The organism is Streptomyces durmitorensis (assembly GCF_023498005.1).
GTDB lineage: Bacteria > Actinomycetota > Actinomycetes > Streptomycetales > Streptomycetaceae > Streptomyces > Streptomyces durmitorensis.
Genome location: NZ_CP097289.1, coordinates 4896347 through 5009156, shown reverse-complemented (window position 1 = coordinate 5009156; position 112810 = coordinate 4896347). Strand labels below are relative to the sequence as shown.

Genomic DNA, 112810 nt, shown 5'->3' with positions numbered 1-112810 from the left:
GGCCCTGGGGGTCGAGGATCTCCGGCTTGAGCATGACGTCGACTACGACGCGTGCCACTGGCACTCCCGGTGTGTGGTGCTGGCTGAGCGGTCCCTTCAGACTACCCGCACAAAAATTCTACTCGCGTAGATTCGTAGAAACCTACGTGAGGACGGTCACGTTCCTACCCCTACTCATGTATCGAACAGGGCACCTTCGCGAAAAATCCCGGAAAAGATCACGCATCACCATTGCGTCCGGACACGCGGGCGGATTTAGTCGGGCTTCACAATGCAATGCCGGGCACTGTACAAAGGAAAAGGCATTAGCCGATGCTTTGCACATAACAGTGCCCCATAACAGCCGGACAGTCGGCATCACCGCACGTCAACGCGGTAGAGCCGCACGAAGGGACCGATATTCGTGGCGCAGCGTGTCGTGGTCACTCTCTCTGACGACATCGACGGCGGGGATGCGGCGGAGACGATCGCCTTCGGTCTTGACGGCAGGTCGTACGAGATCGACCTCAATCAAACCAATGCCAAGAAACTGCGCAAGGCACTTGCCCCGTACCTGGACGCCGCCCGCAAGCAGTCCAAGTCCGGCAAGGCCTTCAAGCACACGACGGTGGCCGCGAACCCGGCGGCCGTACGCGCCTGGGCCCGCTCGCACCAGATGGACGTGCCGCCGCGCGGCCGCATCCCGAAGAAGGTCTACGAAGCCTTCGAGGCGGCCAACTGACGCTCGGAGGACGGCCGACCGACGCTCGGAGGACGGCCGACCGACCTGGGCCGACGCCCGGCCAGGAGGGCCCCTCGGCAACCGACTTGACCTGCACCCCCGACGGTCGGCTAAAGTCTGGAGCACGCCGAGGGGCAAGGCCGAAAGGCCCGAACCTCACGGAGTCTTGCGGGTGTAGTTCAGTAGTAGAACATCCCCCTTCCAGGGGGAAGGCGCAGTGTGCAATTCCTGTCACCCGCTCTGCATCGCCGATCAGGCACTCTTTCGAGTGCGGTAGGCTGGTGCTCGCGCCGATCAGTGAGAGCTGGTCGGAGGCAATGCGAACGTAGCTCAGTTGGTAGAGCGCAACCTTGCCAAGGTTGAGGTCGCGAGTTCGAACCTCGTCGTTCGCTCCAGAGAAGAAGGCCCCGGTCATCACGACCGGGGCCTTCTTCGTGTGTGCCCCCTGCCTCCTCTCTGTTGATCGCCTTCTGACATTTGTCATGCGAGCCGGTGACAGCGCGCACTGCTCCGGCGCCCGGGGCCGGGGGACGCTCTTCTCATGACTGACCAAGTGATCGACGTGACCGATCTGCGGCGCGTGTACGGGGGCGGTTTCGAGGCGGTCCGGGGAGTCTCGTTCTCCGTCGGACGAGGTGAGCTCTTCGCACTGCTCGGGACCAACGGCGCCGGCAAGACCTCCACCCTCGAACTCCTCGAAGGGCTCGCCGCACCCGCCGGGGGGCGGGTGCGGGTGCTCGGGCACGATCCGTACGCCGCGCGGGGTGCCGTGCGCCACCGGATCGGTGTGATGCTCCAGGAGGGCGGCTTTCCCTCCGAACTGACGGTCACGGAGACCGTGCGGATGTGGGCGGGGTGCACCAGCGGCGCCCGTCCCGCCGCGGAGGCCCTGGAGATCGTGGGGCTCGGCAAGCGGGCCGGCGTACGCGTGAAGATGCTGTCCGGGGGTGAGAAGCGGCGGCTCGATCTCGCGACGGCGCTCATCGGCCGGCCCGAGGTGCTCTTCCTCGACGAACCGACGACCGGACTCGACGCCGAAGGGCGCCGCGAGACCTGGGAGTTGGTGCGGGCCCTGCGCGACAACGGCACGACCGTGCTGCTCACCACGCACTACCTCGAAGAGGCCGAGAACCTCGCCGACCGGCTCGCGATCATGCACGAGGGGCGGATCGCTGCCGAGGGACGGGTCGCCGACGTGGTGGCACAGCAGCCCTCGCAGGTCTCCTTCGAACTGCCCACCGGGTACTTCGTCGGGGATCTGCCGCCGCTGGGCGAGCTCGGCGTGAGCGACCACGAGGTGGTCGGGCAGCGGGTCCGGCTGCGTACGCACGAATTGCAGCGGGCGGCCACGGGGCTGCTGCTGTGGGCGCGGGACGCGAACGTCGAACTCGGCCGGCTCGACGTACGGGCGGCTTCGCTGGAGGAGGCGTTCCTGCGCATCGCGCGGGACGCCGAGGGTGCCGCGGATGCGGCTGGTGTGGCCGGTGTGGCGCGGAAGGAGACGGTGGCATGAGTGGCATCAGTACGGCGACGGTGGCGAGAGCCGCGACGACGACCCCCGTGGGGAGGATGCGGGCGCTGGCGCGGGCCGAGCTGACGCTGCTCGGGCGCACCAAGGGGACGTTGTTCGCCGCCCTCTTCGTGCCGCTCGCGATGCCGTTCAGCCTGCGCCAGGTCGCCGACAGCATGGACCTGAAGGGCAACGGGCTCTCCATCGGGGCCGTCGTGGTGCCCGGAGCCATCGGCTTCTCCCTGCTCTTCGCCGTCTACTCCGCGCTGGTCACCGTCTTCGCCGCCCGCCGCGAGGAGCTCGTACTGAAGCGGCTGCGCACCGGTGAGCTGCGGGATCCGGAGATCCTTGCCGGGGCCGCGCTGCCCTCCGTCGCCATCGGCCTGACGCAGTGCGTCGTCCTCGCGATCGCCTGTGCCGCGCTGCTCGACGCCGGGGCGCCGAGCGCACCTCATCTCGCCGTGATCGGCGTGCTCCTCGGCCTGGTGATGTTCGGCGCCCTCGGCGCGGTCACCGCCAGTTTCAGCAGGTCCGTGGAGTCGGCGCAGGTCATGGCCATGCCCCTGACGTTCGCGTCGATGTTCGGCTCGGGCCTGTTCGTCCCCTTCGAGGTCATGCCCGACAAGCTCGCAGCGGTCTGCGAGCTCCTTCCGCTGAGCCCGGTGATCACGCTGGTGCGCGGCGGCTGGACCGGGGAGCTCTCCGGGGCCGAGACGCTCGGCGCCCTGGCGACCGCTGTGGCCTGGACCGTGGTCTCGGTGTTTGCTGTACGACGGTGGTTCCGCTGGGAACCCCGGCGTTGAGGAAGGGGTCACGTGGTGGTCGGCCGAATCCGGGGGCTCAAGCGCGGCTGGCATGAGCGGAGCAAGATCGAGAAGGTCGAGTTCCAGAGCATGGCCATGTGGCACGCCATGCCCTGGCTCTTCTTCTTCAGCTGGGGCTCGGTGCCGCTGGGCGTGAGCCTGCGGCACGAGACACTGCCGCTGGTCCTCGGCTGCTCGCTGATCGGGGTGGCCGTCCTGAGTTGCGTCCACGTCAACCGCACACTGCGCCGCTCCCTCGATCACTACTTGAAGCGCGCGGAGCCACCGCGCCTCGACCTCGCCGTGGCGTTCGCGCTCATGGTCGTCGTGCTGGGCCTCGTGCTCGCCCTGCAGGCCGTGGGCGGGGTCAAGGAGGAGACGCTCGTCCTCGCCACGATGTTCGTGGTGATGCCCTACGGACAGTCGCTGGCCTTCGCCGTTCCGATCCGCACCTTCCTCATCCGGTTCGCCGTGATCGACACCGCGATCGTGGCCGGGTTCGCCGCGGTCGGCGTACGCGACGGGCGGCTCGTGGGCACGGCCCTTCTGGTCGCCTTCGGCGCGCTGGTCTCCCTGCTGTCCTCGCGCTGCGGCGCCTGGACGCTCTCCGTGATGTGGGAGGCCGACCGGGCCCGCGAGGTCGAGGCGCGGCTCGCGGTCGCCGAGGAGCGGCTGCGGTTCGGGCGTGACCTGCACGACGTGATGGGGCGCAACCTCGCCGTCATCGCGCTGAAGAGCGAGCTGGCCGTGCAGCTGGCGAAGCGGGGGCGGCCCGAGGCCGTCGACCAGATGGTCGAGGTGCAGCGGATCGCGCAGGAGTCACAGCGGGAGGTACGGGAAGTGGTGCGGGGGTATCGGGAGGCCGACCTCGCGGCCGAACTCGCCGGTGCGCAAGGAGTCCTTGAGGCGGCGGGGATCGACTGCCGGGTGAGCGGGTCGTCGGCGGGGCTTCCGGTTGCCGTGCAGTCCGCCCTGGGGTGGGTCGTGCGGGAGGCGACCACCAATGTGCTGCGGCACGGGGATCCGCAGCGGTGCGACATCACCCTGGCGATCAGCGACGACCGTACGACGCTGGTCGTCGAGAACGACGGGGTGCCCGAGGCCATGCCGGAGGGCAGCAAGGGGTCCGGCCTCGCCGGGCTCCGGGAGCGGCTCGCCGCGGTGGACGGGACGCTGGACTTCGCGTCACGGGACGGACGGTTCCGCCTCGCCGCACAGGTGCCGCTCGCCCGCCCCGGGCAGGACGGCCCCCGACGGGTCCGCCATCAGGAAGCCGAAAGGGTCGCGCCATGAGCCTGCGTGTGCTGCTCGCCGACGACGAGCACCTCATCCGCGGCGCACTCGCCGCGCTCCTCGCGCTTGAGGACGATCTTGTCGTGGTCGCCGAGGCCGCCTCGGGGCCCGAGGCGCTCGCCATGGCGCGGGCCCACCGGCCCGATGTGGCCGTGCTCGACCTGGAGATGCCGGGCGCCGACGGTGTGACGGTGGCCACATCGCTGCGGGACGAACTGCCGCACTGCCGCACCATGATCGTGACGAGTCATGGCAGACCGGGGCATCTCAAGCGGGCGCTCGCGGTGGGGGTGCGGGGCTTCGTGCCGAAGACCGTGAGCGCGCAGCGCCTCGCCGAGATCATCCGCACCGTTCACGCTGGTAACCGCTATGTGGACCCGGAGTTGGCCGCCGACGCGATCTCCGCCGGGGACTCGCCACTGACCGCCCGCGAGGCCGAAGTGCTCGAACTGGCCGCCGACGGCGCGCCCGTCGCGGAGATCGCCGAGCGGGCCGCGCTGTCCCAGGGGACCGTCCGCAACTACCTCTCGTCGGCCGTCACGAAGACCGGGGCGGAGAACCGTCATGCCGCGGTGCGTCTCGCACGCGAGCGGGGTTGGGTATAGTTGTCCTCGCGCTTCGGCGCAGCGCGGACGTAGCTCAGTTGGTAGAGCGCAACCTTGCCAAGGTTGAGGTCGCCAGTTCGAACCTGGTCGTCCGCTCCACAGAGAAAACCCCCGGTGCCTCTCGGCGCCGGGGGTTTCTTCGTGCTTGTCGCTACCAGGCCATGCCCGTCAGACGCTCGTACGCCTCGATGTACTTGGCGCGCGTGGCGTCCACCACGTCCTGCGGGAGCGGGGGCGGCGGCTGCTCGCTCTTGCGGTCCCAGCCGGAGGCCGGCGAGGTCAGCCAGTCGCGGACGAACTGCTTGTCGAACGACGGCTGGGCGCGGCCCGGCTGCCAGCTGTCCGCGGGCCAGAAGCGGGACGAGTCCGGGGTGAGAACCTCGTCGGCGATGACGAGGTCCTCTCCCTCGAAGCCGAACTCGAACTTCGTGTCGGCGAGGATCACACCGCGGTCGCGGGCGATGTCGCGGGCCCGGCCGTAGACCGCGAGGGTCGCCTGGCGGAGCTGGGCCGCCGTGTCCGCGCCCACCTGGCGGGCCACTTCCTCGTAACTCACGTTCTCGTCGTGCTCGCCGACCTCCGCCTTCGTGGCGGGTGTGAAGATCGGGGCGGGCAGCTCCGAGCCGTCGCTGAGGCCGTCGGGCAGCGCGAGGCCGCAGACGGTGCGGGTTTCGTTGTACTCGACCAGGCCCGAGCCCGTGAGGTAGCCGCGGGCGACGCACTCGACCGGGACCATCGCCAGGGACTTGCAGACCGTGGTGCGGCCCTCCCAGTCGGCGGGGGCGCCGGCCGGTACTTCGGTGGAGATGACATGGTTCGGGACGAGGTCGGCGAGCTGGTCGAACCACCACAGGGAGAGCTGCGTGAGGACCCTGCCCTTGTCAGGGATCTCCGAGGGCAGCACCCAGTCGTAGGCGGACATGCGGTCGCTCGCGACCATCACGAGGTCGCCCGCCTCGTTCCGGTACAGGTCGCGCACCTTGCCGGTGTGCACATGCACCAGGCCCGGCACCTGAAGCGGCTCGGGCTTTTCTACGAATCCGGACACGGTTCCTCCCCGTGGTTCTGACTGAATGCTGCTGATTCTCCCGCATGGGGAGGCAGCTTTTGGCCAGGGGTTGTCCCGAAGGCGCCAGGGGCTGCCCCGGGAGCGGATGGACGGTCCTCAGTCCCGTTTGCAGATGCGGTCCAGGAGGTTGGCCGTGGCGCGCTGGACACGGGTGTCCACATGGCCGGGGCGGTCGAGCGCCGGGGACCAGGCGAAGGTGCCCGAGGCGAAGACCAGGGCGCCGGAGGGCGCGCGGTAGAGGGACGACTCCTGGTGGCGGGTGGCGCCGTCGGAGTCCTCGTACGGAGAGTGCGCGAGGAGGATGCGGCCCTGGTGCTCCGGGAGCGCGGTGCGCGGGAAATAGCGGTCGGCCTCGCCCGCGACCAGGCCCTCGATCTCGTCCCCCTCGTGCGCGCCGGTCGCCTCCCACAGCCAGTGGTCGGCGTTGCGCACGACGAGGGGTGCGGGCTCAGGGACCCGGCCCGCGTACTGGATGCCCAGGAGTTGCTGTTCGGCCTTGTCCTGCTCGCGCCAGAGGGTCGGCTTTCCGGGGCCGCCCCGCTTGCGGCAGGTCAGCAGGCGGTCCGCCACGCCGGACGGGGAAGGGCCCAACTCCACTTGCCAGTACATCGTGTTGGCGGAGAGGAAGACGAGGGACGTGCCGTGCTCGCGGGCCTTCTCCGTGGTGCGGCGCATGTTCGACGACCAGTACTCGTCGTGGCCCGGGAAGACCAGGCCTCGGTAGCGGGTCGGATCGATGCGGCCCGCGTGCAGGTCGCGGGTGTCGGCGTACGCGAGGTCGTAGCCGTACCGCTCGGCCCAGCGGATGAAGTCGTAGGCGTGGCCCACGTGCAGGGGCAGGCCCGCGCCCGCGTACGGACGGTCGAAGGAGACCGTGTGGGCGGCCTCGCTCTCGCCCAGGAGGCGGCCCTTCTCGTCCCATGCGTGGTAGAGGCTGGCGCCCGTGCGGCCGTCCTCGGGGTAGAGGTTGTACGCCTGCCAGGTGATGTCCGGCAGGAGCAGGAGCAGATCGGCCCGGTGGTCGTCGCGGACCGTGAACGGGACGTGCGAGCGATAGCCGTCGACCGTCGTGAGCACCGCCACGTACGCCCCGACGCTCCAGTAACTCGGGATCTGCAGACGCCAGGAGAGCCACCAGTGGTGGCAGGAGACCGTGCGGTCGGCGGTGAGCGGGGGCGGCTGGACGATGCCGGAGAGGCGCGGGCTCGTGGTGATCTTGCTGGCGCCGTCTCCGCCGTAGTGCCCGATGCGGTAGATGTCGACGCTGAACTGCTGGGGCGGGTCCACCGTCACGTGGAAGTCGATCGCCTCGCCGGGGGCCGCGGCGCCGGTGGACGCGAAGCCCTTGATCTGGCCGTGCACGTCGTCGGCGGTGCGGGGGCCGTTCGTACGGGTGCGGTTGCGGGGCGCGGGGATGTTCTGCGCGCCGGGTGACGGAGCGTGGTCGACGTACCAGGGGACGACCTGGCCCGTGTCGTCGAAGTAGTGCTCGGCGCCTCGGAGCCAGGGCAGAGGCCCTTGGCCGAAGGGGTCGGTCACGGCGTGCGCCAAGGCGCCCGATTCCCACCTGCGGATCTGCTCCGACCCCATGTGTACCCCTCCCTCGCTGCTCCCCCGAGATTGCTCTGCGCGCTGTCCCTGTGTGGTGCCGCTGACATGTCCGGACCGGCGGTCGATCCCAGCACATCACATTACGCACGCACTCCGTCACCGTTCGTCGCTAATCGACGAGAACGGAAGGGAGCGTTCCGGAGAGTGGGGGCTCAGACCAGCCGGACCGGCTTCTCCGGGCGGACGCCCAGGCGGGCCAGCCAGCCGCGCAGCGGGATGGAGTCGCCGTCCTCCACGAGGCTCCGGACGTGCGGTGTGAGGTCCGCCGCCCGCACGCCGTCGATCAGGAGGGACGGGCCGTCCAGCCAGTCGAGACCGGGGGCCGCGTCCGCCGTGTCCACGGCCGCGCAGCAGACCAGCGCCGTGACGTGATCGGCCAGCAACTCCCGTCCCGTACGCGGCGGTTGGAGCGGGAACAGCGGCAGCATGCCGTCGTCCCAGAGCGCGTCGTCCGGGCCCTGTCCCGTGGGCGCGGGGCGGGGCGGGGCGGCGGCTTCCTCGCGGGCGATCTCCGCACTGAGGCCCGCGGCGAGGAGTCCGCCGGGGCCGTCGGTGGACTCCTCGGGGTCGACGGGTTCTTCGCCGTACGAGGACTCTTCGCCGTACGCGGGCCCTTCGCCGTACGCGGACTCTTCGCCGTACGCGGACTCTTCGCCGTACGAGGGCAATTCGGCGTCCAGGGGCTCTGCGCTGCCCGGGATGAGGGGCGCTGCGGTGGGCTCGGTCGCGAGAGCTGGTCCGCTGTCCTGCGCCGTCAGATGGTCCAGTACGCGGCCCAGCGTCGGCCCCTCGGAGTCGGGGGCCGTCGGGTCGGCGGAGTGGCTGACGCCCAGGGAGTCGAGGACCCGGTGGAGGCGGGCGGCGTCCATGCGCCACTTGCGGTCGACGACCTCGTCCGGATACTCCTGCCACGCCACCGGCGCCCAGTCCGGGCCCTGCTCGGCGGGGCCGCCGTGGAAGAGGCGGGCGGCGAGCAGCGAAGCCGCCTCGTCCACCGAACCCGGCTCCTCCAGGAGGTCACAGGCGGGGCGCTCGCCCAGGCGGGACGTGAAGCCCTCGGCCAGGCGGTCCCTGCGGGAGAGCTCGGTGAGGGCGGAGACGACGCCCGCGTCCAGACGCGACGGCCAGCGCCCCATCCGCCAGGCGGGCAGCGCGACCTTGGTCAGGAGCCGGTCCCACCCGGCATACGCCAGGCCCACCTGCTCCTGGGCGACGATCCGCACCCCGTAGTCCACGGCCTGGGCGCGCTCGGCGGCGGCCGCCGCGACCCCGCGCTCCATCTCGCCCGCATGCCCGCGGCAGCTGCGCAGGAGCAGCCGCACCACCCAGCCGGCGCCGCCGAGGACCGCACGCACGAGCGGACCGCGCCCCGGGGCGGAGGTGACCGCGACCGCGGCGTCGAGACCGCGGATGAAGCGCCGGGCCGCGGCTATGTCGGGGTGCGCCGAGGGGCCCGTGCCTGCCACGACCGGGGCGAGCACCGCGCGGAGCTCGCCGACCCGCATCCACCACAGGAACGGGGAGCCGATGACGAGCACCGGAGCCACGGGGGCCTGGCGGCGCGGGGCGGGGCGACTGTCACGTACGCCGTTGCCCACCGGCTCAGCCGCGTCCGCGGGGGCCTCCGCGGGCGGGCCGTGCGCGGGGTGCGTGCGGTCCTCCAGCCAGCTGTCGCAGTCCGGGGTGAGCGCTATCGCCGAGGGCGCGGGCACGTCCAGGCGGTCGGCGAGGTCCCGCACCAGGCGATACAGATCGGGGGCCGAGCCCTCTGCGATCGGGACGGTCGGGCTGACGGCGGGCCTGGACCGCGCGACGACGAGCGCGATGCCCGCGGCGGCGATCAGCACGAGGACGGCGACGACCGTCACGACGCCGCGCACGACGTCCCAACTCCCGCCGGTGGCATGGCCCGTGGCCCCGCCCGCGATCAGCACGACGGCGACGGCAGCGGGCAGCAGTGCGACGGCGAGCGCCCTGCTGCGGATGCGCAGCACGGCGAGCGCCTGGGAACGTGCGGACTGCACGCCCACCTCCACACCCGTACCTGACACGACCGATGTCACCCCCTGCTGCCTGTGCCGCCTGCTCCCCGGCCGAGGGCCGGGACCGCGGGCGGACGGCAGCCGCCGATGGATTTGCTCACTCCCCCACTGTGGCACCCGCCACTGACATCGCAATGCCGGTGGTCTGTTTGGCTCTGGGCACCCTTAACCGCTTGCGCCGCACCCTAGTTGGGGCGCCGGGCATCGTCAGCCGGATGGGCCAGCGGTCACTCGATGGAATGGCTTTGGGTAAAGGTGGATGACGGGGTGGATGACGATCAGGCCCCGGATCCAGTGTTGGATCCGGGGCCTGAGAGCGTTTCGCGGGTGACGCGCAGGTGATGCGAGGGAGACGCGAGGGAGACCTTTACGGGGCTTGTGTCACGCCTCCGACGCCGCCTTCGCCGCGATGTCCGTGCGGTGCTGGGAGCCGTCGAGGCGGATGCGGGACAGCGCCGCGTACGCGCGCTCGCGCGCCGCGGTCAGATCCGTGCCGGTCGCCGTCACGGAGAGCACACGGCCGCCCGCGCTGACCACGGCGTCGCCGTCGCGCTTCGTCCCCGCGTGCAGGACGTACGCGTCGGGGGCATCCTGTGCCGCGACATCGTCGAGTCCTTCGATGGGGTCGCCGGTGCGCGGGGTCTCCGGGTAGTTGTGCGAGGCGATGACCACGGTCACCGCGGCGTCGTCGCTCCAGCGCAGTGGGGGCAGGTCGACGAGGGTGCCGTTCGCCGCGGCCAGCAGGACACCGGCGAGCGGGGTCTTCAGGCGGGCGAGGACGACCTGCGTCTCGGGGTCGCCGAAGCGGGCGTTGAACTCGATGACGCGTACGCCGCGGCTGGTGATCGCAAGGCCCGCGTAGAGCAGCCCCGAGAACGGGGTGCCGCGCCGTCGCAGCTCGTCGACGGTCGGCTGGAGCACGCTCTGCATGACCTCGTCGACCAGCTTCGGGTCGGCCCAGGGGAGCGGGGAGTACGCGCCCATGCCGCCCGTGTTCGGGCCTTCGTCGCCGTCGAGCGCGCGCTTGAAGTCCTGCGCGGGCTGGAGCGGTACGACGGTGACGCCGTCCGTGATGGCGAAGAGGGAGACCTCGGGGCCGTCGAGGAACTCCTCGATGACGACGCGGTCGCAGGCGAGGGCGTGGGTGCGGGCGGCGTCGATGTCGTCCGTCACGACGACGCCCTTCCCGGCGGCGAGCCCGTCGTCCTTGACGACGTAGGGCGCACCGAAGGCGTCGAGCGCCTCATCGATCTCTTCGGGGGTCGTGCAGACGTAGGACCGCGCGGTGGGGACCTGGGCGCCCGCCATCACGTCCTTGGCGAAGGCCTTGGAGCCCTCCAGCTGGGCGGCCTCCTCGGAGGGCCCGAAGCAGGGGATACCGGCGTCGCGTACGGCGTCGGCGACTCCGGCGACGAGCGGCGCCTCCGGGCCCACGATCACCAGATCGGCGCCGAGCCGGGTGGCGAGGGCGGACACCGCGCTGCCGTCGAGGGCGTCGACCGGGTGCAGCTCGGCCACGTCCGCGATGCCGGCGTTGCCGGGGGCGCAGTACAGGGCGGAGACGTCGGGGTCGAGGGACAGAGAGCGGCACAGGGCGTGTTCGCGGGCACCACTGCCGATGACGAGGACCTTCACGGGCGTCAGCCTAGCTGGCGCGGGCCGGTGCGTTCGTACGGGAGCCCCAGCGGGGAAGCCTCCGGCGGTTGTACGTTCCTCCAGGCTGGGGAGGGCTTCTGCGGCTCTCCACGGCTGCGGGGCCGCGGGGGGCGGCCCCTGACTTGCCCTTGCTCGCCCTGGCTTCGGGCACCGCGCGGGCGGTCCCGCTGCCCGGCGCTCGATTGGCTCTCCCTGGCTGGGGGCGCCGTGCCTTCGCCCGCGGGTCCGGCGTCCGGGGCGCCCCTCACCCGACCCGGCGCTCCCTTCGCTGTCCTTCGCCGGGAGTGCCGTGCCTTCGCCTGCGGGCCGTCTTCGGACTGGCCCGCCGCTCCGCGGCGGATCTTTCCCGCCCACCCACCCGATTGCCCCGGGGTGAACGGGTGGGTGGGCGGGGAGCATCCGGCGCGAAGCGGCGGGATAGGGCAGCGGCACTCCCGCACCCGAACCGCGCTGCGGGGTAACGGGTGGGTGGGCGGGAGAGATCCGGCGCGAAGCGGCGGGCTTGTCCGGGCCCCGGGCCGCAGGCGAAGGCACCGACAGGGCTAGGCCTGGCCGGGCCCCCGGTCCGGCGAGCGGGGCAGCACCGCCCCGGGTCAGCCACGCAGTGGATCAGGGTTCGTTGTTGTATTCCTCGACGATCGTGGCGCCCAGTTCACGGACGATCAGGTCGTGGCCGGACAGTGCCGACTCGACCAGGTCGGGGTCGTCGTCCGCCGGAATGTCGTCCTCCGCGGACACGTGGTCCGGGACGTGCCGCTCCGGGGCCGGTGCGGGAGTCGGCGCCTGCGCCTGCGCCCGGCCGGCGGCGGGCGGCGGAGGCTGCGGCGACTGCTGCTGCGGAGCCGGGCGGGCCGGCGGCGGCGCGCTGCCTCCGAAGTTGCCCGCCGCGGGCGGCGGCGCAGAGCCCCCCGAGGGGTCGACGATCGCCTCGACCTTCCACTGCACCCCGAACTGCTCGGACAGCGCCTGCCGCAGCACATCCTCGCTGCCGCTGCTGGCGAAGTTGTCCCGCGCGCCCGCGTTGACGAAGCCGATCTGCAGTGTCGTCCCGTCGAAGCCCGCCACCTGGGCGTTCTGGCTCAGCAGGATCCAGGTGAAGCGGCGGCGGCCCTTCACCGCGTCGAGGATGTTCGGCCACAGGGTGCGCGGGTCGGGCCCGCCCACCGGAGCCTGGGCCTGAGGCGCAGCCGGAGCCGCAGCCGGAGCAGGCGTCGGAGCAGGGGCAGCCGGCGCGGGCTGCTGCGGGGCCGCCGGAGCACCGCCACCCGCGGACGCGGCCGTGGGCCAGCCCCCCGGGCGAGGAGCCTCCTGCGCAGGTCCGCTCCCCGGCGCCGAAGCCGTGGGCCACCCACCGGGGCGGCGCTCACCGGCCGGCGCGGCAGCCGGAGCCGCGGGAGCGGGAGCGGTAGCAGGAGCCGCCTGCACCGGCGGCGGCGCAGCCTGAGCAGGAGCAGCAGCAGGAGCCTCGGGCTCAGGCGCCGCCCCCCCGCCCCGCACAGCCGCCCGCGCCGCCGCAGCCCCGCCCCCCGGCGGAACCGGCGGACCCGGCGGACCCGAAGCGACCTGCGGCCCCGCGCCCCCCTGCGGCTGCCCTCCCGCATGGGCGTCGGGCCCAGGAACGTACGCCATCGCGGGACCAGGACCGCCGCCCTGACCGCCCTGACCGCCCGCCATGAAGTTGCCGCCCCGCTCGAGCCGGTCGAGCCGGGCCATGAGCGAGCGCTCGTCGTCGTACGCGGCCGGAAGCAGCACGCGCGCGCAGATCAGCTCGAGCTGCAGCCGGGGCGAGGTCGCCCCCCGCATCTCCGTCAGGCCTTCGTTCACGATGTCGGCCGCGCGGCTGAGCTCGGCACCGCCGAAGACACCCGCCTGCGCCTGCATCCGCTCCACGACGTCCGACGGGGCGTCGATGAGCCCCTTCTCCGCCGCGTCCGGAACCGCCGCGAGGATCACCAGGTCCCGCAGCCGCTCCAGAAGGTCGGCGACGAAGCGCCGCGGGTCGTTGCCGCCCTCGATGATGCTGTCGACGATCTCGAAGGCGGCGCCCCCGTCCCCGGAAGCGAAGGCCTCCACCACGGCGTCGAGCAGCGTCCCGTCCGTGTAACCGAGAAGGGACGTCGCCATGGCATACGTCACACCGTCCGTCGCCGCGGACGCGAGGAGCTGGTCCATGACGGACATCGAGTCACGCACGGAACCGGCACCGGCCCGCACGACCAGCGGGAACACGCCCTCCTCGACGGCCATCTGCTCACGGCCGCACACGTCCGCCAGATACTCCCTGAGCGTCCCGGGCGGCACGAGGCGGAACGGATAGTGGTGCGTGCGCGAGCGGATCGTCCCGATGACCTTCTCGGGCTCCGTCGTCGCGAAGATGAACTTGAGGTGCTCCGGCGGCTCCTCCACCACCTTCAGCAGGGCGTTGAACCCCGCCGGCGTGACCATGTGGGCCTCGTCGATGATGTAGATCTTGTACCGGCTGCTCGCCGGGCCGAAGAAGGCCTTCTCGCGCAGGTCACGGGCGTCGTCCACACCGCCGTGCGAAGCGGCGTCGATCTCGATGACGTCGATCGAACCCGGGCCGTTCCTCGCCAGGTCCCGGCAGGACTGGCACTCGCCGCAGGGTGTCGGAGTGGGACCTTGCTCACAGTTGAGGCAGCGGGCCAGGATGCGCGCGCTGGTCGTCTTGCCGCAGCCGCGCGGACCACTGAACAGGTAGGCGTGGTTGACCCGGTTGTTGCGCAGCGCCTGCTGCAACGGGTCGGTTACATGCTCCTGCCCGATGACCTCGGCGAACGACTCCGGGCGATAGCGGCGGTACAACGCGAGAGACGACACGCATACGAGGTTATAGGCGCCCACTGACAACACATACCGCGAACGCAAAGCGCCCCCCACGCACCCGCCAGAGCCAACCTACCCTTGCTGCCTTCCGGCCCTGGGGGAGTTCAGTCAGATAGCGCCACGTGAGGGGCTGACGCCCACCCTAGCGGATCCCCTGGGCCGGAAGCCACGTCGGTCCGGCCCCGGCACCCGCCCCGGGACGATCTCGGAAGCGATCTTGGGACCGGAGGCGGATCGTGTTCGCGAGCACTCCTCAACGTCTTGTATTGTTTGCGGCGGAGGATTCGCCTAGTGGCCTAGGGCGCACGCTTGGAAAGCGTGTTGGGGGCAACCCCTCACGAGTTCGAATCTCGTATCCTCCGCCAGTGCCTCACCGGGCACTAACGTTGCAGGGCCCCACCGTTCGCGGTGGGGCCCTTCGACGTTCTCCGCCCCGTTTTTCCCCGCACGAGCTCACGAAGCCGGCGCGATGTTCTGGTTGGCGTGGAAGAGGTTCTCCGGGTCGTAGGCGTTCTTGATGCGGGTGAGCCGGGCGTAGTGGTCGCGGTAGGTGGCCTTCACGCGGCTCTGGCTCTCGCCCTCGCCTATGAAGTTGACGTACGCGCCGCCCATGGAGTGCGGGTGCAGCTCTTCCCAGTAGTCGACGCACCACTGCCTGATCGTCCCCGCATTGGCCGGGTCCGGGTCGATGCCGCCGATGACTCCTGACCAGACCGCGTCACGGTAGCCCCACGCGGTGTCCTCCTGGTCGACACGGGCGGCCGCTCCGTCGACCGGGTAGAGGTGCATCGTCGACAGGTCGGTGGGGAGGTTCTCGGCGTACTTGGCGTGCACGTCGATCGCGTCGTCGGTGATCCGGTCGAAGAAGTCGCCGCGCCAGTACCACTGGAGTCCGGTGGGGATCAGCTCGTCGAACATGGTCTGCAGCGCGGGGTAGGGCATCGGCGCGGTGAAGTGGAAGGCGGGCGGGCCCGGTTCGTTCACCGCGGCCAGGGCCTTCTCGGCGTCGTCCGGGTCGCCCGTCCAGCACCACACGACACCGCACATCTTCTGGCCGTGTATCTCCTCCGGGAACGGCGGGCCCGGCGGGACGGTGAGTGCGGCGAAGAAGCCGTTCAGGTCGTCGGGTGCCTGCGGCAGGAAGTCGCGGTACCAGCGCAGCACGTCGCGGGTCATGTCCACCGGCCACACGGTGAGTCCGACGACCACGTCGCCCACCGGGTGCAGCCGGAAGCGGAACGACGTCACGATGCCGAAGTTCCCGCCGCCGCCGCGCAGGGCCCAGAACAGGTCCGGGTGCTGGGACTCGCTCGCGGTGACGAAGCTGCCGTCGGCGAGGACGACGTCAGCGGCGACGAGGTTGTCGATCGTCAGGCCGTACTTGCGGGTGAGGTGGCCGTGGCCGCCGCCGAGGGTGAGGCCCCCGACGCCCGTCGTCGACATGATTCCGGCGGGGGTGGCGAGGCCGAAGGCGTGGGCCGCGTGGTCGAGGTCGCCGAGCTGGCTGCCGCCGCCTACCCGGGCCGTCCTCGCCACCGGGTCGACGCGTGCCCAGCGCATGGGCGACAGGTCGATGGTGACGCCGTCGTCGACCTCGCAGAGCCCGGCACCGCTGTGGCCGCCGCCCCGGACGGCGAGTTCCAGGTCCCGGTCGCGGACGAAGTCGACGGCGGCCATGACGTCCGCGGCGTCGGAGCACCGCACGAGGGCGGCGGGGCGCCTGTCGATCATCGCGTTGTACATCGTGCGGGCCCGGTCGTACTCGGGGTCCTGCGGGCCGATGACCGGGCCGCGGAGCGCGGCCCTCATGTCGTCGAGGGTGGTGCCGTCCATGACGGGCTCCTTGCCGAGACGCGGACCGCTTCTCCCACCCGGCCTCTCCCCTGTCGGGCCGTCGGTGAGCGGATGTGCGCCGGCGTCCTGGCGCCCCCCGCCAGCAGCAGAGCTGACCTCTCCAGGATCCCGCCGCTCGGCCCGGCCCGCAATCCGCGAGTGGCACGCCTGCCCTCGTCACGCCCGTCCTCAGGACGTCCCCGACGCGTCGTACGCCGTCAGTGCCGCCCGCAGCGTCAGCAGATCCGTGTGCGCGGCGACGTCGAGGCCGGTCAGGGCCGCGATGCGGCGCAGGCGGTAGTCGACGGTGTTGGGGTGCACGTGCAGGCGTGCCGCCGTCCGTCTGCGGTCCAGGTTCGACGCGAAGTACGTCCGCAGGGTCGCCGTCAGGTCCGGCCCCTCCGCCAGGGGGGACAGGAGTGCGGCCAGGTGGGCGCGGGCGGGGCTCGCGCGGGTGAGCTGGTAGTCGAGGAGCAGCGCCGTCAGGGGGTAGACGCCCGGCGGCCGTCCCGTGCCCACCGCGGTGTCGCGCAGTTCGGTGGCGAGGCGGACGGCGTGCGGGACGTCGGCCGGTGCGCTCGCGGCGACGCCCGCGGTCAGGGGCACTCCGCTGACGGTGATCAGGGATCGCGTCAGGTTCTCGAGGCGTGCCCGGTCGGCTTCGGGCGCACGGTCCGGTGCGGTCTCGGACGGGATGAGCGCGAGGCCCTCGTCGGCGGACAGGCGGGAGAGGACGGGGTGGCCGAGGGCGCGGTCGAGCTCCGTACGCAGGCGTCTGATCTTGCGCCGGGATGCCACGGTGGCGTCGACGTCCTCGCGGTCCTCGTCGGGGTGGCGGCCGATGGTGAAGGCGAGCACCAGATAGCAGGGCGGGAGACGTATCCCCAGGTGGGCGGGGTCGAGCCGGGCGCCGCCCGCGTCCACCCGGTCGTCGAGGCCGTCGAGGAGCGCGGACAGGGCCGTGTGCCGGGCCGCGTCCCGCTCCCCGATCAGCGACTGGCTCTCCTCCACGTATCCCGATGTGACGGCGGCAGTGATCTCCCGCAGGCAGTCGAGCAGCAGCCGGTGGGCCTCGATCAGGTCCTGCGGTTCGGCCGTCGCCGCGACCTCCTCGACGCAGATGCGGGCCCCGTAGTGATAGGCGCTGACGACCGCGTCCACGGGGAGGCGTTCCTCCGCCCGTCTGGCCGCCGAGCGGCGCACGGTCTCCAGGAACTCCGGGGGCGGCATCCGCTCCGTGCGCAGCACCTCGGCGAAGGCGCGGATCGTCATGACGACGATGGCCCTGACGTCTCCGTGCAGTTCCTCGGCGGGCAGCCGGCCGTAGACCGGGAGGCCGTCCGCGATGCGCCGGGTGACCGTCGCGGCGAGGCCCGGTACGTCGGCGATCAGGAAGCGGCCCACGCTTTTGTCACCGGTCACAACTGACCCCTCGGAAAGTCTGGTTGCGCGCCTAGGACACCGAGGCGGCGATGGCCCGGATCATAAGGGCGTCCGTTACCCCCGGTACACCCCACACAGGAGAGCCCGTGCGCCCCACACGCGCCCGTACCACCGCGGTCATGGCCGCCGCCCTGTCCGCCTGCGTCATCGGAACGGCTCCGGCCGCCGGGGCGGTGTCGTCGAAGGCCGACGAGCCCCTGGAGTACGTCGCCATCGGCGACTCGTTCGCCGCGGGGCCTCTCATCCCCGGCCAGAGCCAGCTGTCCTGTCTGCGCTCCGACCACAACTACCCGGCCGTGGCGGCCAAGGCGCTGGGCGCGAAGCTCACCGACGTCAGCTGCTCGGGCGCGAAGGTGAGCGACTTCTCCGGGCGGCAGTTCGGGCTGCTCGCGCCGCAGTACGAGGCTCTTGAGCCCGGCACCGACCTGGTGACCCTGACCATCGGCGGCAACGACGTCAGCCTCGTCACCAAGGCGCTCGGCTGCGTCAACCTCCTGCCGAAGCCCACCGGCGTCTCCTGTGCCGACACCGCCGCCGCCGAGGGCGACCCCACCGCGAAGGCCATCGACGCCTGGAGCGCCACCTTCGGGCAGGCCCTGGACGAGGTGCACCGGCGCGCGCCGAACGCCCGTGTCGTCGTGGCGGGTTACGCCACCTACGTCCGCAAGGACGGCTGCTGGCCCACCCAGCCCCTGTGGGACAAGGACGCCAACTACCTCCAGGCGCGCGTGAACCAGCTCAACGGCGTGCTCGCCGAACAGAGCCGGGCCCACGGCGCCACCTACGTCGACACCGCCGCCGTCAGCGCCGGACACGACACCTGCGCCGCACCGGCCGAGCGCTACATCGAGGGCCTGCTGCCCACCAGCGTCGCGGCCCCGCTGCACCCCAACGCCCGCGGCATGGCCGCCTTCGGGACGGCCGTCGCCCAGGCCGCGACGCGCCCGTGACGGCCCGCGCCCTCGCCCGCGCCTGCGCCCGCGCCTCAGGACAGGGGACCCCTATGCCAGGAATCCGCGGGGCCCGGCGGTCCGCCGCCGTGCTCGCCGCGTCGCTCGCGCTGTCGGCCGCTCTCACGGGCCAGTCGCTCGCGCAGCCGGATACCCGGCCGGGGGCGACGACGGCCCGCGCGGCTGCCGACTGCCCTTCGGTGGGCGGCCGGTGGGCCGACGAAGGGCCCTTCGCCGTGACCAAGGAGCGCGCCGGGCTGAGCCACACCATTCTGCGCCCGACCGAACTGGGCAGCAGGGGCTGCGCGAAGCACCCGGTGATCATCTGGGGCAACGGCACGTTCGTGACCCCGGTCATCTACGACGGGCTCCTGAAGCACCTCGCGTCGCACGGGTTCATCGTGGTCGCCGCGAACACCACGCAGTCGGGGACCGGCCACGCCATGCTCGGCGGCCTCGACGTGGTGAAGAAGGCCGCCGATGCCCCCAAGAGCCCGTACTACGGCAAGGTCGACCTGGAGAAGGTCGGCGCGGCGGGCCACTCGCAGGGCGGCGGCGGAGCGATCAACGCCGGTGCCGACCCGCGCGTCGACGTCACCGTCCCCATCGAACCGGGCCCCCTGGGCAGGGTCGGCGACCTCAAGGGGCCCATGTTCATCCTCGGCGGCGAGCACGACCCGGTGGTGGCCCCCGAGCTCCTGGTGATCCCCCGGTACGAGAGCGCGGATCACATCCCCGCCGTCTACGGGGAGTTGGCGGGCGCCACGCACGTGACCCCCGCCGGGGACGGCGGCGGGTTCCGCGGCCCGGTCACCGCCTGGTTCCGCTACTTCCTGATGGGCGACCAGGAAGCGCGCGGCGAGTTCTTCGGCACCGACTGCGGTGCCTGCTCCTCGCCGGTCTGGTCGGACTTCCGGCGCAACGCACGGGCGACCGGACACGGAGGCTGATCCGCTCTCTCCCCTCAGCGGTCGACGAAGAAGCTGTCGTGCTTGACGAGGAACTCGCCGAATTCCTTGCCGCCCTTCTGGGCCATCTCCGCCACCTGCTCGAAGTACTCCTCGCGCGGGGCGCCCGGCGAGAAGAGCATGATCATGGAGGCGGGGTCGTCGCTGTCGTTCTTGAAGGCGTGCAGGCCGCCGACCGGGACGTAGAGGAAGTCGCCGGGGCCGCCGGTGATCCAGCGGTCGCCGTCGTAGAGCTGGACCTGTCCCGACAGGACGAAGAACGACTCCGAGATCGACTTGTGGAAGTGGGTGCTCGGGCCGGGCGACTTCGGGCCCAGATCCACCTTGTAGAGGCCGAATTCACCGCCGGTGGAGGCGTGCGTCGCGAGGTAGTGCGTGGCGTTCCCGCCGGGGCGGACCACCTCGGGCTCCTGGTCGACGGGCCTGAACACCGCGTTGATCTCGCCTTCCTCGCCGAGATAGCGCGGCTCTGGGTAGGACATGTTCCGCTCCTTCGTCCGTGACACGGTCGTGGGTGACACAGTCGGTCGTCGCGCACTGTCGCGCACTTGTCGCGCACCGGGTGCTGACTTTATCCACCGCTCGCCCACCCCCCTCATTAGTTGTGCGTAAGAATTCAGGGGGAGAGTTAAGCTGGACTGCATGCTTGATACGCGGCGCATGCAGGTCCTCCGGGCGGTGGTCACCAGCGGCTCCGTGACGGCCGCGGCCCGCAATCTCGGGTACACGCCCTCCGCGGTGAGCCAGCAGATGGCCGCCCTGGAGAAGGAGGCGGGCATCGCCCTCCTGGAGCGCACCGGCCGCGGGGTGCGGCCGACGGACGCCGGGCGGCTGCTCACCGAGTACGCGGTCACGATCGGCAAGCAGATCGCCGAGGCGGAGACCGCGCTCGCCGAGCTGCGGGAGGGGCGGACGGGCCGGGTCTCGATGCGGTACTTCACGACGGCGGGCTCGACACTCGTCGCCCCCGCACTGGCCGCGCTGCGGCGCGCGCAGCCCCGCGTACAGGTCGAGTTGAAGCTGTCGGATCCCGACGACCCGATGCCCGAGGTGCGGGACCGGCGGGCGGATCTGGCCCTGGTGGTCAGGCCGCGGGGCCAACTGGGCGTGGACGGGGTCCGGTTCGAGCATCTCTTGGACGACCGCTACCACGCCGTGCTCCCCGCGGGGCACCCGCTCGCCGCCAAGCGGCTGCTCGACATGACGGACCTGGCCGACGAGCCGTGGGTCGCCAGCGAGTCGCCGGGGCCGTGCCTCGACCCCATCCTGGAGGCGTGCGGCGCGGCCGGCTTCAGCCCGGACTTCGTGGTGGAGAGCGGGGACTACGCCACGGCACAGGGCTTCGTCGCCGCGGGCCTCGGCGTCAGCCTGGTCCCCGAACTCGGCCTGGACACGCCCCACTCCGGCGTGGTGGTCCGCGAGGTCCACAACCCGGTGCCGATCCGCTCGATCTACGCGGCGGTACGGGGCCCGGCGCCGGACCGCCCGGCGGTAGGGGGACTCCTGGAGGCGCTGCGGTCGGCGGTGACTCAGCTGGCAGAGGCTTCGGGGGCGGCGTCCACTTCGGCTTCGGGTGCGGCGTAGGACCGAAGGGTGACGGTCTGCCCCGGAGTCCAGTACTGCTCGCCGGTGCCGAGGAATCGCCAGCCCGTACGTGCGTAGAGCGCGATGGCCGAGGTGTCGGACGCGACGACGTCCAGGACGGCGGCCTGCCCCAACTCCCGTGCTTCGGCGACGACCTGGTCAAGGAGCATCGCCCCGATCCCGTGCCCGCGGGCCCCGGGCGCGACGAACAGCCGGCTGACGACAGCGACCCGCTCCCCCGCCAGGCCCTCGCGCCCGCTCCACAGGGCAGGGGCCACGTCATCCGCCCCGCTCCGGCAGAGCGCGACATGGCCGACGACGCGACCGCCGAGCTCGGCCACCCAGGCCCCGATCAGCGATCCCCCGGCCAGCCAGTCGCCCGGCCGCTCGGGCCAGTTGGTGGGGTACCCGTCGGCGATGTGCACCTGGCCGAGGGCTTCCACGCAGGCGGGGAGGTCGGAGGCGCGGCGGGGGCGGATGCGAGGGGCGGTGTCGTGGCGCATCAACGTATGCAAGCACAGGGGCGCAGAGGGCTGCGGTCGCTCCTGCCTCAGAAGGGCGCCGTGGGGTGAACGGGCGGGCAGGGAGCCCTCGTTCTTGACGGTCGGATGACCCTGTCGGGCATGGGCGACCCGCCCGCCTGCCGCTATGGTCAGGATCAGACAGAGCCTGCGTGACATGGGGGAGGCGGCCGCCGATGGCGCCGGATGAGGCTGTGATCGGCTGTACCGGTGAGCTCGTCATCGGTACACGCGGATCCGCGGGGCCCGGAGAGGTCCTGGTGCGGATCCGAGGAGGTTCCGAGACGTTTCTCGCCTGGTCCGACGAGCCGCTGCCGCGCGGCGCCACCGTGCTCGTGATCGATTCGCGGGGCAGCCGCCAGGTCGATGTCATCAAGTGGGCAGACCCGTTGGATCCGTTGGACCCATTGGACCCGTTGGGCCCGTTGAAATCGCTGGACGGCGACCGCGCCGACGGCGCCGGCTGAGGAGTCGATCCATGTTCGGTTACCGCGTTCCCGCCCCCGACGAGGCGATGCTGATCTCCGGCGGCAGACGAGGCCTCGGCGGCGCCCCGTTCCGGGTGGTGACGGGGCACGGCAAGTTCGTGCTCCCCATCTTCCGCAAGACCCGCTTCCTGACCCTGTCCATGTGCGAGGCGGAGGTCGTCGAGCACTGCGTGACCCGGCAGGGCATCGCCCTGAAGGTGCGGGCGGTGATCGCCTTCAAGGTCGGCAACGACAAGGAGAGCATCGTCAACGCGGGCCAGCGCTTCCTCTCCGACCAGGACCAGATGTCCGTCCTGACCGGCCGTATCTTCGCCGGTCATCTGCGCTCCATCATCGGCTCGATGACCGTCGAGGAGATCGTCACCGAGCGGCAGAAGCTCGCCACCGAGGTCCTTGACACCTCGAAGTCCGAGATGGCGAAGATCGGCCTGCACGTGGACTCGCTGCAGATCCAGTCGATCGACGACGGCGACACCGGCTACATCGACGCCATGTCCGCCCCGCACAAGGCCGCCATCCAGCGCCAGGCCCAGATCGCCCAGGCCAAGGCCACCCAGGCCGCGGCCGAGGCCGAGCAGGAGGCGGCGCGGAACCAGGCCGAGTACGCGCGGCAGACCGCGATCGTGCGGGCCCAGTACTCCGCCGAGGTCGAGCGGGCCCAGGCCAAGGCCGCCCAGGCGGGCCCCCTCGCGGAGGCGCACGCCCAGCAGGAGGTGCTCGACGCGCGCACCGAACTGGCCGAGCGCGCCGCCCAGTTGCGCCAGCAGCAGCTGGTCGCCGAGGTGGTCAAGCCCGCGGAGGCGGACGCCGAGCGCATCCGGGTCCTTGCCCTCGCCGAGGCCGAGCGGATGAAGATCCAGGCGGAGGCGGCCGCGTCGTACGACCGTGTCGCGCTGGACCGGATGCTGATCGACCAGTTGCCGCTGATCGTGAAGGAGGCGGCGACGGGCCTCTCCGGTGCCAACGTCAACGTACTGAACGGCGCGGACGGCCTCGGCGAGATCGCGGCCGGACTCGTCGGGCAGGGCCTGACGATCCTGGACTCGGTGCGCAACAACCTCGGTACGCCCACCGCGCGGGCTCAGACGCAGGGCGAGCGCGAACCGGTCGACATCAAGCGCTACTTGGGCGCCCCCGCCAACGGCCGGGGGGACGGCGGCAAGGGCGACGGCCCCGTGGAGATCCAGTAGTCCCGTGGGGCGGCCCGGCTCCATGTCGAATGCGGGCCGGGCCGCCGCCGGAGCACCCGCCCTAGGCGAGCGTGACGAGCTCCCGGTGGTCCGGACCCCACAGATCCTCGGTCCCGTCCGGCAGGAGCAGCACGCGATCGGGCCGCAGCGCGTCGATGGCCCCTTCGTCGTGCGTCACCATCACGATCGCGCCCGGATACGTCCCCACCGCGCCGAGCACCTCGTCACGCGAGGCCGGGTCGAGGTTGTTGGTGGGCTCGTCGAGGAGCAGGACGTTCGCCCCCGAGTGCACGAGCCCCGCGAGCGCGAGCCGCGTCTTCTCGCCGCCGGAGAGCACCGCGGCGGGCTTGTCGGCGTCGTCCCCGCGGAACAGGAAGGACCCGAGGACGCCCCGCACCTCACCGTCCGTGAGACCGGGCGCGGCGGCGGCGAGATTCTCACGCACCGTCATCCCGCCGTCGAGGGTGTCGTGCTCCTGCGCGAAGTAGCCGAGCCGGGCGCCGTGGCCGTGCACCACCCGTCCGCTGTCCGGGAGTTCGGCCCCGGCGAGGATGCGCAGCAGGGTGGTCTTCCCCGCGCCGTTCAGCCCGAGGACGACGAGCCGGCTCCCCCGGTCGACCGCGAGATCGACACCGCCGAGCACTCCACGCCCGCCGTACGCCTTGACCAGACTGACCGCACCGAGCGGCGTACGCCCGCACGGCGCGGGTTCGGGCAGCCGGATCCGCGCGACCCGCTCGTCCCTCCGCACGGGCTCGGTGGCGGCGAGCATCCGGTCGGCGCGGCGGGTCATGTTCTTCGCGGCGGTGGCGGTGGCGACGTGCGAGCGCATCTTCTCCGCCTGGCTGCGCAGCGAAGCGGCCTTCCGCTCCGCGTTGGCCCGCTCACGGGCGCGCCGCCGCTCGTCCGCGGCGCGCTGGTCGAGATAGGTGTGCCAGCCGGTGTTGTGCACGTCGAGGGCCGCGCGGCCGGGGTCGACGACGAAGACACGATTGACGGTGTCCGCGAGCAGCCCGACGTCATGACTGATGAGCACGAGCCCACCACTCCATGACCCCAGATACCCCTGCAGCCAGCCGACCGAATCGGCGTCCAGATGGTTGGTCGGCTCGTCGAGCAGCAGGGTGTCGTGGCGCGAGAAGAGGATCCGGGCCAGCTCGACGCGGCGCCGCTGGCCGCCGGAGAGGTGGCCCACCGGCGCGTCCATCATGTGCTCGGGCAGCCCGAGCCCGGCGGCCACGCGGGCGGCCTCCGCCTCGGCGGCGTACCCGCCCCGCGCCTGGAACGCGTCGTCCGCGCGGGTATAGGCGGCCATGGCCCGGCGCTGCTCGGCGTCGCTTCCGGCGGCGGCCATCGCGCGCTCGGCGGTACGCAGGGCCTGCGCCGCGCGGTCGAGGCCGCGGGCGGAGAGGATGCGGGCCGTGACGGTGCCGTGCGGGTCGGCGGCGGCGGGGTCCTGGGCGAGATAGCCGACGGAGCCGGTGGTCGTGAGGCTGCCCTCGGCAGGGGCGAGCTGCCCCGCGAGGGTCTTGAGCAGCGTGGTCTTGCCGGCGCCGTTGCGGCCCACGAGGCCGATGCGGTCGCCGGGGGCGATGTGGAAGGAGACGCCGGCCAGCAGGAGGCGGGCGCCGCCGCGGACGTCGATGCGTCGGGCGGTGATCATGAGGTAACGCTCCGCAGTAGCGAATGGACACACGGGTGACGTGGAGACCGGTGTCCTGGCTAGGAGATGCGGGGCGTAGACATACGACGAGGCTAACGGGGCGGGCGCTGCGGCCGCACGCGGATTTCGGGCACCGTGCGAAGGCCCGCCCCACGGGGGATGATCGACTCCATGGACGTCACCCTGCACCTGGCCCAGGAGCCGGAAGCCGATGAGCTCCTCGGCCGCAGTCCGCTGGCCGCGCTCGTCGGGATGCTGCTCGACCAGCAGGTTCCGATGGAGTGGGCGTTCGCAGGACCGCATACGATCGCGCGGCGGTTGAACGCGGACGATCTCGACGCGCACGAGATCGCGGCGTACGACCCCGACGAGTTCGCGGCGCTGCTCTCCACCAAACCGGCGGTGCACCGCTATCCCGGGTCGATGGCGAAGCGGATCCAGCAGCTCTGCGCCTACCTGGTGGAGCACTACGAGGGCGACCCCACCGCCCTGTGGGAGGGCGCCGCCTCCGGCAAGGACCTCCTGAAGCGCCTGAACGACCTCCCCGGCTTCGGGAAGCAGAAGTCCCAGATCTTCCTGGCCCTGCTCGGCAAGCAGCTGGGCGTACGGCCTTCGGGCTGGCGGGAGGCGGCGGGGGCGTACGGGGAGCCGGAGGCGTATCGCTCGGTCGCGGACATCACGGGCCCGGAATCCCTCCAGAGGGTCCGCACCCACAAACAACAACTAAAAGCAGCAGCAAAGGCCTCCGCCAAGTAACCACTACTGGGCCCCCGCCCTGTTCTCCAACCCCCGGCACCCCCCTGACCGAACAAGCCTCTCCCACCCACCCGCCCGATCACCCCGCATCCACCCCTGCCCGAAGTGGAGAGGTCCACGTGGTGGGCGGGTGGGTGAACGACAGAGACGGGGGTGGGTGGAGAGGTCCACGTGGTGGGCGGGTGGGTGAACGACAGAGACGGGGGTGGGTGGGGAGCGACGTCAGAGACGCCTCCCCTCAGCAGCCAGGGAGGTCGGCCCCCACGCACCCGCAGCCGGGAACGCTCGCGAGGGGACGGGCCGGTATGTCCGCCCGGAGCACGGTTCCCCGCACTCCAGCAGCGAAGCAGCTACACGGCCACCGGACGATAGCGAGGACGGACATACCGGCGCGGCCCCGCACCCACAGACGCACCAGCCCCGCAACACGAATGCACCCGCAGCCGGGAACGCACGCAAGGGGACGTGCCGGTATGTCCGCCCGGAGCACGGTTCCCCGCACTCCAGCACCGAAGCAACCCCGCGACCACCGGACGATAGCGAGGACGGACATACCGGCGCGGCCCCGCACCCACAGACGGACCCGCACCGCAGCGCCCCCACGCACCAGCAGCCCGCCCCGCCCCGCCCCGCCCCCAAGACAGACCCGCACCGCCCAGACCCGGCGTCAGCCGCCCGCAGTGGTCGTAGCCCAAGAGGGCGGATCTCGGCGTCGGGCCATGCCAACGGGGTTCAGCCGGGGGACATGACCCCTCATGAGCCGCGCCGCGTCACCCCGCCCCGCGTGGCTCCGCGCTGCCCTCATCCTGCTGGCCCTCCTGGGTGCCGTCCTCGCCCCCGCGGCCCCCACCGAAGCCGCCCCCTCCCCACCCGCGGCCGTCTCCACCGAGCCCACCGGCGAGGCCCACCAGGACACCTCCGACAGCGCACTCCGCGTCAGCACAAAGCGCCGCGTCCCCGTCACCACCACCGCAGCCGCCCGCCCCCGCGAACCCCGCCGAAGCCGCCCCCTCCCCACCCGCGGCCGCATCCACGTCCCCGCCCCACGCTCCGTCGTCCTCCGCTGCTGACAGTCCCCGCCCCGGACTGACCACCCCCCCCACCAGCAGCATCGAACCGACGAAGGACAGACACCCATGCCCATCGACCCGTACGCGGCCCTGCACGCCCTCCTCCGCGCCGAAGCCGTACGCAACGCTCCCGGCCCCGAGGCCACCGCCCCGGCCCCGTCACAGACAGAAGACGACGAGGACCACGACGAGAAGAAGCACAGCGCCGAGCAGAACGGCCGCTGACCCCACTCGGCGCAGACGCAGACGCAGACGCCGACGCCAGACGTCCCCACCAGGCCTCAGCGTCTGCGCCGAGCCGTTCCGAACACCGACCGCGAGATCTCCCGCCCGATCTGCGTCCCCAACGACCGCGCAAGCGACTTGAAGATCCCGCTCCCCACGACCTGATCAACGACAGAACCAGAGCCCGATCCAGAACCAGAACCAGAGCCCGAACCGGAACCGGAACCGGAACCAGCTCCCTGCCCCTTGCCCCGCTCCGCGGACTTCTCCGCCTCGGCGGCAGCCGAGGCCGCCTCCGCCTCCGCCTGACGCGCAGTCAACTTCTCGTAGGCCGACTCCCGATCCACCGCCTCCGCGTACCGCCCGTACAACAACGACCCCTTCACCGCCCCCTCCAGCGCCCCCGCCTCCACCGGCCTCATCAACGACTCCGGCGCCCGCAACCGCGTCACCGCCACCGGCGTAGGCGCGCCCTTCTCGCTCAGGACCGTGATCACCGCCTCGCCCGTGCCGATCGCGGTCAGCGTCTCCTCCAGGTCGTACGCCGAGTTCGGGAACGTCCTGACCGTCGCCTTCAGCGCCTTCTGGTCGTCCGGCGTGAACGCCCGCAACGCGTGCTGGACCCGGTTGCCCAGCTGGGCGAGGACATCGCCGGGCACGTCCTTCGGCGTCTGCGTCACGAAGAAGACGCCGACCCCCTTCGACCGGATGAGCCGCACGGTCTGCGTGATCGCCTCAAGGAACGCCTTCGACGCCCCGTTGAAGAGCAGATGCGCCTCGTCGAAGAAGAAGACGAGCTTCGGCTTCTCCACGTCGCCCACCTCGGGCAGGTCGTTGTAGAGATCCGCCAGGAGCCACATCAGGAACGTCGAGAAGAGCTGCGGCTTGTCCTGCACGGCGGGCAGTTCGAGCACCGACACGAGCCCACGCCCGTCCGGCGCCGCCCGCAGGAACTCGCTCGTGTCGAACTCCGGCTCCCCGAAGAAGTCGCCCATGCCCTGCGCCTCGAAGGCGGTGAGCGCCCGCAGGATGACGCCCGCGGTGACCGTGGACAGACCACCGATCCCCTTGAGCTCGGACTTGCCCTCGTCCGACGTCAGGAACGTCACCACGGCCCGCAGGTCCTTCAGATCGACCAGTTCAAGCCCTTTTTGGTCCGCGTAATGAAAGATCAGCCCGAGCGACTGCTCCTGCGTCTGGTTCAGCTGAAGCACCTTCGAGAGCAGCACGGGGCCGAAGCTCGTGATCGTGGCCCGCACCGGAATCCCGGTACCGATCCCGCCCAGTGCGTAGAACTCACTGGGGAAGCCCGTCGCCTCCCACGTCTGCCCGACCTCCCGCGCCCGCTCGGCGACCTTCTCGCCGCTCTCCCCGGGGAGCGAGATCCCGGAGACGTCTCCCTTGACGTCGGCGAGGAACACCGGCACTCCCTGCGCGGCCAGCTGCTCGGCGATGAGCTGGAGGGTCTTCGTCTTTCCGGTGCCGGTCGCCCCCGCGACGAGCCCGTGCCGGTTGAGCATGGCCAGCGGGATGCGGATCTGGGCGTCGGGCAGACACCGCCCGTCCCACAGGAGCGCGCCGAGATCCAGCGCGGGCCCGCTGAAGGCGTACCCGGAGACGATCTCCATGGCTTCCTGCGGCAGAGCGGCACCCCCGCTGACGACCTCAGCGGCCACCCCACCAGAAACCCCACCGGAAACCCCGCCGGAACCCTCGACTCCGCTCGTCACCCCCGCGACCGGCGAAGACTCGTTAGAGGGGTTCGCACGCCCCGTCGTGGACGGCATCGGCTGGCTGTCGCTCACTTCTGCCCCTGTTCCCGGCTTGAGTGTTCCCGTTTTGCCCCGATTTCCGGCGTCATTTCCCAGAGTCGCACTCCGTCTCCATGGCTGCGCCCGGAGAGCCTTGCCCGGTAGGCTTTCCGTGTGATCTTCAAGCGCATCGGAAACGGCCGGCCGTACCCCGACCACGGCCGGGAAAGCACCCGGCAGTGGGCGGACGTCGCGCCGCGCCCGGTCCGCCTCGATCAGCTCGTGACGACCAAGGGCCAGCTGGACCTGGAGACGCTCCTCGCGGAGGACTCCACGTTCTACGGCGACCTTTTCGCGCACGTGGTGAAGTGGCAGGGCGACCTCTACCTGGAAGACGGACTGCACCGCGCGGTCCGCGCCGCGCTCCAGCAGCGCCAGGTGCTGCACGCCCGCGTCCTCGAACTGGGCTGAACCCGGCAAACAGCCGCGACAGGGGACACCCACGCCCTCATTGACCCTTTCGGGTTGGACTGAGCCCAAGTCAATGATCATTTAGTAGGCATCACGGCGTCGTCGCACTACGCTGCGCCCATGAGCATGCTCACTCCCCCCGGCATGGGCGGCAAGTACCGCATCACGGGGGCCAAATATCCGCGTATGCGCCGACCCCGTGGCCGCCGCAGGATCGTGCTCGCGGTGGTCGCGTCCGTCGTCGCGGTGGGCCTGATCGGCTGGGGAACACTGCAGCTCATCGACGTCTTCACCGGCGGCAGCAAGGCCACGGCGGCGAGCTCGCGCAGCGACTGCGCCGCCAAGCCGGATCCCTCGGCCGAGCCGACCGCCCCCAAGGCCCTGCCCAAACCGGGCCAGGTCAAGGTCAACGTCTTCAACGCGACGCCCCGCGGCGGCCTCGCCAAGGACGTGGCGGCCGAGCTCAAGAAGCGCGGCTTCACCGTCGGCAAGGTGGACAACGCCCCGAAGGCGTACGACAAGAAGGTCAAGGGCACCGGGATACTGCTCGGCGCCAAGACCGCCACGGACACCGCCCTGCCGGTGCTCGGCACGCAGCTCGCGGGCACCGAGAGCCGCACGGACGCCCGCAAGGGCGGCGAGGTCGACCTCATCCTGGGCGCGAAGTTCAAGGATCTGGCAAAGAAAGAGGACGCCGACAAGGCCCTGGCGGTACTCGCCGAGCCCAAGCCGACGTCCTCGCCGTCCAGCGGCAAGAAGGACTGCTGAGCGCTACTCCGCGGTCCCGTACATCCGGTCACCGGCGTCGCCGAGGCCCGGCACGATGTAGCCGTTCTCGTTGAGGCGCTCGTCGACCGACGCCGTCACGACCGTCACCGGCGTGCCCGCCAGCTCGCGCTCCATGACCTCGACGCCCTCGGGGGCGGCGAGCAGCACCACGGCGGTGACGTCGTCCGCGCCGCGCTTGATCAGCTCCTGGATGGCCGCGACGAGCGTGCCGCCGGTGGCCAGCATCGGGTCCAGGACGTACACCTGGCGCCCGGAGAGGTCCTCCGGCATGCGGGTCGCGTACGTCGACGCCTGGAGGGTCTCCTCGTCGCGGATCATCCCGAGGAAGCCCACCTCGGCGGTCGGCAGGAGCCGCACCATGCCGTCCAGCATGCCGAGCCCGGCGCGCAGGATCGGTACGACCAGGGGGCGCGGGTAGGACAGCTTGACGCCGGTGGTCGGGGTGACCGGGGTCTCGATGTCGACCTGCTCGGTGCGCACGTCCCGGGTGGCCTCGTACGCGAGCAGGGTGACCAGCTCGTCGGCGAGGCGCCGGAAGGTGGGGGAGTCGGTGCGCTTGTCGCGCAGCGTGGTGAGTTTGTGCGCCACCAGTGGGTGATCGACGACGTGAATCCGCATGCCGTCAACAGTAACCGCGCCCTGAGCCCCCCGACCGCTCCCGGGACCGCCGAGGCTCCCCCGCGGCAGTCGGCCGTACCCCGCTCCGAACCCCTGAGAACACCTCGCGCTGGCATCAAACCCGCCGTACGGGGGAAAGTGGACGTACGACCTGGGGTGGTGTTGCCCATGCCGGACAGAGAGCCCGGCGGCCGAGAGCCGGACCGCGAGACCGAAGCCGAGCGCCGGCGCCGCCGTGCCCAGTTCCTGCACGAGCGGGCCGAGGCCATCGAGCTCCGCGACCGTGTGAAGCCGCGCCGCGCCCGGGCGGCACGGATGCGTCAGCAGATGCGCATGCGCACGTTCCGCTGGTAGCCGCCACGCCTTGGCCGCCCCTCACGCAGGCGTCGGACAGCCGTCCGGGAAACGCGACGCGGAACACAGCGCGCGGAAGACCTCTCCTCGGGCCGTGGTTTCTGCCACGATTCCGAGTGGGCGGGGCTTGGAACAGCAACTCCCCCGCTCCCCGAACTCGCCGGGGGGACACCCAGACCGTCAACCGGCACTGTCTATGACCAGTGGGAGAGTCACGGTGTACTTCGCCGCACTGCTCGCGCGCACCGAAGACGGGTGGGAAGCGAGCGACACGGAGCTCGACGATGTGGAGACCCTGTCGGATCTGACCGACCTGGCCCGCGAGGCCACGGCCGGCAGCGCTGAGGACGACACCGTCCTCGTCTTCATCGAACAGGAGGGCGCCTGGTTCGGCGTCGTCCGCGTCGACGGTGAGGAGGACCCTCGTATCTACGTCTCGGACGCGGCCGCGGCCGCCAAGAGTTCGTACGGCGAGATCCTGCTCACCGACGAGATGCTCGGCCGTGAGCCGGGTACCGACGACCCGGGTGTCGACCTGGACGCCCTCGACCTGGACGGCACGGAGGACGGCGAACCCGCCGAGTCCGACGCCGCCCCCGATTCCGCCGCCGACGACGATGACACGGGGGAAGCCCCGGGCGACGCGGTGCCCGACGGGCCCCTCGGCGACCTGGAGCTCCTGACCGACCTCGGCGTGCCCGAGAAGGAGCTGCTCGGCCTTGAGCCCGGTGACGCGCTCAGCGACATCGCCGAGATCCTCGGGGCGGCGGAGGTGCTCGAGGCGGTCCGCTAGGTTCCGGGTGTGACCGACCGGAACGACCACATCACCCCACCCGATCCCGACCGGGAAACCGGCCGGGAAACCGACCGAGAAGCAGATCCCGTACGCGACCGCTGGCGGGCGCCCATGCGGCTCGCCCTGGCCGAGGCCGAACTGGCCGTCCGGGGCGGCGATGTGCCCGTCGGCGCCGTCGTGCTGTCCCCGGACGGCACGACGGTGCTCGCGGCGGGCCACAACGAACGTGAGGCGACCGGCGACCCGACGGCGCACGCGGAGGTGCTCGCCCTGCGCCGGGCCGCCGCCGCGCTCGGCGAGTGGCGCCTGTCCGGCTGCACGCTGGTGGTGACCCTGGAGCCGTGCACGATGTGCGCGGGCGCCCTGGTCCAGTCCCGCGTCGACCGGGTCGTCTACGGAGCGCGTGACGAGAAGGCGGGCGCCGCGGGCTCGGTCTGGGACGTCGTACGCGACAGAAGGCTGAACCACCGCCCCGAGGTGATCGAGGGCGTCCTCGCGCAGGAGGCCGCGGGGCTGCTCACGCGCTTCTTCCGCGGGCGCTGAGCGGCATCGGCCAAACGGATTTCGGACCACGGCCCACTTTGGGCTAGAGTTCCTCTCGGTAGCGTGTCCGAGCGGCCGAAGGAGCTCGCCTCGAAAGCGAGTGTGGGGAAACTCACCGTGGGTTCAAATCCCACCGCTACCGCTCTTGATACGAAGGCCCCGTCCGCGAGGACGGGGCCTTCGTCGTTCCCGGGACAGGTCGGCCCCCCGCACACGCGAGAGCCCCGGCGCCGCGAAGGCGCCGGGGCTCTGACCCGCGTTGGACGGGGGAAGCGGCATCGGGGGGACAAGCCGCTTCCCCCGATGAGGACTGGAACCCTCAAGCCGGCGCCGTCGTTCGGGGGAAGCAGACGGCGCGTGACCCCGCAGTGGGGCCAGTCCCGTGCCCGCGGATTCCTGCCAGATCCGCTGGGGCACATCACCAATCCTGCGCCTCGCGCAACCGGGAGCGGCCCGGCAAAGGGCCTCTGCTGCCGGGCCGTTGGTCCTTAAAGACCCCGTGAGGACGGGCCGGGTTAGACTCACGCCCGTCACAGGGGTCACAGAGCGCAGCAGGTAAGGGGAGGCCGGGAGCGTGGCGGTGCAGTGGAAAAAGATCGGGCTCTTCACGCTCGTCGTCTTCATGCTCTACGTGATCATCACTGACCCGGCCAAGGCCGCGGACTATGTGCAGATAGGCTTCGAGGCGGTTTCGGACGCCGCTCGGAGCATCGGCGACTTCATGACGTGGGTCGCCAACGGAGGCAAGGACTGAGCGGTTCATTCCGCCGCCTTCTCCCCCCTCTCCCCGTTTCCCAGGAGTGCGCATGATCCGCCATCTGGTCCTCTTCAAGCTCAACGACGGTGTGGAGCGCGACGAGCCGCGCGTCGTCGAGGGAGTCAAGGCCTTCCGCGCGCTCGGCGAGCAGATCCCGGAGCTCTCGTTCTGGGAGTGCGACTGGAACATCACCGACCGGCCCATCGCGTACGACTTCGCCATCAACTCGGCGGTCGAGGACACCGATGCGCTGAAGCGCTACATCGAGCACCCCGCTCACCAGGCGGGCGTGGCACTGTGGCGGGAGTTCGCCACGTGGGTGATCGCGGACTACGAGTTCTGAGCCGGCCGGCTCAGCAGCCCTGCGCCAAGCGGGCCCCTCACCGGAACGGTGAGGGGCTTTTCTGCGTCTCATGCCCCAACTTGCCCCTCAACACGTAGTTATCGGGTGCTTGCACACAGTGCACATGTCTTGTGATGCTATGACCGCTTTTGACGGATGAGTTGACCAGGGTCGGCTGACCTTGACTGAGCTCGACAGGACTTGACTGAGCTTGACCGAGAAGGGGTGGCGTTGACCGTGCCGGCCAGTACTGCGCCCGAAGCACCACCCGTGACCCCGCAAGCGAGCAGCCCCGAAGCACCGAGCACCCCGGGCACCCAGGGCGCCCCGGGCCTCCAGGACGTGCACGACGCGCAGGGCGGGCAGGGTGCGCAGAGCGCCCGGTCCACTCCCGGCAGCAGGGGCGCCGACACCCGGGCCCTGACGCAGGTGCTCTTCGGCGAGCTCAAGGAGCTCGAGCCGGGCAGCCCCGAGCACGGCCGCGTCCGCGGCGCGCTCATCGAGGCCAACCTGCCCCTCGTGCGGTACGCCGCCGCCCGCTTCCGCAGTCGCAACGAGCCGATGGAGGACGTCGTCCAGGTCGGCACGATCGGCCTGATCAACGCCATCGACCGCTTCGACCCCGACCGCGGCGTGCAGTTCCCGACCTTCGCGATGCCCACCGTCGTCGGCGAGATCAAGCGGTACTTCCGCGACAACGTACGAACGGTCCATGTGCCGCGCCGTCTTCACGAGCTGTGGGTGCAGGTGACCGGGGCGACCGAGGACCTCACCACGGCGTTCGGGCGCTCGCCCACGACCGCGGAGATCGCCGAACGCCTGCGCATCACCGAGGAGGAGGTCCTGGCCTGCATCGAGGCCGGACGCTCGTACCACGCAACGTCGTTGGAGGCGGCCCAGGAGGGCGACGGTCTGCCCGGCCTGCTCGACCGGCTCGGCTATGAGGACCCCGCGCTCGACGGTGTCGAGCACCGCGACCTCGTCCGCCATCTCCTGGTCCAACTGCCCGAGCGCGAACAGCGCATCCTGCTTCTGCGCTACTACAGCAATCTGACGCAATCACAGATCAGCGCCGAATTGGGCGTTTCTCAGATGCATGTGTCAAGACTGCTGGCCAGAAGCTTCGCGCGACTTCGATCCGCAAATCGTATCGAGGCGTAACCGTAACGAGTGGACTGCTCTCGCGGCGGTTCCCGACGTTCCCCCGAGCAGAAATGCCTCAGACCCCCTCTTTCCTGCATCGATGTCACCCTTCTTTGTCGACATGTAACTACAGCGTGTTGCCGACATGTGACATTCTGCTGGAACCGCGTTTGCCGCAGCCCCACGTCCGGTATTCAGGTGGAGGCTGCGTTCCTCCGACGGGAGCGCCCGCCGTGACCGTCCGCGACCTCAAGGGGGTGGCATGTCCGCAGACCAGGGCAGCTCGAAGGTGCTCACGCTCACGAAGAGCGAACCGGCGCCCGACGCGCTTGTGAGTTCAGTTGTGACCGGAGCTCCCGGCGCCATCGACACCCGCACCCTGTCCCGCTCCCTGTTCCTGCGGCTCGCCGCACTCGACAAGGACAGCCCGGAGCGTGTCTACGTAAGGGACACGCTGATCGAGCTCAATCTCCCTCTCGTCCGGTATGCGGCGGCCCGCTTCCGCAGCCGCAACGAACCGATGGAGGACATCGTCCAGGTCGGCACGATCGGCCTGATCAAGGCGATCGACCGCTTCGACTGCGAACGGGGCGTGGAATTCCCGACGTTCGCGATGCCGACGGTCGTCGGTGAGATCAAGCGCTTCTTCCGCGACACGAGTTGGTCGGTGCGCGTGCCGCGCCGCCTTCAGGAGCTGCGGCTCGCGCTGACGAAGACGAGCGACGAGCTGGCCCAGAAGCTGGACCGCTCGCCGACCGTGCCCGAACTCGCCAAGGCGCTCGGGGTGTCCGAGGAGGACGTGGTCGACGGCCTGGCCGTCGGGAACGCGTACACGGCCTCCTCGCTCGACTCGCCCGCCCTGGAGGACGACGGCGGCGAGGGCTCCCTCGCGGACCGTCTGGGGTACGAGGACAGCGCCCTGGAGGGCGTCGAGTACCGCGAGTCGCTCAAGCCGCTGCTCGCCAAGCTCCCGCCGCGCGAGCGCCGCATCATCATGCTGCGCTTCTTCGCGAACATGACGCAGTCGCAGATCGGCGAGGAGGTCGGCATCTCGCAGATGCACGTCTCGCGCCTGCTCACGCGCACGCTCTCGCAGCTGCGGGAAGGGCTCATCGCCGACTGATCGCACTCCCCCTGTGGCTCAACACGCCGCAGGGGGACAGGAGTTGCTGACGGGGTTCCTAATTGACGGCCCGTCAGACACACTGGCGCGATGCGACGTGGCATACGGAACGTACTGGGTGCGTCTACGGCTGCCCTGTGCCTGGGCGGGCTCCTTGCCGCCTGCGGCAGCGGGGACGGCGACGGCTATGTGGCCACGGGGCCGGCTGCCGCGGGGCCTCAGCGGACTCCTGGCGCCGGCGTGGCCCCGACCGGGGACGTGGAGCTCGTACCGCTGGACAGGGATGAGAAGTCACCCGGTGGCAAGAGCGGCACCGAGGGCGAGGCAAGCGGCTCCGAGCCGTCGGAGCCCGGCTCTGACGCCTCGGACGGCAAGTCCCCTGACGGGAAGGCCGGTTCGGGATCAGCAGACACCCCGAGCGGCGGTGACTCCTCGACCGATGGCGCCAAGCCCGGTCGCACGGAGGGAAGTTCGGGTGGAAGTTCGGGTGGAAGCCCGGAAGGCACGCCCTCCGCTCCCGGCGGGAGCTCCAGCGCCCCGCCCACCGGCCCCGCGAAGCTCAGCGTCGGCGAACCGCAGCGGAAGCCCGCCGACGACCGCTGGTGCGAGAAAGTGACCGTCTCCTTCAAGAACACCGGCGGATCGCCGGTGCGGTCGGGCACGGTCACCTTCGGTACGCATGTGATCGGGGCCCTCGGCGTGGATTGGGCCACGCTTGATTCCACGGAGAAGCTCCCCGCGCTGGACGCCGGTCAGCGGCTCACGAAGACCTGGCCTGTTTGCGTGGACCCGTGGCGGGTGCCGCTGGGCATGCATGTGGAGACGCGGGACGTCTCCGTTAAGTGGGAGTAGCTCCTCTTCCGCCTGCGGGCCGTATGTGGCTGGGCGCGCAGCCCCCCGCGCCCCTACAGCGCCCCTGCGGGGGCGCTCCGGGGCGTCTCCTACTTGAGGGCCAGCCACGCCACTCCCGCCACCACCACGATCGCGAGTACGACGCCGATGATCAGGCCGATGCGCGGGCCCGCGGGCGCCGCCGCCGGCTGCTGTGCCCGGCCCTGCGGAGACTCGTCGACGAAGGCGCGGAACATCTGCGTGCTGCCGGCGGGGTCGGGGGTGTTCTGGGGGCCCTGGGGGTTGTGTGCCATAGCGCAGGACCCTAGCGAACCATCGGGGGTCGGCCCAACCCCCGCTGACCACTGACTTTACGTGCGCGGCCCCAGACCTTTGCCCACTCTTTAGGTCGTTGGTCCAGTTTTAGTTTGCCTGCGGCAACCAACTGTCTCTATCGTTGCCCTAAGCAACAACATAGGAGGTGCCGTGGCCGCGCAGCGTCAGTACGAGGAGCTGGCCCGACAGCTCAGCGCCATCGGTGCGGTGAAGCGAGGCCTCGGAAGGGGCCTGCCCCACGACTGCCCCGGTGGATCGGCCGCCGTACTCGTCCTGCTCGACCGGCACGGCGCGATGCGGATGAGCAGGCTCGCGGAGCTGCTCGCCGTCGACATGTCGGTGACCAGCCGGCACGTCGCCCATGTCGCGGAGAAGGAGTGGATCCGCCGGGATCCCGACCCCGCCGACAAGCGCTCCCGCATCCTGAGCCTCACGCCCCAGGGCAGGACCAAGCTCGAAGAGCTGAACGAACTGTCGATCAAAACGCTCACCCACTACTTGCATGACTGGTCAGACGACGAGGTCGTCCAGCTCAGCACGCTGCTCGCGCGACTGCGCGACAGCTTCGGGGACTGCCGTGCGGCTTCGGCCCGGCTCCCCTTCGAAGAGACCACCCGTACACCCGCGTAACGAAGAGGAAGCCCATGGCAACAACCACACCATCCGGTGTGCGGGGCAGCCACGCCAAGCACGGAGCCGCTCATGACTCCGGTGCTCCGATGACGCACCGGCAGATCATGGAGGCCCTTTCCGGCCTGCTGCTCGGCATGTTCGTCGCGATCCTGTCGTCGACGATCGTCTCCAACGCCCTGCCCGAAATCATCGGCGACCTGGGCGGCGGCCAGTCCGCCTACACCTGGGTCGTCACCGCGTCGCTCCTGGCGATGACGGCGACCACGCCCCTGTGGGGCAAGCTGTCGGACCTCTTCAGCAAGAAGGCCCTGGTCCAGATAGCCCTGATCATCTACGTCGGTGGTTCGATCGTCGCCGGTCTCTCGCAGAGCGCCGAGATGCTGATCGCCTGCCGTGTCGTGCAGGGCATCGGCGTGGGCGGTCTCTCCGCCCTCGCGCAGATCGTGATGGCCGCGATGATCTCCCCGCGCGAGCGGGGCCGCTACTCCGGCTACCTCGGCGCGACCTTCGCCGTCGCCACCGTCGGCGGCCCGCTGCTCGGCGGTGTCATCACCGACACGTCGTGGCTCGGCTGGCGCTGGTGCTTCTACGTCGGTGTGCCCTTCGCGATCATCGCCCTGATCGTGCTGCAGAAGACCCTGAAGCTGCCCGTCGTGAAGCGGGACGTCAAGGTCGACTGGGGCGGCGCCTTCTTCATCACGGCGGCCGTCTGCCTGCTCCTGGTCTGGGTGACCTTCGCGGGCGACAAGTACGACTGGATGTCCTGGCAGACCGGCGCCATGGTCGGCGGTTCGATCGTCCTCGGCCTGCTCTTCCTGCTCGTCGAGTCCAAGGCGAGCGAGCCGATCATCCCGCTGCGCCTCTTCCGCAACCGCACCATCACCCTCGCCTCGCTCGCCTCGCTCTTCGTGGGTGTCGGCATGTTCGCGGGCACGGTGTTCTTCAGCCAGTACTTCCAGCTGGCGCGCGACAAGTCGCCGACGATGTCCGGCGTCATGACGATCCCGATGATCGGTGGCCTGTTCATCTCCTCGACGGTGTCGGGCCAGATCATCACCAAGACCGGCAAGTGGAAGGTCTGGCTGGTCGCCGGCGGTGCGCTCCTGACCGCGGGGCTCGGCCTGCTCGGCACGATGCGGTACGACACCGAGTACTGGCACATCGCGATCTTCATGGCCCTGATGGGTCTGGGCATCGGCATGATGATGCAGAACCTGGTGCTCGCCACGCAGAACCAGGTCGCTCCCGAGGACCTCGGCTCCGCGAGCTCCGTCGTCACCTTCTTCCGTTCCCTCGGTGGCGCCATCGGCGTCTCGGCGCTCGGCGCCGTGATGGCGACCCGCATCACCGACTACGTGAAGGACGGCCTGGCCGACCTCGGCCCCAAGGCCGCGCAGGCGGGTCACGGCGGCACGGGTGGCGGCGCCATCCCGGACCTGGACAAGCTCCCGGCTCCGTTCCGCACGGTCATGGAGAGCGCCTACGGGCACGGCATCGCCGACGTCTTCCTGATCGCCGCCCCGCTGGCCTTCCTGGCCTTCCTGATCACGATCTTCATCAAGGAGGTTCCGTTGCGTACGTCGGGTGCGCTGGCCCAGGCCAGCGAGTCGGCCGAGACCCCGGACACCGCCCCGGCGGCGGCCACCACTGCCTCCACGGTCGCCGACCAGCAGCCGGTCCTCGCCTCCGTCGGCGCCCACACCGAGACGGGCCCCGAGGGCACGCAGAAGCTCGCCGCCGTGGCCTCGTCGGCCACCGGTGAGGCGCCCCCGCAGACCACCGGCGGCGGCACTCCGGTGCACGGCTTCGTCCGTGGCGCGGAGAGCGCTCCGGTCCCGCGGGCCGCGGTCACGCTGATCTCCCTCGGGGGACGCCAGCTCGGCCGTGCGGTCGCGCAGGGCGACGGGTCCTACGCGGTCGACGCCCCCGGCGCCGGTTCGTACGTACTGATCGCTTCGGCGGACGGCTTCCAGCCGCAGGCCTCCACGATCGTCGTCTCCGACGAGGCCCTCGCGTACGACATCCTGCTGAGCGGCACGAGCGGCCTCAGCGGTGTGGTGCGGGCCTCCGACGGCAAGCTGCCGGTCGGCGGCGCGATGGTCATCGTGACCGACGTCCGCGGCGACGTCCTGGCCACCGGGCTCACCGGTGAGCAGGGCGAGTTCACCTTCGCCGAGCTGGTGCCCGGACAGGTCACCATCGCGGTGAACGCCGCGGGGCACCGCCCGATGGCGCTGCCCGTCGAGGTCGGCGCGGTCGGCGTCACCCGGGTCGAGGTCGAGCTCAAGGCCGGTTCGCAGGTGCTCGGCACCGTGCGGGCCAAGGGCGGGCCGCTGAACGACGCGCGGGTCACGCTCGTGGACGCGGCGGGCAACGTCGTCTCCACGGCGACCACCGGGTCGGACGGCGCGTACGCCTTCACCGACCTGGACAACGGCGAGTACACGGTCATCGCGACCGGCTACCCGCCGGTGGCGACGGGCCTGACCGTCTCCGGTGAAGGTGTCGGCGACCACGACATCGAACTCGCCCACCCCGGCGAGTAATTGACCCCGGCCCGTGCGCGCGCTTCGAGCGGATGAGTGCGCACGGGCCGGTTGTGGAAAGGGCCCCCGGGTTGGTGGTGACGTACACGGCAGGGGACGGCCGTGTCACCGCCGCCGGGGGCCGCACTCTTTTTGAGCTTTTGGGCTTTTCAGCTTTGGCAAGGAGAAAAACGGGATGGGACTCAGCGCTCGGATCCGGACGCGTGACGGGTGGGCGGTGTCGCACGCCGTCGTCACCCTGACGGACATGACCGGCGCGCAGGTGCTGCGCGCCGCGGCGGACGAGGAAGGCGCGGTGCGCGATGCGGCCGACCTGCCTCCCGGCCCGTACACCGTGATCGTCACCGCGGTCGGCTACGCGCCCGTGGCCTCGACCGCCCTCGTCACGGCGAGCGGCCGTGCCGATGTGGGCAACATCGTCCTGGCCCGGCAGGGCGGCACCGAGCTGCCGCCGCCAGGGCCCTGGACCATCGACCCGGCGCACTCGACCGTGGGCGCGGTCGCCCAGCACCTGGGGATCACCAGCGTGCACGGGCGGTTCACGGAGTTCGGGGGGCGGGTGGAGATCGCCGAGGACGTGGAGAAGTCGCGCGTGGAGGCGGTCATCCGGTCGGCGTCCATCGACACCGGCAACGGCATGCGCGACGGCCACCTGAAGTCGCCCGACTTCCTGGACGTCGAGCAGTACCCGGAGCTGACGTACCGCTCGACGGGCCTGACCCCGGCGGGTTCGGACCGCTGGACGGTGCACGGCGAACTCCAGATGCACGGTGTCGTACGGCCGGTCGACCTGGACCTGAGCTACCTCGGCACCGGGGCGGACCCCTGGGGCGGGACCCGCGCGGCGTTCCGGGCCACGGCGGAGCTGCGCCGGGAGGACTTCGCGATGAACTACAACCAGGTGGTGCAGGCGGGGATCTCGGCGATCGGCACGACGCTGCGGGTGGAGCTGGACATCCAGGCGGTCCAAGGGGATTCCCTCCCCCAGGCCTAGCGGTGCGTGCGGGATTAGGGTGCGTTCATGGCTCCCAATATCGCTAGCAACACCACCGTGTCCCTGGACGAGTTGCTGGACTTCGTCCGGCCCAGGCACCGTGCCGTCCTGCTGACCGCCCGCGCGGACGCGACCCCGCAGGGATCCCCCCTGACCTGCGGGGTCGACGACTCCGGGCGGATCGTGGTGTCCACCTATCCGGAGCGGGCCAAGACGCGGAACGCCAAGCGGAATCCGCGGGTCAGCATCATCGTGCTGAGCGACGAGTGGAACGGCCCGTGGGTCCAGATCGACGGCACGGCCGAGGTCATCGACTCCCCGGAGTCGGTGGAGCCGCTCGTCGAGTACTTCCGGAACATCTCCGGTGAGCACCCGGACTGGGACGAGTACCGCGAGGCCATGGTGAAGCAGGGCAAGTCCATCATCCGGATCACCCCGGAGCGGTGGGGCCCGGTGGCCACCGGGGGCTTCCCCGCTTCGAAGGCCTAGAGGTCCAGAGGCCTAGAGGCCTAGAGGTCCAGAGGTCCAGAGGTCCGCTACAGGGTGGCCTCGATGCCCGCCACCAGCAGGTCGAGCGCCACCCTGAAGTCCAGCTCCCACATCTCCTCGACCGTGGACCCGCCCCGCGCCTCCATCATGTCGGCGGAGCTGTGCAGGGTCTCCTCAAGCCCCGGATGAGCGCTGACCGCGCCCATGGCCTCCTTGAAGTACTCCTCGGGAGTGAGCCCCGCCGCTGTGCACCGCGCGATGTAGTGGCCCTGGACCGTGCCGAATCCGTACACGAACTGGAAGACCGCGGCGATCGCACCGGCCTGCTTCTCCGTCGGCAGGCCGGTCCCGCGGACCACCACCTGCACGGCGAGCGCGAACTTGATCCAGTTCGGGCCGATGTTGAGGAAGTTGCCGACGAGCGGCGACACCCAGGGGTGCCTGACCAGCAACTCCCGGTACTCCTGCGCCAGTTCGCGCAGCCTCTCCTGCCACCCCTCGGACGAGTCCACATCCGGGTCGGGCAGGGTCATCTCCCCGGCGGCCGCGTCCAGGGCGAGTTCAAGAAGGTCGTCCTTGGTGTCGACGTACCAGTACACGGACATCGCCGTGACGTTCAGTTCCGCCGCAAGGCGCCGCATGGAGAACTTGGCGAGGCCCTCCTCGTCCAGGAGGCGGACCGTGACCTCGGTGATGCGGTCCCGGTCGAGGCCCGACGGCTGATCACTCCTGCGGCCCGCGCCGTTCCGGGGGGCTTTGCCCTCCAGCCAGACGCTGGTCCGCGCGGGGCGCTTCGCGCGGTCGGCTGCCTTCGCCATGGCGCACCTTCCTGGTCATGAGCTCTTGTCACCGGTACTCATACCGGTCGTGCGGGGCGGGCGACGACACGGAATCAGCCAGTCCGTCGCCCACCCGTCGATGCTATGCGGACGCCGCGGCGCGGTCCGCCTTCGCTGAGTCTGCCCTCTCCGCGCGCTTCAGCAACGCGGCTGCCAGCAGACCCCCGACGAGCACGGCCACCGCGCCCACCAGCTGGCTGGCCTCCAGGCCCGAGGAGAACGCGTCGGCGATCCTGGTGCGTTCGGTGTCCGATCCCGCGGCCGCGAGCGCCGCAGGCAGCGAGACCGCGGAGACCGTGACGAGTGAGGCGAACCGTGAGTTCAGGACAGCGCCGAGCACGGCGACGCCCAGACCGTTGCCGAACTCCGCGAGCGTGCCGTTGACGCCCGCGCCCACGCCCGCCTTCTCCGGCGGGATCGCGCTCATGATCGCGTTGGCCATGGCGGGCATGGCGAGCGCGATGCCCGCGCCCATCACGATGAGGCCGGTCAGCATCCCGGTGTAGTTGTCGCCGCCGAGCAGGGCGATCGCCGCGAGGCCCGCGGAGAGCAGGGTCATGCCGATGGCGATCGTCGCGGGGGTGCTCGTGCGCTTGAGGAGGCGCGCGCCGAGGCCAGTGAGGTTCAGCGCCACGACGGTCACCGCGAGCGGCGCCGTGCGCAGGCCCGCCTCCAACGGCTCGTACCCGAGGACGAATTGGAGGTGCTGGGTGAGCAGGAACAGCGAGCCGCCCATGCCGAAGGCGACCAGGATGGCGCCCGCGACCGCGCCGATGAAGCGCTGGTTGCGGAAGAAGTGCATGTCCAGCATGGGGTACGGGATCCGCAGCTCCCAGAAGACGAAGACGCCCAGGACGACCACGCCCACCGCCGCCGCGACGAGCACCTGCGTCGACGTCCAGCCGTGCTCGGGGCCGGAGATGATCGCGTAGACGACCGAGGCCATGCCGATGGTGGAGAGCAGCGCGCCGAGCAGGTCGGGACGGTCGCCCTGCGGGTTCTTGGACTCGGGGACCAGCTTGACGACTGCGGCGAGCGCGAGCAGCACGACGGGGATGTTGATCAGGAAGATCGCGCCCCACCAGAAGTGGTTGAGCATGACCCCGCCCATCAGCGGGCCGAGCGCGAAGCCGAGGGAGTTGACGGTCGACCAGAGGCCGATCGCCTTCATCCGCTCGCTGTCGTCGAAGATCTGCACGACCACCGCGAGCGTGGTGGTGATCAGGAGTGCGCCGCCGATGCCCATTCCGGCCCGCGCGGCGATGAGCTGCCCGGAGGACTGGGAGAGGCCCGCGACGAGCGAACCGACGCCGAAGAGCACGAGGCCCGCGGTGAGCATCTTCTTGCGGCCGTAGCGGTCGGACGCGCTGCCCGCGGTGAGCAGCAGGCCGGACTGGACGAGCGAGTAGGCGTTGATCATCCACTGGATGTCGGCCGTGGACGCGTCCAGTTCCTCGGTGAGGGAGGGGATGGCGACGTTGAGGACGGTGTTGTCCAGGAGGACGGTGAGCTGGGCGAGGCAGATGACGCCGAGGATCAGCCAGCGCTGGGGGTGCCCTTGTGGGGCTGTGGGGGTCTCGGCGGTCGTCGTTGCCGTCATGCCTCCCTCTCCTTCTGCTTATACGGTGTACGTGCGGACAGCGATGTACACCGTAAAGCATGTCCCGTACGGCGTACAAGACGGTTTCCGGCAGACATTCGGACGACGACGGGGCCGACCGCTGGTTGCGGTCGGCCCCGTCGTCGTCGTCCGAACCGCGTCAGCTCTTCGGCTGGGTCAGGTCGTAGAAGGTCGCGCTGCCGACCGTGACCTTCTTGAAGGTGTCCTCCACCCATGAGGTGATCTTGGAGGAGGTGCCGCTGTCGCCGCCCATGCCGCCTCCCATGCCGCCGCCCGAGATGAAGTAGTGGATCTTCCCGTCCTCGACGTACTGCTTGAACTGCGCGAGGGTCGGGGACGGGTCGCTGCCGTTGAAGCCGCCGATGGCCATCACCGGGTCACCGGTGGCGAGCTGGTAGCTCGCGGCGTTCTGCGAGCCGATGGCCGCCGCCGACCAGGTGTAGTCCTCGGCGTTCGCCTCCAGGAGCTTCTTGGCCTTGCTGCTCACCTGGGCGCCGTCGAGGAGGCCGCCCATGCCGCCGCCTCCGCCCATGCCGCCGCGCTCGCCGGTACGGCCGCCTTGCTGCTTGCCCTGCTGGCCCTGGGAGTTGGTGCCCTGCTTGCCGGTCTGGCCGGGGGGCTGGCCCATGCCGCCGCCGTTCTGACCGCCCGTCGGGGGCTGCATGGCGTTGTTGCCCTGCTTGCCGTTCTGGCCCTGCTGACCCTGCTGGCCGGGCGGCTGTATCCCGCCGCCCCCGCCCTTGCCGCCGCCGGGACCGCCCCCGCCGGGACCGCCGCCCATCCGCCCCGCCGAAGCCGGCCCCGCGGTCACGATCGACCCGGTGTGCGCGCTGTTCACGGTGGAGAGCGTGTACGCGACGGGACCCGCCACGGATGCGGCGAGGCTCAGTCCCACCGCCGCGATGGCCAGTTGGCGCCCGAGCCGGGCCGCGAGCAGCAGGCCGAGCGCGCCCACGAGGCCGCCGACGAGCACCGCCCAGCGCAGCCACGGCACGTAGTCGGGCGTACGGCCGAGCAGGACGTACCCCCACCACGCCGTCCCCGCGACACTCACGCCGAGCAGCGCGCCCGCCCACCACTTGGCGCGCTCCTCCCACAGGACCGTGGCGCCCATGCCGATCAGCGCCGCGATGTAGGGGGCGAGGGCGATCGTGTAGTACTGGTGGAAGATCCCCGCCATGAAGCTGAAGACGGCCGCCGTCATCAGCAGGGCGCTGCCCCACGCCACGAACGCCGAGCGCGCGGTGTCGGTCCTGCGGGCCTTCCAGGTGAGGACGATGCCGCCGACGAGGAGGATCAGCGCGGCGGGGATCAGCCAGGAGATCTGGCTGCCGACCTCCGAGCCGAACATCCGCCCGAGCCCGGTCTCGCCCCACTGGCCGCCACCGCCGGGGCCGCCGCCCCCTCCGACGCTGCCGGTCTCCTCGCCGTTGATGCGGCCGAGGCCGTTGTAGCCGAAGGTCAGCTCAAGGAAGGAGTTGTTCTGGGATCCGCCGATGTACGGGCGCGAGGACGCGGGCCACAGCTCCACGATCGCCACCCACCAGCCACCGGCGGCGATCATCGCGAGGCCGGAGAGGGCGAGCTGGCCGAAGCGCTTGCGCAGCCGCACGGGCGCGCACACCGCGTACAGGACCGCGAGCGGCGGCAGGATCAGGAACGCCTGGAGCGTCTTGGCCAGGAAGGCCGCGCCGACCGCGACGCCCGCCCACACCAGCCACTTGGTGCGGCCGTTCTCCAGGGCGCGCAGCACGCAGTACACGGTGACGGTCATCAGGAGCGCGAGGATCGCGTCCGGGTTGTTGAACCGGAACATCAGCGCGGCGACGGGCGTGAGCGCGAGCACCGCGCCCGCGATGAGCCCGGCCGCGGGGCTGAAGCGGCGGCGCACGGCCGCGTACAGGACGCCGACCGTCGCGACCCCCATGAGCACCTGCGGGGCGAGCACCGCCCAGGAGTTGAGCCCGAAGAGGCGTACGGACAGTGCCATCGGCCAGAGCGCGGCCGGGGGCTTGTCGACGGTGATCGCGTTGCCCGCGTCGAGCGAGCCGAAGAACATCGCCTTCCAGCTCTGGCTGCCCGCCTGGACGGCCGCGGAGTAGAAGGAGTTGGCGTAGCCGGACGCGCTGAGGTTCCAGAAGTAGAGGACCGCGGTCGCGAGCAGCAGGCCGAGGAAGGCGGGGCGCGCCCAGCGCGGGTCGTCGGGGCGTCCGCGCCAGAGCCGCGCGGGCAGGGTGCGCGGACTCCGGTGGGCACGCTCGCCCGGCGCCGCGTGCAGCGGCGCGGGCGGGTGGGAAGTCGTCGTCATCGTGCGTTCCTCGGGTCGTGTGCGTAGGTGGGTTCGTACGAGGACGGGGCGTCCGGCGGCGCGGTGTCGGGGCCGCGGTCCGGGTCCGGGAACACCCAGGCCCGCAGCAGCAGGAACCGCAGCACCGTCGCCGCGAGGTTGGCCGCTATCAGGACGGCGAGTTCCGTGGAGTGGGACGGGTCGCCCGACGCCGCGCCCAGGGCGGCGAGTGAGCCGCTGGTCAGGGCGAGCCCGATGCCGAAGACGACCAGGCCCTGCGCCTGGTGGCGCATCGCGCGGTCACGGCCACGCACCCCGAAGGTCAGCCGGCGGTTGGCCGCGGTGTTGGCGACCGCGGACACCAGGAGGGCCAGCGCGTTGGCCACCTGCGACCCCGAGAACGTACGGAAGCCGGAGTACAGGAGCAGATAGAAGAGCGTGGAGAGCGCGCCGACCACGCAGAAGCCGACCAGCTGGCGGGCGAGGCCGCCCGGCACGCCGGTCAGCTGCCGGTCGCGCGGGTCGTCCCCGAAGGGGCGCGCGAGGCGGTCGAGCGGGAGCGCGCCGACCGCGAGGGCGCGCCCGACCCGCCACACCCCCTTGAGGTCGTCCGTGGCCGTCCTGACCAGGTGGACCGTGGAGTCCGGGTCGTCGACCCAGTCGACCGGCACTTCGTGGATGCGCAGGCCCGCGCGCTCGGCGAGTACCAGCATCTCCGTGTCGAAGAACCACCCGGTGTCCTCGACCAGCGGAAGCAGCACCCCCGCCACGTCACCCCTGATCGCCTTGAAACCGCACTGGGCGTCGGAGAAGCGCGCGTGCAGGGAGCCGCGCAGGATGAGGTTGTAGCTGCGCGAGATGAACTCCCGCTTGGGGCCGCGCACCACGCGCGAGCTGCGCGCGAGCCGGGAGCCGATCGCCAGGTCCGAGTGCCCGGAGATCAGCGGGGCCACCAGCGGGAGCAGCGCGTTGAGGTCGGTGGACAGGTCCACGTCCATGTAGGCGAGGACGGGGGCGTCCGATGCGGACCACACGGCGCGCAGGGCACGCCCGCGCCCCTTCTGTTCGAGGCGCGTGTAGCGGACCTCCTCGCTCGATTCCGCGAGCCGCGCCGCCACCTCGGGGGTGCGGTCCGTGGACGCGTTGTCCGCGATGGTGATCCGGAAGGGGTAGGGGAAGGTGCGTACGAGATGGTCGTGCAGGCGCAGCACGCACGGCCCCAGATCCTTCTCCTCGTTGTAGACGGGGATCACGATGTCCAGGACGGGCACATCGCGCCATCCGGCGGGAAGGTGGGCCCGCGCCGGCAGAGGGACCGAGCAAGCGCCGCCCGGGGAAGAGTCGGTTTGCATGACACCGACATTCGCCAAGTGGTCTGTCAGGCCTGTGTGGTGAGCCTGTGGCCCGCCTGTGAGTCCCGCCCGGGGCCGCTGACCTGCACGGATTCCGTAGGAAGCGTCACCGTGAACACCGTCCGCCCCGGCACGCTCTCCACCGTCACACCACCGCCGTGCGCCGCGACGATGGCCTGCACGAGGGCGAGGCCGAGCCCCGTGGATCCGGCGTTGCGGGAGCGCGAGGCGTCGCCGCGGGCGAAGCGTTCGAAGACGTGGGGGAGGAGGGCGGGGGCGATGCCGGGGCCGTCGTCCTCGACCTCCAGGCAGACGCCGGGTCCGGCACGGCGCACGCGTGCGGTGACCTTCGTGCCAGGGGGCGTGTGCGTACGCGCGTTGGCGAGGAGGTTGACGACGACCTGCTGGAGGCGGGCCGCGTCCGCGAGGACGAGCGCGGGCTCGTCCGGCAGTTCAAGGGACCAGACGTGCTCGGGACCCGCGGCGCGCGCGTCGCTCACGGTGTCCACGACCAGCGGTGAGAGATCAGTGCTCTGGTACGAGAGCGGCAGTCGGGCACCTGGTCCGCCGGTGTCGCCACCACCGCGCCCCTCGTCGAGCCGGGCGAGCAGCAGCAGGTCCTCCACAAGCCCCGTCATCCGCTGTGCCTCGGACTCGATCCGGCCGAGCGCGTGCCGCGTGTCGGGTCCCGTCGACTCCCGCCCCCGGCGCGTCAGTTCGGCGTATCCGCGGATCGAGGCAAGCGGCGTACGCAGCTCGTGGCTGGCGTCCGCGACGAACTGGCGTACCCGCGTCTCGCTCTCCTGGCGCGCGTGCAGCGCGGAGTGCACATGGTCGAGCATGCGGTTGAGCGCGGCGCCCACCTGCCCGACCTCCGTGTTCGGCTCCGTGTCGGGGACGCGTTCGTACAGCGTCACCTCGCCGCTGTGCAGCGGGAGTTCGGAGACCCGGGTCGCGGTCGTCGCGACCCGGCGCAGCGGGCGAAGGGCGACGCCGACCATGGCCGCACCGGCGAGCGAGGCGGCGACCAGGCCCGCGGCGGTGACGCTGACCTCGACGATGATCAGCGTTTCGAGGGTGTTCTGCACCTTGGTGGTGGGGATGCCGACGAGGAAGTCGCCGTTGGGTCCTGTCGCGTACTTCACGCGGTAGTCGCCGAGGCCCGGGATCTCGACGTTGTGCTCCTGCCCGTCCCGCGGCACGGAGCCGAGCGCGTCGGACTGCGCCGCGTCGAGCTGGTCGGTCCGCGGCTCGAAGCTGCCGCTGTCCGGATCCCTGCTGACCAGGGCCTGGCCGACCGAGCCGTCGTCCTCGACGACGGCCCCGACGGTGCCGATCTCCTGGGGCCCCTTGGAGACGAACCGCAGCGGATCGCCCTGGTCCAGGGAAGGCGCACCGTGGTCGTCGGCCCCCGGCTTCGGCAGCGGACCCGACGCGCGCATCGCGACCGTGCCGAGCGTGCCGTCCAGCTGGTCGTACAGGTGGGAGCGCAGCGCGATGGTCGTCACCGTGCCGATCACCGCGCAGACGACGGCGATCAGCGCCACCGCCGAGACGACGAGCCGCGTCCGCAGCGACCGCGGCTGCCGCCGCCGTCTCATGAGGCGGCGGCCACCTCGGTCGAAGGCGCGGCCTTGATCAGATATCCGGCACCGCGCCGGGTGTGGATCATCGGCTCACGCCCGGCGTCGATCTTCCTCCTGAGATACGAGATGTAGAGCTCGACGACGTTGGCCTGGCCCCCGAAGTCGTAGTTCCACACACGGTCGAGTATCTGCGCCTTGCTGAGCACGCGCCGCGGGTTGCGCATCAGGAACCGCAGCAGCTCGAACTCGGTGGCGGTGAGGTGGATGGAGTCCCCGCCCCGCGTCACCTCGTGGCTGTCCTCGTCGAGGGTGAGGTCACCGACGGCGAGGACGGACTCGCTGCGCCGGTCGGAGGCCCCGGCCCTGCGGATGAGCCCGCGCAGGCGCGCGACGACTTCCTCCAGGCTGAAGGGCTTGGTGACGTAGTCGTCGCCCCCGGCGGTGAGCCCGGCGATCCGGTCCTCGACGGCGTCCTTGGCCGTCAGGAAGAGCACCGGCACGTCGGGCAGCTCGCGCCGCAGCCGTCCGAGCACGGCGAGGCCGTCCATGTCCGGCAGCATCATGTCGAGCACCACGGCGTCGGGCCGGAAGGAGCGGGCGGCGCGCACCGCACCGGCGCCGTCCCCCGCGCTGCGGATCTGCCAGCCCTCGTAGCGCAGGGCCATGGAGAGCAGCTCGGTCAGCGACACCTCGTCGTCGACGACGAGCACGCGGACGGGGCTCCCGTCCGCCCTGAGCAGTTCGGTACGCCCCTGGGGCGAGGTCGTAGTCATGGCACACAGCCTGCGGCGCGGCCCTGAGAGTGCTCTTGCCAGAACCTGTGAATTCCCTGAGAAACGCCCCCGCGCTAGACGGCGGCGCCCGGCAGCCCGAAGAGCCGGGCCGCGTTCCCGTGGCACACCGCCCGCAGCCACTCGTCCCCCAGGCCGAGCCGCTCCAGCGCGTGCAGCTGATGAACGTACGCGTGCGGGGTGTTGGGAAAGTCCGAGCCCAGCAGGATCCGGTCCCCCAGATCGGCGAGCCGCGGCAGCTGCGCGCGCGGGAACGGCGAGAGCTCCTCGCAGAAGTCGGTGAACGCCAGGGTCGTGTCCAGCCTGACCTCGCCGTACCGCTCGGCAAGGTCCAGGAAGTCGACGTACTCCGGCATGCCCATGTGCGCCACCACGAGCCGCAGCCGTGGGTGCCGCGCGAGCAGCCGCCCGATCGGCTCGGGCCCGGTGTGCTTGCCCGGCGCGGGCCCCGACCCGCAGTGCACGACGACCGGGATCCCGGCTTCGGCGAGCAGCCCCCAGACGGGCACGAGCGCGGGGTCGTTCGGGTCGTAACCCCCCACCTGCACATGGGACTTGAAGATCCGGGCCCCGGCATCGACGGCATCCCGCACATACGCCTCCACCCCCGGCTCGGGGAAGAAGGTCGCCGTGTGCAGACAGTCGTCCGTCCGGTGGGCGAAATCGGCGGCCCATCCATTGAGCCACTGCGCCATACCCGCCTTGTGCGGATAGACCATCGACGTGAAGGCGAGCACCCCGAACTCCCGCAGCAGCGCGAGCCGTTGCTCCTCCTCGTGCCGATAGGCGATGGGCCACTGCACGCCGGTCAGCGGTCCGGCGGAATCGAAGTAGTCCCACACCTTGGCCAGCACACGCTCGGGCATGAAGTGCGTGTGCACGTCGATGAGGCCGGGCAGTCCGAGCCGCTCCCAGAAGTCGCGGACGGCCCTGCCTTCACCGTCATGGCCGTTGCCTTCGCCCTCATACCCGTTCAAAGCCGTGACTCCGCTCCACCTTGGCGACATGGACGACGTACTGGTCGTACCACTCAGTGCGCCCGCGCTTCTGGGCCGTGCGGTGCTCGGCATCGCCGCGCCACCGCAGAATCGCGTCCTCGTCCCGGAAGTACCCGACGGTGATGCCGAGCCCGCCGGGCGTCCGCGCGGAGTCCATGCCGAGGAAGCCGGGCACGGAGGCGACGAGCTCGTCCATGCGGGCCCCGGTCGCGTCATAGCCGTCGTCGTGGCCGTCGTCATAGCCGTCGTCGTGGCCGTCTTCGGCGGTGGTCCTCAGCGAGGTGAACACGACGGCGTAGTAGGGCGGTTCGAAGGGGGGAACAGGTGCAACGGACTGATCACTCATGTCCCCAGACTCGGCCGCGCCCCACCCGCCTGTCCACCCTCTCCCCGCCTTCATTGCCGTACGGGCAGCGAGACTTGACCATCCGGTCAGCTTGATCGGGACGAAGCTCCGTACGCGGCTCCGCCCGAGACCCCGTACGCCGCTCCGCCCGAGACCCCGTACGCCGCTCCGCCCGAGACCCCGTACGCCGCTCCGCCCGAGACTCAGAAGAGCCCGCCCTGCACCACGGGAACCTCCCGCACGGGAACAGTCGTACGTTCCGCGCCCCTGGCCCCTTCGAGCCGCCATCCCCGCAGCAGCCTGCTGTCGAGCACGACAAGACGCCCGTCGCCCCCGCCGAACCCACCGTCATCGAGATACAAATCGGGCCCGGCCACGGCGACAAGATCCCCCAGCACCACACCGCCGTCGACGAGTTCGGTGACGGCGAACCCGCCGACGCCCCCGAGCCGCTCCACCCCGAACAGCTCACCGTGGTCGACCACACCGTGGTCGACCACATTGCGGCCCCCCGCACCGCGCTCCCCCAGCGCCACCCGCTCCAGCGACTCGGGCCACCCGTCGAGCGCGAGGGCGAAGCCATACATCCGCTCCAGCTCACGCCGCCGCTCCTCCACGCCCGGCAAGGCGGCCCTGACGGCCCGCTTCCTGGCGTACGAGATCCGGTCCGGCACCCCGAGGGCGACCCGCAGCAGCTCCTCGGCCCGTCGCGCGGCCATCAGGGGCCCGCGCCCCAGCCAGACGAAGGCGACGGCCCCCTGTTCGAGCAGCCGAGTCGCTCCCCGCTCCTCACGGGTGATCCCGACCTTCACCATCCCGGCGCCGAACCACGCGAGATAGACGCGGTAGGTCCGCGGATCGTCGGCGATGGTGTCGGCGGCCACCGAGTGCGCCCGGTCGAGGCGCGCGCACTCGGCACACCGCGCCTGGGTCCCCCGCCCCGGCACGACGGCGGCGACGGGGCACGCGTTCCCCCGCGCCCCCACGCACTCCCGCCGTCCCAGGGCCCGGAACCCCACGCGCCGCCCCACGACCAGCGGGCTGACGTCCCCGCGCTCCCACACGAGCACGGGCCGCTCCCGGTCCGCCCAGCTCAGCCCCGCACTACGCCACTCCATGGGGACAGTCTCGCGCCCCGGCTCAGCAACTCAGGTGCCGTCCGGGCGTGGCATGCAACACCCGTACGAAGTCCCGGTAGAGCCCGACCCGGTGCTTCACCTGCTCGGGCCGCCCTCCGTCGCACTCGGGCCCGTTGAGACTGCGGATGGTCTCGCCGAAGCCCTTCTTCAGCACCATGGCCTCGTGCCCGGTCAGGGTGCCCATCCCGGTCTGGGTGTTCCAGTACCAAAGGGCGGTCATCCAGGCCACCTTCGGATCGCGCTCCACCAGCCACGGGTCATTGAGCAGGTCGATCCCCAGCGCGTCCCCGGCGGCCTTGTAATTGAAGTTCCAGCTCAGCATGATCGCGCCCCGCCCGTAGTACGCGGACTCCCCGGCCGGGCACCCGAAGGGCTGGGTCTTGTCGCAGAAGACGGGATAGGTCGACTCGTCCTGCGCCACCACGTAGAAAAGGCCGCCGGTCTCATGGCTGACGTTGGCCAGGAAGGCGGCGGCCTCCTGCCGCCGCACCGTCCGGCTCCCCGTCCGCGCGAACTCGGGATAGGCGCGAGTCGCCTCGACGAGACCCTCGTACGTGAAGAAGGAGTCCCGCTCGGGGAACATCCGCTCGAACTGCCGCTCGCTGACGACGAATCGGCCCTTGCCCCGCTCCTCCCCACCATGGGGACCCCCGGCCTCCCCACCATCGGGGCCGCTGGCCTCCGCACCCTTGGGGCCGCTGGCCTCCCCACCCTTGAGGCCGCTGGGCGCCGCGAAGGAATTGACCCCGCCCACCCCGCAGAGCAACGCGACCGCCACGAGCACGGCCAGGACTCGGCCTCGCCTTCTCCACACCACGTCATCACTCCCGTCGGACGTCGCATCCTCTGCAAGATTGGTCCGGACCATTGTGCCGAGCATGTCAATATGGCCCGGACTTCCAGGACCCGAGGGCGCCGCGCGCCGTGCGGGCTAGGATCCGGAACATGGCTGTGACCATGAACGACACGGACCGGTTCGAGGCCTTCATGCCCCGCCTGGAGGCCATCGCCTACCGCCTCCTCGGCTCCGCGAGCGACGCCGAGGACGCTGTGCAGGACACGTTCCTGCGCTGGCAGGCCGCCGACGTCGACCGCATCGAGGTCCCCGAGGCCTGGCTGACGAAGGTCCTCACCAACCTGTGCCTCAACCAGCTCACATCGGCCCGCGCCCGGCGCGAGACCTACGTGGGCCAGTGGCTGCCCGAGCCGCTGCTCGCCGGCGACCCGATGCTCGGCCCCGCCGACACCGTCGAACAGCGCGAATCGGTCTCGTACGCGGTCCTGACCCTCATGGAGCGCCTCTCGCCCAACGAGCGTGTGGTGTACGTGCTGCGGGAGGCCTTCGGCTATCCGCACCGGGAGGTCGCCGAGATCCTCGACATCAGCGAGTCCGCCTGCCAGCAGATCTTCCACCGCGCCAAGAAGCACGTCGCGGCCGGCAAGCCCCGCACCGAGATCGACGAGGCCGCCGCCCAGCGGATCGTCGAGGAGTTCCTCGCGGCCGCCACCAGCGGCCGGACCGAGCCGCTCGTGCGGCTGCTCACCGAGGACGCCATCTCCATCGGCGACGGCGGCGGCAAGGTCCCGGCGCGCGCCAAGGCGTTCGAGGGCGCTGTCGCGGTCGCGAAGTTCATGCGGGGCCTGTTCAAGCCCAGCGAGGCCAAGCGCGCCTACGTCGGCGGCTCACCCGACATCTACATCTCGACCGCCAACGGCGCCCCCGCCGTCGTGGTGGTCGTCGACGACCGGGTCGTCGGCGTCATGTGCCTGGAGATCACCGACGAGGGCATCGTCGCGTTCCGCAACCAGGTGAACCCCGACAAGCTCGAACGCGCGACCCGGCAGTGGGCGACCAGGGACCACGGAGACCCCTTGCTAAAGGCCTTCTGACCACCTGTCCTCCCCCCTGCCCATGATGTGACGTGCTTCACACCACACACCTGTCAGGAAACAGCGGGCTACCCGGTTCAAGTGACGAACCCGCTGAAGAGCTGATGACAGGAGCAGGAAAATGAAGCACCGCATCGTCGTCATCGGAGCCGGATACACCGGAGCCATCGCCGCCGGGCGCCTTGCCAAGCGGTTGAGCCGCGAGGATGTCGCCATCACCCTCGTCAACGCCGAGCCCGACTTCGTCGAGCGCGTCCGGATGCACCAGCTGACGGTCGGCCAGGACCTCAGGCCCCGGCCCTTCAGCGAGATGTTCGCGAACACCGGCGTGGAACTGCGGCTCGCCAAGGTCACCGGCGTCGACGTCGACGCCAAGACGGTCGCCGTCAGCGACGAGCAGGGCGCGGAGGAACTTCCGTACGACACCCTGGTCTACGCCCTCGGCAGCGGCTGGAACGCCCAGAGCGTCCCCGGCACCGCCGAGCACGCCCACGAGCTCGCAGGGCGCCCCGGAGCACTGCGGCTGCGCGAGCGCCTGGCCGGCCTGGACGCGGGGCAGCCCGTGGTCGTCGTCGGCGGCGGCCTCACCGGTCTGGAGGCCGCGACCGAGATCGCCGAGGCCCGCCCGGACCTCGACGTCACCCTCGCCGCCCGCGGCGGACTCGGCGACTGGCTCTCGCCCAAGGGCCGCGCCCACGTACGGAAGGTCTTCGCGAGGCTCGGCATCACCGCACACGAGCAGGCAGCCGTCACCGGCGTGACGCCCGACGCCGTCACCACGGCCGACGGCACGTCCATCCCGGCCGCGGTCACCGTGTGGACCACCGGCTTCGCGGTCCACCCCATCGCACGGGCCACCACGCTTGACGTCACCGACACCGGCCAGATCGTGGTCGACCGGACCATGCGCTCGGTCTCGCACCCGGACGTGTACGCGGTCGGCGACGCGGCCATGGCGATGGGCCCCGGCGACAAGCCGCTGCGGATGTCCTGCGCCACGGGCACCCCGATGGCATGGCAGGCCGCGGACGCCATCGCGGCCCGCCTGACCGGCGGCAAGATCCCGAAGACCCCGATGCGCTACTTCAACCAGTGCATCTCGCTGGGCCGCAAGGACGGCCTGATCCAGTACGTCACCGCCGACGACCGCGCGGTCCGCAGCGCCCTGACGGGCCGGCTCGCCGCCGTCTACAAGGAGTTGATCTGCAAGGGCGCGGCCTGGGGCGTGGCCAACCCCCTGCTCGGAATCCCGACGAGGCCCCGCCGGGTCACACAGAACCACCCCGAGACGACCCCGACCACGAAGCTGGCGGCCTGACCCGCACAGGGGCCACACGAAAGAGACCCCGGACTCTCGTCCGGGGCCTCTCAGCCTGTGCACTCGGCAAGATTCGAACCTGCAACCTTCTGATCCGTAGGATCGGGCAAATCCACAGGCGAGGGACTGTCCAGCTCCGGCCTTGATCGCTCAGTTAAGCGACCATGCGTGATTGTGTGCCGTCGTTGCCGTCAGAACTGCCGTCAATCTCAGCTCTAACGTCACCTGCTCCTGCCTTGCGCCAGTCTGGCCTCAGCACAGCAGTCTGGCTGATCGCGACTACACCAGCCTCAGACGGCGGCCAGCGCAACTCTCCTGCGCGAGTTACCACGCAACGGTGCGAAGGAACCTCGAACGGTCGGGCTTGAACTTCAGTCGAAATTTTTGCTGCTTCAATCAATTTTCGCACACCCAGACCGACTCGGAAGAGTGTGCATCAGAAACGCATTTGCCAGTATGTTCCCCAATCCTGGCTACTGCGATCGGGAGGCCACGGCCGCGCCGAGAGGCCGAGATCAAATCGCTTAACGGAACAATGCAACAGCCCTTTGTAAGCTGGGCCGTCATCAATCATTGCGTAAATCCAAGGTGAGGTTGCAGGAACGATAGCCAAGAGGGAGTCCCAATGAAACGCGACCTAGCCATAGGGAGCTACTCCACGGGTTGCCTCATAAATTGTTGGGCCGCCCAGTGGCGGTGAACATGCTTGTGACCTGCTGTTCCGTGGCCTTGCGGGTGCCGCGCTGGATCCACAGGCAGTAGCAGATGACAGCGGTACCGAGGATGATGCTTACGCTTGTCAGCGCTATGTACAGCCACGCTCGCTCTTGGCCCCAGGCGCCGGACACCAACGTGTGAAAGGCCTGGCTGAGGCCGAGTCCTGCGCTCGCCGCGTACACGACCGCCCCCATAAGAAGCAGACTCTTCACGTGATGGCTGCTGCCGGCCCGAACGTTGACCCGGGATTGCCACGTGATCAGTGGGACACCAACTCGCTTCTCGATCTCCTTCTCAAGACCGATCTTGTAGCCGATCAGTGCTCGGGTCATGTTGTTCAGATAGAGCCCGTAGACGATGACGATGGAAACGCCTAGGGGCAGCCACATCAGTAGGTAGCCTTTGCCCCCGCCGACAGCGATGGTGGCCAGCAGTGCGATCACGGTGCTGCCTGCAGCGAGGATCCGGTCACCCGAAGTGGTCAGGGCCGAGACACGGTTCCCTGCGTCTCGGCACTCGTCAATCAACCAGTTGACGATCTGCTCGTCAGAGAAACGCTGTGAAGGTTCGGGGCCACCCAGGCGTCCAGACACGCCGTCAGACTCTCACAGCCGAGATGACACCACAGATATCCCGGGCAGCATCAACACACCTGTCCGTACCTGCAGATGTTCCACCGCTTAGGCCACGGTCCGTCGCCGTCAGCCCAGATACGGTCGCTCGCGGTGCTCCAGGAAGTGCTGGAGCCTGAGCCGCTGAGTGTGGTGCATCGTCAAGTCCTTGAGTTCCTCCGGACTGACAAACCGGAGTTCAGTTGACTCATTGGAGATCGCGAGCTGACCGCCGATGGCCCGGGCGGTGAAGCAGACGTTGAACTGTCGTCGGACCTCGCCGTCCGTGTACTCGATGATGTGCTTCGGGTCGGTGTACGTACCGACGAGGCCCGTGATCTCGACGTCGAGACCGGTCTCTTCCTTGACCTCGCGGACCGCAGTACCGGGCAGAGAGTCAGTGAGGTCCATGCCGCCCCCGGGCAGCGCCCAGAGGTCGTTGTCGCGGCGTCGCTGAAGCAGGATGCGACCGTGCTCGTCGGTGACGACCGCTGAGGCCGCGACAACCATGCTGTTCGGCTTGGGTGCGTTCGGGTCGTCGTAGTACTCGGTCCGCGACATGGTCACTCCTCCTCCTGTACCGGCTCCGCCGTCGCCCATACCGCGTCGAAGCTCTGGCCGTAGGTGTCGAACATGCCGCCATCCCCGTTACGACGGAGATGCCACACCGGGGCGCCGTACGCGTTCACTCCCCAGACGTGAGCGTTGATCAGCATCTGGTCGTCGGCGCGGTACAAGGAGTTGTAGAGCGTCGTTCCGTGGGTCCTTATTTCGATGCCAGATACCCCGACCAGAGAGCGGTAGTGCATCAGGGCCAGCCGGCACCGGGACTCGATGCCGTGACCGAACCGCTCCTCCTGGCCGCGAGCCTGGACGTTCGAGCTTTCGGCGTCGCCTACCGCGATGCGTACGGTGCAGCTCTCGGCGGCACGTTCACGAAGCAGATCGTTCAGCCGCGGGTACGCCTCGTGCAGGAAGACGGCCGCGTACACCAACACGTCGATGCGCTCGCGGGCCTGCGTCATCATGTCCACGAACGTGGACACGGGGATGTCTGCACGCTGCTCATAGAGGGCAACGAGTTCCGGGCTGATCGCGCGGGCGGGGCGGGCCTGCCGAAGTGCCGGCCAGAGTGCGTGCACGTCTTCTCCTAGGGCTTCAGCCGCCTGTAAGGCTGTGGCACGGCGCGGCGTACGGCCCAAATTCACCCATCGCTCAACCGACTTGGGGTCCACCTCAACTGCCTTTGCGAGGGCGGCATACGTCCAGCCTCCGGCCGCCATGACGGCACGTAGTCTCTCGTTCTGCATGAGTCTCCCCCTGAGTCTTGGGACGGCACTAGGGACGTTCTACCCGACGCGGGACGTCCTGAAGTGGGGTTTGGGGGTGGTTTCTAGGTCCTACCGGTTCGCCTGATGCTTCTTCGCGTGAGCACGGACGGATGCCGACTGATTGCCGAGTCATTCGGCGGCCTGGCTCCGATCCGGTTCGTTCCCGCGGCGAGGAGAAGGCAGTAGTGACCGACAACGCGGCTCTTCCAACTATCGGCGTTCTCATGGTGGATGAGCGCACTGGCAAAGCGGGCGTCGTGATGGGACATGAGGGTCCCTATGTGCAACTCCGGCCGCCATGCGGGGGCCTGGAGTGGGACGTCCCACCCGATGCGCTCCGCCATCCCAGTCAAGCGGAGGGGCTCAGCGCCAAAGTGGCTGTAGCCAATGGGCGGTGGGGTCGGTGAGCCCGCGCGCTGTACTGCGGTACGAGACGTGGACCCTCGAACCCGATCGCGAACCTGACGCGGAACCGGCGACGTACGCCATGCAGTGCGCGGTCGACGGCGAGATGTCCCCGGTTGGGGAGGACTTCGCCGAGCCACAGGCCTGGGTCCTCGAACACTGTGGCAAGCACCCGTCCCACCACACCTATCGCGAGATCATCACGCGCCCGTGGCGGGCTTGGAGGCGAGCCTGATGCGCCAAGCAATCGCCCGGTTGGGGCAGTTCACCGGCCCACTGCTGATCTGCATGAACTCCGGATCGTGTGGCCTGGTCATCGGCTTCACCTTGGCGTCCAGCTCGACTCTCCTCTGACTCCCGTCCTCACCGATCGAAGCCGATCGAAGCCGATCGACGTGGCTCCCCCACGTTCTGCGGGCTCGGTGGGGACCCGAGCAGATGCGAGGGGATTACCGACTGCACGGCGAGGGCCGGGTACGGGCGGCTGCCAGCAGGGATCGGCTGTCGGCCGCGTACGAACTGGCGGTCCGGCTCGGCCTGCGCCGCGGTGAGATCCTCGGGCTGTCCTGGAAGGACGTCGATCTTGCGGACGGCGTGATCGACATCCGGCAGAGCCTCCAGCGGGTCGGCGGTGAGCTGTCGCTGACCGCCGACGAAGACCCGCCGCTCCACGCGTCGGCTCGCGCTGCCAGAGGAGTGCCGGACGGCATTACGGGCTCGCCGCGCTCAGCGGAGGCCCGACCGGCTGGCGGACGGTGAGAAGTGGACGGCATCGGATCTTGCGTTCACCACACGCAACGGGACGCCGATCGAGCCCCGGAACCTGAGCCGCGCCTTCGAGACCCTGAGCAACCGGGCGGGCATCCGTCAGGTCCGCTTCCACGATCTTCGGCGCACCTGCGCCTCACTCCTGCACGAGCAGGGTTCCGGCGCCCGGACCATCATGGAAATCCTCGGGCACAGCTCCATCCGCGTGACGATGGGCATCTACACCCCAGCCAGGTCGCCTGCCGCGATCCAGGGCGGTTGCCGTCAACGACTGCCGTCACCGCAAACGCCAGAGGCCCTAGCGGTTACCCGCTAGGGCCTCTGGTCTGCTGTGCACTCGGCAGGATTCGAACCTGCAACCTTCTGATCCGTAGTCAGATGCTCTATCCGTTAAGCTACGAGTGCTTGGTTTTTCTTTTGTTTGCCTTCGCTCCCCGGCCTTTCGGCCCGTTCGCGGCGACAGGAAGAACATTACATGACCGCCGCCGCCATGTGAAATCCATTGACCACACCGCTTGCGACCTGCGGAAACGTGCTTCTGGGCAGCGAAACGCCGAAGCCCCGGTCCAGGGGACCGGGGCTTCGGGATCTTGCAGCGGAGGCGGAGGGATTTGAACCCTCGATGGGATTTAAGTCCCAAACCGCATTAGCAGTGCGGCGCCATAGACCGGACTAGGCGACGCCTCCAGCTTGCACACCTGCGCGAACGCGAGGGGTGCGTGCAGATGATGACACAGCCGGGTGGCGTGTCACCAATCGCGGCTTCCAAGGTACTAGTCGGGCGGCCCGCAGAGCAAAGTGTCTTTCCCCGCCCGCAACGTCGCGGCGTCAACGGCGTTAGACGCGGTAGAGCCCGTACGTGTTCGCGTACCCGGTACCCCGCACCCAGTGGAGCCCCGTCATGCTGCGCCGCCTCGTCCTCACCGCCGCCGCGTCCGTCGCCGCGCTGTCCGCCGCGCCCGTCGTCGCCCACGCCGACATGGGGCCCCTGCACCTGTCGACGCCGTTGACCGAGTCGACCCCCGACCGGCTCACGGTGAAGGTGACCGACGCCGGGGACGGGCGGGACGGGACGTTCGAGCTGGAGTGTCACCCCGCGGGCGGCACGCACCCGCGGGCGGAGGAGGCGTGTTCGAAGCTCGACCAGGGCACCTGGGGCAAGGACACCTTCGCGCCCACGCCGGCCGGCTCGGCCTGCACCATGCAGTACGGCGGTCCCGCCACCGCGCACATCACGGGCACCTGGAACGGGCGGCCCGTCGACGCGACGTACGACCGCAGCAACGGATGCGAGATCTCCCGCTGGGACAAGCTCGTCCCGGTGCTGCCCGAGGCCGGCGCCTAGCCCCGGCCGAACCCTTTCGGCCACGGCCAAGTCCGGTTCCGGCCACGCGTGAATCCGTCCGGCCGCCACACCGTCGTGACCAGGCGGTACGGAAGCCTCACATCTTCTGCGTGCGACCTCCCTCTCATCCGGCGTCGCTCGCACAACCACTCCCCGTAGACTCCCTCCCGTGACACGCCGCGGGCCGCGGGGCAAGATGGCCTGGGCGAGTCGGCAAGCAGCAGTAACCAGGGAGGAAGCGTCGTCGTGAGCAGCAGGCCATCCCGAGGCGCTGCTCGCCTCGCAGCCATACTCGACGCGCTCCCGGACGCGCTGGTCCTCGTGAATGCCAACGGGACCGTCGTGAACGCGAACGCGATCGCGCTCGAGGCGTTCGAGACGCCGGGCACCGCCCTCGTGGGCCGTGGCCTCCTCGATCTGTTGCCGGAGTTCGACTCCCGGCTCATTCCCGGATCGATGCGCAGGCCCGAATCCATCGACGAGCGCGGGCGTACGAAGCCGACGCGGATGATCGCGCGGCGCACGGACGGCAGCGAGTTCCCCGTCGAGGTCACCAGCTCGAACCTCGAGGACATCCGGGACGCGTACGACAATTACGGCTACACCGGCGACGAGTTGCTCATGCTCGTCGTACGCGACCTTTCGGGCGCCGTGGACACCGAGGCCGAACTCGCGCGCTCCCAGCGGCAGACCGAGATGATCCTGCGCGCCGCCGCCGAAGGTGTCGTCGGGACGGACACCGACGGACGGGTCGTCCTCGTCAATCCGGCCGCCGCCCAGATACTGGGCTTCAGGGCCAGCGACCTGGGCGGGCAGGAGCTGCACCACCTGGTGCTCCACTCGCGCGCCGACGGTGAGCCCTTCCCGTACGAGGAGTCCCCCCTCGCCGACACGCTCCGCTCCGGGCGCAAGCACCGGGTGCGCGGACAGGTCCTGTGGTCCAAGAGCGGCGACCGGGTCGCCGTCGACCTGACCACGGCGCCGGTGCGGGACGGGGACCAGCTCGTCGGCGCGGTCATGACGTTCACCGACCGGCGGCCCTACGACGCGCTGGCCGAGGAGCACGAGGCCGCGATCGCGCAGCACGCCGAGGAGATGCAGGCCGCGACCGAGCGGCGCACGGAAGAACTGCGGGCCGCCACCGAGCGGCACGCGGCGGAACTGGCCGCCGCGGCCGAGCAGCGCGCGGAGGAGATCGCCGCCGAGCAGGAGCGGTACGCGGCGCTCGCCGAGCGCGAGAAGGACCGGTTCGAGGAGCTGACCGAGCGCGAGAAGGCGCGGTACGACGCTCTGGCCGCGCGGCACGAGCAGCTGCTCGCCGTGCTCGGGTCGTCGTTGCGGGGGCCGCTGGACGAGCTGCGGAGTGAGCTTTCGGCCCTTGCCGCCGATGACGCCGGGCAGTTGTGGCCCGAGGCGAATCAGGTTCTCCATCATCTTTCCGCCGGGTACGCGCGCATCACCACGCTTGTCGACAATGTCCTTGGCTTCCAGTTGCTCGACTCGGGTGCGGATCAGCTGACGTGCGTGAAGGTCATGCTCGATGCCGTCGTCGCGAGCGGCGTGGAGGGCGCGGTCGAGCTGATCGGGCCCGGACGCGCGCAGTTCGCGGTGCACGCGCCGCCGATCGAGGTCGAGGTGGACCCGGGGCGGCTCGCCACGGCGCTCGCGCACCTGGTCGCCGACGTGGCGGGGATCGACGCCACGGGCAACGCGCGTGCCGGTGTGGCCCCTTCGGCCGTGGCCCCCGGTGGGTACGTGGACTCGACCGTGGTCGTGGCCGCCGCTCAGCGCGGTGAGGTCGTCCGCATCGAGGTGCGGGGACCGTACGCCGGGGGAGACCCGGTGCACGAGCCGATCGTCCGGGGCATCGTGCGGGCGCACGGCGGCGTGCTGCAGACGCATGAGGTGCCGGGGATGAGCGGCAATGCGTACGTTCTTGAGGTGCCGATCGGTGCGGGGGGCGGGGCGGCTGTTGCCTCTGCTCCTGCCTCCGCCGCTGCCGCTGCCTCTGCCGCTGCCTCTGCTCCTGCTCTTTCTCTTGCCTCTGAGGCGGCGGCCGGTGCCTCCGTCGGCTCTTCGGTCGTGGTGCCCTCGCAGGCTTCGCCCGCCACGGGTGGCGGACGGCGACGGGCCCGGCGCGCCGCCGGTCCTTCGGTGGACTCTTTCCTGGAGAGCTCGGATGCCGAGGGTGCCACCTCGGGAGGCGGAGCTTCGCCCAGCGGGACCGGACGGCGGCGGGGGCGGCGTGCGGCGGAGGCCGCTGAAGCTGCTGAAGCTGCTGAAGCTGCTGAGGCGCAGGCTGTTGCTGAGGCTGCGGCTTCGGGCTCGGGCTCGGGCTTGGGTTCAGGCTCGGCTTCGGCCGAGGTGCCGGTGGCTCCGGGGGCGCCCGCGTCGGCCGAGGGTTCGCAGGGATCACAGGGATCACAGGGTTCGCAGACTTCTGGTGGTACGGGGCGGCGGCGTGGTCGGCCCAGCGCCGCGGAGGGCTCCGCCGGTTCTGCCGGTTCTGCCGGGTCGGCCGGTTCCGTGGGCTCCGTCGTGACCGCTGCCGAGCACGCGGCCGGGTCGGCGGCTCTCGGGCAGACGGTGCCGCCGCAGGGCGTGCCGGTTCCCGCCGGGGGCGTGGCCCCCGCAGCGTCCGGGCAGCGGGCGCGGCGCGGCAGTGATGAGCAGTTGGCGTTGCCGCCCGCGCTGCCTTCGGGCGGTGGCGGGCAGGAGGGTGCTGCCGCCGGGGGTTCCGGGGCCGGTGGCTCCGGGGTAAGCGGCTCCGGGGCGGGGACGGCTGTGGCTGTCGCCGGTTCGGCTGCTTCCGCCGGTGACGCGGGCGAGGCCTCGCCCCGGCCGACGGGGCGGCGCCGCCGTGCGCTTGCCGCCGCCAAGGAGCGGGCCGCCGCCGAGGAGGCTCCCAGCGGGCGCGTCTTCGCACTGCCGCCCGCTTCGGCCGACCAGGACGACACGGGTCAGCACGAAGCGGCCCTGCACGATCCGGCCGACGACCACACCCCGCCGCAGCCTCACCCGGCGGACGCGCCGACGGGCCGCCGCCGGTCCCGTCCGGCGCCGGAAGCTCCGGCCGCTCCGGCCGCTCCTGGTGCACCCAGTGCGCCCAGCGCACTCAGCGCTCCGGCCGCCCCAGGTGCGCCCGCGGCCGCCGGTTCCGCGGGGGACGCGCAAGGGACCCCGCCCGCCGGCGTTCCCTCGCAGGCCACCACGTACGGCGAAGGCACAGGCACCCCCGCGCGGGGCGTCCACACACCCGGCAGGGGCGTCGCGCTCCCGCCCGAGCGCGGGACGCAGGCGCGCGCCGCGCAGCCGCTGCCCGCCGAGGCCGCGCCCGGCGACCCCAACTCGACGCAGGGGCGCGCGATCAGCGTGCGTACGCTCGGGCAGGGCGTGCCGTTCGGCCAGCAGATCGCCGAGCAGCAGCAGCGCCGCCTCGGGCTGCAGCAGGGCCAGGCTGCGGCACCGACGGCACCGGCAGCGCAGAATCCGCAGATCCCGCAGGCGCCGCAGCCTCCGCTGCCCCCGCAGACACCTCCGGCTCAGCAGCCGCCCCAGCAACCCCAGCAACCCCAGCAGGCTTCGGTGCCGCCGCAGGCACCGGCCAAGCCCCAGGCCCCGCAGCCCACCGCGGGCGCGGGCCCGCTGCCCGAGCAGGCCCCGGCTCAAAACCCTGGGCAGTCGCAGTCCCACACCCTCGGAGGCGGCGGCTCCCTCGGAGGGTCCGTCGGTGGCTCCGGTCGTCGTCGCAGGCTCTCCACCCGCCCTGACCCGGCGGCCGAAGAGCGCCCCGAGGCCGCGGCCCGCCCGCACCCTCAGGCGCAGACCCAGGCGCAGCCCCAGGCTCAGACCCAGGCGCCGGCCCAGCCGCAGTCCCGTATCGGGTCCTCCACGGAGGGCACCGGCCGCTCGTACGCCATAGGCGCACCGGACGAGGACGCCGACGAGGGTCCGGAGCCGCTGGACGGTCCCGGCGGTGCCGTCGAGGTCGCCAACCGGCCCCAGCCGCAGCCGATGGACGACGAACTGCCGCCCGAGCCGCTGGACAACCCGCGCCGCCTCCTCGTCTGGCCCGCGCCCGACGTCACCACCCAGCAGGCGCTGAGCGACCGCGGCTACCGTCCCGTGATCGTGAACTCCCGCGAAGAGGTCGACGCCCAGATCGCGGCGTTCCCCGCGGCCCTGTTCGTGGACCCGCTGACCGGACCGATCACGCGTACGGCCCTGCAGTCGCTGCGCACCGCCGCCGTGGCCGCCGAGGTTCCCGTGCTGGTCACGGCGGGACTCGGCCAGGCGACGCGCGAGGCGGCGTACGGCGCCGACCCCGCCGTACTCCTGAAGGCCCTCGCACCCCGCGACAGCGAGCAGCACCCGCCGCGCGTCCTGCTCATCGAGGAGCACGAGGAGATCGCGCTCGCCCTGACCGCGACGCTGGAACGGCGTGGCATGCAGGTGGCGCGGGCCGAGAGCGACGCGGACGCGGTGACGCTCGCGGCGCAGATGCGGCCGAACCTGGTGGTGATGGACCTGATGCAGGTACGTCGCCGCAGGGCCGGGATCATCGACTGGCTGCGCGCGAACGGCCAGTTGAACCGCACCCCGCTCGTCGTCTACACCGCCGCCGTCGACCAGACGGAGCTGCCGCGGCTCGCGGCGGGGGAGACGGTGCTGTTCCTCGCGGAGCGGTCGACGAGCACCGAGGTGCAGGGCCGGATCGTGGACCTGCTGGCGAAGATCGGCACGAACTAGCCCTCGGAGTACTAGGCCTCGGAGTACGGCGATGCGCCGCGCCCCCGGCCGGGGGCGCGGCGCATCAACCCGCTGTCAGGCCTCGCGTCAGAGCTTCGTGACGTCCAGCTCCCCGGCCGCGTACTGCCTGCGCAGCACCTTCTTGTCGAACTTGCCGACGCTCGTCTTGGGTACGGCGGGCACGATCGCCCAGCGCTCGGGCAGCTGCCACTTGGCGATGGTGCCCGCGAGGAAGTCGCGCAGGGCGGCGTACTCGAGGCTCGCGCCCTCCTTCAACACGACCGTGGCGAGCGGGCGTTCGCCCCACTTGTCGTCGGGGACGGCGACGACCGCCGCCTCGGCGACGTCCGGGTGGGCCATGATCGCGTTCTCCAGTTCGACGCTGGAGATCCACTCGCCGCCCGACTTGATGACGTCCTTCGCACGGTCGGTGAGCGTCAGGAAGCCGTCGGGGGTGATCACGCCGACGTCGCCGGTCTTCAGCCAGCCGTCCGCGCTGAACTTGTCCTCGGGCTTGAGGGCCTCGCCGCCCGCGCCGCCGTAGTACGCGCCCGCGATCCACGGCCCGCGCACCTCCAGCTCGCCTGCCGCCTCGCCGTCCCACGGCAGGTGCTCGCCGCCGGGGCCGACCAGGCGGGCCTCGACTCCGGTCGGGAAGCGGCCCTGCGTGAGGCGGTAGCCGAACTCCTCGTCCGTGCCGATGGACTTGGCCGGCGGGCGGGCGACCGTGCCGAGCGGGGAGGTCTCGGTCATGCCCCAGGCGTGGCAGACCCGCATGCCCAGCTTGTCGAAGGCCTCCATCAGCGAGGGCGGGCAGGCCGAGCCGCCGATGGTGACCTGGCCGAGCGAGCTGACGTCACGCGGCTTCGCGGTGAGTTCGGCGAGCAGGCCCTGCCAGATGGTGGGGACGGCGGCCGCGTGCGTGGGCCGCTCCGTCTCGATCATCTCGGCGAGCGGGGCGGGCTGGAGGAAGCGGTCCGGCATCAGCATGTTCACGCCGGCCATCAGGGTCGCGTGCGGCAGACCCCAGGCGTTGACGTGGAACTGCGGGACGACGACGAGCGTGGTGTCGGCGTCCGTCAGGCCCATGGACTCGCTCATGTTGACCTGCATGGAGTGCAGGTAGATGGAGCGGTGGGAGTAGACGACGCCCTTGGGGTCGCCGGTGGTGCCGGAGGTGTAGCACATGGCGGCGGCCGTGCGCTCGTCCAGCTCGGGCCAGTCGTACGTCGTGGGCTTGGCGGCGAGCAGGTCCTCGTACTCGTGCACCTGCGCCTGGATCCCGGCCAGCGGCGAACGGTCGCCGGGGCCCGAGACCACCAGGTGCTCGACCGTCGGCAACTGCGGCAGCAGGGGCGCGAGGAGCGGGATGAGGGAGCCGTTGACGATGATGACGCGGTCGGCCGCGTGGTTCACGATCCAGGTCAACTGGTCGGCGGGCAGCCGGAGATTGAGGGTGTGCAGGACGGCGCCCATACAGGGGACCGCGAAGTATGCCTCGACGTGTTCAGCGTTATTCCACATAAAGGTGGCAATTCGCTCGTCGCCATCGACCCCGAGGTCCTCGCGCAGCGCGTGCGCCAGCTGGGCGGAGCGTTCACCGATCTCACGGAAGCTGCGGCGCTGCGGAGCGGCCTCGCCGGTCCATGTGGTGACCTGCGACGACCCGTGCACGGTTGTCCCGTGCCGGAGGATGCGGGTGACGGTCAGTGGTACGTCCTGCATCGTGCTCAGCACGGCGTCCTCCCGGTGGGCGCGCGGCATTCATCCAGGGCGGCTCCCGGATGACCTACCTGGCAGTAGGGCTCGCCAGATTCTTGCCGCATACCGCACGGTATGTCACTAGTACGGGAGAAGAAAGGTCCCGCGGAACTGCGGCGATCACCGGACCGGCGTGCGTCCGGTCACCGGACCGGGGCGCGTCCGGTCACCGGACCGGGGTGAGTTCCGGGTCCTCGCGCAGCTTGCCGAGCGCACGCGAGACCGCGCTCTTGACGGTGCCGATGGACACTCCGAGCACCTCGGCCGTCTGGGCCTCGCTGAGGTCCTCGTAGTACCGCAGGACGACCATCGCCCGCTGCCGCGCGGGCAGCTTCATGATCGCGCGCCACATCGCGTCCCTGAGCACCTGCTGCTCCGCCGGATCCGCGACCGGCGTCACCTCGGGCTCGGGAAGCTCGTCACACGCGAACTCGTCGACCTTGCGCTTGCGCCACTGCGAGGTCCGGGTGTTCAGCAGGGCCCGGCGGACATAGCCGTCGAGCGCCCGATGGTCCTCGATCCGGTCCCACGCGACATAGGTTTTGGTGAGGGCGGTCTGCAGCAGATCCTCGGCATCGCTCGGATTCGCGGTCAGCGAGCGCGCGGTGCGCAACAACACGGGCTGACGTGCCCGTACGTACGACGCGAACGACGGATACGCCGAAGGACTCGCTGTCCGCGTCGCGGCCTTCGATGCGCTGGTGCACATGGGCACCATGGATACGGTCATGGCTCCACGCTAGAAGCGCCCCCTACTTCAGCGGATCGGCCGCAGGTCCCTAAGCCGTGTCCGCCTCAGGTTGTACGCGGGGTGGTAGCCCCACCTCCTGAAGGTGGAGGAGGCAGAGCAGACCTCTGAGGGTTCATCCCTGAGAGGGCGCGCCTGCGGCCTAGCGGATGCGGGCCACCGGCGCGTGCATGAGGTTCCGGTCGATCTTGAGCGTGCGCCCGCCGTGCCGCTCCTTCACGTTCCCCGCGTACTGGTGGATCCGCCGCTCAGGATGCCACGCGTTCCTCCGCAGTGCGGGCTCGCGATACAGGTGCGGCCGCACGTGCCAGCGCGCGAACCACATCACCGCCGGCAGATCCCGCACCCCTGCCCGCCGCGCCGCCTCCATGTGCCGTACGCCGGAGTTCGCACTGCTGTAGAACCCCGGGACGAACCCGAGCCTGCGCACCTCGCGGTCCCAGGCCCGCACGAAGGCCAGGGTGGTCCTGGCGCACTTCTTCTTCCGGTGGGTGTAGGCCTCCATGTCCAGATAGAGCGGGCTGAGCTGCCGCATCCCCAGCGCCTTCGCCTTCCGTACCGCGTCACGTCCCTCCCGCGTCCCCTGCCTCCAGGGGTGCCGTCCCATGCGTACGTCCTTCTTGTGCTTGGCGGTGACACAGGGGGACTGTGAACCGACGTACACCGGCAGCACCTTCCATCCCATCCCCCGCACCGCGCGCATCCAGCCGCGGGTCAGCTCCGGCTGGCGCTTGCACGCACGGCCGCGGCCCGCGTAATAGATGCCCACCGCTTGGTAGTCGGAGGCCTTCCAGCGGCGCATCGTGCCTACGGACGGGGCGAGGCAGGTGTCGAAGGCCCAGCCTCGGAAGGTCGAGACCCCGGGCGCCCACCCGGCGCCACGATCCGCCGCCCCTGCCCCGCGCCCCTCTGCGCCGAGCCCTTCTGCCCCGCGCCCTTCTGCCCCGAACCCCTCGGCCTCGGGTCTGCTCGCGGCGCCGGTCGGTGGCACGCACACGGCCAGAGCGGCGAGGGCGACGGCGAGGACAAGTCCCATCATCAGCTTTCGGCAGCGCATACGCCGAGTGAAGGGCCCTGCGACCGCGCCCAGCCCGGGACACGCGCGCGTTCAGCCGTCCGCCGCCAGAATCAACCCCGATGTGGGGACACCGGTGCCCGCGGTGACCAGAGTGCGCGCGGCGCCCGGTATCTGGTTCACGGACGTGCCGCGCACCTGTCTGACCGCCTCCGCTATGCCGTTCATCCCGTGCAGATACGCCTCCCCGAGCTGCCCTCCGTGCGTGTTCAGCGGCAGCGTCTCCTCGGCCACGAAGTCCGCCGCCTCACCCGGTCCGCAGAAGCCGAACTCCTCCAGCTGCATCAGCACGAACGGCGTGAAGTGGTCGTAGAGAATGCCCACGTCGATGTCACCGGGCGCGAGACCGGAGCTCCGCCACAACTGCCGTGCCACCACGCTCATCTCGGGCAGCCCGCTCAGGTCGTCGCGGTAGAAGCTGGTCATCTGCTCCTGCGCCCGGCCCGCGCCCTGGGCCGCTGCCGTGATCACCGCCGCCGGCTTCGGCAGATCCCGGGCCCGCTCCACGCTCGTCACGACGATCGCCTGCCCGCCGTCGGTCTCCTGGCAGCAGTCCAGGAGCCGCAGCGGCTCGACGATCCAGCGCGAGGCCGCGTGATCGGCGAGCGTGATCGGCTTCCCGTGGAAATAGGCCGCAGGGTTCGTCGCCGCGTACTTCCGGTCGGTGACCGCCACATGGCCGAAGGCGTCGGGGGTGAGGCCGTAGGTGTGCAGATAGCGCTGGGCCGCCATCGCCACCCAGGAGGCGGGGGTCAGCAGCCCGAAGGGCAGGGCCCAGCCGAGCGCCGCGCCCTCCGCCGACGGCTCGCGGTGCTGCACGCCCGAGCCGAACCGGCGCCCCGAGCGCTCGTTGAACGCGCGATAGCAGACGACGACTTCGGCCACTCCCGTCGCCACCGCGAGGGCCGCCTGCTGGACGGTCGCGCAGGCCGCGCCTCCGCCGTAGTGAACGCGCGAGAAGAACGAGAGCTCCCCGATCCCCGCCGCCTGCGCGACGGTGATCTCCGGGTTCGTGTCCATCGTGAACGTGACCATGCCGTCGACGTCCCCGGGACCGAGCCCGGCGTCCTCGAGCGCGAGGCCCACCGCCTCCACGGCGAGCCTGAGCTCACTGCGCCCCGAGTCCTTGGAGAACTCGGTGGCCCCGATCCCGACGACGGCGGCCTTCCCTCCGAGGAGATCGCGCGTACGTACGCTCATGCCGCGCCCCCTGCCGACGTCCCGCCCGGAACCGTGACCGGAACCGTGACCGTGACCGTGCCGGTGACGTGCTTGCCGATGCCGTTGGCCCCGACCACCTTCACCGTGGCCGTGTCGCCGTCGACCTTCTCCACGGAACCGCTCAATACCATCGTGTCTCCGGGGTAGTTGGGCGCACCCAGCCGGATCGCCACCTTTCGGAGGATCGCCCCGGACCCGAAGTGGTCCGTGATGAACCGGCCGACCAGGCCGTTCGTCGTCAGGATGTTCATGAAGATGTCGGGGGAGCCCCTCTCCTGGGCGATCACCGAGTCGTGGTGCACGTCCTGGTAGTCCCGCGACGCGATCGCACCGGAGACGATCAGTGTCCGGGTGACCGGGATGGTGAGCTCCGCCAGCTCATCACCGACCCTCACACCGCCACCTCCTGCCGCGTACTGTCCCCCGGTCATGCCGTCTCCTCCTGCACGGTGTCGTGCTTGCCCTGGACGCTGTGCTGCGTGCTCCGGACGCTGTGCTGCGTGCTCCGGACGCTGCGCTGCTCGCTCTGGACGCTGCGCTGCTCGCTCTGGACGCTGTGCTTGCTCTCGGCGCTCTCCGCGTTCTCTGCGTCCTCCGCGTTCTCCGCGTTCTCCGCTATCAAGTCGCCCATTTCCTGGAGGACTTCGCTCCCGCAGCCGAGGTACGCGTCCAGCTGCCGCCCCCACAGGAAGTGCCGGTGCACGGGATGGTCGAGGTCGGCCCCCATGCCGCCGTGCAGATGCTGGCCCGCGTGCACGACGCGCTTGCCCGCCTCCGATGCCCACCACGCGGCAGTCAGCGCATGCGTGCCGTACGGCAGTCCGGCGTCACGCCGCCAGGCGGCCTCGTACGCCGTGACCCGTATCGCCTCGGTGTCCATATGGGCGTCCGCCGCCCGCAGTTGGACCCCTTGCTTGGACGCGAGCGGCCTGCCGAACTGCTCCCGCTCGTTCGTGTGGGCCACCGCACGGGCCAACGACCCCGCGCACACCCCGGCCTGCAGCCCGGCGAAGGCTGTTCGCGCGCTCGCAAGGACGTCGTCGTACGCCCCTTCTCCGCCGATCCGCTCCCCAGGAACCCCGTCAAGGACCAGCCGCCCCGCCGCCCAGGGCGCGGTCAGATCCACCGGCTCCGTCCCCGCGTCGGCCACCCGCACCCTCCACAGGCTGTGGCCGCCCCGCGGCGCGGGATCGCGCACCGCGACCAGGACCTCCGTGGCGTCCCGCAGCCATGGCACCCACGGCACCACCCCGGTCAGCGTCCCGGCCAGCTCCGGCTCCCCGGCAGGCGCCCCGGTCGGTCCGTCAAACGGCGCCCCATCCACGGAGGCCACCACTACGCCGCCCCGCGCCGGAAACGCCCCCGCCGCCACCGCCGTACCGTCCCGCAGCCCCGGCAGCAGCCGCGTCCGCTGCTCCTCCGTGCCATGCGCCGCCACCGCGAGCAGCCCATAGACACAGCTCGCCGCGAACGGCACCTGTGCCGTCACCCGCCCCTGCTCCTCGAGCAGCAGGACGAGCCCGAGCAGCCCGACATCCTCCACCGCGCCGGGCAGCCCCGCCGCGCACAGGGCCTTCCACAGCTCGGCATCCGACCCCGTGCCCGCCGCCGCGAGCCGCTCGGGTGTGGACAGGTCCCCGAAGATCTCTCCGGCGAGCTCCCGCGCGGCGGTCTGCTCCTCCGTGGGCGTGAAGTCCATGTCAGACCTCGCCCCCCGCCGTGCCGATCATGCCTTCGACGGCCCGGAACACCGGGAGCTCCAGCTCCTTGTCCACCTGCTGGAATTCGAGCCGCACCGGCTGTCCGATCCGCACCTTGTCGCTGGGCACGCCCACCACATTGCTGACCATGCGCACGCCCTCCGCCAGGTCGATGAGCCCGACGGCGTACGGCGGATCGAAGGCGGGGAAGGGCGGGTGGTGCATGACCACGTACGAATAGACCGTGCCCTCGCCGCTCGCCTCGACCGTGTCCCATTCGAGCGACCCGCAGGCATTGCAGCCGGGCAGCCAAGGGAAGCGCAGTGTCCGGCAGCCGCCGCAGCGCTGGATCAGGAGCTGGTGCCGGGCCACGCCTTCCCAGAACCCGGCGTTGTCCCGGTTGATCACAGGGCGGGGCCTCTTGCCCTGTGGTTTCCGCGCCGCCGGTGCGTACTTGAGGATGCGGAAGCGATGCGTACCCGCCGGCTCGCCGCCCGCTCTGACGTCCATCCGCGTCGTGACGAAATGCCCCGTGCCCAGCTTGGTCGTCTTGCGCTCCGACACCGACTCGATGACCGCGTCGAAGGTGATCTCGTCCCCCGGCCGCAGCGCCCGCAGATACTCCTGCTCGCAGTCCGTGGCGACGACCGAGGTGTACCCCGCGCCGTCCAGGAGCGCGAACAACTCGTCGTAGGCAGCCGACCGTCCCTGGTGCCCGGAGAGCCCGCCCATCGTCCAGGCCTGGAGCATGGTCGGCGGCGCGATCGGATCCGCCCCCGCATAGGCCAAGTTGACGTCTCCCATGGCCTCGCACCAGTGCCGGATCATCGGCTCGTTGACCAGGTCCTTGCCCACACCCGACGTGGCGGCCGCTCGCCCCTCGAACGTCTTCAGCGTCTCGTACGAAAGATCGGTCACCGCCGTCCCCTCCGCATCCCGAGGCGCATCGTCGCCACGATCTCCCGCTGCACCTCGCTCACCCCGCCCCCGAACGTATTGATCTGTGCCGCCCTGTTCATCCGCTCCAACTCCCCCTCACCGCCCGTGCCGAGCGCCAGGGACCCGGGTGAACCGGCCCGCACCAGACCCGCCTCGCCCGTGACTTCCTGACATATTCGGTACACCTCCACGGCCGATTCGGTTCCCACGACTTTCACGCCGCTCGCGTCTCCCGGCGCCAGCACACCCGCCCCGACATCCCCCACCAAACGCCAGTTGAGCAGGCGCGTTGCCGCCAGCCGCGCCTGCGCTTCGGCCAGTCTCGACCGGACCCACGGAGCGTCAATCCGGCGTTCGCCCGTCATCGGATCGGGCGTACGGGCGAAGGCGAGGGCCGCGTCGTAGAAATCCTCGGCCTGCATACCGATCGCGGCGAGTGCCACCCGCTCGTGGTTGAGCTGGTTGGTGATCAGCCCCCAGCCGCCGTTCTCGTCGCCGACCAGATGCGTGGCGGGCACGCGGATCTGGTCGTAGTACGTCGCCGTCGTCGTCAGGCCGCCCACCGTCTCGATCGGCGTCCACGAGAAACCGGGCGCGTCGGTCGGCACGAGGATGATCGAGATTCCTTGGTGCTTGGGGGCCTCGGGGTCGGTGCGGCAGGCCAGCCAGATCCAGTCGGCGTTCTGGGCGTTCGACGTGAAGATCTTCTGCCCGTCGATGACCCACGCGCCGTCGGGCCCATCGCCCTCGCGCACCGCTCTCGTCCGCAGCGAGGCCAGATCGGTCCCCGCCGACGGCTCGCTGTACCCGATCGCGAAGACGAGGTCACCGCTGAGGATGCGCGGCAGGAAGGCGGCCTTCTGCTCCTCGGTGCCGTACTTCATGAGGGTCGGCCCGACGGTGTTCAGGGTGACCATCGACACGGGTGCGCCCGCGCAGTAGGCCTCGTCGAAGAAGACGAACTGCTCGTCGGGTCCGCGCCCCTGCCCGCCGTACTCGACCGGCCACCCGAGGCCGAGCATGCCGTCGGCCCCTATGCGCCGCAGCAGCCGGCGCTGCCCCTCCAGGTCGCCCCCTGCGGGCGGCCCTCCTGGCATCAGATCGGCGAAGTACGCGCGCAGTTCGGCGCGCAGCTGCTGTTGGCGTTCGGTGGGGGCGAGGTGCACGGCGGCGGCCTCTCCTTCGCGTACGGGCGTCGCACCGACAATGGTTTCTGACTGTCCGTCAGAAACTGTCGCGGTGTCAAGAGATCACCCCGGATGCGGGGGCAGCCACCTCAGATGCGGGGGCAGCCGCCTCGGCCCACCTCCTGTGCCGGGGGCAGCCGCCTCGCCCGACCCACAACGGGGGGAGCCGCCTCGCCCGACCTCGAACGCGCCTGCGCGGCGGTGCAGATGCACCGCCGCGCAGAACGCCACACACCCCATCGAGCTGACCCCAGGAGCTACCCCGTGGGCCGTTGCTTCACCAGAGATGGGTGAAGTTGACGGCGATGTTCTCGTTCGACTGGTCGATCGCCGTGAACGCCGAGCCGTTCACCTGGGCGGTGTTGTTCTGGTTCGAGGCGCCCGAGCCGACCGCCTGCTGCTGCGACGTGGACGAGTTGCCGTTGTTGTTGCCGCCGACGCCGCTGCCGTTGACGGTCGCCACGCCCGCATTCGATCCGTCGTCCGCGAAGGCGCCGTTGTCGGCCATCGCGACACCCGAGAAGAGTGCGGCGGCCAGGGGCAGGGCTGCGGCGGCAGCGATGACGCGAGCGGTACGGATGCTTGCCATGTCAATTCCTCCAGAACGGGGATACGCACCGGCGAGATGCCGGAGGTACCTGAAGTACGGCTGTTTCCCAGGCAGTTGGCCGACCGCACCGGGGGGTTCTGCACGACGTCGCGAGTCCAGAGTTGCCCACCGAATCCCCGGCGAACCACCCCGGAAGCCCTGATTCCCCCGCAAGCGTGAGTACAAGTCGATAAACACGCTTCGCTCCCCCATAGCCCCAGCTCAGCCCCAGGAACCCCGACCAAACCCAGGCGCCGCACGTGCTGAAGCGTTCCGCCACTTCGTGCAGATCGGCGGTCATACCCGCGTTTCGCCCGCGCGTCGCGCGAGCCCCCCTTCCCTTCTTCGAACGCTTGTACGAAAATGGCGGCATGGCCACCATCGACCGCCATGCCACGACGCTCGCACTCGCCCACGCCCTGTCCGCCGCCGAACGCGGTCTCGCCGTCATCCCGCTCTCCCGCACCAAGCTGCCGGCGCTCCGCTCCCCCCACCACGAGCAGCCCGAACCGACCCCCTGCCACGGCGAATGCGGCCGCCCCGGACACGGCGTGTACGACGCGTCGACCGATCCGCGCCGTATCCGCGAGCTCTTCACCGCCGCCCCCTGGGCCACCGGCTACGGCATCGCGTGCGGGCTGCCGCCGCACCACCTGATCGGCATCGACCTGGACACCAAGTCCGGTACGGACGCTCCGGCGGCCCTGCGGGAACTGGCGCTGCGCCACCTGTTCACGATCCCGGCCACGGTTGTCGTGGCGACCCCGAGCGGCGGCCGCCACATCTGGCTCGCGGGTCCGCCCGATGCCGTCATCCCCAACTCGGCGGGCCGCCTCGCCCCCGGCATCGACATCCGGGGCGCGGGCGGCTATCTCGTCGGCCCCGGTTCGCGCACCGAACACGGTGTCTACAGCGCCGTGGCCGGCACCGCGCATCTCCCTCCGGCGAGCTGCCCGCCCGCCCTGCTGCGCCTGCTCACGCCGCCGCCCCGCATCCACCAGCCCGCGCTCCCGCATACGCCGGTCCCGGCGCCGGTCCAACGGGGCCAGGGCCTGGTCCAGTTCGTGCTCGCCGCGCACGAGGGCCAGCGCAACACCCGCCTGTTCTGGGCCGCTTGCCGCGCCTACGAGAACGGCATCGGCGAGTCCCTGACCGATGACCTCACCGATGCCGCGCTCCGGGTCGGCCTGACGGAGCACGAGGCGCGCTCGACGATCGCGTCGGCGGCACGGCTGACGGGGCACGCGTAACGCGGACGCCCCTCAGCCCTTAGCCCTAGCCCTTAGCCCTCAGCTCTTGGCCCCTAGCTCTTGCCGAGCAGCGAACGCACCGCCGCACGGTCGATGTTCGTCAGCGCACGGACCAGCTTCGGAGTGAGGAAGACGATGGCGAGGCCGACAAGGGACGCCCCCGCGATCTGCACCGGCGACTCCAGGTAGAACGCGTGGCGCTCACCGCCGGAGGTGTAGTCGAACAGCCGGTAGCCGGGCCAGTCGACGTAGCGCGGGAACACCCAGGAGTACGCCGGAAGGAGCGCGACCACCCAGCCGGTGACCAGGAAGGTCACGCTGAGAACGAAGGACACCACCCGCGACGGGAACATCACGAACTGGAAGAGCAGCGCCCGCCAGCCCGCACCGTCCGACAGCCGTGCCCGCACCCCTCCCACGCACCCGCGTCCCGCGGCCTCTCCACGGCGGCGGGACCGGCGACCTCAAGCCCCAGCTGCGTCCGCGCCCGCCCCCGCTCGGCGGCTCCGAGCCCTCGTGCCCCGGCCAATGCGGCGGCGAGGACCGGCAGTCCGAGCACCGTGACGAACAGGCTCACGCCGAGCGCGAACATCGTCACGGCGAAGGTGAAGCCCACGATGGCGACGGGCAGCGACGTCACGGTGTAGCCGATCTCCCGGTACGTGGAGGCGGCGAACGGCGCCCGCCAGAAGCCCGGGGACTCCGGAACCTCCGAGGAGCCCACGGGGGAAAGACCGGCGGGAGCAGCGGGAGCGGAGGGAGCGGCTGCGTACGGCAGTGCGCTGGTGCTCATGACGGGCCTCGAATCTTCGCGGTGGGGACGTTGCCGGGGAGTGCCGTGCTGACGTCCTCCACGTTCGCGAATCCGATCGGCCCGCGGCATCCGGTGACCCGGCCTCTCGGGGGTGTCGCTGGCACCACCCCCTCAGCGCCTCTCGGACGGGAAAAGGGTGCCTCCCGGTGAGAGACACCCTTTCGCTGCGGCAGAGAAGGTCAGCCGTCGAAGCCGAAGCCGTGGAGCGTGGTTCCGTCCCGGTGGCCGCCGTCCGCCTGACCGCCGGTGGTGATCCCGTAGGGACCGCCCATGTTGGTGAAGGTCTGGCCTGCGTAGCGGCCCTCGCTGAAGGTGGTGCCCGGGTCGTCGGCGACGGCGGTGCCGGCCGCCAGGAACCCTGCGACGGTGGCCACGGCGAGGGCGGATGCGATGCGCTTCAACACGAGTGTCTCCTCTGAGTCGGATCCAGTGATCTCCGCGGAGAACGACACCGCACTCGGCCCGCACCTTCTCCTAGGCTCGCCGGGCGGCGCCCACGTGGAGTAGCCCGGTTTCATCCAGCCGCAGGGACGCGAAAAGCGGAGAGCCTCCGACCGATGTTGCTGGTCAGAGGCTCTCAACCACTGCGGTGGGTGTGGGATTTGAACCCACGGAGGCTTGCGCCTCGACGGTTTTCAAGACCGTTCCCTTAGGCCGCTCGGGCAACCCACCCCGCACCGCCGATCAGGGCGGTGCGGGGACAAGAGTAGCGGGTCAGCTCTCGCCCTTGCGCTGGCCCAGGACCACGTCGACCTTGTGCTCCTTGCCGTCGCGCTTGTACGTGATCTCGACGGTGTCGCCCGGCTTGTGGGTCCAGATCTGGCCGATCAGGGTCGGACCGCTGTCGATCACCGTGTCGTCCAGCTTCGTGATGACGTCGCCGGGCTTGAGGCCCGCCTTGTCCGCGGGGCCGTTCGGGGTGACCGCCTCCGAACCGCTCGCGCCTTCCGGGGAGATCGTGGCGCCGCCCGTGCTCTCCTCCAGGGAGACCGAGGCACCGATCACGGGGTAGACCGCCTGGCCGTTCTTGATCAGCTGCTGTGCGACGTTCTTCGCCTGGTTCACCGGGATCGCGAAGCCCAGGCCGATGGAGCCGGACTGACCGCCGCCGCCACCGAGGCCGCCGCCGCTCTCCGCGGGCTTGATCGCGGAGTTGATGCCGATGACCGCGCCGCCCGCGTCGAGCAGTGGGCCGCCCGAGTTGCCGGGGTTGATGGAGGCGTCGGTCTGCAGGGCGCTCATGTACGAGCTCTTGCTGCTGGCGCCGTCGCTGGAGGTCACCGGGCGGTCCTTGGCGCTGACGATGCCGGTGGTGACCGTGTTCGAGAGGCCGAAGGGGGCGCCGATGGCGATCGTCGAGTCGCCGACGGCCACCTTGTCGGAGTTGCCGAGGGGGAGCGGCTTCAGGTTCGAGGGCTTCTCCTTGAGCTTGATGACCGCCACGTCATAGCCCTCGGCGCGGCCGACCACCTCGGCGTCGTACTTCTTGCCGTCCGAGAACGTCGCCGCGAGCTTCCCGCCGTCGGCCGCGGAGGCCACGACGTGGTTGTTCGTGAGGATGTGGCCCTGCGTGTCGTAGACGAAGCCGGTGCCCGTGCCGCCCTCGCCGTTGCCGCCCTGGGCCTCGATGGTGACGACGCTGGGCAGCGCCTTGCCCGCGATGTCGGCGACCGTGCCGGGGTCGCGCTTGAGGTCGGCCGGGGTGTTCGACGCGGACACCGTGGTCGAGCCCGTGCTGTCGTCGTTCCGGTCGGCCGCCCAGAAGCCGATGCCGCCGCCGACGCCGCCGGCGACCAGGGCGGCCACGAGCACCGCGGCGATCAGACCACCGCGCTTGCCCGCGGGCTTGGGCCCTTCCGGATGCTGCGCCGCGTACGACGCACCCCACCCGGAGCCTGAACCTCCACCCTGGGCGTACGAAGGAACGGCGGGCGGCTGCGGAGGCGGCCACGCCCCGGCGCCGGAGGCCTGCGGGGGCGCGCCCGCGGTGGCACCGGCGTGCGCGGGAGGCTGGTGCGCCGCCGGTTCCTGGGCGAACGCCGCGGAAGGCGGCGCCGCGGGGTCGGGGGTCGAAGCGGGCGCTACGGGCTCGGCGGAAGCAGCGGGAGTTTCCACCGGCACAGGAGGCGCTGACGGGGCCGGGGGTACCTCGTTGCCCTCGTTCTCGGTGCTCACAGCTCTACTCCTCGGTCCACGCTGTCGTTCTCGGTCACGGCCTGGCTGTGCCCAACTGTGCATGTGTCTGCAGTCAGCTTTTCCCATGGGCTGTCAGGGCACCATAAGCCGATCCTGTGGATCCGGCGCTGCGTGCGCCACACCGTGGGCACACCGGCGGGTACCCCGTGATGGCACCATGACGCGGTGACCCTCGCACGACAGCCCCAGATCCAGGTCGTCGCCCACCGCGGAGCCTCCGAAGACGCCCCCGAGCACACGCTGGCCGCGTACAAGAAGGCGGTCGAGGACGGTGCCGACGCCCTCGAATGCGATGTACGCCTCACTGCGGACGGACACCTCGTCTGCGTCCACGACCGCCGCGTGAACCGTACGTCGAACGGCCGAGGAGCCGTGTCGGCCCTGGAGCTCGCCGACCTCGCGACACTCGACTTCGGCTCCTGGAAGAACAACCACGGTGAGGCCGACGAAGGCCCCGACTGGGAGGACACCTCCGTCCTCACCCTGGAGCGGCTCCTCGATCTTGTGGCCGAAAGCAACGCTTCGGGGCGCAACATCCAGCTGGCCATCGAGACCAAGCACCCCACCCGCTGGGCGGGCCAGGTGGAGGAAAGGCTGCTTCTTCTACTGAAGCGCTTCGGTCTGGACGCCCCGCCCGCCGGCGGCCCCTCTCCCGTACGCGTCATGAGCTTCTCGGCACGCTCTCTGCACCGGGTGCGGGCCGCGTCCCCGACCCTGCCGACGGTCTATCTGATGCAGTTCGTCTCGCCGCGCCACCGCGACGGCCGCCTTCCCCAAGGCGTTCGGATCGCGGGACCGGGCATGCGGATCGTCCGCAACCACCCCGCCTACGTGGCCAAACTCAAACGCGCGGGCCATCAGGTGCACGTGTGGACCGTGAACGAACCCGAGGACGTGGAGCTCTGCGCCGAACTCGGCGTCGACGCCATCATCACCAATCGCCCCAAGCAAGTGCTGTCCCAGCTGGGACGCCGCTAACCGCCATCACGGCGGTTACGGGGTGTGCACCGGCGCGTTCGGTCCGTATTCGATCGTTACGAGTGCGTCACCGCACAAGGATTGGCCGGTTTCCGGTCCAGTCCATTGGGGCATTCACACCGTGGCGTGGGGCGAAGGAGGTCTCGGGGGTGGCGTTGGTGGTGGCACGGGAGGTGCCCGCGTCGTCGAGCATGGCCGTACCCCATGGCCCGGCGGGCGTGGGAGAAGCAAGGCACCGTATGCGCGATCAACTGCGCGGGAACGGAGTGCCGGAATCGGTCGTCGACGATGCCGTACTGATCCTTTCGGAATTGCTCAGCAATGCCTGTCGGCACGGCAGACCGCTGGGCGAAGGAATGGTGGGCGACGGTGATGTCCTGGCCGCTTGGCGCGTGGACGCGGCAGGACGGCTGACCGTCGAGGTGACGGACGGGGGCGGCCCGACCCGCCCCGTTCCGGCCACGCCCTCGGTCACCGCGCACGGCGGTCGTGGGCTCAACATCATCACGGCCCTCGCCGATGCGTGGGGCGTGCGTGACGACACCCATGGCGAGGTCACGGTGTGGGCCGCCGTACATGCCGGGCACCGTCACGAGGACTTCGCTACGCGCGTCGCGGCCCCCTCGGGTGCCGCGATAGCCGACTCCGCGTACGCGGACCCCTTCGACGACCTCGACTGAGTCAGGCCGACCGAGGCTGAATCCCGACGCCCTTTGGGTGAGCGGCTAGGCTCGCGCCCGTACGCCCAAGACGTACGAAGAGCCACGCTGGAAAGCCGCATCCGGGAGACACCCAAGATGGCCAAGAAGCGCCCTCAGACCAAGGGCAAGCAGCCTCAGCTGACGGACGGGCAGGTTCCTGTCGTCGGTGCCCGCGAACCCTGCCCCTGCGGTTCGGGCCGCCGTTACAAGGCCTGTCACGGCCGGGCCGCCGCGCACGCGGTGACCGAGCTGGTGCACCGCCCCTTCGAAGGCCTGCCCGGCGAGGGCGACTGGGTGGCTCTGCGCGAGCTCGTCCCGGCGGCGACCGTCGAACTGCCCCTCAAGGACGGGCTGCCGGACGGCGTGCCCTCCGTCTCCCTGGCGACCGTCCTGCCGATGGCCTGGCCCGCGCTGCGCCGCGACGACGGCTCGGTCCTGCTCGGCCTGCAGAACGACACCGCGTCCGGCGACATCAGCCGCGACCTCGCCGACACCCTCCAGCGCGCCCTGACCGCCGAGCCCGGCTCTCCGGTCCAGGCACGCCGTGCCCCCGCCGACGGGCCGCGCCTTCAGGACGTCCTCGACCCCGACGGCGCATTCGAGCCGATCGTGCACGCGGGCTTCGAGTTCTGGGTCCCGGATTCGGAGAACGCGTCCACGGAGGTCTCCGCGTCCCTGGAGCGGGCGAACGCCGCCGCGATCCCGACCGTGAAGCTCTCCGGCGTGGATTCCGCGTACTGGTGCGAGACCCCGGAGAAGAACCACCTGCGCTGGGTCATGCCGCACCCCGAGGAGCAGCTCCTCGACGCGCTCGCCCGGCTGCACGCGGCCGGTACGTCGAGTCTCGGCGAAGGGACCCGGCTGGTCGGCTCCTTCCGGGCGCACGGTCTGACGGTGCCGGTGTGGGACCTGCCGAGCGGAATGGGCGCCGAGGACATCGAGAAGCCCGCCGCCGAGTTCGCCGAGCGGCTCGCGGCGGCGCTCGCCGTCGATGCTCCTCTCACGCCGGAGGAGCGCCGGGCGCGCGGCGGTCTCACCAACCGCCAGGTGACGCTTAGCTGACCCACCAGTCAGTCGGGGAACGGGTGACTCCTGTCACAACTCCCCGTCGTCGCAGGTAAATCCCTGTCTGGATATCCGAGATCGAATTTGCCCAGAGCAGATCTCTTGTTACCGTTCAGGTAGCCCGGTTGCTGGTGCATCCCCCGTCGCCAGCAACCGGGCCCTTCCATGCCAGGCCTGCTGTCCGGTCTGACCTGTGCTCTCAACTGGCCTTCGGCCGCGCGGAGTTGCTCCCGGAGCGCAGGAGCAGCGGACCGCCACTCCCGTCGGCGAACTCCACCACCGCCGAATACGCCTCGGCATCCCCCGTCGTACGCTCCCGCGGCGTCTCGCACGCCCCCGGCTCGTCGGCGGCGCCCACCGCGCAATGCATCTGGACGGTGCGTCCGCCCGGACCCATGACGGTCAGTACGGCGCTCAGCTCATCACCGGTCGTGTTGCGGTAGTACGTGCGCCCCCAGGTGTCGTGCCCCTGGGTCAGGACGCATGTCTGGGCCTCGATGCCCTTGGGGGATGTGAGTTCGGGGCCGCACTGGGCGGCGCTGTCGAGGCCGAGCCCCGTGAGGAGTGACGCGTCGTCTGAGGACCGGCCGTCCGAAGACCGGCCGTCCGAAGACCGGTCGCCCGAAGTCGCGTCCTCCGTAGTGGACCGCTTCGCATCCGACTTCTCCGTGGAGGGCTGTTTCGCGTCGGGATCCGGCGCCGCCCCCGGTGCCGCGTCCGCCGACCGCTCCGACGGCTTGGCTTCGGCGTCACCGTCGCCCACAGGCCCCGCGGACGCGCCGGCGAGCGGCAGGAGAACCGTAATGGCCACGACGCCCATGAGCGCGATCAGGCGGGGGTTCATGGTCCCTGACATTAACGACGTTTGATGGGCGCCCGGCTCGCCGCGCGCCCATTTCCCCTACAACTCGGGCGCGCTCACACCCGTACGAGTGAGCGCGTCGACCACCGCGTCCACCACGGCCTCGACATCGGGCACCCACGGCGCCGCCGAGCCGGGCAGCGGAGCCCGCTCCCAGCGCACCGGACCCTGGCCCGTCCCGGAGGGCGGCAGCGCGAGATATCCGCCCTCTCCGTGGAAGCGCAGTGAGCCCGGCACGAAGTCCTTGGCGTACAGCAGTTCGCCCAACTGCTCCATGGAGTACGGCGCGACGAGCAGGAAGAGACGGGTGCGGGTCGCCACGACCGGGCCGAGCCTGATGCCCATCTGGTCGAGCGCGGCCAGGGCACGCGCGCCCGCGATCGCGGGCAGGCTGACGGCGCAGGGGGCGCTCGCGCCGGTCGCGAGCACGATGGGCGCGTCCGGGCGGTTGGTCCACCACCAGCGCACCATGCGCTCGTCGGTCGTCGCGGTCAGCAGGCCGGGGTCGAGCGGATGAGCTCCTGGCACCGTGCAGTCGGGGTCGGGGCAGGCGCAGCGGGTGCCGTCTCGCCGGTCGAGTCCGACGCCGGGCACCACGGGCCACTTCCATGCCGTCGCAAAGGTCAGTGCCGCGCCGATCAGACCAGGACTCTGGTCAGACTTCCTGCCGGTGAGCCGGGACAGGAGCCTGCGTCGCCTTCCGAGGATCTCGCGCATGAGCGCTCGTTCCTTTCCGTTTACACGCCGAGGAACACGGCGGGCCACATCACACCATGTGTGGATCACTTCGCTGTGCGTAGAACTGGCGCATCACACCCCAGCCTGCGGCATGGGGAACCCCTAGGGGGCCGAGCGTTAGCGTGGCGTGGGGTGGCGGTGCCTGGCGTTTGCTGTCCCGCGTACTTATTCGCCGCCTCCCCCACGGGAGGATGGGGCACGGTCGTCGTGAGTTAAGACGCCCGGGTCCGTCACCAGGTTCCGGGCTGATCTCAACTGCCCCTGGTCATCACCGAGTACGTACCCATCACGGCCGCTGTGACGCGCCTCCCGTGCCTGAGGGCCTGGGAGTGCCCCTTGTTGAACAATCCCAGTCGATCGCAATAGGCCGTCGCCTCAGGCACTTTTGAGCCAAGTTACCAAGATCGCCTAAACGCCACAGAATTCCCACGGACACCAGGAATCCCGGCTGGACAATGCTGGACATCCCCTCATCAGTGCGTGTAGATGTGGAGAACATTGCTAGCGGCGCAGAATGACATGGGGGTTTGCGATGCTATTGAGCAATACGCACCGGCCGGAAAGCCGTCAGCCATGAACGCTCCGCACCTCCCGAAAGTGGCCGGAATCGATTCAACTGTTCCGCCACAAGACCACACTGTCGCGCCCGCCCCACAGGCCCAGAGCGCACCGACCCTCATGATCCAGGACCGGCTCGCGGGCTGGATCTCCGATCTCACCACCCTGCAGGAGCTCACCGAACGCCTGGCCCGCACGGCCACGCTCGACGAAGCCCTGCACGAACTGCTGCGCGCCGGAGCCGCCCTGGTCGGCGCCCGCCGCGGCCTGCTCGTCCTGGAGCCCGCCGACGGGCTCGGACCCGACACCACCGTCGGCCTCGGCCTCGCCCGCGCCGACCTCGGCCACATCGAGACCGTGCCCCGCGGCGCCACCGCCTTCGGGCGGCTCCTCGACGCGCCGCCGGGCTCCGAGACCGGGATCGTCAACGCCGACCTGCTCGCCGACACCACCCTCGACCCCCGCCACCGCGAGGTCGCCGCCCGGCTCGGCTACGCCGCGAGCTACGCGCTGCCCCTGTCCACCGAGGCGGCGGGCCGGATCGGCGCCGCCGTCTGGCTGTACGACGAGCCGGCGGAGCCCGGCGAGCGCCAGCGGCACCTCGTCGGCCTCTACGCACGCCAGGCCGCCGAGCATCTGGCGCGGCTGATCGAACTGGAGCGCGCCCGCACGACGGAGGCCACCCTGCGCGAGGAGCTGCTGCCCTCGCGGCTGCCGCGGGTCGCCGGAGTGCAGCTCGCCGCCCGGCACCGCACCTCCGCGCGCGGAGGCGGCGACTGGTTCGACGCGCTGCCGCTGCCCGACGCCGCGCTCGGCCTCGCGGTCGGGTCCGTCACCGGGTCCGGGCCGAGCGCCGTCGCCGCGATGGGGCGCCTGCGGGCCTCCTTGCGGGCGTACGCCGTGATGGAGGGCGAGGACCCCGTCGCCGTACTGTCCGATCTGGAGCTGCTGCTTCGGCTCACCGAGCCCGCGCGGTCGGCGACGGCCCTCTTCGCGTACTGCGAACCGGCGCTGCGCAAGATCGTCCTTGCCGGGGCCGGGCACAGCCCGCCGCTCGTGATCGGCGAGCGGCGCACGGAGTTCGTGGAGACCTCGCTCTCGGCGCCGCTGGGGATGCTCGCCTGCTGGGAGGCGCCGAGCGTGGAGTTCAAGACGGAGCCGGGAGAAACGGTGCTTCTCTATACGGACGGGCTGCTGCACCGCACCGGGGACGCCATGGACCGCGCCTTCGCGCGGCTGCACGCGGCGGCGGCGAGCGTGCCGAAAGCGGTGCGCGACGACCCGGACGCGCTCGTCGATCACGTCCTGCGGACGGTGCTGCCCGACGGTCTTGACGCGGCCGACAGCGACGAGGACGTGGTTCTCCTCGCGGCCCGTTTCGAGTGACCTCCGCAATACGGCATGTAATGGGCCTTCCGGCTCTGGGCCCCCTTCCGTACGCCCGTACGATGGAGGGGGCCCAGTGTCGTACATAGGAGGCAGATCGTGTCGGAGGAGCTCATTCCGGAGAACCCGGAGACCCCGGAAGACCTGGAGATCGAGTCCGAGGAAGAGCCGATCAAGCAGCGCAAGAACGGCCTGTACCCGGGCGTCTCCGACGAGCTCGCCGAGAACATGAAGTCCGGCTGGGCCGACACGGAGCTGCACGACCTGCAGCCGATCGCCCAGGCCGCGCACACCGCCGCCCGCCGTGCCGCGCTCTCCGCGCGCTTCCCGGGCGAGCGCCTCGTGATCCCCGCGGGCAACCTCAAGACCCGCTCGAACGACACGGAGTACGCCTTCCGCGCCTCCGTCGAGTACGCGTACCTGACCGGCAACCAGACCGAGGACGGCGTCCTCGTCCTGGAGCCGACGGACTTCGCGGACGGCACGAGCGGCCACGAGGCCACCATCTACCTGCTGCCGCGCTCCGACCGCGAGAACGGCGAGTTCTGGCTGGACGGCCAGGGCGAGCTGTGGGTCGGCCGCAGGCACTCCCTCACCGAGGCCGAGACGCTGCACGGCATCCCGGCGTCCGACGTGCGCGAGCTCGCCGACCAGCTGCGCGAGGCGACCGGCTCCGTCCGTGTCGTCCGGGGCTACGACGCCGGCATCGAGGCCGCGCTGACCGACAAGGTCACCGCCGAGCGCGACGAGGAACTGCGCGTCTTCCTCTCAGAGGCCCGTCTGGTCAAGGACGAGTTTGAAGTCGGCGAGCTGCAGAAGGCGTGCGACTCGACCGCCCGTGGCTTCGAGGACGTCGTGCGCGTCCTGGACAAGGCCGAGGCGACCAGCGAGCGCTACATCGAGGGCACGTTCTTCCTGCGCGCCCGCGTCGACGGCAACGACATCGGCTACGGCTCGATCTGCGCCGCGGGCCCGCACGCCACGACGCTGCACTGGGTGCGCAACGACGGCGCGGTGCGCTCCGGGGAGCTGCTGCTGCTCGACGCCGGTGTGGAGACGCACACGTACTACACCGCCGACGTGACGCGGACGCTGCCGATCAACGGCCGCTTCGACGATCTCCAGCGGAAGATCTACGACGCCGTGTACGAGGCCCAGGAGGCCGGCATCGCGGCGGTCAAGCCGGGCGCCAAGTTCCGCGACTTCCACGACGCCGCGCAGCGCGTGCTCGCCGAGAAGCTCGTGGAGTGGGGCCTCGTCGAAGGCCCGGTCGAGCGCGTCCTCGAGCTGGGTCTCCAGCGCCGCTGGACCCTGCACGGCACCGGCCACATGCTCGGCATGGACGTCCACGACTGCGCCGCCGCGCGCCGTGAGACGTACGCCGACGGTGTCCTCGAGCCGGGCATGTGCCTGACCGTCGAGCCCGGTCTGTACTTCCAGGCGGACGACCTGACGGTGCCGGAGGAGTACCGCGGCATCGGCGTGCGGATCGAGGACGACATCCTCGTGACGGCCGACGGCAACAAGAACCTGTCGGCCGCGCTGCCGCGGCGTGCGGATGACGTCGAGGCGTGGATGGCTGAGCTCAAGGGTTAAGCGCTCTGCAGAACCGGGCCTCTTCTTTAAGAAGGGGCCCGGTTCTGCGTTTCCGGGGCCGCGTTACCCGGAGCCGTGCCTCCGGGGCCTAGCGCTCGTCCTCGCCCGCGACCTTGGCGGTGCTCAGGGCGATGCGGTTCCAGGTGTTGATGGTGAAGATCAGGGCCAGGACGTGGCCGAGCTCCGTCTCGTCGAACTGCGCGGCCGCGCGGGCGTAGACGTCGTCCGGTACGCCGCCCTGGTGGACGAGCGTGACGGCCTCGGTCAGGTCGAGAGCCGCCTGCTCCTTCTCCGTGAAGAAGTTCCTCGCCTCGCGCCAGACGCCGACCATGTGCAGGCGCGCCTCGTCCTCGCCGGCCTTGCGAGCGTCGGAGGTGTGCATGTGGAGGCAGTACGCGCAGCCGTTGAGCAGCGAGGCACGGATCTGGATCAGCTCGACCAGGGCCGGGTCGAGTCCGTCACGGGCGGCGGCGTCGAGCCCGATCACGGCCTTGAACGCCTTGGGGGCGGCCTTGGCGAAGTTGAGGCGAGGGGTGTGCGTGTGAAGCTGTGCGGCGTTCTCGTTGTTCGTCATGACCATGAATCTACGGGTGAAATAGACCTCGGATAGGGTGCATTCCCATGGCGGAATCATGGGTCAATTTGGCCGAGCGCATCGGGAGTGACCTGCACCTGGAGCTCTCCGGGGCGGGCGGCCGCCGCGCCGTCCTCATCCGCGCGCTGCGCGACGCCGTGCGCGAGGGGCGGCTCGCTCCGGGGACGCGGCTTCCGCCCTACCGCTCCCTGGCCGCCGATCTGGGCATCGCCCGCAACACCGTCGCCGACGCCTACGCCGAGCTGGTAGCCGAGGGCTGGCTGACCGCGCGGCAGGGGTCCGGCACCCGGGTGGCCGACCGGGCGGCGCCTCCCGCGCGCACCCGTGTCCCCAAGCGGGCGCCCACCCGGCCCGCCGCGCCCGCCCCGCCCACGTACGACCTGCGCCAAGGCCAGCCGGACGCCGCCTCCTTCCCGCGTACCGCCTGGCTCGCCGCGGCCCGGCGCGCCCTCAGCTCCGCGCCGAACGAGGCCTTCGGGCCGGGTGACCCGCAGGGGCGCATCGAGCTGCGCCGTGCGCTCGCCGGCTACCTGGGGCGCGCCCGCGGGGTGCGCACCGACCCGGAGCGGATCGTGGTGTGCTCCGGGTTCGCGCACGCCCTGCGGCTGCTGTTCGGGAGCGGGGGAGGCGGGATGCTGAAGGGGCCGCTGGCCGTGGAGTCGTACGGCCTCGGTTTCCATCGCTCGATCCTCGGGACCGCGGGCGTACGGACGGTGCCGCTCGGCCTCGACGAAAAGGGCGCCCGGATCGAGGAGTTGACCGGGGGTCAGCGAGTCAGGGGCGTTCTGCTCACGCCCGCACACCAGTTCCCGACCGGCGGCCCCCTGCACCCGGCCCGGCGCGCCGCGGTGATCGACTGGGCGCGCACCAGCGGCGGCCTCGTCCTGGAGGACGACTACGACGGCGAGTTCCGCTATGACCGGGAGCCGGTGGGCGCCGTACAGGGTTTGGATTCCGAACGCGTCGTCTACATGGGCTCGGTCAGCAAGAGCCTCTCTCCGGGGGTGCGCCTCGGGTGGCTTGTTCTGCCCGAACACCTCATCGACGGGGTGCTCGCGGCGAAGGGCGAACGGGAGGCGTGGGCGAGCGTCGTCGACCAGCTCACGCTCGCCGACCTCATCGAGTCGGGCCACTACGACCGGCACGTCCGCCGGATGCGTCAGCGCTACCGCCACCGCCGCGATCAGCTCGTCGCCGCCCTCGCGACCCACGCCCCGCACATCAGCCCGACCGGAGTCGCCGCGGGCCTGCACGCCGTCCTGCGGCTGCCGCCCGGCACCGAGCAGTCCACGGCGAAGGCGGCCGCCTGGCAGGGCCTCGCGCTGGAGGGCCTCGCCGATTTCCGCCACCCGGAGGCCACGATGCCCGCACCCGACGGTCTGGTCGTCGGCTACTCCACGCCGCCGGAGCACGCCTACGGAGCGGCGCTCGAGGCCCTGTGCAGGGCGCTGCCTCCCGGCTAGCGGGCTCGCCGCCGGACTTGACCAGGGAGGGGCCGGCAGGCGGCCAGACGGGCTCTCAGGCCGTGACGAGCGGTGCGTCCTCGCGCCACTTGAGGATCTTGTCGAAGCTGATCACCGCGCCGCCCCTGCCGCCCGGCCTGTTGCCGAAGTGCACATGATCGGCGAGCTCCTGGATGAGATAGAGACCCCGTCCGTGCTCGGCGGTGTCGGAAACGGGCTGCGCGACGGGGACGAATCCCGGTCCTGAATCGGCCACCTCGATGCGGCACTTCTCGCCGTCGAGGTACGCCGTCACCCGATACGCCCCGGCCGCGCCCTCGGGGACCGTCGCCCCGCCGTGCTCCACCGCGTTGGCACAGGCCTCGCTGAGGGCCACCGACAGGTCGTACGAGACGTCGGGATCCACCCCCGCGCTCTCCATCGTGCCGATGAGCAGCCGACGGGCCAGTGGGACGCTCGCAGCTTCGCGCCGCAAATGGAGAGACCACCACATGCTCATGCTCCAGCCTCCTGGCCGCGGCTCGACATACCGATACGTATTGCCGCAAGCGCCCGTGTATAAGCGCGCAGTTGACGTGATGCCGCCCATACGGCCGACGCGCGGACGGGTCGGGACGGTGTAGACACGTCCCCCACAAGCCACTTTCAGGCCCTCCGAAAGACACCCATTCGGTGCCCATCGGCATCGATGCGCACCGATCGGCATCCATGGGAGCTTGCGGACCTGCCGTATGCGGCGGGTAAGCCCAGTGCAATGATGTTCCGGCCATGACTGCCCCCCACCAGCGTGAAGCGCGCGCCGGAGTCGACCTCCGGCTGCTGAGAGCCTCGGTGTTCGCCGTGCTCTGCGTCGTGCTGTCCGCCGGGGGCCATGTGCTCGCTTCCTGCGCCGCCGTCCCGCTGTGGACGCTCGGTGTCGGATTCCTCGCCGTCCTGGCCGTCGCGGCACCGCTCGCCGGGCGTGAGCGCTCGCTGCCGGGCATCGCCGCGGCGCTGGCCGCCGGGCAGGTGGGCCTGCACGTTCTCTTCGGAGTCGGCCAGCACGGCGGCGGCACGGCGACGGCCGCCGCCCCCTCCCTGGTGGAGCGGGCCGCACGTCTGGTGTGCGGGGCGGGTGCCGCCAACATCAGCCCGGCCCAGGCCCATCGGATTCTGTCGACGGCAGGCATGGAGCCGGGCGGCGGTGCCGCGGGCCACGCCGTCCATCACAGCGCCCCGGCCACGGCGGCGGACTCCGCGATGGACTCGATGTCGCTGCTCCCGTCGCTTCCCATGCTCCTGGGGCACGTACTCGCCGCCGTCGCCGCCGGATGGCTGCTGCGCCGCGGCGACATCGCGCTGCTCCGGCTCGTGCGGCTCTCGGCGCACGGGGCGTATGGAGTCGCCGAGGGGGCGCTCGTGCGTTCCCTGCGCGGTGCGCTCGCTCTCGTACGCGCCCTGCGCGCCGGACTTCCCGGGGCGCCCGACGCGGGCCCGCACGCGCCCCGTACAGCGTTCTTCGGACCGCTGACGCCGCACACCACCGCGCTCCAGCACACGGTGATCAGGCGTGGCCCGCCGGCCACCGCCGCACTCGCACTCGCTGCCTGACGCGACGCACTCCTACCGCAGCACTACGGAGAGGTGCTTCACGCCCGGCGGCGTCCACGCGCGCGTGCCCGCTCGGTTCGTCGCCGCGCGCACTCTCCCCTGATCACCACTGCCGACCAGTTCGGCACTGCTGATCATCACCGCTGAAAGTGGAGTGTTTCTGCCATGTCTGTTCTGTCTGCGCTGTCCACCGTGAAGGCCTCCCGCGTCTCCGTCGTCGGTGGCGTCGCCGCCTCTGCCGTCCTGCTGCTCTCCGTCCCCGCCTTCGCGCACGTCAGCGTCACCGCCGAGGGCGAGGCCGCCAAGGGGGGCTACGCCACGGTCAACTTCAAGGTGCCGAACGAGATGGACGACGCCTCGACCAACAAGCTCGAGGTGTCCTTCCCCGAGGACCACCCGCTGGCCTCGGTCATGACGCAGCCCGTCCCCGGCTGGACCGCGAAGGTCACCAAGACGAAGCTCGACAAGCCCCTTGAGATGCACGGCGAGAAGATCGACGAGGCCGTCTCCAAGGTCACCTGGACCGCCGACGGCAAGGGCGTCCAGCCGGGCACCTTCCAGAAGTTCCCGCTCTCGCTCGGCGCGCTGCCCGAGGACGCCGACGAGCTCGTCTTCAAGGCCGTCCAGACGTACGACAACAAGGAAGTCGTCCGCTGGATCGAGCCGCAGCAGAAGGGCCAGGAGGAGCCGGAGCACCCGGCGCCGGCCCTCGCGCTGACCGCCGCTTCCGAGGACGGCCACGGCGCCGCCGCCTCGCACGACGACGCCAAGGCGGACGCGAAGTCGGACGAGAAGAGTGAGTCCGCCGCCTCGTCCGACAGCAGCGACTCCACCGCCCGCGTCCTCGGCGTCGTCGGCATCGTCGTCGGCGCTGCGGGAGTGGCGTTCGGCGTGCTCGCCGGCCGTCGTCGCGCCAACAGCTGAGCCACCCTTCGGGCCGCACCGGGTGCGTTTCACCTGCCCCCGGTGCGCCCGGCCCCCTCACATCTGGGACATTTTCGTATGCGCAAGAAGAAGCTGCTCGCCGCCGCCATGCTGGCCGCGGCCGCCCTCACCCTGTCCGCCTGCGGCGGCGGTGACGACAGCAAGAAGCCCGTCGCGGACGTCTCCGTCGAGTCCAACGGCGACAAGGCCGCGACCATCCTCGACAAGCCCTTCGAGAAGCCGGACCTCGTCCTCACGGACACACACGGCAAGAAGTACGACCTGCGCGCGGAGACCAAGGGCAAGCCGACGCTCATCTACTTCGGCTACACCAACTGCCCCGACGTCTGCCCCCTGACGATGAGCAACATCGCCGTCGCCAAGAAGCAGCTGCCCAAGGCCGAACAGGAAAAGCTCCAGGTCGTCTTCGTCACCACCGACCCCGAGCGCGACACCCCCGCCGCCCTCGGCAAGTGGCTCAAGGCCCAGGACACCGACTTCATCGGCCTGACCGGTGACTTCGACACCATCCAGGGCAGCGCCCGCACCCTCGGCATCAGCATCGAGCCCTCCAAGAAGGAGAAGGGCAAGGTCGTCTCGATGCACGGCACGCAGGTCATCGCGTTCTCGCCGAAGACCGACGCCGGGTACGTCCTGTACGGCGAGGACACCACCGTGGACGACTACACCAAGGATCTCCCCAAGCTCGTCAAGGGAGCCACCCCGTGAACCGCCGCACTCTCGTCACCGGGGCCATGGCGCTGACGGCGGGCCTCGCCCTCGCGGGCTGCTCCGACTCGTCCGGCGACAAGGACGCCGACAAGGCATCGGACAAGCCCGAGCTCAAGGTCGCGGGCGCCTTCATGCCCGAACCCGCCATGGACTCCATGGCGTCCGGGTTCTTCACCGTCACGAACAAGGGCGCCGCCGACAAGCTCACCTCGGTGACCAGCTCCCTCGCGCAGAAGGTCACGTTGCACAGCACCAAGGGCAACGCGATGAAGGAGCAGAAGTCGTTCGACGTGCCCGCGAACGGCGAGCTCGACTTCGCGCGGGGCGGCAACCACCTCATGTTCGAGGAGCTCAAGCACAAGCCGAAGCAGGGCGACAAGGTCGCGGTGACGCTGCACTTCGAGAAGTCGGACCCCATCGAGATTGAGGTTCCGGTGAAGGCCGCCACGTACAACCCCAAGCCCGGCAAGCACGCGTCGCACTGAGGGACTGATCGCTGATGCAGACCATCGCTCCCCGCTGTGGAGCTCGCTCCGGGGCCGCCGCCCGCTTCGGGATAACACCCGGCGTCGGACGGCTCCTGCTCGTCGTCGCCGTCTTCTTCGGCGCCCTGCTGGCCACGGCGGCCCCCGCCTCCGCCCATGCCGCGCTGACGGGCAGCGACCCCAAGCAGGGGGCGGTGGTCGACAAGGCGCCCGCCCGCGTGTCGCTGACCTTCTCCGAGAAGGTCGCCATGTCCGACGGCTCCGTACGGGTGCTCGACCCGGCCGGCAAGCGCGTCGACACCGGCAAGACCAGTGACCTCGGGTCCAACACGTACGGCGTGAACCTGCACAAGGGGCTGCCCGACGGCACCTTCACCGTCGCCTACCAGGTCGTCTCCGCCGACAGCCACCCCATCTCCGGGGCCTACACCTTCTCCGTGGGCGCGCCGTCCGACACCAAGGTCGCGCTGCCCGACCAGGAAGTGGGCGGCGGATTCGTCGGCGGGCTCTACGGCTTCGCGCGCTACCTCTCGTACGCCGGATTCATCCTCGTCGTCGGCGGGGCGGCCTTCGTGCTCGGCTGCTGGCCGGGCGGCGCGGGCGTGCGGCCCGTGCAGCGCCTCGTGGTGTCCGGCTGGGTCACGCTCACCGCGTCCACGCTCGTCATGCTGCTGCTGCGCGCTCCGTACACCGGGTCGGGGAAGATCGCCGACGCCTTCGACATGGCCAAGCTCGGCGACGTGCTCCAGACGAAGACGGGCGCCGCGCTCGTCTCACGGCTGCTGCTGCTCGCCGCCGCCGCGCTCTTCATCGCGGTGCTCTTCGGTGCGTACGAGAAGCGGACCGACCCCAAGGAGCGCAAGGACCTCACCTTCGGGCTCGCGATCGGCGGAGGCGTCGTCGCCGTCGGGCTCGGCGCGACCTGGGCCATGGCCGAGCACGCGTCGACCGGCATCCAGGCCGGGCTCGCGATGCCCGTGGACGTCGTGCACCTGCTCGCCGTCGCCGCCTGGCTCGGCGGGCTCGCGGCGCTCGTCGTCGCCCTCTACTTCGCGCCGTCGGTGGAGGCCGGGGCGGTGCGGCGCTTCTCGCGGGTCGCGTTCTGCAGCGTCGTCGCCCTCGCCGCGACCGGGCTCTACCAGTCCTGGCGGCAGGTCGGCTCGTGGTCGGCGCTCACCGGTACGTGGTACGGACAGCTGCTGCTCATCAAGGTCGGCCTGGTGGTCGTCCTCGTCGGCATCGCCGGGATCTCGCGGCGCTGGACGGCGCGGATCGCGGGCCAGGCGGGCGACCTCGCCCCGGAGGCCGCTGCGGCGACCGTCGTCGAGAAGCGCGCGGAGAAGCGTGCCGCGGCCAAGCGCGTGGAGAAGAAGCCGGTGACGGTGCCCGCAGGGGCCGCCGGAGCCGATTCCAAGCGCTCCGCCCAGCTTGCCCGCCAGCAGGCCGCCATGAGCACCGCCCGCGAGAAGCGGATCCGCGACGCGGACCCCAACCGGTCCGGCCTGCGCCGCTCCGTGCTCGCCGAGGCGGGCGTCGCCGTCGTCCTGCTCGCCGTCACCACGGTCCTCACCTCCACCGAGCCCGGACGCACGGAGGAGGAGGCCGCCGCTTCGAAGACGGCTGCCGCCGCCGCGCAGCGGTCGGGGCCGCTCTCCCTCAAGTTCCCCTTCGATACGGGCTCCGACGACGGCAAGGGCACCCTCCAGCTCGACCTGGACCCGGGCCGCACCGGCAGCAACGAGATGCACATCTTCGTGAAGCGGCCCAATGGCAGCGCCTTCGACATCCCCGAGGTGAAGGTCTCCTTCACCCTCAAGTCGAAGGACGTCGGCCCGCTGCCCGTCTCGCCCGACCACATCGCCACCGGACACTGGAGCTCCAACGGGGTGCAGATTCCGATGGCCGGCAAGTGGAAGATCGCGGTGACCGTGCGCACCTCCGACATCGACCAAGTGACCGTGAACAAGAACGTGCAGATCGGCTGAACGGAACCACCATGGCGGACAACGGGATTTCGAGGCGGCGGCTGCTCGGCACCGCCGGCGCCACCGGTCTCGCGCTCGGCGCGGCGGGCGGTGCGGCCGGGTACGCCGCGGCGCCATCGGACGCCTCGGAGGGAGCGGCATCGTCCCGTGCGGCGTCCCTGACGTCCCTTGGCGCGGACACGGTCATGTTTCACGGGAAACATCAGCCGGGCATCACCACGCCCGTCCAGTCCCGCGGCCATCTGGTGGCCTTCGACCTCGCGGCGGGCGCGGGCCGCAAGGAGGCGGCGGCCCTGCTGCGCCGCTGGTCGGCGACGGCCGAGCGGCTGATGGCGGGCAAGGCCGCGGAGGGCGGGGACACGGATGTCGCCCGGGACGCGGGTCCGTCGTCCCTGAGCGTCACCTTCGGCTTCGGCCACAGCTTCTTCGGGCGCACCGGCCTGGAGAAGCAGCGCCCGTCGGCGCTCGACCCGCTGCCGGACTTCTCCTCCGACCGTCTCGACAAGGCGCGCAGCGACGGCGACCTGTGGGTGCAGATCGGCGCGAACGACCCGCTCGTCGCCTTCCACGCGCTGCGCGCCCTCCAGAAGGAGGCAGGGGACGCAGCACGGGTGCGCTGGCAGATGAACGGCTTCAACCGCTCGCCCGGCGCGACCGCGCACCCCATGACGACCCGCAACCTGATGGGCCAGATCGACGGCACGAACAACCCGAAGCCGTCGGAGGACGACTTCGACCGGCGGATCTACGTGCCCGCCACGGGGAACCCCTCCTGGATGGCGGGCGGCTCCTATGCCGTCGTACGCCGCATCCGGATGCTCCTGGACGACTGGGAGAAGCTCGGCCTGGGGGACCAGGAGGCGGTCATCGGGCGCCACAAGTCGGACGGCTCACCCCTGACCGGCGGCACGGAGAGCACCGAGCCGAAGCTGGAGAAGGCGGACGCGGACGGCAAGTACGTCATCGCCCTCAACGCCCATGCCCGCATCACCCGGCCCGACCAGAACGGCGGCTCCGCGATGCTGCGCCGCCCGTTCTCGTACCACGACGGCTTCGACAAGGACGGGGAGCCGGACGCGGGCCTGCTCTTCGTGTGCTGGCAGGCCGACCCGCTCCGCGGCTTCGTGCCGGTGCAGCGCAAGCTCGACCGGGGGGACGCGCTGTCGGAGTTCATCCGGCACGAGGCGAGCGGCCTCTTCGCGGTGCCGGGCGGTGCGGCGAAGGGCGAGTACGTGGGACAGCGGCTCCTGGAGGCGTAGGAGGCGCTTGCGCCCCTTTGGTACGCGGGCCGAGCACCCATTCGTACGTGGGCCGAGCATGCTTTCCTGCGCGGGCCGAGCGCCCCTTCGTGCGCGGGGCGGGCGCCCGTGGTGGTGCGCGGGAGCGGGCGCGGCCTGGTGCCACATGCGCGTACGTGGGGCGGGTGCCGCTCCGTGAGACGCGTGAGCCATGCCACGTACGGGCCATTAGGGTGACGGTATGTCGGCGATGCGCTACACCTATCTCGGCCCCGAGGGCACCTTCACCGAAGCCGCCCTCCGTACGCTCCCGGAAGCGGCCACCAGGGAGCTCGTCCCGATGGTGTCCGTGCCGGCGGCGCTGGACGCGGTCCGTAACGGCGACGCGGCCGCGGCACTCGTGCCGATCGAGAACTCGGTCGAGGGCGGCGTGACGACCACCGTCGACGAGCTCGCCAAGGGCGAGCCCTTGATGATCTACCGCGAGGTCGTCCTGCCGATCGCCTTCGCGCTGCTCGTGCGGCCCGGCACCCAGCTCAAGGACATCAAGACGGTGACCGGCCACCCCGTGGCCCAGCCCCAGGTCCGCAACTGGCTCGCCGCGAACCTCCCGGACGCCCTGTGGGAGTCGGCGGCCTCGAACGCGGACGGCGCGCGCCTCGTCCAGGAGGGACGCTTCGACGCGGCCTTCGCGGGCGAGTTCGCGGCGGCGACGTACGGCCTTGAGCCCCTGGTCAGCGAGATCCACGACGCGGCGACCGCCGAGACCCGCTTCGTCCTGGTCGGCCGCCCGGCCCGACCCGCGGCACCGACCGGCGCGGACAAGACGTCCGTGGTCATCTGGCTCGGCGACGACCACCCGGGCGCCCTGCTCGAACTGCTCCAGGAATTCGCGGTGCGTGGGGTCAACCTGATGCGGATCGAATCGCGCCCCACTGGCCAGCGCATCGGCAATTACTGCTTCTCGGTGGACGCCGAGGGGCACATCACGGACCGCCGCGTGGGCGAGGCGTTGATGGGCCTCAAGCGGATCTGCCCGCAGGTGCGCTTCCTCGGGTCGTACCCGCGGGCCGGGGTGACGACCGATGACGTCCGTCCGCTGCGGCCGGGGACGACCGATGGCGAGTTCCTTGCGGCGTCGGACTGGCTGACGCAGTGCCAGGACGGCCGGTTCTGAGCAGTCTTACCTGCTGATTTACGTTGTCCACAAAGTTATCCACAGGCACGCTTCTCGACCTGGGGACAAGTCGACAACGAAGCACGACATGGTCGACAAATCGGCCTACAACCCACAAGTCCGTCCACAGTCGCGCACGTCACCCCTCGTCCACTCTTTTCCATTGATCAACTCTTTGGAGCGAACCATTTCCACTCGAAAGTGGGTGTGAGGGTGGTTTGGGACGGGAATCCTTCGTCGCGCATGCGGCTTTCGGAACGATCTCTTCCGGCATCCACAGATCTTTCGCACAGCCTGTGGATAACTTTTCCGAAGGGGATATTCCTGTGGACAACCGGGGCCTCAAGTCCCGCTCCTCACAAGGGGATCGGGTCAAGGGGGCACGTCCCCTCTGCCCCATTTCGGGGAATGGGACCCTTTTCATTGACCCGGAACCTGCGGGTCCGGAACGGCCGGTGGCCAGTACTCGGCGACTGCGTGACGGCTGCCCGATGACTGCCCGGTGGCTCAATTCCGTCGCGCCGCTTTCGGGAATTCCCATTCCGGCAAATCGACCATAACGCCCCAGAGTGGAATATCGAGTCGTGAGCCGGAACCGCTCGACGGTAGCCTGGTGGGGTGATTGACCTTCGCCTGCTCCGTGAGGACCCCGACCGTGTTCGCGCCTCCCAGCGCGCCCGTGGAGAGGACGTCGCGCTCGTCGACCTCCTGCTCTCCGCCGACGAGCGGCGCAGGTCGTCCGGGCTCCGCTTCGACGAGCTCCGTTCCGAGCAGAAGGCGCTCGGCAAGCTCATCCCCAAGGCCTCGGGTGACGAGAAGGCCGAGCTCCTGAAGAAGGCCGGCGAGCTCTCCGCCGCCGTCAAGGCGGCCAACGCCGCCCAGGACGAGGCGGATGAGGAGACCAAGCGCCTCCTCGGCCAGCTGGGCAACCTCGTGCACCCGGACGTCCCGGTCGGCGGCGAGGAGGACTTCGTCGTCCTCGACACGATCGGCACCCCGCGCGACTTCGCGGCCGAGGGCTTCGAGCCCAAGGACCACCTGGAGCTCGGCGAGATGCTCGGCGCCATCGACGTCGAGCGCGGCGCGAAGGTCTCCGGATCGCGCTTCTACTACCTCACGGGTGTCGGCGCACTGCTCGAGCTGGCCCTGGTGAACGCGGCGATCGCGCAGGCGACGGAGGCCGGGTTCATCCCGATGCTGACGCCCGCCCTGGTCCGCCCGCGCGCCATGGAGGGCACGGGCTTCCTCGGCCAGGCCGCCGAGAACGTCTACCACCTGGAGAAGGACGACTACTACCTGGTCGGCACCTCCGAGGTCGCGCTCGCCGGTTACCACATGGACGAGATCATCGACGCCGACAAGCTGCCCCTGCGGTACGCGGGCTTCTCGCCCTGCTTCCGCCGTGAGGCCGGCACGTACGGCAAGGACACTCGCGGCATCTTCCGCGTGCACCAGTTCGACAAGGTCGAGATGTTCTCGTACGTCGACCCGGCGGACGCGGAGAACGAGCACCAGCGGCTCCTGGAGTGGGAGAAGCAGTGGCTGACCGGCCTCGGTCTGCCGTTCCAGGTGATCGACGTGGCCACGGGCGACCTGGGCTCGTCGGCTTCGCGGAAGTTCGACTGCGAGGCGTGGATCCCGACGCAGGGCAAGTACCGCGAGCTGACCTCCGCGTCGAACTGCGACAGCTTCCAGTCGCGCCGCCTGTCGATCCGGATGCGCGACGAGAGCGACGGCAAGAAGGTGACGCAGCCGCTCGCCACGCTGAACGGCACGCTCTGCGCCGTCCCGCGCACGATCGTCGCCCTCCTGGAGAACCACCAGCAGGCCGACGGCTCCGTGTGGGTGCCCGAGGTGCTGCGTCCGTACCTGGGGGGACGAGAGATCTTGGAGCCCATCAACAAGTGAGCCACCCTGCTCCCGCCACGCCGTCCTTCCCGTACAAGCTCGTCGCGACCGACCTCGACGGAACGCTCCTGCGCTCCGACGACACGGTCTCGGCGCGCACGCGCGACGCGCTCACCGCGGCCACCGCGACGGGCGCCGCGCACATCATCGTCACCGGCCGTGCCGTGCCGTGGACCCGGCACATCCTCGACGACCTGGGCTATGACGGCCTGGCGGTGTGCGGGCAGGGCGCGCAGGTCTACCACGCGGGCGAGCACCGGCTGCTCACGTCGGTCACGCTCGACCGGCAGCTGGCGGGCCTCGCCCTGGCCAAGATAGAGGCGGAGATCGGCCCGCTGGCGCTGGCCGCGAGCCGTGACGGTCTCGACGGCGAGGTGATCGTGGGTCCTGGGTACGCGGTCCAGGACGGCCCGCTGCCCGCCGTCCCGTTCACCGATGTCGCCGAGCTGTGGTCGGCTCCGCTGAACAAGGTGTACGTCCAGCACCCGGGCCTGAGCGACGACGAGCTGGCCTCGGTGGCGCGTCAGGTGGCGGGTGGTCTGGTCGGCGTGACGATGGCCGGCGAGGGCATCGTCGAACTGCTTCCCCTCGGCCTCTCCAAGGCGACGGGGCTTTCGCTCGCGGCGCGCCGCCTGGGCGCGAAGGCCGCGGACACGATCGCCTTCGGGGACATGCCCAACGACATCCCGATGTTCGGCTGGGCGGCACATGGCGTGGCGATGGCCAACGCCCACGAGGAACTCAAGACGGTGGCGGACGAGGTGACGACGTCGAACGAGGACGACGGCATCGCGGCGGTGCTCGAGCGGTTCCTGGCCTGAGGACGTGGCCACCACACTGACCGTGGCGTGGCCACCACACTGACATAGCCAACGCACTGGAGCCGGGCACCGAGAGATTCGGTGCCCGGCTCCAGTGCGACGTTGGGTGGGCGGCCCGCGCAGCGAAGTGCGCGCTCGAAGCGGCCGCCCCGGGCAACTCCCCCGTGGCGGGGCTCTACGGAGTGAGTAACTACTCCGGAGCCTGCCGCGGGCTGCCCTGCCGGGAACTCGACGGACTGGTGATGGACACGTCGGCTCCTCTCCCGGTAAGCGGGCGCCAGGCTCGTGGCGCGGTGACACAACTACTGTGCCCGCGCCTCGAATTGCCCGCCACTGAATTAATCACTCCTCCCCGGCCAGCGTCAGCGACCGCAGCTTCTGCCCGGCATACCACGTGGCGAGGACCGTGACGCCGACCAGGAGCACCGTGGCGACCGGGAGGCCGACGTCCGAGGTGACCAGGTCGCCGCCCGCGGTCTTCTGGGCGACGGCGAGCGACCACTGCTGGACGCTGAGCGTGCGTGCCCCGGCGACCAGCGATCCGAAGAGCGCCTCCCACACGAGGGCGTAGACGAGTCCGAAGACCACCGCGTGCCGGGTGATCGTGCCCAGGAGCAGGAAGAGGGCCGCGTACGCGATCGAGGCGACCAGGGCGGCGATGGTGTAGGCCACCGCGATCTGCTGGCCGTTGCCGTTCAGGATCATGCCCGCGATGAAGGTCGGGATCGCCGAGAAGGCCATGGTCACGGCGATGGCGACGATGAGCTTGGTGAGGATGATCGTGGGGCGCTTGACCGGCTTGGAGAGGAGATAGACGACGGAGCCGTCGTCGATCTCGGGGCCGATGGCTCCGGTGCCCGCGATGACGCCGATGATCGGCACCATCGTGGCGAGCGCGAAGCCGCCGAGGAGGTCGGAGGCGACCTGGTCGTCGGCGCCGCTGAATCCGCGGACCGCGGCGGAGATGACGATCAGCAGGACAGGCAGGGCGAAGAGGATCAGAGCCCGGCGGCGGCCGAGCAGGGCCCGGTAGGTGAGCCGGGCGACAGTGGGGTCGTACACGATGGCTCCCTTCAGGCCGCGACGAGATAGGAGAAGACCGACTCGAGGGACTCGTCCGAGGGCGAGACCGTCAGGAGCCGGATGTCGTGATCGCGGGCGATGCGTGGCAACAGGGCGGTGAAGCGCCCGAAGTCGATGGCTTGGATGCGCAGGGCGCCTTCCTTGAGGTCGACTTCGATTCCTGCCGTCGACGGGTCTGCGATCAGGGCGGCGGCCAGGGCGCGGTCGTCGCTGGAACGCACGAGGTAGCGGTGCGGGCGGTCGGTCATCAGGCGGCGGATCTTGCGGAAGTCGCCGCTGGCCGCGTGCCGGCCGGCCACGATCACCTCGATGTGCGAGGCCAGTTGCTCGACCTCTTCGAGGATGTGCGAGGAGAAAAGGACCGTGCGGCCCTCGTCCCCCATGCGCCGCAGCAGGTCCATGAGCTGCATGCGCTGGCGGGGGTCCATGCCGTTGAACGGCTCGTCGAGCAGGAGCACGGACGGTTCGTGCACGAGGGCGGACGCCATCTTCACGCGCTGGCGCATGCCCTTGCTGTACGTCGAGATCTTGCGGTCCTGCGCGTACTCCATCTCTACCGTGGCGAGGGCCTTGTGCGCGGCCCGCTCGTCCAGGCCGTGCAACTCGGCGTTGGCGACGACGAATTCGCGACCGGTGAGGAAGTCGTACATCGCCTCGCGCTCGGGGACGATGCCGATGTCCTTGTAGATCTGTTCGTTGCGCCAGATCGGCTTGGCGTCGAGGGTGACGCTGCCGGTGGAGGGGGCGAGGAAGCCGCCCATCATGTTGATGAGGGTGGACTTTCCCGCGCCGTTCGGGCCGAGGAGGCCGGTCACGCCGGGACCGACGTTCATCGTGATGTCGTTGACCGCCACCACGTTGCCGAACCAGCGGGAGGTGTGGTCGATGTTGATGGTGCTCACAGCCCGACCTTTCGGTAGCGGCGCAGCAGTGCGCCGTAGCAGCCCGCGATGAGGGCGAGGACGACGATCACGTAGACCACGCCCGTGCCGGACGAGGGGCCTTCCCCTCCGGGGAAGGCGGAGGTCGCGCCGAGGAAGGCGGTCTGTACGCCGTCGATGAGCGTGATCGGCGAGAAGAGGCCGAGCCAGGCGATGGCGTCGGTGCTGCCCTGTTCGTAGGCGATGGCCTGGACCGTGGACACCGCTCCGTAGCTGATGGTCAGTACGGCGATGACGGCGGCGATCCCGAAGCCGCGGCGGGGTGTGATCGCCGAGACGACGAGCGCGATGCCGGAGAAGAGGAGCGAGAGCAGCGCCACGGAGACGAGCCCCTGGGCGAAGCCCTTCGTCTGGTCCGCGAAGTCGAGCTTGGCGAGCAGTGCGCCTACGTAGAGGACGAGCAGCGGTGCGGCCGTGAGGACGAAGAGGGCGGAGGCCATCGCCGCGAACTTGGCGCGTACGTAGTCGCTGTGCTCGATGGGGCGGGAGAAATAGAGGGGAACGGTCTTGAAGCGCAGGTCGCGGGAGACCGTCTGGGGGGCCTGGGCGGCCAGATAGAGACTGATCACTGCCTGCAGCACGATCGCGTAGCGGGTGTAGTCGAGGGGGAGGTCGTTCGCCTTCGTGGTCACGGCGACCGCCACCATGATCGCGGCGGGGACGCACATCACCGCGAAGAGGATCATGGGAAGGACCTTGGACTTGGCCGAGCGGCCGAGGCCGTACGCCCCGCGCAGGCTCTGGGAGAAGAGCGAGCGGCGGGCATAGGCGCGGCCCAGGCGAGCTCCGTCGTACTTGCGATAGCCGATGTTGTGGATCTGGGTCTGTTCGCCGGCGTGTGCCGGGGGCTGCTCAACCGCCATGGCGGACCGCCTCCTTCCGCGCTTCCTGGTCGGACTGCTTTGCCTGCTGGGACGGTTGAGGCTGTCCGGACGGCTCGGGCTGCTCTGCCTGCTCGGACTGGAAGACCTCTGCGATGTGGTGCCTGCGCTGTTCCATCCGGACCAGGCCGAGGCCGAGGTCCGCGACGAGATCGCGCACCAGGTCGTACGTCTCGTCGCCGACCGCTTCGAGCAGCACGGTGTGCCCGGCACCGGGCAGGCCGCTTCCCTCGTGGGTGGCGACCCCGCGGCCTTGCAGCGCCTCGCGGAACACCTTGGTGCCGTCGGGGTGTTCGTCGGTGTCCGTCACCTCGACGGCCAGCGTCGTGGTGGTCTGGGTGAAGTCGGTGGTGGAGCTGGACCGCAGGAGCTTGCCGCCGTCGATGACGACGACGTGGTCGCAGGTGCGCTCCAGCTCACCGAGCAGGTGCGAGGTGACCAGGACGGAGATGCCGAAGTCCGTGTGGACGCGGCGGATGAGGCCCAGCATCTCGTCACGGCCCACGGGGTCGAGGCCGTTGGTCGGCTCGTCCAGGAAGACCAGGTCGGGGTCGTGGACGAGGGCCTGCGCGAGCTTCACGCGCTGCTTCATCCCCGTCGAATAACCCCCGATGGGGCGATAGCGCTCCTCGTAGAGACCGACGTGCCGCAGGGTGTCCGCGGTGCGCTCGCGGGCCGCCGTGGGCGGCAGTCCCGACATGCGCGCCATGTGGACGACGAATTCGGTGGCCGACACATCGGGCGGCAGGCAGTCGTGCTCGGGCATATAGCCGACGCGCTCACGGATCTGGCCGCCACTGGTGGCGACGTCGAGGCCGAGCACAGCGGCGGTGCCCTCCGTGGCGGGGGACAGACCCAGCAGGATCTTGATCAGTGTGGACTTGCCGGCTCCATTGGCTCCGACGAGTCCGGTTACACCGGGCCCGATATCCATGGAGAGCCGGTCAAGCGCGGTCACCCTCGGGAACCGCTTGCTCAGGCTTTCGGTCGCGATCACAGTCACATTTCGAAGGTAGTGGCGCAGACCACATCGAGCGTCAGACCAGGGTGCTGTCCTCGCGTCACTCTCGGGTATTACGGGCCCGTAGGGGTCGTCCTGAGGTCGCCCCCTGGGGGATACCCCTCGGTCTACCCCGGAGTCCGGCCCGGCTCGTGCACAGCTATTGACGTAGCCGCTGAGCATTGTCACATTCATCAGTGTCAAGTTACGGACGCGTACTGCGATGGACCGGTCACGCGGACTGCGATGACGGACACGGACGGACGGTGGCATGACCTCAGCAGTGGCAGGCGAACTCTCCGCGGAACTGCGGGGGTTCAGGGAAGTACAGACCCTCGCGTATGAATGCGCGGAGGCGGTCGCGGCGCAGCTCAAGCCGGGCGTGACCGAGCGCGAGGCGGCGCGGATGCAGCGTGAGTGGCTGCGGGAGCGGGGTGTGCGGGACTGGTTCCACCTGCCCTTCGCCTGGTTCGGGGACCGCACGGCGTTCGCGAACTTCCGGATACCGCTGCAGTTCTTCCCCACCAACCGCCGCCTTGAGCCCGGGATGCCTTTCATCCTCGACATGGCCCCGGTCTACAAGGGATACACGGCGGACATCGGCTACTCCGGCTGCCTGGGCCTGAACCCCCTGCACGACAAGCTGCTCTCCGACCTGGAGGCGCACCGCGAGCTGCTCCTGCGCGAGGTGCGTGAGCGCCGCACGCTGCGCGAGATCTATGAGGACGTGGACCGGCTCATGGTCCGCCAGGGCTATGCCAACCGCCATCGCGCGTATCCCTTCGGCGTCATCGCGCACAAGATCGACCGGGTCAAGGAGCGCCGCAGGTCGCCGCATGTCTTCGGCTTCGGCACGCAGTCCCTGAAGGGTCTGGCGAGCGACGCGATCCATGGGCACCGGGACGGCTGGTCGCCGCTGTGGTCGCCGTACAAATTCTCCGACCACCCGCCCCAGCCGGGGCTCTGGGCGGTCGAACCGCACCTCGGATTCAGGGGTACGGGCGCGAAGTTCGAGGAGATCCTGGTCGTCACCGACTCCAAGGACCCCGAGCAGAGCGCGTTCTGGCTGGATGACGATCTGCCGCATGTGCGGCGCTGGGCTGAGGAGAGGGCCGCCGCATGAGCACGGAAGGAATCACCAAGGGGATCGAGGGCGCCCGCGAGCGCTGGGTGCGTACGGGCGGAGTAGAGCTGTGCGTCGCCGAGCTGGGCGACCCGACACAGCCCACGGTGCTGCTCGTCCACGGATATCCCGACTCCAAGGAGGTGTGGTCACAGGTCGCCGAGCGCCTCGCCGACCGCTTCCATGTCGTGCTCTACGACGTGCGCGGCCACGGCAGGTCGACGGCTCCGCAGCCGCTGCGCGGCGGGTTCACCCTGGAGAAGCTGACCGATGACTTCGTGGCCGTCGCCGATGCGGTGAGCCCGGACAAGCCGGTGCACCTGGTCGGCCACGACTGGGGTTCGGTGCAGGCCTGGGAGTTCGTCACCGTCAAGCGCACCGAGGGGCGCATCGCGTCCTTCACCTCGATGTCGGGGCCCTCGCTCGACCACTTCGGGCACTGGATCAAGAAGCGGATGACCCGGCCCACACCGCGCAAGGTCGGCCAGCTCCTCGGCCAGGGCGCCAAGTCCTGGTACGTGTACATGCTGCACACGCCGGTGCTCCCCGAGCTCGCCTGGCGCGGCCCTCTCGGCAAGCAGTGGCCGAAGATCCTCCAGCGCATGGAGAAGGTGCCCGCGGGCGACTACCCGACGTCGTCACTGCCCTCGGACGCCGCGCACGGAGCGTGGCTCTACCGCGACAACGTCCGCGCGCGGATGCGCAGGCCCCGCACCGATGCCTACGCCCACGCGCCCGTGCAGCTCATCACGCCGTCCGGCGACATCTTCCTGTCGGAGCGGCTCTACGACGAACTGGAGCTGTGGGCACCGGAATTGGTGCGCCGCAGCATCCCGGCCAAGCACTGGGTGCCGCGCACCCGCCCCGACCAGCTGGCGGCATGGATCACCGACTTCGTCACCAGCAATGAGGACGGCGTGCCCACGAACGACAGTGTGGCCACGGGCAAGCACGCCGACCGCTTCGGCGGCCAGCTGGTCCTGATCACCGGCGCGGGCAGCGGCATCGGCCGGGCCACCGCCTTCGCGTTCGCCGAGGCGGGCGCGCGTGTGGTGGCCGTCGACCGGGACGCGGAGAGCGCGGCGCGCACGGCGGAGATGTCCCGGCTGGTCGGCGCCCCCGAAGCCTGGGGCGAGACGGTCGACGTGTCCGACGAGCAGGCCATGGAGAAGCTCGCCGAGAAGGTCGCCAGGGAGTACGGCATCGTCGACGTCCTGGTGAACAACGCGGGCATCGGCCTCTCCGGCTCATTCCTCGACACGACCTCCGAGGACTGGAAGAAGGTCCTCGACGTCAATCTGTGGGGCGTGATCCACGGCTGCCGGCTCTTCGGCAAGCAGATGGCCGAGCGCGGCCAGGGCGGCCACATCGTCAACACCGCGTCCGCGGCGGCGTATCAGCCCTCCAAGGCCCTGCCCGCCTACAGCACGTCCAAGGCGGCGGTCCTGATGCTGAGCGAGTGCCTGCGCGCGGAGCTGGCGGGCCAGGGCATCGGGGTCTCCGCGATATGCCCGGGCCTGGTGAACACGAACATCACGGCGACCAGCCACTTCGCCGGAGTCGACGCCGAAGAGGAGAAGCGCCGCCAGAAGAAGGCCTCCCGCCTGTACGGCCTGCGGAACTACCCGCCGGAGAAGGTCGCCGACGCGATCCTGCGCGCGGTCGTCAAGAACCAGGCCGTGGTCCCGGTCACCCCGGAGGCCCGTGGCGCCCACCTCATGTCCCGCTTCACGCCCAAGGCCCTGCGTGCGATCGCCCGATTGGAGCCGCCGCTGTGAGCACGGAGAAGAGCACCGACACGAACACCGAGGAGCATTACACGATCGTTCCGCGCAGGGTCTCGTTCGACTGGGAGCGGACCCCGCTGCACTGGATACCGGACGAGCCCACCGCCACCCACGTCATCAACGTGCTGCATCTGCTTCTCCCGGCGGGGGAGCGGTGGTTCGTGAAGGTCTTCAAGGAAGGCCTGCCCCTGGTCACCGATCCGGTACTGCTCAAGGACGTCAAGGGGTTCATGGGCCAGGAGGCCACGCACAGCGTGCAGCACGCGCATGTGCTCGACCACCTGGCGGCGCAGCGGCTCGACACCGCCGCCTTCACCAAGTACGTCGACTTCCTCTTCGAGAAACTCCTGGGCGAGAACCCGCCGTTGGGCGCGCCGATACCGACGCAGGAGTGGCTGCGCTTCCGCCTCGCGGTCGTCGCGGCGATCGAGCAGTTCACGGCGGTCCTGGGGAACTGGGTGCTGCACGCCGAGGGCCTGGACCAGGCGGACGCCGACGAGGTCATGCTCGACCTGCTGCGCTGGCACGGCGCGGAGGAGGTCGAGCACCGCTCGGTCGCCTTCGACATGTACCAGCACTGCGGCGGCGAAGGCCTGTCCCGCTATGCCCGCCGCATCGCCGGCATGACGGTCACCGCGCCCGTGATGCTGTACCTGTGGGTCTGGGGCACCGCCTATCTGATGCGCCGGGACCCCCAGCTCGCGGGGCGTCTTCGCTACTCGCTGGGCGAGCACAACAAGGCGGTCCGGAAGGGCCTGCTGCCCACATGGCGGGAGCTCGGCACGGCCATACCCCGCTATCTGCGGCGGTCGTACCATCCCTCGCAGGAAGGCTCGCTGCGCAAGGCCGTCGAATATCTGGCGGAGTCACCCGCGGCGCGGGCCGCGGCCGCTGCGGTCGGCCGCGCGGCCATCGCCTAGCACGAGGGTTTACGGAGGCGGGGAGCGTGGACGAGCAGTCGGACGCGGGGCAGATGGCGGGGCAGGTGGCGGGGCAGGTGGCGGTGGAACACCACGGCACGGAGCCCAGGCCGATGGAGCACCACGGCACCGAGCCCAGGCCCGTGGAGCACCACGGCACCGAGCCCAGGCCCGTGGAGTACCGCATCGAGGACCTGGCGCACCACAGCGGCGCCACGGTCCGTACGATCCGCGCCTACCAGGACCGCGGCCTGCTCCCCCGGCCCGAGCGGCGCGGCCGGGCCAATGTGTACGGCGACGCGCATCTGTCCCGGTTGCGGCAGATCGCCGATCTGCTCGACCGGGGCTACACCCTGGCCTCCATCAAGGAGCTGCTCGAGGCCTGGGACGCGGGCCGGGGGCTCAGCGGTGTCCTGGGGCTCGCCGCCGAGGTCGAAGGACCATGGACGGACGAGAAGGCCGACCGGATGACCCGGGCAGAGCTGGACGCGGCGTTCGGCGGCGATCCGGACGAGGCGGCGGTGGCCGACGCGATCGCACTCGGCGTGCTCGAGCCCATGCCGGGCCGTGACGACGAATTCCTGGTGCCGAGCCCTCAAGAGCTCGCGGTCGCCGTGGAGTTGCATGCTGCCGGTGTTCCGTTGTCCGCAATCTCCGGCCATCTACGGGAGTTGAGAGGACAGGTCGAGCACATAGCCGCCCGTTTCCTGGAGTTCACGACCGAGCACGTCTTCGCGCGTTATCTCGGGAATCACCCGCCGAGCGAGGCTGACGCCGCGGAAGCGGCCGCCCTGGTACGGCGCCTGAGGCCGCTCGCCCAGCAGTCGGTCGATGCCGAACTGGCCCGCGCGATGCGCCTGTTCGCCACCCGTCACCTCCAGCACCACCTCGCGTCGGGTCAGCCCGCCCAGCGCACGAATGAGCCGCTTCCGGTGGCCTTGCCCGCTTCGACAATGCAGGCCGTCGAGGGGCTTGTTGGGCGGGAGAACGCTGCCGCGTTCATCTCAGCGGCCACTGAACGGGAAGTACAGGCCAGGACATTGGACTCACTTGCCGCAAGTCACAGCAATAGTGGATTTGTTGGTCAAAAGACCTGAATCGCTTGGTCGTTGTCCACAGAATCGCCAATTCCCCTGTGGATAACTGGACTTGGCTGTGGATCAAACCTGTGGACGAAAAGTGATGGATGAAAAGTCGGTGGACGAAAATCAAGTGCGGGGAGAACGGTTCGGAGCGAGGCTGAACGGATGAATAGAGAACCCCCCTCGGACGCGCCCTCGGACGCCCCCTCCGACTTCCCCTCCGACGAAGCGGCCACCGCGCGGCGCACCGTGAAGGTGTCGAAATACCTTTCAAAGCATCTGCGTCACGAGCCCGGCAGAATCGGGCTCACCCTCGACGAGAGCGGCTGGACGGAGATCGACGCCCTCCTCGCCGCCGCGGCGGCGCACGGTTTCCGCTTCACCCGCGCCGAGCTGGAGCACGTGGTGGCCGTGAACGACAAGAAGCGCTTCGCCGTGGAAGGCGACCGGATCCATGCCAGTCAGGGCCACTCCGTCGACGTCGACCTCAATCTGCCTCCGGCGGCCCCGCCCGCGTATCTCTTCCACGGCACGGTGGCCCGCAATATGGCCGCGATCCGCGCCGAAGGCCTGCGGCCCATGAACCGCCATGCCGTGCATCTCTCGCCCGACCGCGCGACCGCCACCCGCGTCGGCGCCCGCCGCGGGCGCCCCGTCGTGCTCTCCGTCGACGCCGGCGCGATGCACCGCGACGGACATGTGTTCCAGGTCAGCGCCAATGGAGTCTGGCTCACCAGCGCCGTGCCCCCTGCCTATCTCCGCTTCCCGGACAAGCACTGACCAGACACTGACCACGCGCTGAGCAGGGCACTGACCAGGTAGGACCGGACAGGATCAGGCAGGATCGACGGGCATGGAGCATCTGCACAGCACCGAGGCCGCGCTCGCCGCACTCCGTGAGATCGCCCAGGAGTACGAGCGGGAGCTGGAGATCTCGCACGACATCGGTGCCGACCAGACCTCGCGCCGCAGCGCGGCGGGGATCGGCGTGACCACCGACCCCGACGGATCACTGCCCCACGAGGCCTTCGTGGAATTCGGCGGCCCGCCCCGCCTCTCGGTGCGGCTCTACCCCGACGACGACGCGCTGATCACCGTCGAGGGCGTCGAATGCGCCGACATCCCGCGCGACCACGTGCCCGCGTTCCTGCGATCGGTCCTCGGCGGTCTCGCCCATGTGAAAGGGCGGCGCTTCCCTCCCGGCTACCACCTGATCGTGCCGCTGCCGGGCGACCGGACGCACAAGGAGTACATCCCGATGGTCGTCCTCACCCCCTGGCTGAGCAGCAGGTACCGCGGCTGAGCAGCAGGTTCCGCTGAAAGCCGGACCGGCCCGCGGGGGCATACGCTCTGATACATGAGTTTGCGTCTGAGCACCGTGATCCTGCCTGTCCGCCGCTGGCACGAGGGCGGCAAGGAGCGTTGGCAGCGGGCCGAGGAGCTGGGCTTCCACACCGCGTACACCTACGACCACCTCTCCTGGCGGACCTTCCGCGACGGGCCCTGGTTCGGCGCGGTGCCGACCCTGACCGCCGCCGCGGCCGCCACCGACAGGCTGCGCCTGGGCACTCTGGTCACCTCGCCGAACTTCCGGCACCCGGTGACCCTCGCCAAGGGCCTGATCACGCTGGACGACGTCTCCGACGGCCGGATCACCCTCGGCATCGGCGCGGGCGGCAACGGCTTCGACGCCACCGCGCTGCTCAAGTCGGGTGAGGAGCCCTGGACCCCGCGCGAGCGTGCCGATCACTTCGGCGAGTTCCTGCCCCTGCTCGACCGCCTCCTTACCGAAGACGTCGTCTCGTACGAGGGCGAGTACTACTCGGCATCCGAGGTGCGGAACATCCCGGGCTGCGTCCAGCGCCCCCGGCTCCCCTTCGCGGTGGCCGCCACCGGACCGCGCGGCCTGAAGCTCGCCGCGCGCCACGGGCAGGCGTGGGTGACCACGGGCGACCCGAAGCTCTTCGAGAACGGCACCCCCGAGCAGTCACTTCAAGCCATCCGCGGCCAGGCCGAGAAGCTGGCCACGGCCTGCGACGCGATCGGCCGCGATGTCGCCGAGCTCGACAAGATCCTGCTCACCGGCTTCACCCCGGACCGCCCCCTCGACTCCTTCGACGCGTTCGTGGACTTCGCCGGCAACCACGCTGAGCTGGGCTTCAACGAGATCGTTCTGCACTGGCCGCTGCCAGGGACGGATTTCGCGGCCGACGAGAAGGTCTTCGAGCGGATCGCCACGGAGGCCCTGGTCCAGCTGGGAGGCAGCACAGCAGGGGCGTAAAGGCACTCAGATGTGCGCCCCAGCGCACGCCCGTGCACGTATATGCGGGACAATCGATGGCGTGACCTCAGCTACCCCACGGCCCAAGTCCCCGGCCGCCTCCGTCCCCCACCGGCCCAAGGCCCGACTGATCGCCACGGACCTGGACGGCACCCTGCTGCGTGACGACAAGTCCGTGTCCGACCGCACCGTCGCCGCACTCGCCGCCGCCGAGCGGGCCGGGATCGAGGTCTTCTTCGTCACCGGTCGGCCGGCCCGCTGGATGGACGTCGTCAGCTCGCACGTCCACGGGCACGGCCTCGCCATCTGCGGGAACGGCGCCGCCGTGGTCGACCTGCACGACGGCTCGGGCGGCCACCGCTTCGTGAAGGTGCGCGAGCTGCGGCGCGAGGACGCGCTCGACGTCGTCCGTCTCCTGCGCGCGGCGGCCCCCGGCACGTCCTTCGCGGTCGAGCGGACCGGCGGACTGCACCACGAACCGACGTACCCGCCCCTGCACCTGGAGCCCGGCGAGAGCATCGCCCCCGCGGAGAAGCTCCTCGCCGAGGACTCCGACAACGCGACCCAGCCCATCCTGAAGGTCCTCGCCTTCCACCCCGAGATCGCGCCCGACGACTTCCTCGTCATGGCCCGCGCGGCCGTGCGCGGCCAGGTGGAGATCACCCGTTCGAGCCCGAGCGCCCTGCTCGAGATCAGCGGTCCCGGCGTCTCCAAGGCCAGCACCCTGGAGCTGTGCTGCGCCGAGCGCGGCATCACGCCCGCGGAGGTCGTCGCCTTCGGGGACATGCCGAACGACATCGAGATGCTCACCTGGGCGCACACGTCGTACGCGATGGGCAACGCACACCCGGACGTGCTCGCCGCCGCTTCGGGCCGCACGGTCGCCAACAACGAGGACGGCGTCGCGGTCGTCATCGAGCGGATCCTGAGCGAGCAGCAGGAGCAGTAGGCGGCAGCCGGGGTGGAGCCGTGGCGGTCAGAGCTGCACTCCCCGCTCGTCCAGCCACTTCACCGGGTCCACCCCGGACCCCAGATCCGGCGTCAGCCGCACCTCGAAGTGCAGGTGCGGACCCGTCGAGTTGCCGGTCGTGCCCGCCTGCCCGAGCCACTGGCCGGGGCTCACCCGTTCCCCCTGGTCGACGGTGACGGCGGCCAGGTGCGCGTACTGCGTGTAGTAGCCGCCCTCGTGCGCCACCACGACCTCGATGCCGAAGCCTCCCCCGCACGACACGGACTCCACCCGGCCCTCGCCGACCGCCCGGACCGGCGCCCCGATGCCGACCGCGAAGTCCTGCCCGGTGTGCCGATGCGACCAGCGCGCACCCGCGCTGTCGAAGCCCGCCGACAGTTCGTACGTCTCCACGGGCGGAACCCACGCGCGCGTGGAGGACGATTCCGGCTGATCGAGGCGTACGGCTCCCCTGCACTGCCCGGCGGCGACCGACCGGTCGGCCTCGCCCTGCAGCGTCCACCGCGCCGACTCCAGCTTGCTCTCGATCCCGCGTTTCAGCTTCGCGAGGCTCGCGTTGCGCCGGTCCAGGGTCCGTCTGGCCCGGTCCGCCGTCCGCTTGGCGTCCGCGAGCCTGGCGGCGGCCCGCTGGGTCTTGGTGACGGCGTTCGTGACGGCGAGATCCGCCTGCCACAGCAGGCGCTGACCGCGCATCAGCTCTTCGGGGCTGTCGGCGAGCAGGAGTTGGGCGGTCTGGGGGAGGTCACCGCCGCTGCGGTACTGGGCGCTGGCCATCCGGCCGAGGTCCCCGTGCAGCACATCGACCGCGTGCCGCTCCTTCGTGAGGAGCCGGTCCAGTTTCCGGACCTTCTTGTGCTGCACCTTGGCGGCACGCCGCCCCGCTTCGTAGCGCACGGTCGCCGCGGAGGCCTCTTCGTAGAGGCGCGCCACCTCGGCGCTCGTGCCCGGTCCTTCGGAGGCCTCGGCGGGCGTGGGGCACAGGAGCGCGCACAGCAGCACCGACAC

The 112810-nt window shown here is 70.6% G+C and carries 106 protein-coding genes, 8 tRNA genes, 1 other RNA gene and 1 pseudogene (2 of these 116 cut by a window edge); 64 read left to right on the top strand and 52 right to left on the bottom strand.

The genetic code is table 11. The annotated features are described in order from the left end of the window. Positions 1-58: the start of a phosphoribosylformylglycinamidine synthase subunit PurS gene (gene purS, locus M4V62_RS22490; protein ID WP_135332092.1), read on the bottom strand. The gene continues 194 nt to the left of window position 1, outside the view; only the first 58 of its 252 coding nucleotides appear in the window; it begins with the start codon at positions 56-58; its stop codon lies off the left edge, out of view. Between the two features lie 345 nt (positions 59-403). Here purS and M4V62_RS22485 point away from each other — a divergent pair, with 345 nt between their 5' ends. The 8 genes from M4V62_RS22485 (at position 404) to M4V62_RS22450 (ending at position 5031) form a co-directional block, all read left to right on the top strand. Then, positions 404-721 carry a histone-like nucleoid-structuring protein Lsr2 gene (locus M4V62_RS22485; protein WP_249589035.1) on the top strand — a complete coding sequence of 106 codons (318 nt, stop codon included), beginning with the start codon at positions 404-406 and terminating at the stop codon, positions 719-721. Positions 722-889: 168 nt separating this feature from the next. Further along, positions 890-961 (top strand) — tRNA-Gly (locus M4V62_RS22480). Positions 962-1040: 79 nt separating this feature from the next. Continuing rightward, positions 1041-1116, top strand: a tRNA-Gly gene (locus M4V62_RS22475). Positions 1117-1262: 146 nt separating this feature from the next. Beyond that, complete coding sequence (locus M4V62_RS22470) at positions 1263-2234, top strand: ABC transporter ATP-binding protein (protein ID WP_249589034.1); 972 nt, start codon at positions 1263-1265, stop codon at positions 2232-2234. Beyond that, a complete protein-coding gene (locus tag M4V62_RS22465; RefSeq protein WP_249589033.1) occupies positions 2231-3034 on the top strand; it encodes an ABC transporter permease in 804 nt (267 codons plus the stop codon). The genes M4V62_RS22470 and M4V62_RS22465 overlap by 4 nt, the downstream gene beginning before the upstream one ends. A 15-nt stretch (positions 3035-3049) precedes the next feature. Beyond that, positions 3050-4327, top strand: coding sequence for a sensor histidine kinase (locus M4V62_RS22460; protein WP_249589032.1), 1278 nt, complete (start codon positions 3050-3052; stop codon positions 4325-4327). Then, a complete protein-coding gene (locus tag M4V62_RS22455; protein WP_249589031.1) occupies positions 4324-4932 on the top strand; it encodes a response regulator transcription factor in 609 nt (202 codons plus the stop codon). Before M4V62_RS22460 ends, M4V62_RS22455 begins: the two co-directional genes overlap by 4 nt. Before the next feature lie 23 nt (positions 4933-4955). Continuing rightward, positions 4956-5031: transfer RNA gene (locus M4V62_RS22450), tRNA-Gly, on the top strand. 52 nt (positions 5032-5083) lie between these two features. Here the strand turns inward: M4V62_RS22450 and M4V62_RS22445 are convergent. The 6 genes from M4V62_RS22445 to ffs all read right to left on the bottom strand — a co-directional run bounded on the left by M4V62_RS22445 (position 5084) and on the right by ffs (position 14289). After that, complete coding sequence (locus tag M4V62_RS22445) at positions 5084-5980, bottom strand: phosphoribosylaminoimidazolesuccinocarboxamide synthase (protein ID WP_249589030.1); 897 nt, start codon at positions 5978-5980, stop codon at positions 5084-5086. A 117-nt stretch (positions 5981-6097) separates the two neighbouring features. Continuing rightward, positions 6098-7591, bottom strand: coding sequence for a N,N-dimethylformamidase beta subunit family domain-containing protein (locus M4V62_RS22440; RefSeq protein ID WP_249589029.1), 1494 nt, complete (start codon positions 7589-7591; stop codon positions 6098-6100). A gap of 173 nt (positions 7592-7764) precedes the next feature. Further along, a complete protein-coding gene (locus M4V62_RS22435) occupies positions 7765-9663 on the bottom strand; it encodes a hypothetical protein (RefSeq protein WP_249589028.1) in 1899 nt (632 codons plus the stop codon). 372 nt (positions 9664-10035) lie between these two features. Beyond that, entirely contained in the window at positions 10036-11289 is a 1254-nt protein-coding gene (purD, locus tag M4V62_RS22430; protein WP_249589027.1) for a phosphoribosylamine--glycine ligase, read from the bottom strand. A 630-nt stretch (positions 11290-11919) separates the two neighbouring features. After that, a complete protein-coding gene (locus M4V62_RS22425; protein WP_249589026.1) occupies positions 11920-14148 on the bottom strand; it encodes a DNA polymerase III subunit gamma and tau in 2229 nt (742 codons plus the stop codon). Positions 14149-14190: 42 nt separating this feature from the next. After that, positions 14191-14289: signal recognition particle sRNA small type (gene ffs / locus M4V62_RS22420), an RNA gene on the bottom strand. Positions 14290-14431: 142 nt separating this feature from the next. Between ffs and M4V62_RS22415 the strand changes: the two genes are divergently transcribed. After that, positions 14432-14519: transfer RNA gene (locus M4V62_RS22415), tRNA-Ser, on the top strand. Between the two features lie 88 nt (positions 14520-14607). Here the strand turns inward: M4V62_RS22415 and M4V62_RS22410 are convergent. Next, entirely contained in the window at positions 14608-15987 is a 1380-nt protein-coding gene (locus tag M4V62_RS22410; RefSeq protein WP_249589025.1) for an FAD-binding oxidoreductase, read from the bottom strand. A 189-nt stretch (positions 15988-16176) separates the two neighbouring features. Further along, on the bottom strand, positions 16177-17409 hold the full coding sequence (locus tag M4V62_RS22405) for a PucR family transcriptional regulator (RefSeq protein ID WP_249589024.1): 1233 nt from the start codon (positions 17407-17409) through the stop codon (positions 16177-16179). A gap of 107 nt (positions 17410-17516) precedes the next feature. Here M4V62_RS22405 and M4V62_RS22400 point away from each other — a divergent pair, with 107 nt between their 5' ends. Together M4V62_RS22400 and M4V62_RS22395 are read left to right on the top strand one after the other, a co-directional pair. Further along, a complete protein-coding gene (locus M4V62_RS22400; RefSeq protein ID WP_249589023.1) occupies positions 17517-18380 on the top strand; it encodes an SGNH/GDSL hydrolase family protein in 864 nt (287 codons plus the stop codon). A gap of 53 nt (positions 18381-18433) precedes the next feature. After that, entirely contained in the window at positions 18434-19330 is an 897-nt protein-coding gene (locus tag M4V62_RS22395) for a poly(ethylene terephthalate) hydrolase family protein (RefSeq protein ID WP_249589022.1), read from the top strand. 14 nt (positions 19331-19344) lie between these two features. Here M4V62_RS22395 and M4V62_RS22390 read toward each other — a convergent pair whose 3' ends face one another. Further along, positions 19345-19830, bottom strand: coding sequence for a cupin domain-containing protein (locus M4V62_RS22390; RefSeq protein WP_249589021.1), 486 nt, complete (start codon positions 19828-19830; stop codon positions 19345-19347). A 160-nt stretch (positions 19831-19990) separates the two neighbouring features. On the opposite strand from M4V62_RS22390, the gene M4V62_RS22385 reads away from it, so the two are divergent. After that, positions 19991-20932 (top strand): LysR family transcriptional regulator, encoded by a 942-nt coding sequence (locus M4V62_RS22385; RefSeq protein WP_249589020.1) that lies wholly within the window; start codon positions 19991-19993, stop codon positions 20930-20932. On the opposite strand, the gene M4V62_RS22380 is transcribed toward M4V62_RS22385, so the two are convergent. Beyond that, a complete protein-coding gene (locus M4V62_RS22380; protein ID WP_249589019.1) occupies positions 20878-21435 on the bottom strand; it encodes a GNAT family N-acetyltransferase in 558 nt (185 codons plus the stop codon). The two genes, M4V62_RS22385 and M4V62_RS22380, sit on opposite strands and share 55 nt — an antisense overlap. Positions 21436-21629: 194 nt before the next feature. On the opposite strand from M4V62_RS22380, the gene M4V62_RS22375 reads away from it, so the two are divergent. Together M4V62_RS22375 and M4V62_RS22370 are read left to right on the top strand one after the other, a co-directional pair. Next, positions 21630-21920 (top strand): hypothetical protein, encoded by a 291-nt coding sequence (locus tag M4V62_RS22375; protein ID WP_249589018.1) that lies wholly within the window; start codon positions 21630-21632, stop codon positions 21918-21920. 11 nt (positions 21921-21931) lie between these two features. Next, positions 21932-23131: a flotillin family protein gene (locus tag M4V62_RS22370; RefSeq protein WP_249589017.1), complete on the top strand. Its 1200-nt coding sequence runs from the start codon at positions 21932-21934 to the stop codon at positions 23129-23131. A gap of 61 nt (positions 23132-23192) precedes the next feature. Here M4V62_RS22370 and M4V62_RS22365 read toward each other — a convergent pair whose 3' ends face one another. Then, on the bottom strand, positions 23193-24794 hold the full coding sequence (locus M4V62_RS22365; protein ID WP_249589016.1) for an ABC-F family ATP-binding cassette domain-containing protein: 1602 nt from the start codon (positions 24792-24794) through the stop codon (positions 23193-23195). 171 nt (positions 24795-24965) lie between these two features. Between M4V62_RS22365 and M4V62_RS22360 the strand changes: the two genes are divergently transcribed. From M4V62_RS22360 to M4V62_RS22350, 3 genes are all read left to right on the top strand, one after another. Then, positions 24966-25550, top strand: coding sequence for an HhH-GPD-type base excision DNA repair protein (locus M4V62_RS22360; RefSeq protein ID WP_249589015.1), 585 nt, complete (start codon positions 24966-24968; stop codon positions 25548-25550). 755 nt (positions 25551-26305) lie between these two features. Continuing rightward, positions 26306-26620, top strand: a complete 315-nt coding sequence (locus M4V62_RS22355; protein WP_249589014.1) for a hypothetical protein — start codon at positions 26306-26308, stop codon at positions 26618-26620. A 66-nt stretch (positions 26621-26686) separates the two neighbouring features. Then, a complete protein-coding gene (locus M4V62_RS22350) occupies positions 26687-26845 on the top strand; it encodes a hypothetical protein (RefSeq protein ID WP_249589013.1) in 159 nt (52 codons plus the stop codon). Positions 26846-26901: 56 nt separating this feature from the next. Here the strand turns inward: M4V62_RS22350 and M4V62_RS22345 are convergent, their stop codons facing one another. Next, a complete protein-coding gene (locus M4V62_RS22345) occupies positions 26902-28473 on the bottom strand; it encodes a helicase HerA-like domain-containing protein (RefSeq protein ID WP_249592937.1) in 1572 nt (523 codons plus the stop codon). Positions 28474-28770: 297 nt separating this feature from the next. Here M4V62_RS22345 and M4V62_RS22340 point away from each other — a divergent pair, with 297 nt between their 5' ends. Both M4V62_RS22340 and M4V62_RS22335 read left to right on the top strand, forming a co-directional pair. Continuing rightward, positions 28771-29067, top strand: coding sequence for a type II toxin-antitoxin system VapB family antitoxin (locus M4V62_RS22340; RefSeq protein ID WP_003955420.1), 297 nt, complete (start codon positions 28771-28773; stop codon positions 29065-29067). Between the two features lie 120 nt (positions 29068-29187). After that, positions 29188-29835 carry a LytR C-terminal domain-containing protein gene (locus tag M4V62_RS22335; RefSeq protein WP_249589012.1) on the top strand — a complete coding sequence of 216 codons (648 nt, stop codon included), beginning with the start codon at positions 29188-29190 and terminating at the stop codon, positions 29833-29835. A gap of 3 nt (positions 29836-29838) precedes the next feature. Here the strand turns inward: M4V62_RS22335 and upp are convergent, their stop codons facing one another. Beyond that, entirely contained in the window at positions 29839-30474 is a 636-nt protein-coding gene (upp, locus tag M4V62_RS22330; RefSeq protein WP_135331553.1) for a uracil phosphoribosyltransferase, read from the bottom strand. A gap of 168 nt (positions 30475-30642) precedes the next feature. On the opposite strand from upp, the gene M4V62_RS22325 reads away from it, so the two are divergent. From M4V62_RS22325 to M4V62_RS22285, 9 genes are all read left to right on the top strand, one after another. Then, positions 30643-30828, top strand: coding sequence for a hypothetical protein (locus M4V62_RS22325; protein WP_160505980.1), 186 nt, complete (start codon positions 30643-30645; stop codon positions 30826-30828). A 196-nt stretch (positions 30829-31024) separates the two neighbouring features. Beyond that, a complete protein-coding gene (locus M4V62_RS22320) occupies positions 31025-31621 on the top strand; it encodes a tRNA adenosine deaminase-associated protein (protein WP_249589011.1) in 597 nt (198 codons plus the stop codon). A gap of 114 nt (positions 31622-31735) precedes the next feature. After that, positions 31736-32167, top strand: a complete 432-nt coding sequence (gene tadA / locus M4V62_RS22315) for a tRNA adenosine(34) deaminase TadA (protein WP_249592936.1) — start codon at positions 31736-31738, stop codon at positions 32165-32167. Between the two features lie 57 nt (positions 32168-32224). Continuing rightward, a tRNA-Ser gene (locus M4V62_RS22310) sits at positions 32225-32309 on the top strand. 432 nt (positions 32310-32741) lie between these two features. Beyond that, positions 32742-32921, top strand: coding sequence for a hypothetical protein (locus tag M4V62_RS22305; protein WP_249589010.1), 180 nt, complete (start codon positions 32742-32744; stop codon positions 32919-32921). 52 nt (positions 32922-32973) lie between these two features. Beyond that, positions 32974-33267, top strand: a complete 294-nt coding sequence (locus M4V62_RS22300; protein WP_249589009.1) for a Dabb family protein — start codon at positions 32974-32976, stop codon at positions 33265-33267. Between the two features lie 237 nt (positions 33268-33504). Beyond that, on the top strand, positions 33505-34428 hold the full coding sequence (locus tag M4V62_RS22295) for an RNA polymerase sigma factor SigF (RefSeq protein WP_425575112.1): 924 nt from the start codon (positions 33505-33507) through the stop codon (positions 34426-34428). A gap of 244 nt (positions 34429-34672) precedes the next feature. Further along, positions 34673-35533 carry an RNA polymerase sigma factor SigF gene (locus M4V62_RS22290; RefSeq protein ID WP_249589008.1) on the top strand — a complete coding sequence of 287 codons (861 nt, stop codon included), beginning with the start codon at positions 34673-34675 and terminating at the stop codon, positions 35531-35533. A 90-nt stretch (positions 35534-35623) separates the two neighbouring features. Continuing rightward, positions 35624-36385: a hypothetical protein gene (locus M4V62_RS22285; RefSeq protein ID WP_249589007.1), complete on the top strand. Its 762-nt coding sequence runs from the start codon at positions 35624-35626 to the stop codon at positions 36383-36385. An 89-nt stretch (positions 36386-36474) separates the two neighbouring features. On the opposite strand, the gene M4V62_RS22280 is transcribed toward M4V62_RS22285, so the two are convergent. After that, positions 36475-36678 carry a hypothetical protein gene (locus tag M4V62_RS22280; RefSeq protein WP_249589006.1) on the bottom strand — a complete coding sequence of 68 codons (204 nt, stop codon included), beginning with the start codon at positions 36676-36678 and terminating at the stop codon, positions 36475-36477. Positions 36679-36850: 172 nt separating this feature from the next. Between M4V62_RS22280 and M4V62_RS22275 the strand changes: the two genes are divergently transcribed. The 4 genes from M4V62_RS22275 to M4V62_RS22260 all read left to right on the top strand — a co-directional run bounded on the left by M4V62_RS22275 (position 36851) and on the right by M4V62_RS22260 (position 41362). After that, positions 36851-37330, top strand: a complete 480-nt coding sequence (locus tag M4V62_RS22275; protein WP_249589005.1) for a MarR family winged helix-turn-helix transcriptional regulator — start codon at positions 36851-36853, stop codon at positions 37328-37330. A gap of 89 nt (positions 37331-37419) precedes the next feature. Then, positions 37420-39879: an MFS transporter gene (locus tag M4V62_RS22270; protein ID WP_486388576.1), complete on the top strand. Its 2460-nt coding sequence runs from the start codon at positions 37420-37422 to the stop codon at positions 39877-39879. Positions 39880-40054: 175 nt separating this feature from the next. Then, complete coding sequence (locus M4V62_RS22265; RefSeq protein ID WP_249589003.1) at positions 40055-40873, top strand: YceI family protein; 819 nt, start codon at positions 40055-40057, stop codon at positions 40871-40873. Positions 40874-40900: 27 nt separating this feature from the next. Next, positions 40901-41362, top strand: a complete 462-nt coding sequence (locus tag M4V62_RS22260) for a PPOX class F420-dependent oxidoreductase (protein WP_249589002.1) — start codon at positions 40901-40903, stop codon at positions 41360-41362. Between the two features lie 47 nt (positions 41363-41409). On the opposite strand, the gene M4V62_RS22255 is transcribed toward M4V62_RS22260, so the two are convergent. From M4V62_RS22255 to M4V62_RS22210, 10 genes are all read right to left on the bottom strand, one after another. Continuing rightward, entirely contained in the window at positions 41410-42180 is a 771-nt protein-coding gene (locus tag M4V62_RS22255; RefSeq protein ID WP_249589001.1) for a TetR/AcrR family transcriptional regulator, read from the bottom strand. 103 nt (positions 42181-42283) lie between these two features. Continuing rightward, positions 42284-43801, bottom strand: coding sequence for an MFS transporter (locus tag M4V62_RS22250; RefSeq protein WP_249589000.1), 1518 nt, complete (start codon positions 43799-43801; stop codon positions 42284-42286). A 160-nt stretch (positions 43802-43961) separates the two neighbouring features. Then, positions 43962-46130: an ArnT family glycosyltransferase gene (locus tag M4V62_RS22245; protein WP_249588999.1), complete on the bottom strand. Its 2169-nt coding sequence runs from the start codon at positions 46128-46130 to the stop codon at positions 43962-43964. After that, positions 46127-47461, bottom strand: coding sequence for a bifunctional glycosyltransferase family 2/GtrA family protein (locus M4V62_RS22240; RefSeq protein WP_249588998.1), 1335 nt, complete (start codon positions 47459-47461; stop codon positions 46127-46129). The genes M4V62_RS22245 and M4V62_RS22240 overlap by 4 nt, the downstream gene beginning before the upstream one ends. A gap of 26 nt (positions 47462-47487) precedes the next feature. Further along, complete coding sequence (locus tag M4V62_RS22235; protein WP_249588997.1) at positions 47488-49062, bottom strand: sensor histidine kinase; 1575 nt, start codon at positions 49060-49062, stop codon at positions 47488-47490. Next, on the bottom strand, positions 49059-49820 hold the full coding sequence (locus M4V62_RS22230) for a response regulator transcription factor (RefSeq protein ID WP_249588996.1): 762 nt from the start codon (positions 49818-49820) through the stop codon (positions 49059-49061). Before M4V62_RS22230 ends, M4V62_RS22235 begins: the two co-directional genes overlap by 4 nt. A 74-nt stretch (positions 49821-49894) precedes the next feature. Beyond that, positions 49895-50845, bottom strand: coding sequence for an amidohydrolase family protein (locus M4V62_RS22225; protein ID WP_425575111.1), 951 nt, complete (start codon positions 50843-50845; stop codon positions 49895-49897). Then, a complete protein-coding gene (locus M4V62_RS22220) occupies positions 50802-51182 on the bottom strand; it encodes an antibiotic biosynthesis monooxygenase family protein (RefSeq protein ID WP_249588994.1) in 381 nt (126 codons plus the stop codon). Before M4V62_RS22220 ends, M4V62_RS22225 begins: the two co-directional genes overlap by 44 nt. 203 nt (positions 51183-51385) lie before the next feature. Further along, positions 51386-52300 carry a DUF2797 domain-containing protein gene (locus M4V62_RS22215; protein ID WP_249588993.1) on the bottom strand — a complete coding sequence of 305 codons (915 nt, stop codon included), beginning with the start codon at positions 52298-52300 and terminating at the stop codon, positions 51386-51388. Positions 52301-52322: 22 nt separating this feature from the next. Next, positions 52323-53138 carry a chitinase gene (locus M4V62_RS22210; protein ID WP_249588992.1) on the bottom strand — a complete coding sequence of 272 codons (816 nt, stop codon included), beginning with the start codon at positions 53136-53138 and terminating at the stop codon, positions 52323-52325. A 128-nt stretch (positions 53139-53266) separates the two neighbouring features. Between M4V62_RS22210 and M4V62_RS22205 the strand changes: the two genes are divergently transcribed. Together M4V62_RS22205 and M4V62_RS22200 are read left to right on the top strand one after the other, a co-directional pair. After that, positions 53267-54211, top strand: coding sequence for an RNA polymerase sigma-70 factor (locus M4V62_RS22205; RefSeq protein WP_249588991.1), 945 nt, complete (start codon positions 53267-53269; stop codon positions 54209-54211). Positions 54212-54332: 121 nt separating this feature from the next. Next, entirely contained in the window at positions 54333-55529 is a 1197-nt protein-coding gene (locus M4V62_RS22200) for an NAD(P)/FAD-dependent oxidoreductase (protein ID WP_249588990.1), read from the top strand. A gap of 668 nt (positions 55530-56197) precedes the next feature. On the opposite strand, the gene M4V62_RS22195 is transcribed toward M4V62_RS22200, so the two are convergent. From M4V62_RS22195 to M4V62_RS22185, 3 genes are all read right to left on the bottom strand, one after another. Then, positions 56198-56839, bottom strand: coding sequence for a hypothetical protein (locus M4V62_RS22195; RefSeq protein ID WP_249588989.1), 642 nt, complete (start codon positions 56837-56839; stop codon positions 56198-56200). A 108-nt stretch (positions 56840-56947) separates the two neighbouring features. Continuing rightward, positions 56948-57418, bottom strand: coding sequence for an NUDIX domain-containing protein (locus M4V62_RS22190; RefSeq protein WP_249588988.1), 471 nt, complete (start codon positions 57416-57418; stop codon positions 56948-56950). A gap of 2 nt (positions 57419-57420) precedes the next feature. Continuing rightward, the gene (locus M4V62_RS22185) at positions 57421-58167 is read right to left on the bottom strand and encodes a helix-turn-helix transcriptional regulator (protein WP_249588987.1); all 747 of its coding nucleotides are present in this window, start codon (positions 58165-58167) and stop codon (positions 57421-57423) included. A 245-nt stretch (positions 58168-58412) separates the two neighbouring features. Between M4V62_RS22185 and M4V62_RS22180 the strand changes: the two genes are divergently transcribed. From M4V62_RS22180 to M4V62_RS22165, 4 genes are all read left to right on the top strand, one after another. Beyond that, positions 58413-58595, top strand: a complete 183-nt coding sequence (locus M4V62_RS22180) for a hypothetical protein (protein WP_249592934.1) — start codon at positions 58413-58415, stop codon at positions 58593-58595. Then, positions 58583-58828 carry a DUF7848 domain-containing protein gene (locus tag M4V62_RS44070; RefSeq protein ID WP_249588986.1) on the top strand — a complete coding sequence of 82 codons (246 nt, stop codon included), beginning with the start codon at positions 58583-58585 and terminating at the stop codon, positions 58826-58828. Before M4V62_RS22180 ends, M4V62_RS44070 begins: the two co-directional genes overlap by 13 nt. A 203-nt stretch (positions 58829-59031) precedes the next feature. Next, entirely contained in the window at positions 59032-59352 is a 321-nt protein-coding gene (locus M4V62_RS22170) for a tyrosine-type recombinase/integrase (protein ID WP_249588985.1), read from the top strand. After that, positions 59279-59677, top strand: a complete 399-nt coding sequence (locus M4V62_RS22165) for a site-specific integrase (RefSeq protein ID WP_249592933.1) — start codon at positions 59279-59281, stop codon at positions 59675-59677. Before M4V62_RS22170 ends, M4V62_RS22165 begins: the two co-directional genes overlap by 74 nt. A gap of 16 nt (positions 59678-59693) precedes the next feature. Here the strand turns inward: M4V62_RS22165 and M4V62_RS22160 are convergent. Together M4V62_RS22160 and M4V62_RS22155 are read right to left on the bottom strand one after the other, a co-directional pair. Further along, positions 59694-59766, bottom strand: a tRNA-Arg gene (locus M4V62_RS22160). A gap of 191 nt (positions 59767-59957) precedes the next feature. Next, a tRNA-Ser gene (locus M4V62_RS22155) sits at positions 59958-60048 on the bottom strand. A gap of 214 nt (positions 60049-60262) precedes the next feature. Between M4V62_RS22155 and M4V62_RS22150 the strand changes: the two genes are divergently transcribed. After that, a complete protein-coding gene (locus M4V62_RS22150) occupies positions 60263-60706 on the top strand; it encodes an SSI family serine proteinase inhibitor (RefSeq protein WP_249592932.1) in 444 nt (147 codons plus the stop codon). A gap of 246 nt (positions 60707-60952) precedes the next feature. Continuing rightward, entirely contained in the window at positions 60953-65455 is a 4503-nt protein-coding gene (locus M4V62_RS22145) for a PAS domain-containing protein (RefSeq protein ID WP_249588984.1), read from the top strand. A gap of 87 nt (positions 65456-65542) precedes the next feature. Here M4V62_RS22145 and M4V62_RS22140 read toward each other — a convergent pair whose 3' ends face one another. From M4V62_RS22140 to M4V62_RS22100, 9 genes are all read right to left on the bottom strand, one after another. Next, positions 65543-67192 carry a long-chain fatty acid--CoA ligase gene (locus tag M4V62_RS22140; protein ID WP_249588983.1) on the bottom strand — a complete coding sequence of 550 codons (1650 nt, stop codon included), beginning with the start codon at positions 67190-67192 and terminating at the stop codon, positions 65543-65545. Between the two features lie 190 nt (positions 67193-67382). Continuing rightward, positions 67383-67946, bottom strand: coding sequence for a SigE family RNA polymerase sigma factor (locus tag M4V62_RS22135; protein WP_249588982.1), 564 nt, complete (start codon positions 67944-67946; stop codon positions 67383-67385). Between the two features lie 160 nt (positions 67947-68106). Continuing rightward, the gene (locus tag M4V62_RS22130; RefSeq protein WP_249588981.1) at positions 68107-69021 is read right to left on the bottom strand and encodes a DUF1906 domain-containing protein; all 915 of its coding nucleotides are present in this window, start codon (positions 69019-69021) and stop codon (positions 68107-68109) included. 51 nt (positions 69022-69072) lie between these two features. Then, the gene (locus tag M4V62_RS22125; protein WP_249588980.1) at positions 69073-70239 is read right to left on the bottom strand and encodes a lipid-transfer protein; all 1167 of its coding nucleotides are present in this window, start codon (positions 70237-70239) and stop codon (positions 69073-69075) included. Beyond that, complete coding sequence (locus tag M4V62_RS22120) at positions 70236-70691, bottom strand: MaoC family dehydratase (protein WP_425575110.1); 456 nt, start codon at positions 70689-70691, stop codon at positions 70236-70238. The genes M4V62_RS22125 and M4V62_RS22120 overlap by 4 nt, the downstream gene beginning before the upstream one ends. Further along, positions 70688-71959, bottom strand: a complete 1272-nt coding sequence (locus tag M4V62_RS22115; RefSeq protein ID WP_249588979.1) for an acyl-CoA dehydrogenase family protein — start codon at positions 71957-71959, stop codon at positions 70688-70690. The genes M4V62_RS22120 and M4V62_RS22115 overlap by 4 nt, the downstream gene beginning before the upstream one ends. A gap of 1 nt (position 71960) precedes the next feature. Beyond that, complete coding sequence (locus tag M4V62_RS22110) at positions 71961-72878, bottom strand: bifunctional MaoC family dehydratase N-terminal/OB-fold nucleic acid binding domain-containing protein (protein ID WP_249588978.1); 918 nt, start codon at positions 72876-72878, stop codon at positions 71961-71963. Beyond that, positions 72875-74065, bottom strand: coding sequence for an acyl-CoA dehydrogenase family protein (locus M4V62_RS22105; protein ID WP_249588977.1), 1191 nt, complete (start codon positions 74063-74065; stop codon positions 72875-72877). The genes M4V62_RS22110 and M4V62_RS22105 overlap by 4 nt, the downstream gene beginning before the upstream one ends. Before the next feature lie 298 nt (positions 74066-74363). Continuing rightward, positions 74364-74675, bottom strand: a complete 312-nt coding sequence (locus tag M4V62_RS22100) for a hypothetical protein (protein WP_249588976.1) — start codon at positions 74673-74675, stop codon at positions 74364-74366. A 371-nt stretch (positions 74676-75046) separates the two neighbouring features. Here M4V62_RS22100 and M4V62_RS22095 point away from each other — a divergent pair, with 371 nt between their 5' ends. Then, complete coding sequence (locus M4V62_RS22095) at positions 75047-75925, top strand: bifunctional DNA primase/polymerase (RefSeq protein WP_249588975.1); 879 nt, start codon at positions 75047-75049, stop codon at positions 75923-75925. Between the two features lie 53 nt (positions 75926-75978). On the opposite strand, the pseudogene M4V62_RS22090 reads toward M4V62_RS22095, so the two are convergent. From M4V62_RS22090 to M4V62_RS22075, 4 genes and pseudogenes are all read right to left on the bottom strand, one after another. Then, positions 75979-76517, bottom strand: a pseudogene (locus M4V62_RS22090) (sensor domain-containing protein). Between the two features lie 401 nt (positions 76518-76918). Continuing rightward, positions 76919-77143 (bottom strand): hypothetical protein, encoded by a 225-nt coding sequence (locus M4V62_RS22085; protein WP_249588974.1) that lies wholly within the window; start codon positions 77141-77143, stop codon positions 76919-76921. A 183-nt stretch (positions 77144-77326) separates the two neighbouring features. Next, positions 77327-77411: transfer RNA gene (locus M4V62_RS22080), tRNA-Ser, on the bottom strand. Between the two features lie 42 nt (positions 77412-77453). Beyond that, complete coding sequence (locus M4V62_RS22075) at positions 77454-78914, bottom strand: S1C family serine protease (protein WP_249588973.1); 1461 nt, start codon at positions 78912-78914, stop codon at positions 77454-77456. A 186-nt stretch (positions 78915-79100) separates the two neighbouring features. Here M4V62_RS22075 and M4V62_RS22070 point away from each other — a divergent pair, with 186 nt between their 5' ends. The 3 genes from M4V62_RS22070 (at position 79101) to M4V62_RS22060 (ending at position 81676) form a co-directional block, all read left to right on the top strand. Next, entirely contained in the window at positions 79101-79913 is an 813-nt protein-coding gene (locus M4V62_RS22070; protein WP_249588972.1) for a glycerophosphodiester phosphodiesterase, read from the top strand. 62 nt (positions 79914-79975) lie between these two features. Beyond that, positions 79976-80593 carry an ATP-binding protein gene (locus M4V62_RS22065; protein WP_249588971.1) on the top strand — a complete coding sequence of 206 codons (618 nt, stop codon included), beginning with the start codon at positions 79976-79978 and terminating at the stop codon, positions 80591-80593. 117 nt (positions 80594-80710) lie between these two features. Next, positions 80711-81676: a DUF5926 family protein gene (locus M4V62_RS22060; protein ID WP_249588970.1), complete on the top strand. Its 966-nt coding sequence runs from the start codon at positions 80711-80713 to the stop codon at positions 81674-81676. A gap of 202 nt (positions 81677-81878) precedes the next feature. Here M4V62_RS22060 and M4V62_RS22055 read toward each other — a convergent pair whose 3' ends face one another. Next, a complete protein-coding gene (locus tag M4V62_RS22055; protein ID WP_249588969.1) occupies positions 81879-82523 on the bottom strand; it encodes a hypothetical protein in 645 nt (214 codons plus the stop codon). A gap of 57 nt (positions 82524-82580) precedes the next feature. Further along, positions 82581-83258, bottom strand: a complete 678-nt coding sequence (locus tag M4V62_RS22050; RefSeq protein ID WP_249588968.1) for a bifunctional DNA primase/polymerase — start codon at positions 83256-83258, stop codon at positions 82581-82583. A 540-nt stretch (positions 83259-83798) separates the two neighbouring features. Between M4V62_RS22050 and M4V62_RS22045 the strand changes: the two genes are divergently transcribed. Further along, positions 83799-85223 carry a PP2C family protein-serine/threonine phosphatase gene (locus M4V62_RS22045; protein ID WP_249588967.1) on the top strand — a complete coding sequence of 475 codons (1425 nt, stop codon included), beginning with the start codon at positions 83799-83801 and terminating at the stop codon, positions 85221-85223. Between the two features lie 99 nt (positions 85224-85322). Next, complete coding sequence (locus M4V62_RS22040) at positions 85323-86819, top strand: aminopeptidase P family protein (RefSeq protein ID WP_249588966.1); 1497 nt, start codon at positions 85323-85325, stop codon at positions 86817-86819. Between the two features lie 88 nt (positions 86820-86907). Here M4V62_RS22040 and M4V62_RS22035 read toward each other — a convergent pair whose 3' ends face one another. Continuing rightward, positions 86908-87399, bottom strand: a complete 492-nt coding sequence (locus tag M4V62_RS22035; RefSeq protein WP_425575109.1) for a carboxymuconolactone decarboxylase family protein — start codon at positions 87397-87399, stop codon at positions 86908-86910. Between the two features lie 41 nt (positions 87400-87440). Here M4V62_RS22035 and pdxR point away from each other — a divergent pair, with 41 nt between their 5' ends. Further along, a complete protein-coding gene (gene pdxR / locus M4V62_RS22030; protein ID WP_249588964.1) occupies positions 87441-88877 on the top strand; it encodes a MocR-like pyridoxine biosynthesis transcription factor PdxR in 1437 nt (478 codons plus the stop codon). A gap of 55 nt (positions 88878-88932) precedes the next feature. Here the strand turns inward: pdxR and M4V62_RS22025 are convergent, their stop codons facing one another. Continuing rightward, positions 88933-89376: an ATP-binding protein gene (locus M4V62_RS22025; RefSeq protein WP_249588963.1), complete on the bottom strand. Its 444-nt coding sequence runs from the start codon at positions 89374-89376 to the stop codon at positions 88933-88935. Positions 89377-89645: 269 nt separating this feature from the next. On the opposite strand from M4V62_RS22025, the gene M4V62_RS22020 reads away from it, so the two are divergent. The 9 genes from M4V62_RS22020 to M4V62_RS21980 all read left to right on the top strand — a co-directional run bounded on the left by M4V62_RS22020 (position 89646) and on the right by M4V62_RS21980 (position 99737). Continuing rightward, positions 89646-90467: a hypothetical protein gene (locus M4V62_RS22020; RefSeq protein WP_249588962.1), complete on the top strand. Its 822-nt coding sequence runs from the start codon at positions 89646-89648 to the stop codon at positions 90465-90467. 192 nt (positions 90468-90659) lie between these two features. Continuing rightward, entirely contained in the window at positions 90660-91391 is a 732-nt protein-coding gene (locus M4V62_RS22015) for a YcnI family copper-binding membrane protein (RefSeq protein WP_249592930.1), read from the top strand. A gap of 78 nt (positions 91392-91469) precedes the next feature. Next, entirely contained in the window at positions 91470-92120 is a 651-nt protein-coding gene (locus M4V62_RS22010; RefSeq protein ID WP_249588961.1) for an SCO family protein, read from the top strand. Continuing rightward, positions 92117-92608, top strand: a complete 492-nt coding sequence (locus M4V62_RS22005) for a copper chaperone PCu(A)C (RefSeq protein ID WP_249588960.1) — start codon at positions 92117-92119, stop codon at positions 92606-92608. The genes M4V62_RS22010 and M4V62_RS22005 overlap by 4 nt, the downstream gene beginning before the upstream one ends. A 14-nt stretch (positions 92609-92622) precedes the next feature. After that, the gene (locus M4V62_RS22000; RefSeq protein WP_249588959.1) at positions 92623-94593 is read left to right on the top strand and encodes a copper resistance CopC/CopD family protein; all 1971 of its coding nucleotides are present in this window, start codon (positions 92623-92625) and stop codon (positions 94591-94593) included. Positions 94594-94604: 11 nt separating this feature from the next. Continuing rightward, positions 94605-95852 (top strand): iron uptake transporter deferrochelatase/peroxidase subunit, encoded by a 1248-nt coding sequence (efeB, locus tag M4V62_RS21995; RefSeq protein ID WP_249588958.1) that lies wholly within the window; start codon positions 94605-94607, stop codon positions 95850-95852. Between the two features lie 220 nt (positions 95853-96072). Further along, positions 96073-97008, top strand: coding sequence for a prephenate dehydratase (gene pheA, locus M4V62_RS21990; RefSeq protein ID WP_249588957.1), 936 nt, complete (start codon positions 96073-96075; stop codon positions 97006-97008). Between the two features lie 618 nt (positions 97009-97626). Beyond that, positions 97627-98916, top strand: a complete 1290-nt coding sequence (gene serS, locus M4V62_RS21985; protein WP_249588956.1) for a serine--tRNA ligase — start codon at positions 97627-97629, stop codon at positions 98914-98916. Continuing rightward, positions 98913-99737 (top strand): HAD family hydrolase, encoded by an 825-nt coding sequence (locus tag M4V62_RS21980; RefSeq protein ID WP_249588955.1) that lies wholly within the window; start codon positions 98913-98915, stop codon positions 99735-99737. The genes serS and M4V62_RS21980 overlap by 4 nt, the downstream gene beginning before the upstream one ends. Positions 99738-100079: 342 nt before the next feature. On the opposite strand, the gene M4V62_RS21975 is transcribed toward M4V62_RS21980, so the two are convergent. Genes M4V62_RS21975 through M4V62_RS21960 form a run of 4 tightly spaced genes read right to left on the bottom strand, consistent with a single transcriptional unit; the run spans position 100080 to position 103639 of the window. Continuing rightward, on the bottom strand, positions 100080-100799 hold the full coding sequence (locus M4V62_RS21975) for an ABC transporter permease (protein WP_249588954.1): 720 nt from the start codon (positions 100797-100799) through the stop codon (positions 100080-100082). Between the two features lie 11 nt (positions 100800-100810). Then, positions 100811-101722, bottom strand: coding sequence for an ABC transporter ATP-binding protein (locus tag M4V62_RS21970; RefSeq protein ID WP_249588953.1), 912 nt, complete (start codon positions 101720-101722; stop codon positions 100811-100813). Next, positions 101719-102624, bottom strand: a complete 906-nt coding sequence (locus M4V62_RS21965) for an ABC transporter permease (protein WP_249588952.1) — start codon at positions 102622-102624, stop codon at positions 101719-101721. Before M4V62_RS21965 ends, M4V62_RS21970 begins: the two co-directional genes overlap by 4 nt. Then, on the bottom strand, positions 102614-103639 hold the full coding sequence (locus M4V62_RS21960) for an ABC transporter ATP-binding protein (protein WP_249592929.1): 1026 nt from the start codon (positions 103637-103639) through the stop codon (positions 102614-102616). The genes M4V62_RS21965 and M4V62_RS21960 overlap by 11 nt, the downstream gene beginning before the upstream one ends. Positions 103640-103913: 274 nt before the next feature. Between M4V62_RS21960 and M4V62_RS21955 the strand changes: the two genes are divergently transcribed. The 8 genes from M4V62_RS21955 to M4V62_RS21920 all read left to right on the top strand — a co-directional run bounded on the left by M4V62_RS21955 (position 103914) and on the right by M4V62_RS21920 (position 111784). Further along, on the top strand, positions 103914-104765 hold the full coding sequence (locus tag M4V62_RS21955; protein ID WP_249588951.1) for a M24 family metallopeptidase: 852 nt from the start codon (positions 103914-103916) through the stop codon (positions 104763-104765). Beyond that, positions 104762-106543 (top strand): SDR family oxidoreductase, encoded by a 1782-nt coding sequence (locus M4V62_RS21950; protein WP_249588950.1) that lies wholly within the window; start codon positions 104762-104764, stop codon positions 106541-106543. The genes M4V62_RS21955 and M4V62_RS21950 overlap by 4 nt, the downstream gene beginning before the upstream one ends. Continuing rightward, on the top strand, positions 106540-107472 hold the full coding sequence (locus M4V62_RS21945) for a metal-dependent hydrolase (RefSeq protein WP_249588949.1): 933 nt from the start codon (positions 106540-106542) through the stop codon (positions 107470-107472). Before M4V62_RS21950 ends, M4V62_RS21945 begins: the two co-directional genes overlap by 4 nt. A gap of 113 nt (positions 107473-107585) precedes the next feature. Continuing rightward, positions 107586-108569: a MerR family transcriptional regulator gene (locus tag M4V62_RS21940; RefSeq protein WP_425575115.1), complete on the top strand. Its 984-nt coding sequence runs from the start codon at positions 107586-107588 to the stop codon at positions 108567-108569. Between the two features lie 150 nt (positions 108570-108719). Next, entirely contained in the window at positions 108720-109334 is a 615-nt protein-coding gene (locus M4V62_RS21935; RefSeq protein ID WP_249588947.1) for an RNA 2'-phosphotransferase, read from the top strand. 73 nt (positions 109335-109407) lie between these two features. Further along, positions 109408-109857, top strand: coding sequence for a hypothetical protein (locus M4V62_RS21930; RefSeq protein ID WP_249588946.1), 450 nt, complete (start codon positions 109408-109410; stop codon positions 109855-109857). Positions 109858-109911: 54 nt separating this feature from the next. Next, positions 109912-110835, top strand: a complete 924-nt coding sequence (locus M4V62_RS21925; RefSeq protein WP_249588945.1) for an LLM class flavin-dependent oxidoreductase — start codon at positions 109912-109914, stop codon at positions 110833-110835. A gap of 61 nt (positions 110836-110896) precedes the next feature. Then, the gene (locus M4V62_RS21920; protein WP_249588944.1) at positions 110897-111784 is read left to right on the top strand and encodes a Cof-type HAD-IIB family hydrolase; all 888 of its coding nucleotides are present in this window, start codon (positions 110897-110899) and stop codon (positions 111782-111784) included. A 27-nt stretch (positions 111785-111811) separates the two neighbouring features. On the opposite strand, the gene M4V62_RS21915 is transcribed toward M4V62_RS21920, so the two are convergent. After that, positions 111812-112810: the 3' portion of a M23 family metallopeptidase gene (locus tag M4V62_RS21915; RefSeq protein ID WP_249588943.1), read on the bottom strand. The gene runs 42 nt beyond the window's last position; 999 of the gene's 1041 nt are visible here — the last part of the coding sequence; its start codon lies off the right edge, out of view; it ends in the stop codon at positions 111812-111814.

What these genes read in the sequence shown, in the direction of transcription:
- M4V62_RS22470 (WP_249589034.1), top strand. Translation starts at nt 1,263, where the DNA reads ATGACTGACCAAGTGATCGACGTGACCGATCTGCGGCGCGTGTACGGG.
- M4V62_RS22465 (WP_249589033.1), top strand. Translation starts at nt 2,231, where the DNA reads ATGAGTGGCATCAGTACGGCGACGGTGGCGAGAGCCGCGACGACGACC.
- M4V62_RS22455 (WP_249589031.1), top strand. Translation starts at nt 4,324, where the DNA reads ATGAGCCTGCGTGTGCTGCTCGCCGACGACGAGCACCTCATCCGCGGC.
- M4V62_RS22440 (WP_249589029.1), bottom strand. Translation starts at nt 7,591, where the DNA reads ATGGGGTCGGAGCAGATCCGCAGGTGGGAATCGGGCGCCTTGGCGCAC.
- M4V62_RS22410 (WP_249589025.1), bottom strand. Translation starts at nt 15,987, where the DNA reads ATGGACGGCACCACCCTCGACGACATGAGGGCCGCGCTCCGCGGCCCG.
- M4V62_RS22395 (WP_249589022.1), top strand. Translation starts at nt 18,434, where the DNA reads ATGCCAGGAATCCGCGGGGCCCGGCGGTCCGCCGCCGTGCTCGCCGCG.
- M4V62_RS22390 (WP_249589021.1), bottom strand. Translation starts at nt 19,830, where the DNA reads ATGTCCTACCCAGAGCCGCGCTATCTCGGCGAGGAAGGCGAGATCAAC.
- M4V62_RS22385 (WP_249589020.1), top strand. Translation starts at nt 19,991, where the DNA reads ATGCTTGATACGCGGCGCATGCAGGTCCTCCGGGCGGTGGTCACCAGC.
- M4V62_RS22380 (WP_249589019.1), bottom strand. Translation starts at nt 21,435, where the DNA reads ATGCGCCACGACACCGCCCCTCGCATCCGCCCCCGCCGCGCCTCCGAC.
- M4V62_RS22375 (WP_249589018.1), top strand. Translation starts at nt 21,630, where the DNA reads ATGGCGCCGGATGAGGCTGTGATCGGCTGTACCGGTGAGCTCGTCATC.
- M4V62_RS22370 (WP_249589017.1), top strand. Translation starts at nt 21,932, where the DNA reads ATGTTCGGTTACCGCGTTCCCGCCCCCGACGAGGCGATGCTGATCTCC.
- M4V62_RS22365 (WP_249589016.1), bottom strand. Translation starts at nt 24,794, where the DNA reads ATGATCACCGCCCGACGCATCGACGTCCGCGGCGGCGCCCGCCTCCTG.
- M4V62_RS22360 (WP_249589015.1), top strand. Translation starts at nt 24,966, where the DNA reads ATGGACGTCACCCTGCACCTGGCCCAGGAGCCGGAAGCCGATGAGCTC.
- M4V62_RS22355 (WP_249589014.1), top strand. Translation starts at nt 26,306, where the DNA reads ATGAGCCGCGCCGCGTCACCCCGCCCCGCGTGGCTCCGCGCTGCCCTC.
- M4V62_RS22350 (WP_249589013.1), top strand. Translation starts at nt 26,687, where the DNA reads ATGCCCATCGACCCGTACGCGGCCCTGCACGCCCTCCTCCGCGCCGAA.
- M4V62_RS22345 (WP_249592937.1), bottom strand. Translation starts at nt 28,473, where the DNA reads ATGGAGATCGTCTCCGGGTACGCCTTCAGCGGGCCCGCGCTGGATCTC.
- M4V62_RS22335 (WP_249589012.1), top strand. Translation starts at nt 29,188, where the DNA reads ATGAGCATGCTCACTCCCCCCGGCATGGGCGGCAAGTACCGCATCACG.
- upp (WP_135331553.1), bottom strand. Translation starts at nt 30,474, where the DNA reads ATGCGGATTCACGTCGTCGATCACCCACTGGTGGCGCACAAACTCACC.
- M4V62_RS22325 (WP_160505980.1), top strand. Translation starts at nt 30,643, where the DNA reads ATGCCGGACAGAGAGCCCGGCGGCCGAGAGCCGGACCGCGAGACCGAA.
- M4V62_RS22320 (WP_249589011.1), top strand. Translation starts at nt 31,025, where the DNA reads ATGACCAGTGGGAGAGTCACGGTGTACTTCGCCGCACTGCTCGCGCGC.
- tadA (WP_249592936.1), top strand. Translation starts at nt 31,736, where the DNA reads ATGCGGCTCGCCCTGGCCGAGGCCGAACTGGCCGTCCGGGGCGGCGAT.
- M4V62_RS22300 (WP_249589009.1), top strand. Translation starts at nt 32,974, where the DNA reads ATGATCCGCCATCTGGTCCTCTTCAAGCTCAACGACGGTGTGGAGCGC.
- M4V62_RS22290 (WP_249589008.1), top strand. Translation starts at nt 34,673, where the DNA reads ATGTCCGCAGACCAGGGCAGCTCGAAGGTGCTCACGCTCACGAAGAGC.
- M4V62_RS22285 (WP_249589007.1), top strand. Translation starts at nt 35,624, where the DNA reads ATGCGACGTGGCATACGGAACGTACTGGGTGCGTCTACGGCTGCCCTG.
- M4V62_RS22280 (WP_249589006.1), bottom strand. Translation starts at nt 36,678, where the DNA reads ATGGCACACAACCCCCAGGGCCCCCAGAACACCCCCGACCCCGCCGGC.
- M4V62_RS22270 (WP_486388576.1), top strand. Translation starts at nt 37,420, where the DNA reads ATGACGCACCGGCAGATCATGGAGGCCCTTTCCGGCCTGCTGCTCGGC.
- M4V62_RS22265 (WP_249589003.1), top strand. Translation starts at nt 40,055, where the DNA reads ATGGGACTCAGCGCTCGGATCCGGACGCGTGACGGGTGGGCGGTGTCG.
- M4V62_RS22260 (WP_249589002.1), top strand. Translation starts at nt 40,901, where the DNA reads ATGGCTCCCAATATCGCTAGCAACACCACCGTGTCCCTGGACGAGTTG.
- M4V62_RS22255 (WP_249589001.1), bottom strand. Translation starts at nt 42,180, where the DNA reads ATGGCGAAGGCAGCCGACCGCGCGAAGCGCCCCGCGCGGACCAGCGTC.
- M4V62_RS22250 (WP_249589000.1), bottom strand. Translation starts at nt 43,801, where the DNA reads ATGACGGCAACGACGACCGCCGAGACCCCCACAGCCCCACAAGGGCAC.
- M4V62_RS22245 (WP_249588999.1), bottom strand. Translation starts at nt 46,130, where the DNA reads ATGACGACGACTTCCCACCCGCCCGCGCCGCTGCACGCGGCGCCGGGC.
- M4V62_RS22240 (WP_249588998.1), bottom strand. Translation starts at nt 47,461, where the DNA reads ATGCAAACCGACTCTTCCCCGGGCGGCGCTTGCTCGGTCCCTCTGCCG.
- M4V62_RS22235 (WP_249588997.1), bottom strand. Translation starts at nt 49,062, where the DNA reads ATGAGACGGCGGCGGCAGCCGCGGTCGCTGCGGACGCGGCTCGTCGTC.
- M4V62_RS22230 (WP_249588996.1), bottom strand. Translation starts at nt 49,820, where the DNA reads ATGACTACGACCTCGCCCCAGGGGCGTACCGAACTGCTCAGGGCGGAC.
- M4V62_RS22225 (WP_425575111.1), bottom strand. Translation starts at nt 50,845, where the DNA reads ATGTCGCCAAGGTGGAGCGGAGTCACGGCTTTGAACGGGTATGAGGGC.
- M4V62_RS22220 (WP_249588994.1), bottom strand. Translation starts at nt 51,182, where the DNA reads ATGAGTGATCAGTCCGTTGCACCTGTTCCCCCCTTCGAACCGCCCTAC.
- M4V62_RS22215 (WP_249588993.1), bottom strand. Translation starts at nt 52,300, where the DNA reads ATGGAGTGGCGTAGTGCGGGGCTGAGCTGGGCGGACCGGGAGCGGCCC.
- M4V62_RS22205 (WP_249588991.1), top strand. Translation starts at nt 53,267, where the DNA reads ATGGCTGTGACCATGAACGACACGGACCGGTTCGAGGCCTTCATGCCC.
- M4V62_RS22200 (WP_249588990.1), top strand. Translation starts at nt 54,333, where the DNA reads ATGAAGCACCGCATCGTCGTCATCGGAGCCGGATACACCGGAGCCATC.
- M4V62_RS22190 (WP_249588988.1), bottom strand. Translation starts at nt 57,418, where the DNA reads ATGTCGCGGACCGAGTACTACGACGACCCGAACGCACCCAAGCCGAAC.
- M4V62_RS22185 (WP_249588987.1), bottom strand. Translation starts at nt 58,167, where the DNA reads ATGCAGAACGAGAGACTACGTGCCGTCATGGCGGCCGGAGGCTGGACG.
- M4V62_RS22180 (WP_249592934.1), top strand. Translation starts at nt 58,413, where the DNA reads ATGGTGGATGAGCGCACTGGCAAAGCGGGCGTCGTGATGGGACATGAG.
- M4V62_RS22170 (WP_249588985.1), top strand. Translation starts at nt 59,032, where the DNA reads ATGCGAGGGGATTACCGACTGCACGGCGAGGGCCGGGTACGGGCGGCT.
- M4V62_RS22150 (WP_249592932.1), top strand. Translation starts at nt 60,263, where the DNA reads ATGCTGCGCCGCCTCGTCCTCACCGCCGCCGCGTCCGTCGCCGCGCTG.
- M4V62_RS22135 (WP_249588982.1), bottom strand. Translation starts at nt 67,946, where the DNA reads ATGACCGTATCCATGGTGCCCATGTGCACCAGCGCATCGAAGGCCGCG.
- M4V62_RS22130 (WP_249588981.1), bottom strand. Translation starts at nt 69,021, where the DNA reads ATGCGCTGCCGAAAGCTGATGATGGGACTTGTCCTCGCCGTCGCCCTC.
- M4V62_RS22125 (WP_249588980.1), bottom strand. Translation starts at nt 70,239, where the DNA reads ATGAGCGTACGTACGCGCGATCTCCTCGGAGGGAAGGCCGCCGTCGTC.
- M4V62_RS22120 (WP_425575110.1), bottom strand. Translation starts at nt 70,691, where the DNA reads ATGACCGGGGGACAGTACGCGGCAGGAGGTGGCGGTGTGAGGGTCGGT.
- M4V62_RS22115 (WP_249588979.1), bottom strand. Translation starts at nt 71,959, where the DNA reads ATGGACTTCACGCCCACGGAGGAGCAGACCGCCGCGCGGGAGCTCGCC.
- M4V62_RS22100 (WP_249588976.1), bottom strand. Translation starts at nt 74,675, where the DNA reads ATGGCAAGCATCCGTACCGCTCGCGTCATCGCTGCCGCCGCAGCCCTG.
- M4V62_RS22095 (WP_249588975.1), top strand. Translation starts at nt 75,047, where the DNA reads ATGGCCACCATCGACCGCCATGCCACGACGCTCGCACTCGCCCACGCC.
- M4V62_RS22060 (WP_249588970.1), top strand. Translation starts at nt 80,711, where the DNA reads ATGGCCAAGAAGCGCCCTCAGACCAAGGGCAAGCAGCCTCAGCTGACG.
- M4V62_RS22055 (WP_249588969.1), bottom strand. Translation starts at nt 82,523, where the DNA reads ATGAACCCCCGCCTGATCGCGCTCATGGGCGTCGTGGCCATTACGGTT.
- M4V62_RS22050 (WP_249588968.1), bottom strand. Translation starts at nt 83,258, where the DNA reads ATGCGCGAGATCCTCGGAAGGCGACGCAGGCTCCTGTCCCGGCTCACC.
- M4V62_RS22045 (WP_249588967.1), top strand. Translation starts at nt 83,799, where the DNA reads ATGGGGGTTTGCGATGCTATTGAGCAATACGCACCGGCCGGAAAGCCG.
- M4V62_RS22035 (WP_425575109.1), bottom strand. Translation starts at nt 87,399, where the DNA reads ATGGTCATGACGAACAACGAGAACGCCGCACAGCTTCACACGCACACC.
- pdxR (WP_249588964.1), top strand. Translation starts at nt 87,441, where the DNA reads ATGGCGGAATCATGGGTCAATTTGGCCGAGCGCATCGGGAGTGACCTG.
- M4V62_RS22025 (WP_249588963.1), bottom strand. Translation starts at nt 89,376, where the DNA reads ATGAGCATGTGGTGGTCTCTCCATTTGCGGCGCGAAGCTGCGAGCGTC.
- M4V62_RS22020 (WP_249588962.1), top strand. Translation starts at nt 89,646, where the DNA reads ATGACTGCCCCCCACCAGCGTGAAGCGCGCGCCGGAGTCGACCTCCGG.
- M4V62_RS22010 (WP_249588961.1), top strand. Translation starts at nt 91,470, where the DNA reads ATGCGCAAGAAGAAGCTGCTCGCCGCCGCCATGCTGGCCGCGGCCGCC.
- M4V62_RS22000 (WP_249588959.1), top strand. Translation starts at nt 92,623, where the DNA reads ATGCAGACCATCGCTCCCCGCTGTGGAGCTCGCTCCGGGGCCGCCGCC.
- efeB (WP_249588958.1), top strand. Translation starts at nt 94,605, where the DNA reads ATGGCGGACAACGGGATTTCGAGGCGGCGGCTGCTCGGCACCGCCGGC.
- pheA (WP_249588957.1), top strand. Translation starts at nt 96,073, where the DNA reads ATGTCGGCGATGCGCTACACCTATCTCGGCCCCGAGGGCACCTTCACC.
- M4V62_RS21965 (WP_249588952.1), bottom strand. Translation starts at nt 102,624, where the DNA reads ATGGCGGTTGAGCAGCCCCCGGCACACGCCGGCGAACAGACCCAGATC.
- M4V62_RS21955 (WP_249588951.1), top strand. Translation starts at nt 103,914, where the DNA reads ATGACCTCAGCAGTGGCAGGCGAACTCTCCGCGGAACTGCGGGGGTTC.
- M4V62_RS21950 (WP_249588950.1), top strand. Translation starts at nt 104,762, where the DNA reads ATGAGCACGGAAGGAATCACCAAGGGGATCGAGGGCGCCCGCGAGCGC.
- M4V62_RS21940 (WP_425575115.1), top strand. Translation starts at nt 107,586, where the DNA reads ATGGAGCACCACGGCACCGAGCCCAGGCCCGTGGAGCACCACGGCACC.
- M4V62_RS21935 (WP_249588947.1), top strand. Translation starts at nt 108,720, where the DNA reads ATGAATAGAGAACCCCCCTCGGACGCGCCCTCGGACGCCCCCTCCGAC.
- M4V62_RS21930 (WP_249588946.1), top strand. Translation starts at nt 109,408, where the DNA reads ATGGAGCATCTGCACAGCACCGAGGCCGCGCTCGCCGCACTCCGTGAG.
- M4V62_RS21925 (WP_249588945.1), top strand. Translation starts at nt 109,912, where the DNA reads ATGAGTTTGCGTCTGAGCACCGTGATCCTGCCTGTCCGCCGCTGGCAC.